The organism is Nakamurella flavida (genome assembly GCF_030811475.1).
Lineage (GTDB): Bacteria > Actinomycetota > Actinomycetes > Mycobacteriales > Nakamurellaceae > Nakamurella > Nakamurella flavida.
This window is the reverse complement of sequence record NZ_JAUSQV010000001.1, coordinates 1,617,074-1,731,625: the sequence shown is the minus strand read 5'-3', so window position 1 is coordinate 1,731,625 and position 114,552 is coordinate 1,617,074. Positions and strand designations below refer to the sequence as shown.

At 71.0% G+C, this 114,552-nt stretch carries 110 protein-coding genes, 4 tRNA genes, 2 pseudogenes and 1 riboswitch (2 of these 117 only partly in view); of the genes and pseudogenes, 93 read left to right on the top strand and 23 right to left on the bottom strand.

Translation table 11 applies throughout. The annotated features are described in order from the left end of the window. A protein-coding gene (locus J2S58_RS07780) for an alpha/beta hydrolase (RefSeq protein ID WP_205255881.1) crosses the window boundary here: on the bottom strand, positions 1-54 show its beginning. 897 nt of this gene lie to the left of the window's left edge; 54 of the gene's 951 nt are visible here — the first part of the coding sequence; its start codon is at positions 52-54; its stop codon lies beyond the left edge, outside the window. 408 nt (positions 55-462) lie between these two features. Between J2S58_RS07780 and J2S58_RS07775 the strand changes: the two genes are divergently transcribed. From J2S58_RS07775 to J2S58_RS07765, 3 genes and pseudogenes are all read left to right on the top strand, one after another. Continuing rightward, complete coding sequence (locus tag J2S58_RS07775; protein ID WP_205255882.1) at positions 463-1,347, top strand: helix-turn-helix domain-containing protein; 885 nt, start codon at positions 463-465, stop codon at positions 1,345-1,347. 91 nt (positions 1,348-1,438) lie between these two features. Next, a pseudogene (locus J2S58_RS07770) lies at positions 1,439-2,421 on the top strand (aldo/keto reductase). A gap of 268 nt (positions 2,422-2,689) precedes the next feature. After that, positions 2,690-3,391 carry an ANTAR domain-containing protein gene (locus J2S58_RS07765; RefSeq protein ID WP_205255883.1) on the top strand — a complete coding sequence of 234 codons (702 nt, stop codon included), beginning with the start codon at positions 2,690-2,692 and terminating at the stop codon, positions 3,389-3,391. A gap of 133 nt (positions 3,392-3,524) precedes the next feature. Here the strand turns inward: J2S58_RS07765 and J2S58_RS07760 are convergent, their stop codons facing one another. Next, a complete protein-coding gene (locus tag J2S58_RS07760) occupies positions 3,525-3,857 on the bottom strand; it encodes a DNA polymerase ligase N-terminal domain-containing protein (RefSeq protein WP_344470037.1) in 333 nt (110 codons plus the stop codon). Positions 3,858-3,979: 122 nt separating this feature from the next. Next, positions 3,980-5,194, bottom strand: coding sequence for an FAD-dependent oxidoreductase (locus J2S58_RS07755; RefSeq protein WP_205255885.1), 1,215 nt, complete (start codon positions 5,192-5,194; stop codon positions 3,980-3,982). Between the two features lie 360 nt (positions 5,195-5,554). Here J2S58_RS07755 and J2S58_RS07750 point away from each other — a divergent pair, with 360 nt between their 5' ends. After that, a complete protein-coding gene (locus tag J2S58_RS07750; RefSeq protein WP_205255886.1) occupies positions 5,555-5,701 on the top strand; it encodes a hypothetical protein in 147 nt (48 codons plus the stop codon). A 69-nt stretch (positions 5,702-5,770) separates the two neighbouring features. On the opposite strand, the gene J2S58_RS07745 is transcribed toward J2S58_RS07750, so the two are convergent. Then, positions 5,771-7,018, bottom strand: coding sequence for an isochorismate synthase (locus J2S58_RS07745; RefSeq protein ID WP_205255887.1), 1,248 nt, complete (start codon positions 7,016-7,018; stop codon positions 5,771-5,773). A 250-nt stretch (positions 7,019-7,268) separates the two neighbouring features. Here J2S58_RS07745 and J2S58_RS07740 point away from each other — a divergent pair, with 250 nt between their 5' ends. The 3 genes from J2S58_RS07740 to J2S58_RS07730 all read left to right on the top strand — a co-directional run bounded on the left by J2S58_RS07740 (position 7,269) and on the right by J2S58_RS07730 (position 12,211). Continuing rightward, complete coding sequence (locus tag J2S58_RS07740; protein WP_205255888.1) at positions 7,269-10,106, top strand: FAD-binding and (Fe-S)-binding domain-containing protein; 2,838 nt, start codon at positions 7,269-7,271, stop codon at positions 10,104-10,106. A gap of 49 nt (positions 10,107-10,155) precedes the next feature. After that, entirely contained in the window at positions 10,156-10,617 is a 462-nt protein-coding gene (locus J2S58_RS07735) for a DinB family protein (RefSeq protein WP_205255889.1), read from the top strand. A 244-nt stretch (positions 10,618-10,861) separates the two neighbouring features. Further along, the gene (locus tag J2S58_RS07730; protein WP_306827561.1) at positions 10,862-12,211 is read left to right on the top strand and encodes a ScyD/ScyE family protein; all 1,350 of its coding nucleotides are present in this window, start codon (positions 10,862-10,864) and stop codon (positions 12,209-12,211) included. Positions 12,212-12,221: 10 nt separating this feature from the next. Here J2S58_RS07730 and J2S58_RS07725 read toward each other — a convergent pair whose 3' ends face one another. Beyond that, positions 12,222-12,719, bottom strand: a complete 498-nt coding sequence (locus J2S58_RS07725) for a MarR family winged helix-turn-helix transcriptional regulator (protein WP_205255891.1) — start codon at positions 12,717-12,719, stop codon at positions 12,222-12,224. Positions 12,720-12,864: 145 nt separating this feature from the next. Between J2S58_RS07725 and J2S58_RS07720 the strand changes: the two genes are divergently transcribed. Then, positions 12,865-14,097, top strand: coding sequence for an FAD-dependent monooxygenase (locus tag J2S58_RS07720; RefSeq protein WP_205255892.1), 1,233 nt, complete (start codon positions 12,865-12,867; stop codon positions 14,095-14,097). A 38-nt stretch (positions 14,098-14,135) separates the two neighbouring features. Here the strand turns inward: J2S58_RS07720 and J2S58_RS07715 are convergent, their stop codons facing one another. The 5 genes from J2S58_RS07715 to J2S58_RS07695 form a co-directional block, all read right to left on the bottom strand. Continuing rightward, a complete protein-coding gene (locus tag J2S58_RS07715) occupies positions 14,136-14,996 on the bottom strand; it encodes a carbohydrate ABC transporter permease (protein WP_306827558.1) in 861 nt (286 codons plus the stop codon). A 44-nt stretch (positions 14,997-15,040) separates the two neighbouring features. Further along, positions 15,041-16,015, bottom strand: a complete 975-nt coding sequence (locus tag J2S58_RS07710; protein ID WP_370881863.1) for a carbohydrate ABC transporter permease — start codon at positions 16,013-16,015, stop codon at positions 15,041-15,043. Positions 16,016-16,053: 38 nt separating this feature from the next. Beyond that, positions 16,054-17,394: an ABC transporter substrate-binding protein gene (locus J2S58_RS07705; protein ID WP_205255893.1), complete on the bottom strand. Its 1,341-nt coding sequence runs from the start codon at positions 17,392-17,394 to the stop codon at positions 16,054-16,056. A gap of 23 nt (positions 17,395-17,417) precedes the next feature. Next, positions 17,418-17,528, bottom strand: a riboswitch (SAM riboswitch). Between the two features lie 107 nt (positions 17,529-17,635). Then, positions 17,636-18,427, bottom strand: coding sequence for a putative protein N(5)-glutamine methyltransferase (locus tag J2S58_RS07700; RefSeq protein WP_205255894.1), 792 nt, complete (start codon positions 18,425-18,427; stop codon positions 17,636-17,638). Between the two features lie 70 nt (positions 18,428-18,497). Continuing rightward, positions 18,498-19,571, bottom strand: coding sequence for an alkene reductase (locus J2S58_RS07695; RefSeq protein ID WP_205255895.1), 1,074 nt, complete (start codon positions 19,569-19,571; stop codon positions 18,498-18,500). 168 nt (positions 19,572-19,739) lie between these two features. Here J2S58_RS07695 and J2S58_RS07690 point away from each other — a divergent pair, with 168 nt between their 5' ends. From J2S58_RS07690 to J2S58_RS07600, 19 genes are all read left to right on the top strand, one after another. Beyond that, entirely contained in the window at positions 19,740-20,255 is a 516-nt protein-coding gene (locus J2S58_RS07690; protein WP_205255896.1) for a DUF3592 domain-containing protein, read from the top strand. Positions 20,256-20,411: 156 nt separating this feature from the next. Beyond that, entirely contained in the window at positions 20,412-21,098 is a 687-nt protein-coding gene (locus J2S58_RS07685) for a demethylmenaquinone methyltransferase (RefSeq protein ID WP_205255897.1), read from the top strand. Positions 21,099-21,296: 198 nt separating this feature from the next. Next, positions 21,297-22,631, top strand: coding sequence for a geranylgeranyl reductase family protein (locus J2S58_RS07680; RefSeq protein WP_205255898.1), 1,335 nt, complete (start codon positions 21,297-21,299; stop codon positions 22,629-22,631). A gap of 32 nt (positions 22,632-22,663) precedes the next feature. Further along, positions 22,664-23,032 carry an NADH-quinone oxidoreductase subunit A gene (locus J2S58_RS07675; RefSeq protein ID WP_205255899.1) on the top strand — a complete coding sequence of 123 codons (369 nt, stop codon included), beginning with the start codon at positions 22,664-22,666 and terminating at the stop codon, positions 23,030-23,032. A gap of 81 nt (positions 23,033-23,113) precedes the next feature. Next, on the top strand, positions 23,114-23,692 hold the full coding sequence (locus J2S58_RS07670; protein WP_205255900.1) for a NuoB/complex I 20 kDa subunit family protein: 579 nt from the start codon (positions 23,114-23,116) through the stop codon (positions 23,690-23,692). A 95-nt stretch (positions 23,693-23,787) separates the two neighbouring features. Next, entirely contained in the window at positions 23,788-24,570 is a 783-nt protein-coding gene (locus J2S58_RS07665; RefSeq protein ID WP_370881862.1) for an NADH-quinone oxidoreductase subunit C, read from the top strand. Continuing rightward, on the top strand, positions 24,567-26,027 hold the full coding sequence (locus J2S58_RS07660) for an NADH-quinone oxidoreductase subunit D (protein WP_205255902.1): 1,461 nt from the start codon (positions 24,567-24,569) through the stop codon (positions 26,025-26,027). The genes J2S58_RS07665 and J2S58_RS07660 overlap by 4 nt, the downstream gene beginning before the upstream one ends. Before the next feature lie 73 nt (positions 26,028-26,100). Beyond that, on the top strand, positions 26,101-26,841 hold the full coding sequence (gene nuoE, locus J2S58_RS07655) for an NADH-quinone oxidoreductase subunit NuoE (RefSeq protein WP_205255903.1): 741 nt from the start codon (positions 26,101-26,103) through the stop codon (positions 26,839-26,841). A gap of 262 nt (positions 26,842-27,103) precedes the next feature. Then, positions 27,104-28,387, top strand: a complete 1,284-nt coding sequence (gene nuoF / locus J2S58_RS07650) for an NADH-quinone oxidoreductase subunit NuoF (protein ID WP_205256075.1) — start codon at positions 27,104-27,106, stop codon at positions 28,385-28,387. Beyond that, positions 28,387-31,062 carry an NADH-quinone oxidoreductase subunit G gene (locus J2S58_RS07645; protein WP_205255904.1) on the top strand — a complete coding sequence of 892 codons (2,676 nt, stop codon included), beginning with the start codon at positions 28,387-28,389 and terminating at the stop codon, positions 31,060-31,062. The genes nuoF and J2S58_RS07645 overlap by 1 nt, the downstream gene beginning before the upstream one ends. Further along, positions 31,059-32,459 (top strand): NADH-quinone oxidoreductase subunit NuoH, encoded by a 1,401-nt coding sequence (gene nuoH / locus J2S58_RS07640; RefSeq protein WP_306827543.1) that lies wholly within the window; start codon positions 31,059-31,061, stop codon positions 32,457-32,459. The genes J2S58_RS07645 and nuoH overlap by 4 nt, the downstream gene beginning before the upstream one ends. Then, positions 32,446-33,081, top strand: a complete 636-nt coding sequence (gene nuoI / locus J2S58_RS07635) for an NADH-quinone oxidoreductase subunit NuoI (RefSeq protein WP_240188474.1) — start codon at positions 32,446-32,448, stop codon at positions 33,079-33,081. Before nuoH ends, nuoI begins: the two co-directional genes overlap by 14 nt. Next, complete coding sequence (locus J2S58_RS07630) at positions 33,078-34,109, top strand: NADH-quinone oxidoreductase subunit J (RefSeq protein ID WP_205255905.1); 1,032 nt, start codon at positions 33,078-33,080, stop codon at positions 34,107-34,109. The genes nuoI and J2S58_RS07630 overlap by 4 nt, the downstream gene beginning before the upstream one ends. Then, positions 34,106-34,402 carry an NADH-quinone oxidoreductase subunit NuoK gene (nuoK, locus tag J2S58_RS07625; protein WP_205255906.1) on the top strand — a complete coding sequence of 99 codons (297 nt, stop codon included), beginning with the start codon at positions 34,106-34,108 and terminating at the stop codon, positions 34,400-34,402. Before J2S58_RS07630 ends, nuoK begins: the two co-directional genes overlap by 4 nt. Positions 34,403-34,427: 25 nt before the next feature. Then, positions 34,428-36,341: an NADH-quinone oxidoreductase subunit L gene (gene nuoL, locus J2S58_RS07620; RefSeq protein ID WP_205256077.1), complete on the top strand. Its 1,914-nt coding sequence runs from the start codon at positions 34,428-34,430 to the stop codon at positions 36,339-36,341. After that, complete coding sequence (locus J2S58_RS07615) at positions 36,338-38,188, top strand: complex I subunit 4 family protein (protein ID WP_205255907.1); 1,851 nt, start codon at positions 36,338-36,340, stop codon at positions 38,186-38,188. The genes nuoL and J2S58_RS07615 overlap by 4 nt, the downstream gene beginning before the upstream one ends. Next, positions 38,185-39,903: an NADH-quinone oxidoreductase subunit NuoN gene (gene nuoN / locus J2S58_RS07610; RefSeq protein WP_205255908.1), complete on the top strand. Its 1,719-nt coding sequence runs from the start codon at positions 38,185-38,187 to the stop codon at positions 39,901-39,903. Before J2S58_RS07615 ends, nuoN begins: the two co-directional genes overlap by 4 nt. Positions 39,904-39,922: 19 nt before the next feature. Then, positions 39,923-40,921 (top strand): polyprenyl synthetase family protein, encoded by a 999-nt coding sequence (locus J2S58_RS07605; RefSeq protein ID WP_205256078.1) that lies wholly within the window; start codon positions 39,923-39,925, stop codon positions 40,919-40,921. 99 nt (positions 40,922-41,020) lie between these two features. Further along, positions 41,021-42,001, top strand: coding sequence for an LLM class F420-dependent oxidoreductase (locus J2S58_RS07600; protein ID WP_205255909.1), 981 nt, complete (start codon positions 41,021-41,023; stop codon positions 41,999-42,001). Between the two features lie 72 nt (positions 42,002-42,073). Here the strand turns inward: J2S58_RS07600 and rarD are convergent, their stop codons facing one another. Continuing rightward, positions 42,074-42,952 (bottom strand): EamA family transporter RarD, encoded by an 879-nt coding sequence (rarD, locus tag J2S58_RS07595; protein WP_205255910.1) that lies wholly within the window; start codon positions 42,950-42,952, stop codon positions 42,074-42,076. 26 nt (positions 42,953-42,978) lie between these two features. After that, positions 42,979-43,473 (bottom strand): YajQ family cyclic di-GMP-binding protein, encoded by a 495-nt coding sequence (locus tag J2S58_RS07590; protein WP_205255911.1) that lies wholly within the window; start codon positions 43,471-43,473, stop codon positions 42,979-42,981. A 216-nt stretch (positions 43,474-43,689) separates the two neighbouring features. Between J2S58_RS07590 and J2S58_RS07585 the strand changes: the two genes are divergently transcribed. The 7 genes from J2S58_RS07585 (at position 43,690) to J2S58_RS07555 (ending at position 48,172) form a co-directional block, all read left to right on the top strand. Beyond that, positions 43,690-43,771: transfer RNA gene (locus tag J2S58_RS07585), tRNA-Tyr, on the top strand. 266 nt (positions 43,772-44,037) lie between these two features. After that, on the top strand, positions 44,038-46,572 hold the full coding sequence (locus J2S58_RS07580; RefSeq protein WP_205255912.1) for a putative bifunctional diguanylate cyclase/phosphodiesterase: 2,535 nt from the start codon (positions 44,038-44,040) through the stop codon (positions 46,570-46,572). A gap of 204 nt (positions 46,573-46,776) precedes the next feature. Further along, positions 46,777-46,849, top strand: a tRNA-Thr gene (locus J2S58_RS07575). Positions 46,850-46,928: 79 nt separating this feature from the next. After that, positions 46,929-47,001 (top strand) — tRNA-Met (locus J2S58_RS07570). 87 nt (positions 47,002-47,088) lie between these two features. Beyond that, a complete protein-coding gene (rpmG, locus tag J2S58_RS07565) occupies positions 47,089-47,253 on the top strand; it encodes a 50S ribosomal protein L33 (RefSeq protein ID WP_205255913.1) in 165 nt (54 codons plus the stop codon). 44 nt (positions 47,254-47,297) lie between these two features. Continuing rightward, positions 47,298-47,738, top strand: coding sequence for an FAS1-like dehydratase domain-containing protein (locus tag J2S58_RS07560; RefSeq protein ID WP_205255914.1), 441 nt, complete (start codon positions 47,298-47,300; stop codon positions 47,736-47,738). Beyond that, on the top strand, positions 47,735-48,172 hold the full coding sequence (locus J2S58_RS07555; RefSeq protein WP_370881836.1) for a MaoC/PaaZ C-terminal domain-containing protein: 438 nt from the start codon (positions 47,735-47,737) through the stop codon (positions 48,170-48,172). Before J2S58_RS07560 ends, J2S58_RS07555 begins: the two co-directional genes overlap by 4 nt. 146 nt (positions 48,173-48,318) lie before the next feature. Here the strand turns inward: J2S58_RS07555 and J2S58_RS07550 are convergent, their stop codons facing one another. Then, positions 48,319-49,575 carry a pyridoxal phosphate-dependent aminotransferase gene (locus J2S58_RS07550; protein ID WP_205255916.1) on the bottom strand — a complete coding sequence of 419 codons (1,257 nt, stop codon included), beginning with the start codon at positions 49,573-49,575 and terminating at the stop codon, positions 48,319-48,321. Positions 49,576-49,917: 342 nt separating this feature from the next. Here J2S58_RS07550 and J2S58_RS07545 point away from each other — a divergent pair. The 10 genes from J2S58_RS07545 to J2S58_RS07500 all read left to right on the top strand — a co-directional run bounded on the left by J2S58_RS07545 (position 49,918) and on the right by J2S58_RS07500 (position 63,818). Then, positions 49,918-49,990: transfer RNA gene (locus tag J2S58_RS07545), tRNA-Trp, on the top strand. Between the two features lie 135 nt (positions 49,991-50,125). Further along, positions 50,126-50,584, top strand: coding sequence for a preprotein translocase subunit SecE (gene secE, locus J2S58_RS07540; RefSeq protein ID WP_306827532.1), 459 nt, complete (start codon positions 50,126-50,128; stop codon positions 50,582-50,584). Between the two features lie 161 nt (positions 50,585-50,745). Further along, on the top strand, positions 50,746-51,561 hold the full coding sequence (gene nusG / locus J2S58_RS07535) for a transcription termination/antitermination protein NusG (protein ID WP_370881861.1): 816 nt from the start codon (positions 50,746-50,748) through the stop codon (positions 51,559-51,561). A gap of 90 nt (positions 51,562-51,651) precedes the next feature. Continuing rightward, positions 51,652-52,086 (top strand): 50S ribosomal protein L11, encoded by a 435-nt coding sequence (gene rplK, locus J2S58_RS07530; protein WP_205255917.1) that lies wholly within the window; start codon positions 51,652-51,654, stop codon positions 52,084-52,086. A gap of 113 nt (positions 52,087-52,199) precedes the next feature. After that, positions 52,200-52,919, top strand: coding sequence for a 50S ribosomal protein L1 (gene rplA, locus J2S58_RS07525; RefSeq protein ID WP_205255918.1), 720 nt, complete (start codon positions 52,200-52,202; stop codon positions 52,917-52,919). Positions 52,920-53,197: 278 nt separating this feature from the next. Beyond that, a complete protein-coding gene (locus J2S58_RS07520) occupies positions 53,198-54,088 on the top strand; it encodes a hypothetical protein (protein WP_205255919.1) in 891 nt (296 codons plus the stop codon). A gap of 348 nt (positions 54,089-54,436) precedes the next feature. Further along, on the top strand, positions 54,437-55,036 hold the full coding sequence (gene rplJ / locus J2S58_RS07515; RefSeq protein ID WP_205255920.1) for a 50S ribosomal protein L10: 600 nt from the start codon (positions 54,437-54,439) through the stop codon (positions 55,034-55,036). Between the two features lie 108 nt (positions 55,037-55,144). Further along, complete coding sequence (rplL, locus tag J2S58_RS07510) at positions 55,145-55,537, top strand: 50S ribosomal protein L7/L12 (protein WP_205255921.1); 393 nt, start codon at positions 55,145-55,147, stop codon at positions 55,535-55,537. A 728-nt stretch (positions 55,538-56,265) separates the two neighbouring features. Then, a complete protein-coding gene (gene rpoB / locus J2S58_RS07505) occupies positions 56,266-59,718 on the top strand; it encodes a DNA-directed RNA polymerase subunit beta (RefSeq protein ID WP_240188475.1) in 3,453 nt (1,150 codons plus the stop codon). Between the two features lie 173 nt (positions 59,719-59,891). Then, on the top strand, positions 59,892-63,818 hold the full coding sequence (locus tag J2S58_RS07500; RefSeq protein ID WP_205256082.1) for a DNA-directed RNA polymerase subunit beta': 3,927 nt from the start codon (positions 59,892-59,894) through the stop codon (positions 63,816-63,818). 133 nt (positions 63,819-63,951) lie between these two features. Here J2S58_RS07500 and J2S58_RS07495 read toward each other — a convergent pair whose 3' ends face one another. Then, positions 63,952-64,617, bottom strand: coding sequence for a Rieske (2Fe-2S) protein (locus tag J2S58_RS07495; protein ID WP_205255922.1), 666 nt, complete (start codon positions 64,615-64,617; stop codon positions 63,952-63,954). A 215-nt stretch (positions 64,618-64,832) separates the two neighbouring features. Here J2S58_RS07495 and J2S58_RS07490 point away from each other — a divergent pair, with 215 nt between their 5' ends. The 3 genes from J2S58_RS07490 to J2S58_RS07480 are packed head-to-tail and all read left to right on the top strand — an operon-like array spanning position 64,833 to position 66,636. Continuing rightward, positions 64,833-65,258, top strand: a complete 426-nt coding sequence (locus J2S58_RS07490) for a hypothetical protein (RefSeq protein ID WP_240188476.1) — start codon at positions 64,833-64,835, stop codon at positions 65,256-65,258. Next, a complete protein-coding gene (locus J2S58_RS07485) occupies positions 65,255-65,809 on the top strand; it encodes a sigma-70 family RNA polymerase sigma factor (RefSeq protein WP_306827526.1) in 555 nt (184 codons plus the stop codon). The genes J2S58_RS07490 and J2S58_RS07485 overlap by 4 nt, the downstream gene beginning before the upstream one ends. Further along, positions 65,806-66,636, top strand: coding sequence for a zf-HC2 domain-containing protein (locus tag J2S58_RS07480; RefSeq protein ID WP_205255924.1), 831 nt, complete (start codon positions 65,806-65,808; stop codon positions 66,634-66,636). The genes J2S58_RS07485 and J2S58_RS07480 overlap by 4 nt, the downstream gene beginning before the upstream one ends. Positions 66,637-66,775: 139 nt before the next feature. On the opposite strand, the gene J2S58_RS07475 is transcribed toward J2S58_RS07480, so the two are convergent. The 5 genes and pseudogenes from J2S58_RS07475 to J2S58_RS07455 form a co-directional block, all read right to left on the bottom strand. Continuing rightward, complete coding sequence (locus J2S58_RS07475; protein ID WP_306827524.1) at positions 66,776-68,296, bottom strand: mannitol dehydrogenase family protein; 1,521 nt, start codon at positions 68,294-68,296, stop codon at positions 66,776-66,778. After that, positions 68,293-69,186, bottom strand: a complete 894-nt coding sequence (locus J2S58_RS07470; protein ID WP_205255925.1) for a carbohydrate ABC transporter permease — start codon at positions 69,184-69,186, stop codon at positions 68,293-68,295. The genes J2S58_RS07475 and J2S58_RS07470 overlap by 4 nt, the downstream gene beginning before the upstream one ends. Further along, positions 69,183-70,127: a carbohydrate ABC transporter permease gene (locus tag J2S58_RS07465; RefSeq protein WP_205255926.1), complete on the bottom strand. Its 945-nt coding sequence runs from the start codon at positions 70,125-70,127 to the stop codon at positions 69,183-69,185. The genes J2S58_RS07470 and J2S58_RS07465 overlap by 4 nt, the downstream gene beginning before the upstream one ends. A 199-nt stretch (positions 70,128-70,326) precedes the next feature. Continuing rightward, positions 70,327-71,717: pseudogene (locus J2S58_RS07460) on the bottom strand (ABC transporter substrate-binding protein). A 173-nt stretch (positions 71,718-71,890) separates the two neighbouring features. Beyond that, positions 71,891-72,664: a DeoR/GlpR family DNA-binding transcription regulator gene (locus J2S58_RS07455; protein ID WP_205255927.1), complete on the bottom strand. Its 774-nt coding sequence runs from the start codon at positions 72,662-72,664 to the stop codon at positions 71,891-71,893. 1,004 nt (positions 72,665-73,668) lie between these two features. On the opposite strand from J2S58_RS07455, the gene rpsL reads away from it, so the two are divergent. The 29 genes from rpsL (at position 73,669) to map (ending at position 93,122) form a co-directional block, all read left to right on the top strand. Further along, the gene (gene rpsL, locus J2S58_RS07450; RefSeq protein WP_205255928.1) at positions 73,669-74,043 is read left to right on the top strand and encodes a 30S ribosomal protein S12; all 375 of its coding nucleotides are present in this window, start codon (positions 73,669-73,671) and stop codon (positions 74,041-74,043) included. Further along, the gene (gene rpsG, locus J2S58_RS07445; RefSeq protein ID WP_205255929.1) at positions 74,043-74,513 is read left to right on the top strand and encodes a 30S ribosomal protein S7; all 471 of its coding nucleotides are present in this window, start codon (positions 74,043-74,045) and stop codon (positions 74,511-74,513) included. Before rpsL ends, rpsG begins: the two co-directional genes overlap by 1 nt. Before the next feature lie 161 nt (positions 74,514-74,674). Continuing rightward, positions 74,675-76,771, top strand: a complete 2,097-nt coding sequence (fusA, locus tag J2S58_RS07440; protein WP_205255930.1) for an elongation factor G — start codon at positions 74,675-74,677, stop codon at positions 76,769-76,771. 259 nt (positions 76,772-77,030) lie between these two features. Then, complete coding sequence (gene tuf, locus J2S58_RS07435; protein ID WP_205255931.1) at positions 77,031-78,224, top strand: elongation factor Tu; 1,194 nt, start codon at positions 77,031-77,033, stop codon at positions 78,222-78,224. A 134-nt stretch (positions 78,225-78,358) separates the two neighbouring features. Further along, positions 78,359-79,336 carry a DUF808 domain-containing protein gene (locus J2S58_RS07430; protein ID WP_205255932.1) on the top strand — a complete coding sequence of 326 codons (978 nt, stop codon included), beginning with the start codon at positions 78,359-78,361 and terminating at the stop codon, positions 79,334-79,336. 494 nt (positions 79,337-79,830) lie between these two features. Further along, the gene (rpsJ, locus tag J2S58_RS07425; RefSeq protein ID WP_003938093.1) at positions 79,831-80,136 is read left to right on the top strand and encodes a 30S ribosomal protein S10; all 306 of its coding nucleotides are present in this window, start codon (positions 79,831-79,833) and stop codon (positions 80,134-80,136) included. A gap of 107 nt (positions 80,137-80,243) precedes the next feature. Next, positions 80,244-80,903: a 50S ribosomal protein L3 gene (rplC, locus tag J2S58_RS07420; protein WP_205255933.1), complete on the top strand. Its 660-nt coding sequence runs from the start codon at positions 80,244-80,246 to the stop codon at positions 80,901-80,903. Then, a complete protein-coding gene (gene rplD, locus J2S58_RS07415) occupies positions 80,903-81,601 on the top strand; it encodes a 50S ribosomal protein L4 (RefSeq protein WP_205255934.1) in 699 nt (232 codons plus the stop codon). The genes rplC and rplD overlap by 1 nt, the downstream gene beginning before the upstream one ends. Continuing rightward, complete coding sequence (rplW, locus tag J2S58_RS07410; protein ID WP_205255935.1) at positions 81,598-81,894, top strand: 50S ribosomal protein L23; 297 nt, start codon at positions 81,598-81,600, stop codon at positions 81,892-81,894. Before rplD ends, rplW begins: the two co-directional genes overlap by 4 nt. 33 nt (positions 81,895-81,927) lie before the next feature. Further along, positions 81,928-82,767, top strand: a complete 840-nt coding sequence (gene rplB, locus J2S58_RS07405) for a 50S ribosomal protein L2 (RefSeq protein ID WP_205255936.1) — start codon at positions 81,928-81,930, stop codon at positions 82,765-82,767. Positions 82,768-82,850: 83 nt separating this feature from the next. Next, the gene (gene rpsS, locus J2S58_RS07400; RefSeq protein WP_205255937.1) at positions 82,851-83,132 is read left to right on the top strand and encodes a 30S ribosomal protein S19; all 282 of its coding nucleotides are present in this window, start codon (positions 82,851-82,853) and stop codon (positions 83,130-83,132) included. A gap of 61 nt (positions 83,133-83,193) precedes the next feature. Next, the gene (rplV, locus tag J2S58_RS07395) at positions 83,194-83,619 is read left to right on the top strand and encodes a 50S ribosomal protein L22 (RefSeq protein WP_205255938.1); all 426 of its coding nucleotides are present in this window, start codon (positions 83,194-83,196) and stop codon (positions 83,617-83,619) included. Next, positions 83,619-84,455, top strand: coding sequence for a 30S ribosomal protein S3 (rpsC, locus tag J2S58_RS07390; RefSeq protein WP_205255939.1), 837 nt, complete (start codon positions 83,619-83,621; stop codon positions 84,453-84,455). Before rplV ends, rpsC begins: the two co-directional genes overlap by 1 nt. Positions 84,456-84,457: 2 nt before the next feature. Beyond that, the gene (rplP, locus tag J2S58_RS07385) at positions 84,458-84,877 is read left to right on the top strand and encodes a 50S ribosomal protein L16 (protein WP_205255940.1); all 420 of its coding nucleotides are present in this window, start codon (positions 84,458-84,460) and stop codon (positions 84,875-84,877) included. Continuing rightward, positions 84,877-85,134, top strand: coding sequence for a 50S ribosomal protein L29 (gene rpmC, locus J2S58_RS07380; RefSeq protein WP_205256084.1), 258 nt, complete (start codon positions 84,877-84,879; stop codon positions 85,132-85,134). Before rplP ends, rpmC begins: the two co-directional genes overlap by 1 nt. Continuing rightward, positions 85,131-85,460: a 30S ribosomal protein S17 gene (rpsQ, locus tag J2S58_RS07375; RefSeq protein ID WP_205255941.1), complete on the top strand. Its 330-nt coding sequence runs from the start codon at positions 85,131-85,133 to the stop codon at positions 85,458-85,460. The genes rpmC and rpsQ overlap by 4 nt, the downstream gene beginning before the upstream one ends. 127 nt (positions 85,461-85,587) lie before the next feature. After that, entirely contained in the window at positions 85,588-85,956 is a 369-nt protein-coding gene (gene rplN, locus J2S58_RS07370) for a 50S ribosomal protein L14 (RefSeq protein WP_205255942.1), read from the top strand. Next, on the top strand, positions 85,956-86,276 hold the full coding sequence (rplX, locus tag J2S58_RS07365) for a 50S ribosomal protein L24 (RefSeq protein WP_275889278.1): 321 nt from the start codon (positions 85,956-85,958) through the stop codon (positions 86,274-86,276). The genes rplN and rplX overlap by 1 nt, the downstream gene beginning before the upstream one ends. After that, complete coding sequence (rplE, locus tag J2S58_RS07360) at positions 86,276-86,869, top strand: 50S ribosomal protein L5 (protein ID WP_205255943.1); 594 nt, start codon at positions 86,276-86,278, stop codon at positions 86,867-86,869. The genes rplX and rplE overlap by 1 nt, the downstream gene beginning before the upstream one ends. Before the next feature lie 6 nt (positions 86,870-86,875). After that, on the top strand, positions 86,876-87,061 hold the full coding sequence (locus J2S58_RS07355; RefSeq protein WP_205255944.1) for a type Z 30S ribosomal protein S14: 186 nt from the start codon (positions 86,876-86,878) through the stop codon (positions 87,059-87,061). A gap of 156 nt (positions 87,062-87,217) precedes the next feature. Then, the gene (rpsH, locus tag J2S58_RS07350) at positions 87,218-87,616 is read left to right on the top strand and encodes a 30S ribosomal protein S8 (RefSeq protein WP_205255945.1); all 399 of its coding nucleotides are present in this window, start codon (positions 87,218-87,220) and stop codon (positions 87,614-87,616) included. A 10-nt stretch (positions 87,617-87,626) separates the two neighbouring features. Beyond that, a complete protein-coding gene (gene rplF / locus J2S58_RS07345; RefSeq protein ID WP_205255946.1) occupies positions 87,627-88,163 on the top strand; it encodes a 50S ribosomal protein L6 in 537 nt (178 codons plus the stop codon). Next, positions 88,163-88,531: a 50S ribosomal protein L18 gene (gene rplR, locus J2S58_RS07340; protein ID WP_205256086.1), complete on the top strand. Its 369-nt coding sequence runs from the start codon at positions 88,163-88,165 to the stop codon at positions 88,529-88,531. The genes rplF and rplR overlap by 1 nt, the downstream gene beginning before the upstream one ends. 49 nt (positions 88,532-88,580) lie before the next feature. Then, complete coding sequence (gene rpsE / locus J2S58_RS07335) at positions 88,581-89,243, top strand: 30S ribosomal protein S5 (protein WP_240188478.1); 663 nt, start codon at positions 88,581-88,583, stop codon at positions 89,241-89,243. A 1-nt stretch (position 89,244) separates the two neighbouring features. Next, positions 89,245-89,448 carry a 50S ribosomal protein L30 gene (gene rpmD / locus J2S58_RS07330; protein WP_205255947.1) on the top strand — a complete coding sequence of 68 codons (204 nt, stop codon included), beginning with the start codon at positions 89,245-89,247 and terminating at the stop codon, positions 89,446-89,448. Further along, positions 89,445-89,888 (top strand): 50S ribosomal protein L15, encoded by a 444-nt coding sequence (rplO, locus tag J2S58_RS07325; RefSeq protein WP_205255948.1) that lies wholly within the window; start codon positions 89,445-89,447, stop codon positions 89,886-89,888. Before rpmD ends, rplO begins: the two co-directional genes overlap by 4 nt. A 470-nt stretch (positions 89,889-90,358) precedes the next feature. Further along, positions 90,359-91,696: a preprotein translocase subunit SecY gene (secY, locus tag J2S58_RS07320; RefSeq protein WP_205255949.1), complete on the top strand. Its 1,338-nt coding sequence runs from the start codon at positions 90,359-90,361 to the stop codon at positions 91,694-91,696. Beyond that, a complete protein-coding gene (locus tag J2S58_RS07315; RefSeq protein ID WP_205255950.1) occupies positions 91,693-92,256 on the top strand; it encodes an adenylate kinase in 564 nt (187 codons plus the stop codon). Before secY ends, J2S58_RS07315 begins: the two co-directional genes overlap by 4 nt. A gap of 8 nt (positions 92,257-92,264) precedes the next feature. Next, a complete protein-coding gene (gene map / locus J2S58_RS07310) occupies positions 92,265-93,122 on the top strand; it encodes a type I methionyl aminopeptidase (RefSeq protein ID WP_205255951.1) in 858 nt (285 codons plus the stop codon). A 163-nt stretch (positions 93,123-93,285) separates the two neighbouring features. Here map and J2S58_RS07305 read toward each other — a convergent pair whose 3' ends face one another. Continuing rightward, positions 93,286-94,572, bottom strand: a complete 1,287-nt coding sequence (locus J2S58_RS07305; protein ID WP_205256088.1) for a cation:dicarboxylate symporter family transporter — start codon at positions 94,570-94,572, stop codon at positions 93,286-93,288. 268 nt (positions 94,573-94,840) lie between these two features. Between J2S58_RS07305 and J2S58_RS07300 the strand changes: the two genes are divergently transcribed. Further along, on the top strand, positions 94,841-96,517 hold the full coding sequence (locus J2S58_RS07300; protein ID WP_205255952.1) for a sensor histidine kinase: 1,677 nt from the start codon (positions 94,841-94,843) through the stop codon (positions 96,515-96,517). Further along, complete coding sequence (locus J2S58_RS07295) at positions 96,514-97,185, top strand: response regulator (RefSeq protein ID WP_205255953.1); 672 nt, start codon at positions 96,514-96,516, stop codon at positions 97,183-97,185. The genes J2S58_RS07300 and J2S58_RS07295 overlap by 4 nt, the downstream gene beginning before the upstream one ends. 16 nt (positions 97,186-97,201) lie before the next feature. Here the strand turns inward: J2S58_RS07295 and J2S58_RS07290 are convergent, their stop codons facing one another. Then, positions 97,202-98,092, bottom strand: coding sequence for a phosphatase PAP2 family protein (locus J2S58_RS07290; RefSeq protein ID WP_205255954.1), 891 nt, complete (start codon positions 98,090-98,092; stop codon positions 97,202-97,204). Positions 98,093-98,470: 378 nt separating this feature from the next. Here J2S58_RS07290 and infA point away from each other — a divergent pair, with 378 nt between their 5' ends. From infA to J2S58_RS07230, 12 genes are all read left to right on the top strand, one after another. Further along, positions 98,471-98,692: a translation initiation factor IF-1 gene (gene infA / locus J2S58_RS07285; protein ID WP_029136093.1), complete on the top strand. Its 222-nt coding sequence runs from the start codon at positions 98,471-98,473 to the stop codon at positions 98,690-98,692. Between the two features lie 188 nt (positions 98,693-98,880). Continuing rightward, the gene (gene rpmJ, locus J2S58_RS07280; RefSeq protein WP_205255955.1) at positions 98,881-98,994 is read left to right on the top strand and encodes a 50S ribosomal protein L36; all 114 of its coding nucleotides are present in this window, start codon (positions 98,881-98,883) and stop codon (positions 98,992-98,994) included. Positions 98,995-99,164: 170 nt separating this feature from the next. Beyond that, positions 99,165-99,542, top strand: coding sequence for a 30S ribosomal protein S13 (rpsM, locus tag J2S58_RS07275; RefSeq protein WP_205255956.1), 378 nt, complete (start codon positions 99,165-99,167; stop codon positions 99,540-99,542). 4 nt (positions 99,543-99,546) lie between these two features. Then, a complete protein-coding gene (gene rpsK / locus J2S58_RS07270) occupies positions 99,547-99,957 on the top strand; it encodes a 30S ribosomal protein S11 (RefSeq protein ID WP_015746491.1) in 411 nt (136 codons plus the stop codon). 25 nt (positions 99,958-99,982) lie between these two features. After that, complete coding sequence (gene rpsD, locus J2S58_RS07265) at positions 99,983-100,588, top strand: 30S ribosomal protein S4 (RefSeq protein ID WP_205255957.1); 606 nt, start codon at positions 99,983-99,985, stop codon at positions 100,586-100,588. A gap of 169 nt (positions 100,589-100,757) precedes the next feature. Further along, entirely contained in the window at positions 100,758-101,918 is a 1,161-nt protein-coding gene (locus J2S58_RS07260) for a DNA-directed RNA polymerase subunit alpha (RefSeq protein ID WP_205255958.1), read from the top strand. 202 nt (positions 101,919-102,120) lie between these two features. Beyond that, complete coding sequence (rplQ, locus tag J2S58_RS07255) at positions 102,121-102,837, top strand: 50S ribosomal protein L17 (RefSeq protein WP_205255959.1); 717 nt, start codon at positions 102,121-102,123, stop codon at positions 102,835-102,837. A 62-nt stretch (positions 102,838-102,899) separates the two neighbouring features. After that, positions 102,900-103,835 (top strand): tRNA pseudouridine(38-40) synthase TruA, encoded by a 936-nt coding sequence (gene truA / locus J2S58_RS07250; RefSeq protein ID WP_205255960.1) that lies wholly within the window; start codon positions 102,900-102,902, stop codon positions 103,833-103,835. A gap of 333 nt (positions 103,836-104,168) precedes the next feature. Then, positions 104,169-104,612, top strand: coding sequence for a 50S ribosomal protein L13 (gene rplM, locus J2S58_RS07245; protein WP_205255961.1), 444 nt, complete (start codon positions 104,169-104,171; stop codon positions 104,610-104,612). A 53-nt stretch (positions 104,613-104,665) separates the two neighbouring features. Then, a complete protein-coding gene (gene rpsI / locus J2S58_RS07240) occupies positions 104,666-105,175 on the top strand; it encodes a 30S ribosomal protein S9 (protein ID WP_370881860.1) in 510 nt (169 codons plus the stop codon). A gap of 8 nt (positions 105,176-105,183) precedes the next feature. Then, a complete protein-coding gene (gene glmM / locus J2S58_RS07235; RefSeq protein WP_205255962.1) occupies positions 105,184-106,566 on the top strand; it encodes a phosphoglucosamine mutase in 1,383 nt (460 codons plus the stop codon). Positions 106,567-106,691: 125 nt separating this feature from the next. After that, complete coding sequence (locus tag J2S58_RS07230) at positions 106,692-108,044, top strand: APC family permease (RefSeq protein WP_205255963.1); 1,353 nt, start codon at positions 106,692-106,694, stop codon at positions 108,042-108,044. A gap of 19 nt (positions 108,045-108,063) precedes the next feature. On the opposite strand, the gene J2S58_RS07225 is transcribed toward J2S58_RS07230, so the two are convergent. Beyond that, positions 108,064-108,882 carry a dienelactone hydrolase family protein gene (locus J2S58_RS07225; protein WP_205255964.1) on the bottom strand — a complete coding sequence of 273 codons (819 nt, stop codon included), beginning with the start codon at positions 108,880-108,882 and terminating at the stop codon, positions 108,064-108,066. A gap of 375 nt (positions 108,883-109,257) precedes the next feature. Here J2S58_RS07225 and J2S58_RS07220 point away from each other — a divergent pair, with 375 nt between their 5' ends. Further along, positions 109,258-110,847 (top strand): AAA family ATPase, encoded by a 1,590-nt coding sequence (locus J2S58_RS07220; RefSeq protein ID WP_205256090.1) that lies wholly within the window; start codon positions 109,258-109,260, stop codon positions 110,845-110,847. Between the two features lie 75 nt (positions 110,848-110,922). On the opposite strand, the gene J2S58_RS07215 is transcribed toward J2S58_RS07220, so the two are convergent. Then, positions 110,923-112,137, bottom strand: a complete 1,215-nt coding sequence (locus J2S58_RS07215) for a benzoate/H(+) symporter BenE family transporter (RefSeq protein WP_205255965.1) — start codon at positions 112,135-112,137, stop codon at positions 110,923-110,925. A gap of 177 nt (positions 112,138-112,314) precedes the next feature. Between J2S58_RS07215 and J2S58_RS07210 the strand changes: the two genes are divergently transcribed. Then, the gene (locus J2S58_RS07210) at positions 112,315-112,815 is read left to right on the top strand and encodes an XRE family transcriptional regulator (RefSeq protein ID WP_205255966.1); all 501 of its coding nucleotides are present in this window, start codon (positions 112,315-112,317) and stop codon (positions 112,813-112,815) included. An 85-nt stretch (positions 112,816-112,900) separates the two neighbouring features. Continuing rightward, positions 112,901-114,552: the 5' portion of a glutamine--fructose-6-phosphate transaminase (isomerizing) gene (gene glmS / locus J2S58_RS07205; RefSeq protein WP_205255967.1), read on the top strand. Its footprint extends 208 nt past the window's final position; only the first 1,652 of its 1,860 coding nucleotides appear in the window; its start codon is at positions 112,901-112,903; the stop codon falls past the right edge of the window.

The window sequence follows — 114,552 nt, the reverse complement described above, 5'->3', positions numbered from 1 at the left end:
TCCGGCCAGGGCGGCGAGGCCGGCGGCGACCTGGGGGTCGAGGGAATAGGGCACGGGGACTCCAGACGTCGATGTCGAGGGACCGCGTGGTGCCGGTGGGCCGCACGCGGTCACCATCATGCGTCCCCTCGGCGGAGTCGGCGCGGGCCGGTGTTGCCGAGGGGGACGCCCACGGCGCCGGGTCACCGCGATCGTGCGGTTCGCCCGGAGGGAGTCAGCGCGGCGATGGCCGGGACGACCCCGCCGATGAGCAGTGTCCGTCGGTCCGGCCGGCGGCGTGCGCGTCCGCCACCGATGGCCCAGCACCGGCCACCGGGGGGATGCTGCCGGTGCCTTCCTTCCGCCGGCCCTGCGGACCTGGGGTGGTCGGTCGACGGAGGTCCCCGCGACCGTGGGAGTCCCCCGGATGCAGGTACTCACCGTGACCCCCTCACGGCCCCGGATCGTCCTACCGTCGGGGTCATGAGCGATCAGGAAGCGGCCCGCACGGCGTTGCGGGAGTACCTCACCACCCGCCGCGGACGGATCACCCCGGCCGACGCCGGACTGCCCGTCTCCGGTCGCCGTCGGGTCCCCGGGCTACGCCGTGAGGAGGTCGCCATGCTGGCCGGCATCAGCCCGGAGTACTACGTGCGCCTGGAACGCGGTGCGGCGGCGGGTATCTCACCCGAGATCGTGGACACCGTCGCCATGGCGCTCCGCCTGGACGGCGACGAACGCATGCACCTGGACCGGTTGATCGCGGCCCTGACGCCCGCCGCGCGCCGCAGGCGCCGACCCTCCGAGCCGGACGCGGTGAGCCCGGGCATCCAGGTGATGCTCGATGCGCTGCAGGATCTCCCGGCCGTCGTGTTCAACGGCCGACTGGACATCGTGGCGGTCAACGACCTGGGGCGTGCGCTCTACGACTCGCACTTCACCGGGCCGGACCGGCCCAACGCGGCCCGCTTCCTGTTCCTCGACGAGGACCGGGCCCGTCGGTTCTGGCCCGAGTGGGAGAAGCTGGCCGCCGACGTGGTGGCCATCCTGCGCGTGCAGGCCGGGGTGAACCCCGACGATCCGGCCCTGGTCGAGCTGATCGGCCAGCTGTCCACCCGCAGCGCGGAGTTCCGCACCCGTTGGGCCGCCCACGACGTCCGCGCCCACCGCTCCGGGGTCAAGCGGTTCGACCACCCGCTCCTCGGCCAGGTCGCCCTGCCCACGGAATCGATGAGCGTCGTCGCGGCCACCGATCACATCCTCACGGTGTTCACCCCCCGACCCGGGACGCCCGAACACGACGCCCTCCGTCTGCTCGCCAGCTGGAACGCCGATCGACCCGCAGGAGCGCCCGTCCCGCGGTCCTGACCCTCCACGGCCACCCGTCGGCGGTGGCCCCACTCCGTCCCATCCGACACCCGGCGCGCCTCCGCGCGCCCAGAACCGAAGGACCATCCCCATGCACAACGCGCACCTCGGAGCTCTCACCGTCTCCCGCATCGGCCTCGGCGCCATGACCATGGCCGGCACGTACACCTCGGAGGGCGCCGTCGACGACGCCGAATCGATCCGCACGATCCACCGCGCCCTGGACCTCGGCGTCACCCACCTCGACACCGCGGAGATCTACGGCCCCTTCCACAGCGAGGAGGTCGTCGGCCGGGCCCTGTCCGGCCGCCGCGACGGCGTCGTCATCGCCACCAAGTTCGGTCTGGTCTCCCACTCCGGCGGCGGGCCCGGCGCCGTCGACAGCAGTGTGCGGTCAACATCCGCGCCGCCGTCGAAGGATCCCTGCAGCGCCTGGGTACCGACCGGATCGACCTGTACTACCAGCATCGGGTCGACCCGAACACGCCCATCGAGGAAACGGCCGCTGCGGTCGGCGCACTGGTGGCCGAGGGGAAGGTCCTGCACTTCGGCCTGTCCGAGGCCGCGCCGGCCACGATCCGCCGGGCCCACGCCGTGCATCCGGTGGCCGCCCTGCAGACCGAGTACTCGCTCTGGACGCGGCACGTGGAGGACGAGATCCTCCCCCTGCTGCGCGAACTGGGTATCGGACTGGTGCCCTACTCCCCGCTGGGCCATGGACTGCTGACCGGTCGGATCCGCACCGTCGACGACTTCGCCGACGACGACTGGCGCAAGACCAATCCCCGGTTCACCGGCGAGAACTTCACCCGGAACCTGGCCATCGTCGAGGAGGTCCGCGCGATCGGCGCGGAGAACGGCGCCACCCCCGCGCAGACCGCGCTGGCCTGGCTGCTGACCCGTGGCGCCGACATCGCCCCCATCCCCGGAACCCGCCGAGTCGCCCGCGTCGAGGAGAACACCGCCGCCGACCTGATCACGCTGACCGACGACCAGGTCCACCGGCTGGACACGCTGACCCCGGCCGCCGGTGCCCGCCACGACGACGCCAACATGGCCCGCATCGATCGCTGAGGGGGACGGAGTCGTGCGCCGCCACGCCCGACCTTCCGACTCTCTGGCCGCCGCCGCCGCTGCTGCCGCGACGCGGTCCGATCCGTCCGGGAGAGCAGAGCGGCGGGCGGCACCGGCACCGATTTCGGGTCGAGGGGTGGTCAGGGAGTCGGCCGGGGCTACGGTGGGCCGAGCGCCGCGGTGCGCGTCCAGGCTCGTGGGCGGGTCGATGACCCGGATCGCCCGCGACGCCTGCGTACCGGCCAGTGCGCGGACTGGGGCTCCACTCATGCCGATCATCGAACGATTCCGGTCCGCGCTCGTGCTCGCCGGACGCGATCCCGTCCTGCAGGGCGAGGTCCACCAGGCGTCCCGCTTGTCCTGGGCGGCAGCCCAGGTGCTCGGCGCCCAGGGGGCCGGTATCACGGCGATGGCGCAGTCGCGGCTCGTCCTGGCGTTGGGGTCGAGCAGCGAGTCGGCGGCCGTCGCCGAGCGCTGGCAGTTCTCGGCCGGCGAGGGGCCGGACGGGGACTCCCTCGCCGGTTCGACGGTACTGACGGCCACCCATGCCGTGATGACCCGGAGTTGGCCGGTTTTCACCGGTCATCTGCTGCAGCACACCGATTTCCGGTCGCTGGCGGTCGTGCACGTCCCGCAGGTCGGTGCCCTGGTCGTCTATTTCGACGACCCCGTCGGTTGCCTGCAGCTGGACGTGGGGCACGCCCGGCTGGTGGCCAGGTCCGTGGGGGGCGTGCTGGCCGCCTCGGAACCCCTGGGGGCGGATTGCTGGCCGGGGTGGGACCGACCGGCGGTCCAGCTCCGTTCGCAGGTCTGGACCGCGGTGGGCATGCTGGTCGAACACCTGCAGATGACCCCGCCCGACGCGTTGGCGGTGTTGCGCGCCGGCGCCTTCGCCCGGGATCGGTGCGTCGACCACCTCGCCCACGACCTGGTGTGCGGCGTCCTGGCCGTGCATCAGTTCGACGTCTGAGGGCCGTCCTGTTCGCTTCCCGCCCGGGAGTCCACCGTGCTGCACGGCATCGCATCGCGGGTCGCCGGCCGGGCCCGATCGATCCGGGCGGGATCCGTGACGGGTGGTGGGCTCGGGAAGGCGACCGGGCGCCTCACCGCGTGCTCTGATCGGCCATCAGGTGCAGCAACCATCCGGCCGGTGTTCGGATCAGGGCGTAGCGACGGTCCGTGTCGCGTCCGTGGAGGGTGAAGACGAAGCGGCGGTCGGTGCGGTCCTCCCCGGTCCAGGTACCGATGTCGTGGATCGACTTGTCGGCGTCCTGGTAGGTCAGGTGATCGAGGTCGTGGTCGGGAACCGCTATGGCGAGCCGGTTCTCGCCGGGCCGGACGGGCATCCCGCGCGGGACGGCCCAGGAGCGCAGCACGCCCGCCTGTTCCAGGCGCAGATCGAAGTGGTGGCGCGGCTTGCGGTGTTCGTGCAGCACGAAGGCCGGACCGGGCCGGGGCGCTGTCGACTCCCGGGGCGTCGTGGTGCCGAGCGCCACCCCGATCTCCTCCCGGCCCCCTCCACCGCGCGTCATGGATCCAGTGTGCGTGCGGGTTCCGTTCAGCGCACCGGTCGGTCGACGTGCTCCGGGAGGAAACCGAGGCCGATGAACCGGGTCAGGAACCGCCGGGTCACCGGCAGGCTCGCCCGGAGCAGGCCGATCGCCCACCGCGGCGCGAGGTGCTGACCGGCCGTCGCGCGGGCGAGGCGGCCGTGGGCGAAACGCTGGACCCGCTGCATCTTGCGGACCGGTCCCATCCGGCGCGCCTGGACGGCGGCCAGGGTCGCCTCGGGAGCGGTGCCGGCCGCGAGGTCGCCGGCGATCGCGTTGGACAGGGCGACGGCGTCCTGGACCGCGTAGTTCACCCCGACGCCGAACACCGGTGACATCGCATGGGCGGCGTCGCCGATGGCGATGAACCCGGGTCGGTGCCATTTCTCGAGGCGGTTGATCTGGACGGACAGCAGCTTGATCTGGTCCCAGTCCGTCAGCGCCTCGACCACCGTCGCGAGAACCGTTGCGCTGTCCGAGATGTGCTTCCGCAAGGCGGGCAGCCCCTCCTGCTTCAGCGCGTCCAGGCCACCCTTCTTCACCACCATGCCGCTCTGGTAGCGATCACCGCGGTCGATCGTGATGACCATGCCCCGCGGGGACGCGTAGGCGATGGTGGGCGGCGGGGGGTCCGTAGGTTTGGGCAGCCCGAACCACAGCACGTCGATCGGTACGCCCAGCTCCTCGGGGACCAGGCCGGCGGCGTCGCGCAGTGTCGACGCGCGCCCGTCTGCGGCCACGGTCAGCGTCGCCCGGATCTCCAGGTCCCCGTCCGGGCCCGTCGCCCGCAGACCGCGGACCACGTCCCCCTCGATGATCAGGCCGGTGGCGTCGGTGTTCATCCGCAGGTCGAAGCCCTCGAACGCGGCGCCCTCGGCGCCCAGGAAGTTCAGGAAGTCCCACTGCGGGGCCAGCACGAGGAAGGTCTCCGGAGCAGGGAGGGTGCTGAAGTCGACCAGCCGCAGGCGGTGATCGTCGACGACCAGGTCCAGCGTCCTCAGGCGGTTCACCGGCAACTGCAGGAAGCGGTCCCGCAGGCCGAGCTCCCGGAGCACCGTCACCGTCGACGGGTGCACGGTGTCGCCGCGGAAATCGCGGAAGAAGTCCGCGTGCTTCTCCAGCACCGACACGCGCAGTCCGCTGCGGGCCAGCAGGTAGCCGAGCACCATCCCCGCCGGGCCGCCGCCGGCGATCACGCAGTCGCGTTCCAGGATCACGGTCATCGCGTCAGCTTCCTCGGATCGTCCGGCGGACACCGGGCCCCCGGGCCGTGGGGTTCCGGCAGGTCGCAGGCGCTCTCCGGCCCAGGGTGCAGCGTGCGGGGTGAACGTCGCGTCAGCTCCACGCCGGTGGGGACGAGGAGTCGGCATCCGCCGGCGCCGTAGGTGCGCTTCACCGCGGCGGGTGTTCGATGCAGCTCACGAACGGGGGTGGGGGCGCCCCTGGCGGACCGGGCCCTGCCATGACCCGGGCGATCGACAGGGGGGATCGAGATGTCGGCGCGACGACGACCGGACCCCGCCGACGAACTCGCGCGTGTCTTCGGGTCGCGGGGAGTCGGGTCGGGGCCGCCGGACTCGGCCGTGGCCTGGGCCCGGACCACCCTGCTCGGCGTGGACCTGGACCCCGAGCAGGACCGGGCCGCGGCGCTCCGGACGTTGCGTACGGAGAAGGGCCTGACCGCACGGGCGGCCGAGATGCTGGTGAACGAGCTCGTCCACGGTTGGTGACGTCGGGCACCGCGTGCCCGTCCTCGTCCACGACCGCAGCACCGACGCAGGCACCTGCGCGGACAGTGCTCAGGCCCGGGACTCCAGGGCGTCGCGGATCGGCAGCATCTTGATCTGCGCCTCCCGGGCCTCGATCTCCGGGTCGGACCCGGCGACGATGCCGCAGCCCGCCATCAGGCGCACCTCGCGGCCGTCCACCTGGGCACAGCGCAGCGCGATCGCGAACTCCCCGTCACCGGTGGAATCCATCCAGCCGACCGGGGCGGCGTACCGCTCCCGGGCGTGCGGTTCGAGCTCCCGGATCAGGGCCAGGGCCTCGGCGCGCGGGCTGCCGCCCACCGCCGCCGTCGGATGCAGCAGGGCGGCGACCTCCAGGGCGGTCGGGGCCCGGTCGTCCAGAGTGCCCCGGATGTCGGTGGCCAGGTGGGTGAGGTTGGCCAGCTTGAGCGGGTGCGGCCGGTCCGGGACGGCGAGCTCGACGCACCACGGTGCGAGGGTGTCGGCGACGGACCGCGCCGCGAACCGGTGCTCGGCGAGGTCCTTCTCGCTGGCGAGAAGCCCGGCCTCGATCGCCGCTTCACCCTGGCCGTGCTCGTCCCGCCAGGCGGTACCGGCCAGCACGCGGGACTCCACGACCCGACCGGTGCGGCGGACGAGCATCTCGGGGCTGGCGCCGACCAGACCGTCCACGGCGAAGGTCCAGCACGTCGGGTAGGAGCGGGCCAGCTGCCGCAGCAGGAAGCGCTCGTCGACCGGGAACTGGGCCGTGGCCAGCAGGTCGTGGGCCAGCACCACCTTGTCCAGCTCGCCGGCGTGGATCCGGTCGGTCGCCCGGGCCACCGCGCCGGTGAAGCCACCGACCGACAGGAACGCGTCGCTGTAGGTCACCCGGCCCGGGGTGGTCACCGGACGGACCGGCGTCGCACCCGGGCTGCCGAGGGTGGTGGTGAAGGCGGTCCCGTCGCGGCGGCCGTGCACCACCGACGGGACCACGGCCACGCTGGCGTCGTCGTCACCGAACCCCAGCGACACGAAGACCACGGGCCCGGTGCCCGGCAGGCCGATCTCGTCACGGACCTCCAGGCCGGCGCTCACCTCGGCCCACCACCGGGCGATCTGCCCGGCGGCGTCGGGGCCGTGCACGGTGGTGCGGGCGAAGACACCCGTGCCCACCAGGCCGTCCCCGTCGCGGACGAAGCTCGCGGAGCCGGTGGGGGAGGGGAGGGCGGCGATCAGTTCCGCCCCCGCGGACGCCGCCCGGGTGGTCGTCCGGACGCGCGTCGCCGCGGCGACTGGGGACGTCCGGGACAGGGTCACGACGCTCCACAGTAGTCGCGGGCCGACCGCCTCCCCGGGCCCGGCGGGGTGACGTCCGACGCCCCCTCGGGTGCATCCGCGCGCCGCCGGGGTGGGTGTCGTCCGCCGGTAGGCTCGCCGGACCGGTCGCTCCGCCGCAGGCCCGGTGCGTCCCCTGCCCGGGGCCGACGACGCGGTCGACACGCTGGAGTGGACCCATGACACGGCGAAGTGGCTCTCCCGTCCCCCCTCGCCCGGAGGGCGGTGTCGGATGAGCGTCCAGGACCTCGCCCTCGCCCCCCGCGTCCGCCCGACCGATCCGGGCCTGCTGGCCGATCTCGAGCGGGCCGCCCCGGGCCGGGTGGCCGCCCGGTCGCTGGACCGCCTGGCCATGGCCCACGACGCCTCCCACTACCTGCTCACCCCTTCGGCCCTGGTCAGTCCCGGGTCGGTGGACGAGGTCGCGGCATTGCTGGCCGCCGCCACCCGGCAGGCCACCCCGCTGACCTTCCGGTCCGGCGGGACCTCGCTGAGCGGGCAGGGCGTGACCGATTCCGTGCTGGTCGACACCCGCCGCCATTTCAAGCAGATCACCGTGCTGGAGGACGGCGCCCGGGTGCGGGTGCAGCCCGGCGCCACCATCCGGCAGGTCAACGCGCGCCTCGCCCGCCACGGACGCAAGCTCGGCCCCGACCCGGCCAGTGAGATCGCCTGCACCGTCGGCGGTGTCGTGGCCAACAACTCCAGTGGCATGGCCTGTGGCACCGAGTTCAACACCTATCGGACGCTCGAGTCGATGATCCTGGTGCTGCCCGGCGGCACGGTGATCGACACCGGCTCCGCCGATGCCGGCCGTCTGCTCCACGACCGGGAACGCGGGCTGCACGACGGGTTGATCGCGCTGCGCGACCGGGTGCGGGGGAACCCCGACTCGGTCCGGCGGATCACCGCGCAGTTCGCCATGAAGAACACCATGGGCTACGGGCTGAACGCGTTCCTCGACCACACCGAACCGGTCGACATCCTGACCCACCTGGTGATCGGGAGCGAGGGCACGCTGGGCTTCGTCGCCGAGGCCACCTTCCGCACCCTGCCGGTGCCCACCCACGCCGCCACCGGGCTGTTGGTCTTCCCGGACCTGCGCCGGGCCACCGATGCCCTGCCCGACCTGGTCGCCTCCGGTCTGGCCACCGTCGAGTTGTTGGACGCGGTGTCCCTCAAGGTCGCCCAGCACGACCCGAAGGCGGACGAGGTGCTGCGGACGTTCGCCGTGGCCGACCACGCCGCACTGCTCGTCGAGTTCCAGGAGCAGAGTGCGGACGCGCTCGCCGACCGGGAGCGGGCCGCGCGGCCGATGCTCACCGCTCTGCCGCTGACCCTGCCGCTCACCCTGACCCGGGACGCCGCCGCCCGCGCCGGTCTGTGGCACATCCGCAAGGGCCTGTACACGGCGGTGGCCGGGGCCCGCCCGTCCGGGACGACGGCTCTGCTCGAGGACATCGCCGTACCGGTGCCCGCGTTGGGCGACACCTGCGCGTCGCTCACCGAACTGTTCGCCCGCCACCGGTACGAGGAGAGCGTCATCTTCGGCCACGCCCGCGACGGCAACGTGCATTTCCTGCTGAACGAGCGTTTCGACCGTCCCGACGCCCTGGACCGGTACACCGCGTTCACCGACGACATGGTCGATCTCGTCCTCGGCGCAGGCGGCACCCTCAAGGCCGAGCACGGCACCGGCCGGATCATGGCGCCGTTCGTCCGCCGGCAGTACGGCGACGAGCTGTACGGGGTGATGCGGGAGATCAAGCGCCTCGTCGACCCGGCCGGTGTGCTCAATCCGGGTGTGGTCATCAGCGACGATCCGCTCATCCACGTCAAGCACCTGAAGACCACTCCGACGGTGGAGGCCGAGGTCGACCGGTGCGTGGAATGCGGCTACTGCGAACCGATCTGCCCCAGCCGCGATCTCACCCTGACCCCGCGGCAGCGCATCGTGCTGCGTCGGGAGATGCGGGACGCGGAGACGGCCGGGGACACCGCGCTGGTCCGCGAGCTGGAGCGCGACTACGACTACGCCGGCCTGCAGACCTGCGCGGTGGACGGTCTGTGCGAGACCAGCTGTCCGGTGGGCATCAACACCGGCCAGCTCGTCCGCACCCTGCGCGCGGAGGACAACGGCCGCGTCGTGCAGAAGGCGTGGGAGACCGCGGCCAAGCACTGGTCGACCGTCGCCCGGGCCGGCGGGGCCGCCCTGACCGCGGCCGACCGCGCCCCGTCGACCCTGGTCGTGGGCGCGTCGAAGCTGGGTCGCGCGGTGCTGGGCACGGACACCGTCCCGCTGTGGGCGCCCGACCTGCCGCGCGGCGGTGCGCCCCGCGTCCCGGCCCATCGTGACGGGGCCGAACTGGTCCACTTCCCGGCCTGCATCGGCACGATGTTCGGCCCGGTGGAGGGCTCGGCCGGGGCGAGCGCGGCGTTCACCGCGCTGTGCGAACGGGCCGGGGTCGCCCTGACCACCCCGGTGTCGATCGCCGGGATGTGTTGCGGCACACCGTGGAAGTCCAAGGGCCTGACCCAGGGGTACGCCGAGATGGCCGCACTGGTGCTGCCTGCACTGTGGGAGAGCACCCGGCACGGCGAGCTGCCGGTGGTGTGCGACGCCGCCTCCTGCACGGAGGGCCTGCGCGAGATGGTCGCCCACGGCCCCGAGCGATACCGCACGCTGTCGATCGTGGACGCGGTGACCGTGGTGCACGAGCAGGTGCTGCCCCGCCTGACCGTGACGCGCCCGGTGGACAGCGTCGTCGTCCACCCGACCTGCTCGTCCACCCGGCTGGGAACCAACACCGCCCTGCTCGCCCTGGCCGCCGCGGTCGGCGAGGACGTCGTCGTGCCTGACGGGTGGGGGTGCTGCGCCTTCGCCGGCGACCGGGGTCTGCTGCACCCGGAGCTGACCGCGTCGGCCACCGCCGCCGAGGCCGCGTCGGTGGCGAGAGCTCCCGCCCAGGCCTATGTCTCGACCAACCGCACCTGCGAGATCGGGATGACCCGGGCCACCGGGCACGAGTACCGGCACGTGCTGGAACTGCTGGAGGAACGGACCAGCTGAGCTCCCTGCCGGAACGGGGCGGGCGGATCGCGTCGAGTGGAGGGCACCGATGGCGGAATGGACGGCGGACCTGCGGGTCCGCATGGACGAACTCCTCGACGAGTACCGCGACGGTCTCCGGGGTGCCCTGGACGGGTTGACCGAGGAGGAGGCCAGGAGGTCCCTGGTCGTCTCCCGGACGACCCTGCTCGGACTGGTCAAGCACGTCACCTACGTGGAGGCCTTCTGGTTCGACCGTGCGGTCACCGGGCGCAGCCTGCGGGAGATCGGGGTGGCCGCCACCCCGGACCGGTCCTTCGTGCTCGCCGACGACGACACCGTCGCCTCGATCCAGCAGGCGCACCGTGACCAGTGCCGGCGTTCACGGGAGAACGTGGCCGGACTCGATCTGGGCGACGAGGTCACCGGGCACGGTGAGCGCACCGTGTGGGCCCTCTACGTCCAGGTGCTGCGCGAACTGGCCCACCACAGCGGGCACGCCGACATCCTGCGGGAGCAGATCCGCCCGTGAATGCCGCTGGGCCGGGCGGTCCGGCCGGCATGTGCTGTTCTGTCCGGATCGTCCCCGGAACGCCGAGGAATCGCAGCCGACAGTGATTCGATCAACACCGAAAGTATTGTCCGGACGGGGAAAAAGAATCATGGAATACGGAGTTCCGCGCCCCCCGGTCATGCTGCTAGCGTTCTGCCCGCGGAGCGTCCCGCGATGGTGAACGGGATTTCTGCATTTCCTTTGCTGGGGTGAAAGGAATGCCATGTCCCGTTCGATCAGGTCCCTTTCCCGCCCGACCCCGTCCGATCCGGTCCGTCGGGCCGGTCGTCGTGCGTCGGCCGCGCTGCTGATGGCGGGGGTCGTGGTGACGACGCTGTTCGTCCCGCCCCTGAGCGCGTCGGCCGCCCCCACCGACGCCGACAGCACCGGCATCGACAGCGCAGGCGTCGACAGCGCAGGCGTCGACGGTGCAGGCGTCGACGGTGCAGGGGTCGACAGCACCGGTGTCGACGGTGCGGACCTCGCCGGTGCGGATCCCGACGGGGCGACCGTCGACGGGGCGGACACCGATCGATACCGGGGCCGGTCGTTCGCCGTCCTGGCGGACGGTCTCACGGGGAACAAGGCCCTGGGCCTGTCCTCGGACGGCTCCCTGCTGCTCGGCGGGGCGAAGGCCGATGGCACCGGGGTGCTGCAGAAGGTCGTCCGGTCCGGCCGGTCCGCGGGGACGGTGACCACCCTGGCCGATCTGCCGGCCCAGCCCACCGATGTCGGTTCGGCCGGGCGGAAGGCCGTGTGGGTGCTGTTCGGCGCGTCGTCGTCACCGGAGGAGGGGCAGCCGCCGTCGGCTGTGGCTCCGGCCAACCGGCTCTACCGGTGGACCGAGCGCGGTGGGTTGGCCGAGGTCGCCGATCTGGGGGCCTTCGCTGCCGCGAACCCCGACCCGGCCGATCTGGAGGGCAATCCCGGGGAGTCCAACGCCTATGGGCTGCAGGCGTTGTCGGACGGCTCGGTGCTGGTGGCCGACGCCGCGGCCAATGCGCTGCGGCGGGTGTGGGCCGACGGACGGATCGTCACGGTGGCGCGATTCCCGGTGCAGGTCATCTCGACATCCCACATTCCCGATCCGACCCTGCCGCCCGAGCTGCCGGCCGAGGCGGTGCCGACGACGGTCACGGTGGGGCGGGACGGGGCCTGGTACGTGGGGGAGCTCAAGGGTTTCCCGTTCACGCCGGGCACGTCGAAGGTCTGGCGCATCGCTCGCGGGTCCCAGGACGTGACCTGCGATGCCGCCGCCCCGTCCCGGGCCTGTTCGGTCAGCCAGGACGGCCTGACGTCGATCATCGACATGACGGTCGACCGCCGCGGCCGGCTCGATGTGCTGGAACTGGTGAAGGGCGGGCTCGCGGCCGCGGAGGGCGCCGACCCGGCCGCCCCGCCGCCACCCGGCACGCTGGTGCAGATCGACCGCCGGGGCAACCGCATCGAGCTGGCCGCGGGGAAGATCGTGCTGCCCGGGGGCATCGTCGCCGACCCGTCCGGCCGCGGGGTGTACGTCACGGACGGTCAGCTGGTGCCCGGGGGCGGCCGGTTGCTCCGGATCGGCTGCTGAGCGCCGCCGGTCAGACCGACGGGGGCGGGCTCCGGTCCGCCCCCGTCGCGTCGTCCGGGTGGGCCACGTCCGGGTGCGGGACGACATCGGGTGCATCGCGCGGTTGTCGCTGCATGACGGAGCTCAGGGCCTGCAGGTATCCCCGCACGACGGACTGCTCGTCCGCCGGCAGCGACCGCGCGGCGGCATCCATCGCGGTGATGACCGGGACCCAGAAGTGGAACGACTCCGCGCGCCCGGCCGCCTCCAGATGCACGAGGACGCGGCGTCGGTCGGTCGGGTGCACCTCCCGCCGGACGACGCCACTGCTCTCCAGCCGGTCGACCAGCAGGGTCGCCGACGCGGTGCGGATACCCAGGTGATCGGCCAGTTCCCCGGGGCTCATCGGGCCCAGCATGTCCAGCAGCTCCAGGGCCGTCACGTCGGTGGTGTTGCGGCCCTGGGTGCGGGCGATGCGGTTGGTCATCTCCCGCGACGCGTGCATGACGTCGCGGACGGCGAGCGTCACCCCGGACAGGGGCGGCAGCTCCGCGGCCGGTCGGCTGTCCTCGATGGTCGCACTCCGATCACTAGTTTTCCTAGCTGCTAGGTTAACTGGAGACCCACCCCGGAACCACCCGGGGTGAGTGCGTCCGCCTGCCGAGGAGCCCGCCGTGCCCCGTCCGTCCGTCCTCATCTCCGGTGCCAGCGTCACCGGGACGACCCTGGCCCACTGGCTCGGTCGGTACGGCTTCGCCACCACGGTGGTCGAACGCTTCGACCAGCTGCGGGAGGAGGGGCATAACGTCGATGTCCGCGGCGCCGGCCGCGAGGTGCTCCGCCGGATGGGCCTCGAGGACGCCGCCCTGGCCGAGAACACCGGCGAGACCGGCACCGTGTTCGTCGACGACGACGGCGCGCCCATCGCCTCCTTCGCCGCGTCCACCGACGACACCACGGGCGCGACGGCCGAACTCGAGATCCTGCGGGGCCGCCTCGCCGGGTTGATCCACGACACCACCACGGCTGACACCGAGTACCTGTTCGGCGACCGGATCGCCGATCTGCAGGACACGGCCGACGGGGTCGAGGTCACCTTCGCCTCCGGCGCCACCCGGCGCTTCGACCTGGTGCTGGTGGCCGAGGGGGTCAACTCCCGCACCCGCCGGTTCGTGTCGGGCGCTCCGGCGCGGCGGTACCTGGGCATGTACTGCGCGTACCTGACGATCCCGCGGACCGCCGAGGACGACGACACCTGGCGCTGGTACAACGCTCTCGGCGGTCGCAGTGTCAACCTCCGGCCGGACAACGTGGGCACCACCCGGGCGTTGCTCAACTTCCTGTCCGACACCCGCGGCATCGACCAGCTCGATCGCGACGGCCAGGTCACCATCCTGCGGCGGGTGTTCGCCGATGCCGGGTGGGCCGCGCCGCGGGTGCTGGCCGCCCTGGACGACGCACCGTTCTACTTCGAGGACCTGGCCCAGGTCCACCTCGACCGATGGAGCCGCGGCCGGGTCGCCCTCGCCGGCGACGCCGCGCACTGCGCCTCCCCGGTCAGCGGCATGGGCACCACCCTCGGAGTGACCGGCGCCTACGTGCTCGCCACCGAGATCGCCCGCGCCACCCGGGGTGACACCGTCGACCACCGCGCGGCCTTCGACCGCTACGAGGAGATCCTGCGGCCGTACGTGGCCAAGGCGCAGAAGCTGCCGCCGGGGGTGCCCGGCGTCGCCAACCCGCGCACCCGCCGGGGGCGCGCGCTGTTCCGGACGGCTCTGCGCGTCGCGGCCAGTGCACCGGCCCGCAAGATCGGCAGCCTGGGCGGGCGGTACTTCACCCCGCCCGCCGACGACTTCGTCCTGCCGGACGTCGTCACCGGCCGGCTCGCGTCGGCGGCCGGCTGACCGCTCCGCCGCCGGCTGACCGCTGAGCCGCCGGAGGATCAGCCGGTCGACCCCGTGCTCTGCACGCCCTGCACGATGAACCGCTGCAGGCCCAGGAACACCAGCAGCATGGGCAGGATGGAGAACAGCGCGGCGACGAACAGCTGGGACAGGTTGACCGTCTGCGCGGTGAGGAAGGTCGACACCGCGACCTGCACCGTCCAGGAGTCGGAGTCCTGCGCGATGACCAGCGGCCAGAGGAACGCGTTCCAGCTGCCGATGAAGGTGATGGTGCCGATCGCGGCGATGAACGCCGCGGAGTTGGGGACCACGATGCGGCGGAACACCCCGAAGTAGCCCAGGCCGTCGACCCGACCGGCGTCCTCCAGGTCCTGCGGGAAGTTCAGGAACCACTGGCGGAACAGGAATGTCGCCAGCGCCTGGAACAGGCCGGGGATGATCAGCCCCTGCAGGTCGGACACCCAGCCCAGGGTGGAGACCAGCACGAAGGTCGGCACGAAGGTGACCGCGGCCGGGATGAGCAGGGTGGCCAGGATGAGCCCGAAGACGACATTGGCGTACCGGTAGGGGATCCGGGCCAGCCCGTACCCGGCCAACGCCGACACCACCAGCGTGCCCAGGGTCTGCACGGTGGAGATGACCAGCGAGTTGACCATGCTGCGCAGCATGGGCACCGCCGGGTCGGCGAAGAGGGTGGAGATGTTCTCGAAGTGCAGCGTGGTCGGGAAGAAGGTCCACCCCGGCGCGGTGATGTCGCGGTTGGTCGACAGGCCGTTGCGCACCAGCAGGTAGAACGGCACGAGGAACAGCACGGCACCCGCGGACAGGGTGATCAGGCGCAGGGCCGCGCCGACCCGCTCGGCCCGGCCGCGCGGGCCCGCCCCGGGGTGTCGCGGCACCCGGGTCGCGGTCGGAGCCGGTGCGCTCGCGGGCAGGGGCGTGCTCACTGGTCCCCCCGCCGACCGAAGCCGAGGAACTTGGCCTGCAGCACGGTGACCACGGCGATGAGGGCGGCCAGGATGACCGCCCCCGCGCTGCCGTGCCCGAAGTCCTGCTGGTTGCCCAGCGCGATGTAGTACAGGTAGACCAGCGGCGGCCGGGCGTAGGGCGGATACCCGCCGCCGCCCGAGGCGCCGGCGTTCGCCAGCAGGTTGTAGAACTCGTCGAACGCCTGGAACGCGTTGATGAGCAGCAGCACCAGGATGGCCACCGAGGTGGCCCGCAACTGCGGGAAGGTGATGTACCGGAACGTCTGCCAGCCCGGTTTCGCACCGTCGACCGCGGCCGCCTCGTACAGCACGGGCGGGATCCGCTGCAGCCCGGCCAGGAAGAGGATCATGAAGAACCCGACCTGCAGCCACAGCCGCAGGGAGACGATGACCAGCCAGTACCAGGGAGGTTGGGTCACCGAGAGCCAGGCCACCGGCTCGATGCCCACGGCGCGCATCAGCGTGTTGGCCAGGCCGAAGCGCACTCCGTTGAAGATGGAGAGCTTCCAGATCAGCGCCCCCACGACGTAGGAGCACGCGGTGGGCAGGAAGTACACCGAGCGGAAGAAGGTGCGCAGCACTCCGACCCGGTTCAGCATCAGCGCGAGGCCCAGCGACACCGCCAAGGTCAGCGGCACGATGAACGCGGCGAAGACCACGAACGTCCCGAGGCTGGACAGGAACGCCGGGTCGGTCAGCATGTCCCGGTAGTTGTCCAGCCCCACGAACACGGTGGGGGTCACCGTGTTCCGCGCCTCGTAGAAGCTGAGCCAGATGCTCCAGCCCATCGGGACGTAGACGAACACCAGCAGGCCGAGGAAGAACGGGCCCACGAAGGCCCAGAACCACAGCGTGCGGTTCTGATCGCCGGCCAGGCGACGCCGCAGGCCCGGTCGCGCCGCCGCCCGGGGCTCCGGCGCCGCGGTCACCGCGGAGGCCGTGGTCGGTGCCGGCCCGCCGGGCAGGGTCACCCGGCGACCCGGTCGAGTTCGGCCTGGACCGTCTGGGCGACGGTCGCCATCTCCGCGGCCGGATCGGAGCCGTCCTTGATGATCCGGGTGACGGCATCGCTCAGGGCGGTGCCGCTGGCCGGGGTCCACAGCAGCGGGGTCTGGGCATGACCGTTCTGCTCGACCAGGGTGACCGCGTCGGCGGCCGGGCCGCTCTTGAGGCCCTCGGCCTGGTCGGCCAGGCTGGTGCGGGCCGGGATGTGGAAGCCGTAGCTCTGCGCCCAGTCGATCTGGTCCTCGGTCCGGTCCACCCAGAGGTACTTCACGAAGGCCTTGGCCGCGTCCGGGTTCGTCGACTTCGCGCTGACCGCCGACCCGTAGGCGCCGATCGGCACCGAACCGGCGCCCACGGTCGCGCTGTAGGCGGGCCAGGGCAGCACCCCGAAATCGTCACCCAGGCCCTCCTGCAGTGCCGGAAGGGTCCACAGCCCGGTCCACTGCATGGCGGTGAGCCCGTCGACGAGGGCGGACGGATCGGACCAGTCGGCGGGGGCGCCGAGCAGCAGCGAGCCGCTGGTGAACAGGCCGTGCAACCGGCCCAGGGCCTCGGCGACCAGTGGGTCGGTGAACCCGATCTGGTTGTCCGCGGTCAGGTAGTCCGCGCCGACCGACCACATCACCGGCCCGGGCAGTACCCCGGCGCCACCGTCGTTCCCGACGAACAGGCCCTTGACGTCGGCGGTGGTCAGTGCGGCCGCGGCCGCCTCGAGCTCGTCGAAGGTCGTGGGCGGCTGCAGCCCGGCCGCCTCCAGCAGGCTCTTGCGGTAGACCAGCAACTGCATGTCGATCACCTGCGGGACCCCGTACAGCTTGCCCTGCCAGGTCATCCGCTCGATGAGCGACGGGGTGAAGTCGCCCGCCGCGTCGCCGAGGATGCCGGTCAGCTCGACGACCTGACCGCTCTGGATCTGGTCGATGGACGGCCCGTTCCCCGCCTCGAAGACGTCCGGGCCGGAGTCGGTGAGCAGCGCCGCGGCGACCTTCTTGTCGTAGTCGCCGGGGGACCACTGCACCGACACGGTGGCATCGGGGTAGGCGGCGGCGTACCGCTCGACCGCCTGCTGCGTCCCGGCCTCGCCGTACTGGTGGTACCACTGCGACAGCGTGGGCTTCGTGGCCGCCCCCGTGCCCGATCCCGCGGCGGCGACGGTCGTGGCGCCCTCGCGCCCGGTGTTCGAGCCGCAGGCCGCGAGGAGGCCGGCGGCGGCGAGGCCGGACCCGGTCTGCAGGAACCGACGTCGGCTCCAGGACGAGTCCGTGGACGGGGGGGTTCGGATGGGGGCGTGGGGGAGGACCACGGGACACCTCCGGGGTGCGCGGAGCGATGTGCTTGTCCGGCGGTTGTCGGACCGGGTCGTCACCTGGAGCACCCCCACACGTCGAACGGGGTTGCCGCCCGGCAAACCAGGGTTTGACGCCGGGACTCATGACCGTTTCGGACGCTAGACCCGGTGTCGACGGGTCGCAACCCCGAGGCGGGCCGGCCGTCGACCGTCACACCCGCCTGATCCGTACCGGTCCGCCCCGGTGGGGCGGACCTCAGGACTGCAGCCGGGCTCGGGCGATCACCACGGTGGCGCCGATGTCATCGGATCGCCCCACGACTGCGGTCAGGCCCGCCGCCACGCAGGCCTGCACGGTGAGATCGGCCTGCCGGTCGCTGGTCTCGACGAGCAGATACCCCCCCGGGATCAGCCACCGGGGGGCCAGGGCGGCGACCCGGCGGTGCACGTCCACGCCGTCGGACCCGCCGTCCAGGGCGATCCGGGCCTCGTGATCCCGGGCCTCCGGCGGCATCGACGCGATCGCCCCGGTCGGCACGTAGGGGGCGTTCGCCACGATCACGTCGACCCGGCCGAGCAGGTCACGGGGCAGCGGGTCGTCGAGGTCACCGAGCAGTGCGGTACCGATCCCGGCGAGATTGCGTTCCGCGCAGGCGATCGCAGTCGGGTCCAGGTCGACGGCGAACAGGACGAGACTCTCGACCTGCCGGGCGATCCCGGCCGCGACGGCACCCGACCCGCAGCACAGATCGACCACCGCCGCACCCGGGCCCACGAGGGCGACGGCCCGCTCGACGAGGAACTCGGTGCGCCGGCGGGGGACGAAAACCCCGGCGGTGACGGCGATCCGCATCCCGCAGAAGGCGGTCCACCCCAGGATGCACTCCAGCGGTTCGCCGTCGACCCGGCGCGCCACCCACTCCGTCAGCTGCCCGTCCGAGGTCGCCTCCGCGACCAGCAGGGCGGCCTCGTCCTCGGCGAACACGCAGCCGGCCCGACGCAGGGTCGCGACGACAGCCGCGTCCACCTGCATCCCGTGATCGTCCATCACGTCCTCCTGTCGACCCCGCGGACGGGGTCGACAGGACGGTAGCCGCCGGAGGTCCGGGCGGGTGGGATCAGGCGGACAGGCGCGGGTAGTCGGTGTAGCCCTCGGCGCCGCCGCCGTAGAAGGTGTCCGGGTTCGGGTCGTTCTCCGGGTGGCCGCCGGCCCAGCGCTCGACGAGATCGGCGTTGGCGATGACCGGACGGCCGACGGCGACCACGTCGGCCAGGTCGGAGTCGATGAGGTGGTGGGCCTCCTCGCGCGTGGTCATCTCGGCGAAGCCGGTGTTCATCATCACCGGGCCCCCGAAGCGGGTGGCCAGCTCGCGGACCAGCTCGGATGCCGGGTCCTTGTGCAGGATGCTCAGGTAGGCCAGGCCCAGCGGGGCCAGGCCGTCGACGAGCGCCCCGTAGGTCGCCGTGACATCGGCGGTGTCGGTCTCCGCGACGTCCTGGATGTTGTGCGCGGGGGACAGGCGGATCCCCACGCGTCCCGCGCCGATCTCGGCGGCCACCGCCGTGGTGACCTCCAGCACGAACCGGGCGCGCTCGGCGGGGCTGCCGCCGTACCCGTCGGTGCGCTGGTTGGACGCCGGGGACAGGAACTCGTGCAGCAGGTACCCGTTGGCACCGTGCACCTCCACCCCGTCGAGGCCGGCGTCCACCGCACGCCGGGCGGCGTCCACGAACTCCTGCTTGACGGTGTCGAGCTCGGCGGTGGTCAGGGCGTGCGGCACCGGGTACGGAGCCTTGCCGGCCGGGGTGTGCACCTCGCCGTCGATGGCGATCGCGCTCGGGGCCACGATGCGATCGGTCCCGGTGACGTCGGTGTGCGACACCCGTCCGGCACTCATCACCTGCATGACGACGACGCCGCCACGCTCGTGCACGGCGTCCGCCACGCGGGCCCACCCGGCGGCCTGCTCCGGCGTGACGATGCCGGGCTGGCCCGGATACCCCCGCGATTCCGCGCTGGGGTAGGTGCCCTCGGTGACGATCAGGCCGAGGCCGGCGCGCTGGGCGTAGTAGTCGGCGACGAGCTCGCCCGGGACGCCGTCCACGCTGGAGCGCATCCGGGTCAGGGGGGCCATCGCGACCTTGTTGCGCAGCTCCAGGGAGCCGAGGGTGACGGGGGAGAACAGATCCACGGGGACGTCCAAACGGAGAGGCGACAGGGGCTGGGGGATGGGCGCCCGCAGGGAGCGCCGGTCGTCGGTCACAGCGGTACGGCTCGTGGCGGTATTCCGGATCCGGACCGTGGTGGCGGCCACAGCTCGTGATCGCGGGGTCGGACGGGACCTTCCTAGACTGGACGGGTGTCGGCTCCGAGGACGTCCCCGCCCGCAGGTGCGGCGACCCCGGACGGTCCGCCCGGAGCGGATGCCGCGGCTCGGCCCCGGCGGGACCGACCCGTCCGCCCGGCCTGGTCGTGGGCCGCCCGGGTGGTCGCACTGCTCGGTGTCGCGGTCGTCGTGATGGTGGTGGCCCTGGGGGTCGGCATGCGCCTGGACGACGCGGCGATCGACCGGAACCCCGGGACGGCGACCGCCACGGTGCTGTCGGTCTCGCCGTTGCGCACCGGGATCGAGTTCGTCGAGGGTGGCGGGCTGACCGTGCGGCCCACCACGGGTGTCCTGTACCCGGGGCTCCTCTCCGTCGGGCAGCAGTTCCTCGTCGAGTACTCCACCCAGGATCCGACCGTGGTCCGGGTGGCCGGGCGGACCGCTGCCGTCGGCACGCTGCCCCTGGTGTTCACGCTCCTGGGCACGGTGGCCGTCGCCGGCCCGACCGTCTGGCTGTTCCGCCGGCGGTCCGGGCGCCCGCTCTGGTGACCCTCTGCTCCGTCACGGCCTGCTCCGTCACGGCGGCCGGCTGGGTGCCCGTCCTGCCGCCGCCGCCGCCGGCGCTCAGCCGCACGTTCCGCTCGGGCCGGCCCGTGTTCCGGCCTGGGTAGGCTGACCGGGCACGATCGGCGCAGGGGAGTGGTCATGGGTAGGGCGGGTCTGGAGAAGCAGCCGCAGCAGGTTGCCGCGATGTTCGACGCGGTGGCGGAGCGGTACGACCGCACCAACACCCTGCTGTCGTTCGGGCAGGACCGGCGCTGGCGGCGGTTGAGCGTGCGGGCGCTGGGCCTGACCCCCGGCCAGCGGGTGCTCGACGTGGCGGCGGGTACGGCGGTGTCCACGCAGGCCCTCACCCAGACCGGCGCCTGGTGCGTGGCCAGCGACTTCTCGCTCGGCATGTTGCGCGCCTCCCGGCACCTGCAGATCCCCCGGGTGGCCGGTGACGCCCTGCGACTCCCGTTCGCCGACGGGGCGTTCGACGCGGTGACGATCTCCTTCGGCCTGCGCAACGTGGTGGACGTGCCGGCGGCGTTGGCCGAGTTCGCCCGGGTCACCCGGCCCGGTGGGCAACTCCTGGTCTGCGAGTTCTCCCACGCCCGCCCGGCCCCGGTGGCCGCGGTCTACCGCTGGTACCTGCACCACGTCCTGCCGCGGCTGGCCCGTCGGGTCTCCTCCAACGCCGAGGCCTACCTGTACCTGCAGGAGACCATCGACGCCTGGCCGGACCAGGCCGGCCTGGCCCGGTTGATGACCACGGCCGGCTGGGGCGAGGTCGCCTGGCGGAACCTCACGTTCGGGGTCGTCGCCCTGCACCACGCCGTCCGCAGCTGATCCGGCCACGGTCCGCGGGGGCCGTTCACCCGATCGTCACCACGCCCGGGACCCCTACCGGGTGGCACCGTCGGTCCCGCGTCCTACACTGGGCGAGCACCACTTCGTGAACGGTTTCACAAGCTCGTTCACGGAGCCCGACACGGGGGATGGCCGCCGCCACATCCCTCTCGCCAGCGGGCGGTGCGAGAGGACGAGATGACCGTGCACCAGCTCCACCCCTCGGACACCACCGCCGACGTGATCGTCGTCGGTGCCGGTCCCGCGGGCTCCACGGTGGCCACGTACCTGGCCCGCAGCGGCGTCGACGTCCTGCTGCTGGAGAAGTCGGTGTTCCCGCGCGAGAAGGTCTGCGGCGACGGCATCACCCCGCGCGGCGTGAAGCAGGTGCTGGCCCTGGGCATCGACGTCTCCGGCCCGGACTGGATGAAGAACAAGGGCCTGCGGGTCGTCGGTGCCGGTCGCTCGGTCGAGCTCGACTGGCCCACCCTGCAGGACTATCCCGATTTCGGGCTGGTCCGCACCCGTCGCGACTTCGACGGCATGCTCGCCGAACTGGCCGTCAAGGCCGGCGCCCGGTTGCACACCGGCACCACCGTCTCCGGCCCGATCCGGGACGAGGCCACCGGCCGCATCACCGGGGTCACCGCCACCGTCCGGGACGCCGACGAGGTGGCCGACAACGCCGGCCGGTCCGGCAAGGGCGCCAAGCGGGAGATGACCTTCCACGCCCCGCTGGTCATCGCGGCCGACGGGGTGTCCGCCCGGGTCGCCCTGGGCATGGGCATCGCCAAGCGCGACGACCGTCCGCTCGGGGTGGCCGTCCGGCGCTACTACACCAGCCCTCGCACGCACGACGACTACCTGGAATCGCACCTGGAGCTCTGGGACCGCAGCAACGCGCGGTCGCCGAAGCTCCTGCCGGGTTACGGCTGGATCTTCGGCCTGGGCGACGGCACGGTCAACGTCGGGCTGGGCATGCTGAACTCCTCGTCGGCGTTCGGCAAGACCGACTACCGCGCCCTGCTGAAGACCTGGCTCGACGGCACCCCGGAGGAGTGGGGGCTGCGCGAGGAGAACGCCATCGGCGGCATCGGGGGAGCCGCACTGCCGATGGGCTTCAACCGCACCCCGCACTACGCCGACGGACTGCTGCTCATCGGTGATTCCGGTGGGGCGGTCAATCCGTTCAACGGCGAGGGCATCGCCTACGCGATGGAGTCCGCCGCCCTGGCCGCTGATTCGGTGCTCCAGGCGCTCGGCCGGCCGGAGGGGATCAGCCGCGAGGCGGCCCTGCACGGTTACGCCACCGCGATGACCGATCACCTGGGTTCCTACTACCGGTTGGGCGGGGTGTTCTCCACCCTGATCGGCCACCCGAAGATCATGCAGGCCGCCACCCGGCTCGGCCTGCCCCGCAAACACCTCATGTACCTGGTCCTCAAGCTGCTCGCGGGTCTGTACGACAACCGCGACGGTGACTGGGCCGACCGTGTCGTCCGTGGATTGACCAAGATCGCACCCACCGTGTAGTTCCCGCGCTCTTCCCAGCGAAGGGGAGTTCGATGACGAGCTCTTATTTGCCGATCCTGATCCTGCTCGTCGTGGCGGGCGGATTCGCCGTGACCTCGGCGACGTTCGTGACGGACGCGCTGGGACCGCGCCGGTTCAACCGCGCCAAGCTGGACGCCTACGAGTGCGGGATCCAGCCGACCCCGCTGCCGGTGGGCAGCGCGGGGCGTTTCCCCGTCAAGTTCTATCTGACGGCCATGCTCTTCATCGTCTTCGACGTGGAGATCATCTTCCTGTACCCGTGGGCGCAGTCCGCGATCCCGCTGGGTGTCTTCGGTCTTGTCGAGATCGGCCTGTTCATGATCACCGTCGGCGCCGTCTACGTGTACGTGTGGCGCCGCGGCGGACTGGACTGGGACTGATGACCCCGCCGCCCGTCCGTCCCGGTCCTGCCGGCGGCCCGCCCCCGAACCTCCCCGCGCGTCCGAGAAAGGCGGCCCGGCATGGGTCTTGAGGAGAAGCTGCCCAGTGGTGTGTTGCTGACGAGCGTGGAGAAGTTGGTGAACTGGACGCGCAAGGCGTCGCTGTTCCCCGCCACGTTCGGCCTCGCGTGCTGCGCCATCGAGATGATGACGACCGGAGCCCCCCGGTACGACCTGGGTCGGTTCGGCATGGAGGTGTTCCGCGCCTCGCCGCGGCAGGCCGACCTGATGATCGTGGCCGGCCGGGTCAGCCAGAAGATGGCGCCGGTGCTCCGGCAGATCTACGACCAGATGGCCGAACCGAAATGGGTGCTGGCCATGGGGGTCTGTGCGTCCTCCGGCGGCATGTTCAACAACTACGCGATCGTCCAGGGTGTCGATCACATCGTCCCGGTGGACATGTACCTCCCGGGCTGCCCGCCGCGGCCGGAGATGCTCATCGACGCCATCCTCAAGCTGCACGCCAAGATCTTGGACGAGCCGCTCGGGCCGGTTCGGGCCGGCGAGCTCGCCGGAGAGCGCACCGATCTCGTGGCCTCCTCCGTGCGGTACGGCAAGGGGCGCGAGCTGCCCGTCGGCGCCCCGGGATGGCACGCGTGACGCCCGCGGACGGGCCCGCCGACGGGGTACCGGCCGTCCCGGCCCCGGGCGGTGCCCCCGGGCAGACGACGAGCGCCGCGGGCGGGTACAGCTCGGTGGACAGCCCGGGTGAGTCGCCCGCCGGGACCACCGACGACGCCAGCGCCGGACCGGAAGGCAGTCGCGGCGCGGACGGGACCGCCCTGTCGCAGCAGGGTTTCGCGCAGGCCTCGCCGCCCGTCACCGGCTCGGGGGTGGAACGGCACGGAATGTTCGGGACGCACGGTGGAGGTGACACCTCCGGCTACGGCGGCCTGGTGCAGGAGCCCTACTCCCCGGTGCCCGCCGAACGACCGTTCGGCGGCTGGTTCGACGAGGTGTCCGACGCACTGGCCGCGGCGATGGCCGACCGCGGCATCCCGGCCCGGGCGCTCCGGCAGACCACCGTCGCCCACGGCGAGATCACCTACTACGTGGAGCGCGACCACCTCAACGGACTGCTGTGGACGTTCCGGGACGACCCCGCCCTGCGGTTCGAGATGTGTTCCTCCCTCTCCGGTGTCGACTACGGACCGGGCGCCCGCGAGCGGCTGCACGTGGTCTACGAGCTGACCTCGATGACCTATCGGCGGCGGGTCCGTCTCGAGGTGGCGGTCTCGTCGGACGATCCGCACGTGCCCAGCGCGGTCGAGATCTACCCGACCGCCGACTGGCACGAACGCGAGGCCTGGGACATGTTCGGGATCGTGTTCTCCGGGCATCCGGCACTGACCCGCATCCTCATGCCCGACGACTGGGACGGTCACCCGCAACGCAAGGACTACCCGCTCGGCGGCATCCCGGTCGAGTACAAGGGTGCCGAGATCCCGCCCCCCGACCAGCGGAGGAGATACGGATGAGCCCGACCCGTTCCACCGGGCGGCACGCCGCCCCGACCGTCGACCCCGCTGCCGGCTCCCGGCCCGACGGGGATCCGGACCCCGCCGACGCGGCTGACACCGTGGGGGACCCGGCCGCGCGCCGCGCGCGGGAACGCCGCACCACCGAGGGTCGGATGTTCACCGTCACCGGCGGCGACTGGGACGACATGGTGGCGGGCCTGGGTTCCCGCGAGGACCAGGACGACATCGGCAGCGACGCCCACGAGCGGTTGATCATCAACATGGGCCCGCAGCACCCGTCCACCCACGGCGTGCTGCGGCTCATCCTGGAACTCGAGGGCGAGACGGTGGTGCAGGCCCGGTCGGTGATCGGCTACCTGCACACCGGCATCGAGAAGTCCTGCGAGTACCGCACCTGGACCCAGGGCGTCACCTTCGTGACCCGCGCCGACTACCTCTCGCCCGCCTTCAACGAGACGGCCTACTGCATGGCCGTGGAGAAGCTGCTGGACATCGAGGTACCGCGCCGGGCCCAGGTCATCCGGGTGCTGCTCATGGAGCTGACCCGGATCTCGTCGCACCTGGTCGCGCTGGCCACCGGCGGCATGGAGCTGGGCGCGCTCACCGGTATGACGGCCGGCTTCCGGGAACGGGAGGAGGCCCTGCACCTGATGGAGTTCCTCACCGGGCTGCGGATGAACATGGCGTTCGTCCGGCCCGGCGGGGTGGCCCAGGAGATCCCGGAGGGGTCGGCCGAGCGGATCACCGCCTTCATCCAGGTCATGGAGTCCCGACTGCCGGAGTACGACAAACTGCTGACCGGCCAACCGATCTGGAAGGCCCGGATGCAGGGCGTCGGGATCCTCCCGCTCGAGGGGTGCATGCAGCTGGGCATCACCGGGCCCATCCTGCGGTCGGCCGGCCTGCCCTGGGATCTGCGCAGGGTGACGCCGTACTGCGGGTACGAGGAGTACGACTTCGAGGTGCCCACGGCGACCGAGGCGGACTGCTACGCCCGCTTCCGGTTGCGGATCGCCGAGATGCACGAATCGCTCAAGATCATGAAGCAGGTCGTGGGACGGCTCGCCGAACCGGGCCCGGTCATGGTGCAGGACGCCAAGGTGGCCTGGCCGGCGCAGTTGTCGGTCGGCGCCGACGGCATGGGCAACTCGTTGGACTACATCCGTCGCATCATGGGCCAGTCGATGGAGTCTTTGATCCACCACTTCAAGCTGGTCACCGAGGGGTTCGCCGTGCCCGCCGGGCAGGCGTACGTGGCGATCGAGAACCCCCGCGGGGAGCTGGGCTGCCACGTGGTCTCCGACGGCGGCACCCGTCCCTTCCGTGTGCACCTGCGGGACCCCGGGTTCGTCAACCTGCAGGCCATGCCGGCCATGGCCGAGGGATCGCTGATCGCCGACGTCGTCGCCGCGGTCGCATCGATCGACCCGGTCATGGGAGGGGTGGACAGGTGACGGCCATGGTGAGGGTCCCGGTCCCGCTCGCGGTGACGGTCCGGTCGGCAGGCGCTCCGAGCGAGGGGATGGCATGAGCACACGCATCGGGGTCCCGGAGTTCGTCGACACCGGGTGGGTGTTCTCCCCGGCCACCCATGCCGAGGCGACGGAGATCATCGGCCGGTACCCACAGTCGCGATCGGCCCTGCTGCCCCTGCTGCACCTGGTGCAGTCGGTGGAGGGGTTCGTGTCGCGGCCCGGGATCGCCTTCTGCGCGCGGGTCCTCGACCTGACCGAGGCCGAAGTGGCTGCGGTGGCGACGTTCTACACGATGTACAAGCGTTCACCCTGCGGTCAGCACCTGGTCAGCGTGTGCACCAACGCGCTGTGCGCGGCACTGGGCGGTGACGCCATCTACGCGACGGTGTCCGCGCACCTGGGGGTCGGGCACGAGGAGACGGCGGGGGAGCCCGGCACGCCGGGGTCCATCACCCTGGAGCACGCCGAGTGCCTGGCCGCCTGCGACATGGCCCCGGTCCTGCAGGTCAACTACGAGTACTACGACAACCAGACCCCCGACGCCGCCCTGGATCTCGTCCTCGCCCTGCAGGCCGGGGTGAAGCCGCCGCCCACCCGGGGGGCCCCGCTGACGGACTTCCGGTCCGTCGAGCGGGAGATCGCCGGTGTGTACGACGATCTCGCTGCCCGGGTGGAGGGGCCGTCCGCCGCGCCGAGCACCCTGCGCGGCGTCACCCTCGCCGAGCACACCGATCAGCGGGCTCCGGCGATGCCGGATACCGTCACCTTCCCCGACCTCCCGCCGAAGAAGTGAGGTGGCTCCGATGACCGAAGCCGAACCGGGGCCCCGGGCCGTTCCCCCGCCGACCGCCACCACGGCCGCTGCCGGCCGTCCGCTGTCCGACGCGCTCGACGCCGCGACCACCGACCGCCCGCTGGGCCCGGGGTCGGCGTCGTCCCCGGGGACGGGTGAGCCGCCGTCGCCCCCGCCCGCCGGGATCGTGCCGGCCGTCGCCCCCACCGGGGCCCCGGCCGTCGCCCACTGGCCCACCCCGGAGGCGGACGACGCGGCTTCGATGACGCCGGTGCTCACCCGGCGCTGGGCCGCCCCGAGGTCCTGGTCGATCGAGAGCTACGAATCCCTCGGCGGTTACGCGGCCCTGCGCTCGGCGCTGACCGTGGCGCCGGGGCGGATCACCGAGCTGGTCAAGCAGTCCGGCCTGCGCGGCCGCGGCGGCGCCGGCTTCCCCACCGGACTCAAGTGGTCGTTCCTGCCGCCGGCCGACGGTGGGCCCCGCTACCTCGTCATCAACGCCGACGAAGGAGAACCGGGGACCTGCAAGGACATCCCGACGATGATGGCCGACCCGCACTCGCTGATCGAGGGCGCGATCATCACCTGCTACGCGATCGGGTCGTCCTTCTGCGCGATCTACATCCGCGGGGAGGCGGTGCACTGCCTGCGCCGGGTGACCCACGCGGTGGCCCAGGCCCGGGCAGCCGGGTACCTCGGTTCCGACATCCTCGGCAGTGGTTTCGACCTGGAGATCGTGGTGCACGCCGGCGCCGGGGCGTACATCTGCGGGGAGGAGACGGCGCTGCTGGACTCCCTGGAGGGCCGCCGCGGCCAGCCGAGGCTGAAGCCGCCGTTCCCGGCCGTGGCCGGTCTCTACGCGCGGCCGACCGTGGTGAACAACGTGGAGACGATCGCGTCGGTCCCGGCAATCGTCAGCGGCGGGTCGGACTGGTACCGCTCGATGGGGACCGAGAAGTCGCCCGGCTCGAAGATCTACTCGCTGTCCGGTCACGTCACCCGGCCCGGGCAGTACGAGGCTCCCATGGGCACCACCCTGCGGCAGCTGCTGGTCGCCGCGGGCGGCATGCTCGGCGGGATCCCGCTGAAGTTCTTCACCCCCGGCGGCTCGTCCACGCCCATCTTCACCCCGGCCCAGCTCGACGTCCCGCTGTCCTTCGACGACGTCGCTGCGGCCGGGTCGATGCTCGGCACTACGGCCCTGATGTGCTTCAACGAGACGGTGTCCGTGCCGTGGGCCGTCTGGAAATGGCTGGAGTTCTACAAGCACGAGTCGTGCGGCAAGTGCACCCCCTGCCGGGAGGGCACCGGCTGGCTGGTGCAGATCCTGCGCCGGGTCGTCTCCGGTCACGGGACCCTGGAGGACCTGGACACGATGGCCGACGCGGCGTCCAACATCGCCGGTCGCTCGTTCTGCGCCCTCGGTGATGCGGCGGCCACCCCGATCCTCTCGTCCTTCAAGCACTTCCGGCACGAGTTCGAGGATCTGGTCACCGGGCGCACCGCGCCCGTCGTCCAGGTCGCCCAGCTGGCGGGGGCCCACTGATGACCCAGGTCGCGACACCGCCGGCCGGGACCGGCGAGCCCGAACCCGCCCCGCCGGGGCACGTCCGGCTGACCATCGACGGGCACAGCGTGATCGCCCCCAAGGGCGAGCTGGTCATCCGGGCCGCCGAGCGCCTCGGCATCGCCATCCCGCGCTTCTGCGACCACCCGCTCCTCGAACCGGTGGGCGCCTGCCGCCAGTGCCTGGTCGAGGTCGAGATGGGCGGCCGGCCCATGCCCAAGCCGCAGGCGTCGTGCACCCAGACCGTCGCCGACGGGATGGTCGTCAGGACCCAGCTGAGCAGCCCGGTGGCGGAGAAGGCGCAGCGCTCCAACCTGGAGTTCCTGCTGCTGAACCATCCGCTGGACTGCCCGATCTGCGACAAGGGCGGGGAGTGCCCGCTGCAGAACCAGACCCTGGCGGGCGGCGACGCCCATTCCCGCATGCACGAGCCCAAGCGGGTCTTCACCAAACCCATCGCGGTGTCCAGCGAGATCCTGCTCGACCGGGAACGCTGTGTGCTCTGCCAGCGCTGCACCAGGTTCTCCGACCAGATCGCCGGTGACCGGTTCATCGACCTGCTGGAACGCGGCTCCGCCCAACAGATCGGCGTGGCCTCGACCACGCAGGCGCCGTTCCACTCCTACTTCTCCGGCAACACCATCCAGATCTGCCCGGTGGGCGCACTGACCTCGGCGGCCTACCGGTTCCGGTCCCGCCCGTTCGACCTGGTGTCCACCCCGACCGTGTGCGAGCACTGCGCCGACGGCTGTGCCCTGCGCACCGACCACCGTTCCGGGGCCGTCACCCGCCGGCTGGCCTCGCCCGACGTCGACGTGAACGAGGAGTGGAACTGCGACAAGGGTCGGTTCGCCTTCCCGTACGTGCGGCAGGACGACCGGTTGACCCAGCCGCTGGTCCGCGGCGCCGACGGCGTGCTGGCCCCGGCGTCGTGGACGGACGCGATGGCCGCGGCGGCCCGCGGACTGCTCACCGCCCGGGACGCCGGCGGGGTCGGGGTGATCACCGGTGGGCGGGTCACCGTCACCGACGCGTACGCCTACGCCAAGTTCGCCCGGGTCGCCCTGCGTACCAACGACATCGACTTCCGGGTGCGTCCCTCCTCCGCCGAGGAGGAGGGCTTCCTGGCCCGTCGCGTGGTCGGCACCTCACCCGCCTCCGGCGGGGTGACCCACACCGACCTCGAGCGGGCGGGCACCGTCCTGCTCGTCGCCCTCGAGCCCGAGGACGAGTCGCCGATCGTGTTCCTCCGGCTGCGCAAGGGGTCCCGGCACGGGCTGTCCGTGTGGTCGGTCGGCCCCCGGGCGAGCCGTGGGCTCCGCAAGACGAACGGCACCTGGATCCCGGCCGCACCGGGGGACGAACCCGCCGTCCTGGGTGACCTGGCTCGGGAACCCGAGCCCGACTCCCTCGGCGACCGGGCGGTCCTGGCCACGGCGCTGCGCGCCGACGGCGCCGTGGTGCTGGTGGGGGAGCGCGCCGCGCAGACCCCGGGACTGCTGTCCGCGGTGGAGGACCTGGTCGATGCCACCGGCGCCCGACTCGCCTGGATCCCCCGGCGGGCCGGTGACCGGGGCGCCCTGGAGACCGGCGCGTTCCCCACCCTGCTGCCCGGGGGGCGGCCGGTGGCCGACCCCGACGCGCGGGCCGAACTGGCCCGGGCCTGGGGAGTGGACATCCCCACCGGACCGGGCCGGGACGTCGTCGCCATGCTCGCGGCGATCGGCACCGCCGAGCGGGCCGAGGACGGTCTGCTGCTGGACGACACCGCGGACGAGACGCCGGACGACGGCACCGGTCTGTCCGGCCTGCTCGTCGGCGGGGTCGACCTGGGTGACCTGCCCGATCCGGCCGCCGCCCTCGCCGCGGTGGCAGCAGCGTCCTTCGTGGTGAGTCTGGAGATCCGCACCTCGGCCGTCACGGCACTGGCCGACGTGGTGTTCCCGGTGGCCGCACCGGCGGAGAAGGCCGGCGCGTTCCTGAACTGGGAGGGCCGCATGCGACCGTTCGCCGCGGCCCTGCCCGAGGCCGGGATGCTGGACGAGGGCCGCATCCTGGACACCCTCGGCGTCGAGATGGATGTCGACCTCTACACTCAGACCCCGGCGGCCGCCGCCGGTGAGCTCGGTCGACTCGGCCTGTGGTCCGGGCTGTCCCGGCCCGAGCACCACGCGCTGCCGCCCGGCGAGCATGCCCAGGAATCCGGCGCGGACGACGAGGGTGGCGTCCTGCACTGGCTGCGCCGGCACCTCGGCCTCCCCCACCACCCGGCCGCGGAGCCGGCCACCCCGGGCACCGTCCGGCTGGCGTCCTGGCGCGAACTGATCGACGGGGGGCGCGGTCTGGACGGCGAACCGTTCCTGGCCGGCACCGCCCGCCCGGCGCTGGCCCGGATCGCGCCGGAGACCGCGCGGGCCCTGGGCGTCCCGGTGGGGGCGGTCGGTGCGCCGCCCGGCGAGATCACCGTCCGGGGCCCGGACGGGCGGGTCACCCTGCCCGTCGAGATCACCACCGACATCGCCGAGGACACCGTCTGGGTCCCCGGGCGCCCGGGCGGGCGCAGTCTGTCCGCACTGACCGGCGCCCACGTCGGTGACCGGGTGCGGGTCGCGGCGGTGCGCGCCGACGCGCCCGGCCGAGAGGAGATGCGGTGAACCCCGGACTCGCCCCGGACGGCTCCGTCGCCCCGCTGCTGGCCGACGACCCGATCTGGCTGATGGCCCTGAAGGCGGTGGCCATCTTCGTCATGCTGCTGCTGCTCACGCTCTTCGCGATCTGGTTCGAGCGGAAGGTCGTCGGGCGCATGCAGCACCGGCCCGGCCCGAACTGGAACGGCCCCTGGGGCATGCTCCAGTCGCTCGCCGACGCCCTCAAGCTGATCTTCAAGGAGGGCATGATCCCGACCCGGGCCGACAAGGTCGTGTTCGTCGCCGCCCCGATCATGGCGGCCATCCCGGCCTTCCTGGTCTTCTCGATCATCCCGATCGGCGGGCCGGTGTCGATCTTCGGGGAGCAGACGGCGCTGCAGCTCACCGACCTGTCGGTCGGCGTGCTGGCGGCGTTCGCGCTGGCCTCCATCGGCGTCTACGGCATCGTGCTCGGCGGCTGGGCGTCCGGGTCGACCTACCCGCTGCTCGGCGGGCTCCGCTCGGCCGCGCAGATGATCTCCTACGAGATCGCCATGGGCCTGTCCTTCGTGGCCGTGTTCCTCTACTCCGGGACCCTGTCGACCTCGGCGATCGTCAACCAGCAGGAGGGCGGCTGGTACGTCTGGCTGCTGCCGGTGTCGTTCGTGGTCTACGTGATCTCGATGGTCGGCGAGACCAACCGGGCGCCGTTCGACCTGGCCGAGGCCGAGGGGGAGCTGGTCGGCGGGTTCAACACCGAGTACTCCTCGATGCGCTTCGGTCTCTTCTTCCTGGCCGAGTACATCAACCTGATCAACGTCTCGGCCATCGCCACCACCCTGTTCCTCGGCGGATGGCGCGCGCCGTGGCCGATCTCGGCCATCCCCGGGGTCAACGAGGGCTGGTTCACCCTGCTCTGGTTCTTCGCCAAGGTGCTGCTGTTCATGTTCTTCTTCGTCTGGATCCGCGGCAGCCTGCCGCGCATCCGGTACGACCAGTTCATGCACCTGGGCTGGAAGGTCATGGTGCCGGTCTCGCTGCTGTGGATCGCCCTGGTCGGCACCCTGCGGGTGCTCAACCGGACCACCGACCTCACCACCGTGGAGACGATGGCCTGGGTCGGCGGTCCCGTGGTGGTCGTGCTGCTGATCGCCCTGCTCTGGCCGCAGCGCCACCGCGACACCGACGAGATCGACGAGGTCGATCTCGACGACCCGGACGATCCCGACGGGCCGGACGAGGACCGGGACGGTCGGGGCGGATCCGACCGGCCGCCGGCGGTCGTCGGTCCCACCGGCGGCCGCTATCCGGTCCCGCCGCTGGATCTCGTCGTGCCCGTCCCACCCCGCCGTACCCCGACGCGCCCGCCGGTGCCGGCCGGGACCGCCCTCCACGAGAAGGCAGGCAGCGATGTCGTTTCTTGATCCGGTCAAGGGTTTCGGGGTCACCTTCTCCACCATGTTCAAGCCGGTGGTGACCGAGGACTACCCGAAGAACCCGGAGACCCCCGCCGCCCGCTACCACGGGCGCCATCAGCTCAACCGGCACCCGGACGGGCTGGAGAAGTGCGTGGGGTGCGAACTGTGCGCCTGGGCCTGCCCGGCCGACGCGATCTTCGTCGAGGGCGGCGACAACACCGAGACCGAGCGCTTCTCCCCGGGGGAGCGGTACGGGAAGAACTACCAGATCAACTACCTGCGCTGCATCGGCTGTGGGCTGTGCATCGAGGCGTGCCCGACCCGTTCGCTCACCATGACGAACGAGTACGAGCTGGCCGACGACGACCGGCAGCGACTCATCTACACCAAGGACATGCTGCTGGCGCCGCTGCTGCCCGGCATGGAGCAGCCGCCCCACCCGATGCGCCTCGGCGACGAGCACGACTACTACGTCAACGGGCCACAACTGCTGCGGGACCCGGAGTTCCGCCGCAGCCAGGAGCGGCTCACTGCCGACCGGGCGGCCACCGACCACGCCGCAGCGGGGCACGCTGACACAGCGGGCACCGCCGCCCGCGACGCCGACACCGCCGGGACCCCGCGGTGATCGGCGCCCTGCTCGCGGCTCCGGGCACCGATGCCGTGGTCGACGCGGTGGGATCGGGCGGTGAGCAGATCGCGTTCTGGGTCCTCGCTCCGCTGGCCCTGCTCGGCGCGGTCGGCATGGTCTTCGCCCGCGGCGCGGTGCACTCCGCGCTGTGGCTGGTGCTGACCATGCTGTGCCTGGGCTGCATGTACATCGCCCAGCAGGCCGAGTTCCTGGGCTTCGTGCAGATCATCGTCTACACCGGCGCGATCATGATGCTGTTCCTCTTCGTGCTCATGCTGACCGGGCGGGAGGCGGGCGACTCGGTCTTCGAGGTGTTGCGTCGGCAGCGGGTCATCGGCACGTGCGTCGGGATCGGCCTGGTCGGGCTGCTGGTCACCGGGTTCCTGCAGGCGATGGGTACCGGAACGGGGGCCGGGACGGCGACCGTCGGGCTGGACGCCGCGTTGGCCGACCGCGGACCGGTCGGTTCGATCGCCGCGCTGATCTTCACCGACTTCCTCTTCCCGTTCGAGCTGACCAGTGCGCTGCTCATCACCGCGGCCGTCGGCGCCATGGTGCTGACCCACGTCGAGAAGTCCGCGGTGGGCCGGAAGTCCCAGCGTCAGCGGGTGGCCGAGCGGATGCGCTCGGGTCGGATGTCGCCGCTCCCCGGGCCCGGCGTCTTCGCCACCTCGTCGTCGAACGCCACCCCCGCCCTGCTGCCCGACGGCTCCATCGCGCCCGAGTCGGTCTCGGGACTGGTCGACCAGACGGAGAGCCGTCGGGTGGCGCAGGCCTTCCGGGAAGGACGCTCGCTGACCGGGATCGAGTCGGTCGGCACCGCCCACCAGCGCCCGCCGGGCGGACCGCCGCCGGTCGCCCCGCGGCGGGCCCAGCTCGACGCCGGTCCGGCGCCCGACTCGCCCTTCGCCGACGCGGCCGGTCTCCCGCTCACCGCCTCCGTCCCCGGCAATCCGTCGGGCGCCACGCCTGATCGGCCGTCGGCGGCCGCGCCGGCCGGCCAGGACCGGGCGGAGCGCTCATGACGACCCAGTACCTGGTGCTCTCCGCCCTGCTCTTCGGCATCGGTGCCGTCGGGGTCCTGGTGCGGCGCAACGCCATCGTGGTGTTCATGTGCATCGAGCTGATGCTCAACGCCACCAACCTGAGCCTGGTCACCTTCTCCCGGATGCACGGCAATCTCGACGGGGTGGTGATGGCCTTCTTCGTCATGGTCGTGGCCGCCGCCGAGGTGGTGGTCGGGCTGGCCATCATCATGTCCATCTTCCGGAGCCGGCGGAGTGCCTCCGTCGACGACGCGAACCTCCTGAAGTTCTGAGTTCGGGAAGGCTCCAGTGACTGCCATCTCCACATCGGCGTGGTTGTTGATCGGACTGCCGCTGGCCGGCGCCGTGCTGCTGCTCGTCGGCGGACGGGCCCTGGACCGGGTCGGGCACCTGATCGGGTGCGCCGCGGTCATCCTGGCCTTCGGGTACGGCGCGGCGCTGTTCCTCACCGGTCTGGGTCAGGCCGCCGACGACCGGACCTCGTCCAGCACGCTGTTCACCCTGCTCGACACCGGAGGCCTGCACATCGATGTGGGGCTGCTGATCGATCCGCTGTCCATGGTGTTCGTCCTGCTGATCACCGGCGTCGGATCGCTGATCCACATCTACTCCATCGCCTACATGGCGCACGATCCCGACCGTCGCAAGTTCTTCGCCTACCTCAACCTGTTCATCGCCGCGATGTTGCTGCTGGTCCTGGGCAACTCGTTCGTCACCCTCTACGCCGGGTGGGAGGGCGTCGGCCTGGCCTCGTACCTGCTCATCGGCTTCTGGTCCGATCGCCCCGCCGCGGCCACCGCGGCCAAGAAGGCGTTCCTGATGAACCGGGTCGGTGACGTGGGCCTGGCCCTGGCCATCTTCCTGATGTTCAAGGAGCTGGGCACCGTCTCCTACGACGGCGTCTTCAGCCGCATCGACGAGCTCGCCGCCACCTCCCCCGGCACGGTCACGGTCATCGCCCTGCTCCTCCTGCTGGGCGCGTGCGGCAAGTCCGGCCAGGTCCCGCTGCAGGCGTGGCTACCGGATGCGATGGAGGGCCCGACACCGGTCTCCGCCCTCATCCACGCGGCCACCATGGTCACCGCGGGGGTGTACCTGATCGCCCGGTGTGCACCGATCTACGACCTGACGGCCGACGGTCGGCTCGTGGTCACCATCGTCGGTGCGGTCACCCTGCTCGTCGGGTGCATCGCGGGGTGCGCGAAGGACGACATCAAGAAGGTGCTGGCCTACTCGACGGTCTCGCAGATCGGGTACATGGTGCTCGCCGTCGGACTCGGTGCCGGGGTCTACGCGCTGGGCATCCTGCACCTGCTCACCCACGGCTTCTTCAAGGCCGGTCTGTTCCTCGGCGCCGGCTCCGTCATGCACGCCATGGACGACGACGTGAACATGCGCAACTACGGCGGCCTGGCCCGCCGGCTGCCCATCACGTTCTGGACCATGGTCGCCGGATACCTGGCCCTGATCGGGTTCCCGTTGTTCTCCGGGTTCTTCTCCAAGGACCCGATCATCGAGGCCGCCTACGCCGCACCGGGTCTGCAGGGGGTGCTGCTCGGCACCGCAGCGCTCGTCGGTGCCGGACTGACCGCGTTCTACATGACCCGGCTGATGATCCTCACCTTCCTCGGCGAGCCGCGGTGGGAGCGGGACGGCAACGGCGAGCACGCCGTCCACCCGCACGAAGCACCGGCCCTGATGACCGTGCCGATGATCGTGCTGGCCGTCGGCAGCGTCGGCGCCGGTGCGTTCCTGGCCCTCGGAGACCGGCTCGCCGGCTGGTTGACCCCGTCGCTCGGCGAGTACGAGCACCCCGAGCCGCCGATCGCGCCCGTCGTGATCACCATCGCCACCCTGCTGCTGGTCGCGGCCGGTATCGCCCTGGCCTGGGTGCTGGTCGGTCGTCGGCCCGTCCCGCGGACCGCACCCACCCGGGTCAACCCGGTCATCGCATTCGCCCGGGCCGACGCCGGTGGCAACGCCCTGAACGAGGCACTGGTCGCCCGGCCCGGTATCTGGCTGACCGGCACGCTCACCGCCGCCGACACCCGTGGGGTCGACGGCGCGGTGATGGGCAGCGCCACCCTGCTCGGCGGACTCGCCGAGCGATGGCGGCGCTGGCAGAACGGCTTCGTGCGGTCCTACGCGCTGTCCATGCTGAGCGGGACCTTCGTGCTCGTCGGCGCCCTGCTGGTGGTGAGGTTCGCATGAGCGGTTTCCCGTACCTGCTGGTGCTGATGTTCTGGCCCGTCCTCGGCGCGATCGTCGTCGCAGTGATCGCCCGCGGTGGTGACCAGCGCGGTGGGAATCAGCGGACGGCCAAGCTCACCGCCGTCGCGTTCTCCCTGGTGGAGTTCGTGGTGGCGGTGGGGTCGTGGATCCACTTCGTGCAGTGGCAGAACCAGGGTTATTGGACCGCCTACGCCCCGATCACCGATGGACCCACCCCGCCCGTTCCCTCGTCCGCCCTGTTCGACCAGACCGTCTCCGTCGACTGGATCCCCTCGTTCGGGATCCGGTTCTCCCTCGGGGTGGACGGCATCTCGCTGGTGATGATCGCGCTCATCGCGCTGCTGGTGCCGATCGTGCTGGGCGCCTCGTGGGAGGAACGGCTGCCCGCCGGGCGCTCGCAGGGCGGCTACTTCGCGCTGGTCCTCGGGCTGCAGGGCGCCATGGTCGGCGTGTTCGCCGCGACGGACGTCTTTCTGTTCTACGTGATGTTCGAGGTCATGCTCATCCCGATGTACTTCCTCATCGGTCGGTTCGGCGGGCCGCGGCGCACCTTCGCGGCGATGAAGTTCTTCCTCTACTCCCTGCTGGGCGGGCTGCTCATGCTCGCCTCGCTCATCGGTCTGTACGTCGCGTCCGGCCGGGTGCTGGGGGAGGGCACGCTCGACTTCGCCACCCTGCGGTCCATCGCGAACGACATCCCCGAGTCCACCCAGCTGTGGATCTTCGCCGGGTTCGCCGTCGCGTTCGCCATCAAGGCTCCGCTGGTGCCGCTGCACACCTGGCTGCCCGACGCCGGTGCCGAGGCCCCGACGGGGGCCGGCACGCTGCTCGTCGGCGTGCTCGACAAGGTCGGCACCTTCGGTTTCCTGCGCATCTGCCTGCCCCTGCTGCCGGCGGCCAGCAGCCGGCTGGCCTGGCTGATCATCCTGCTGGCCGTGCTGGGCATCGTCTACGGCGCGATCGTCGCCGCCGGGCAGACGGACCTCAAGCGGTTCGTCACCTACACCTCGATCGCCCACTTCGGGTTCATCGCGATGGGCGTCTTCGCGTTCACCACCTCGTCGATCTCCGGTGCCGTGCTCTACATGGTCAACCACGGCATCGCCACCGGGCTGCTGTTCCTGCTCGTCGGGATGCTCACCGCCCGGGGCGGATCGCGGTCCATCGCGGACTACGGCGGGGTGTGGAAGGTGGCACCGGTGCTCGGCGGGTTGTTCCTCGTGGCCTCGCTGGCCACCATCGCCGTGCCCGGGACGAACTCGTTCATCTCGGAGTTCCTCGTGCTGCTGGGCACCTTCACCCGACACCCGGCCTGGGCCGTGGTCGCCACCGTCGGCATCGTTCTGGCGGCGGCCTACATGCTGTGGGTGTTCCAGAAGGTGATGACCGGACCGATCCGCGGGGCCGCCGTCCTGGGCGGCGAGCGCCTGGTGCACGGGCCGGCGCCGCACGGCCCCGCGCTCGACGCGACGCACCCGACCGGGTCCCCCCGGCACCCGGAACCGGCGGACGGCTCCGGACCGGGCGGGGGAGCCTCCGCGGCCCTCGGCGTCGTCACCGCGCCCGGCCGCGTCAGCACGCCGCACTCCGGGGCGGTCGGTCTCGCGGACCAGGCCATCCCGGAGCGGCACGGAGTGCGCGTGCGGTTCGGTGACCTCAAGGCCCGCGAGATCGCGGTGCTCTCCCCGCTGGTCGGGCTGATCATCCTGCTCGGCGTCTACCCGCAACCCGTCCTCGACGTCATCAACCCGACCGCGGAGCGCACCGTCAGCGACTCCGGGCACAGCGACCCGGCGCCGCCGCTGGGTGAGGAGGGATCGCGATGAGCCCCGCCGCACTCGCTCATCTGCAGGCCGCGCCGACCGACCCGATCACCGCGCCCGCCCTGGATCTCGTCCCGGTCATGCCGGTGATGATCGTGCTGGGCGCGGCCTGCCTGGGGGTTCTGGTCGAGGCGTTCGCGCCGCGGGCGGCGCGGTACCCGGTGCAACTGCTCCTCACCGTGGCCGCCCTGCTCGGGGCCGGGGCGTGGACCGTCTGGGCCGGGGCCGCCGAGAAGTACACGGTGACCTTCAGCGGTTCCGTCGCGGTGGACCGCGGCACCCTGGTGACGTGGGGCGTGCTCCTGGCCCTGGCGCTGCCCTCGGTGCTGCTCATCGCCGACCGGGTCAGCGAACCCGGGGGAGCATTCGCCGCGCAGGCCTCCGCCCCGGCCGGGTCGTCCCGCGACCGGCGGGCCATGCAGGTCGCCCGACCCATGCAGACCGAGGTGTTCCCCCTCGCGCTGTTCGCCGTCGGCGGCATGCTCGTGTTCCCGGCCGCGTCCGACGTGCTCACCCTGTTCGTCGGCCTCGAGGTGCTCTCCCTGCCGCTCTACCTGCTCTGCGGTCTGGCCCGCCGGCGCCGACTGATCTCGCAGGAGGCCGCGGTCAAGTACTTCCTGCTGGGCGCGTTCACCTCGGCGATCCTGCTGTACGGCCTGGGCCTGCTCTACGGCTACGCGGGCTCTCTGCGGTTCTCCGCCATCGCCGAGGCGCAGCGCGCCGGCGGCGGGAACGACGTCCTGCTGCTCGCGGGTCTGGGCCTGCTGACCGTCGGGCTGCTGTTCAAGGCCTCGGTCGGTCCGTTCCACCTGTGGACGCCGGACGTCTACCAGGGCGCGCCCACCCCGGTGACCGCGTTCATGGCCGCCTGCACGAAGGTCGCCGCCTTCGCGGCGATGGTCCGGGTGTTCCAGGTGGTGATGGCCCCGATGAGCTGGTCGTGGCAGCCGGTGCTGTGGGTGGTCGCGATCGCCTCGATGCTCATCGGGTCGATCATCGGCATCGCCCAGAGCGACATGAAGCGGGTGCTGGCGTACTCCTCGGTCGCCCACGCGGGCTTCATCCTCCTCGGGGTGATGTCGCTGTCCGAGCGGGGTGTCTCCGGGACGATGTACTACCTGCTGACCTACGGCTTCGCCACGATCGGCGCGTTCGCGATCATCACGCTGATCCGGCGGGGCGACGGCGAGGCCTCGCAGCTGTCCGACTGGGCGGGCCTGGCCCGCCGGGCCCCCGTGCTCGCCGGCGCGATGGCCCTCTTCCTGCTGTCCTTCGCCGGGATCCCGCTCACCAGCGGCTTCATCGGCAAGCTCAGCGTGTTCACCGCCGCGGTCGACGCGGGCATGACGCCGCTGGTGGTGGTGGCGATGGTGGCCACCGCGATCACCGCGTTCTTCTATCTCAAGGTGATCGTGGTCATGTACTTCACCGACCCGGCGGGCGACCCGGCCCCCGACCCGGTCGGTGACGACGGTCGGCAGGCGGTGGGCGAGGTCGGCCCGGACGGGTGGAGTGCCCCGTCCGCCGGCGGCCCCGGCCCGCTCCGGACGTCATCGCCGCAGGTCAGCACCCCCGTCCTGGCCGCGCCGTACATCGTGGTGCCCGGCCTGCTCACCGGCGTCGTCATCGGGGTGTCCGTCGCTGTGACCATCCTGCTGGGCGTGCTCCCGTCGGCCGTGCTCGACGTCCTGTCGGTGCCTTTACCTCTGCTGTCGTAATGTCGTGGGCGTGTCCGCGATGGGGAAGGCGCCGGTGATAATGTCCGGCATCGACCTGGCCGACCCCGCGCTCGGTCAGCGGGTCGCCCGGGGTCTTGCGGCTGTCGAGGAGCTCCTCGCGCGCGAGCTCGCCAGCGACTTCCCCTTCCTCACCGAGGCTGCCTCGCACCTGATGAACGCGGGCGGGAAGCGGTTCCGGCCGCTGTTCACCCTGGTCGCGGCCGGGATCGGACCCGACCCCGAGTCGCCCGACATCATCACCGCGTCGGCCGTGGTGGAGCTCATCCACCTGGCCACGCTCTACCACGACGACGTCATGGACGAGGCGGACGTTCGACGCGGGGCCGCCTCGGCCAACGCGCGCTGGACCAACTCCATCGCCATTCTCACCGGCGACTTCCTCTTCGCCCAGGCCTCCCGGCTGGTCGCCCCCCTGGGTCCGGACGCGGTGCGGATCATCGCGGAGACCTTCGCCGAACTGGTGACCGGGCAGACCCGGGAGACGGTCGGCCCGCCGCTGAACGCGGACCCGATCAGCCATCACCTGACCGTGCTGGACGAGAAGACCGCAGCCCTCATCGACACCTGCGCCCGGTACGCCGGCATGTTCTCCGGTGCCCGCCCGGAGGAGATCGAGGCGCTGCGCCGCTACGGTCGCGCCGTGGGCATCGCGTTCCAGATCTCCGACGACATCATCGACATCGCCTCCACCGATTCGGGCAAGACCCCGGGGACCGATCTCCGCGAGGGTGTCCCGACGCTGGCCGCGCTCTACACGTTGGCCGACCCGGACGCCGATCCCCGGCTCAAGGTCCTGGTCGCCGGCCCCATCGCGGACGACGCCGAGGTGCACGAGGCCGTCGAGCTGCTCCGCGGCTCGGCCGGGCTGGCCCGGGCCCGGCAGACCCTGGACAGCTTCGCCGACGACGCCCGCCGCGAGCTCGACCGGCTGCAGCCCTCGGCCTCCCGGGACGCGCTGGCCTCGCTGGCCGACTTCGTCGTCAGTCGGACCCGCTGACCCGTCGGATCGAGGCTCTCCGGTGCCGATCCGCGCCGCCCGCCCCGTCTGCTGACCCCGGGTCGTTTGACGGCCGCACAGCGCGGTACACCTGTGGGCATGACCAACTTCGGCTACACCCTGATGACCGAACAGAGCGGACCCAAGGAACTGGTCCGCTACGCCGTCGGCGCCGAGGCCGCGGGCTTCGACTTCGCCGTCTCCAGCGACCACTACTTCCCCTGGCTGGAATCCATGGGCCACGCCCCCTACGCGTGGACCGTGCTGGGTGCCGTCGCCCAGGCCACCTCCGCCATCGAGCTGATGACCTACGTGACCTGCCCGACCATGCGATACCACCCCGCGGTGGTGGCCCAGAAGGCCGCGACCCTCGGCGTGCTGTCCGACGGCCGCTTCACCCTGGGCCTGGGGTCCGGGGAGAACCTCAACGAGCACGTGGTGGGCGCCGGCTGGCCGGCCGTGGCCGTGCGGCAGGACATGCTGGAGGAGGCCGTGGAGATCATCCAGGAGCTGTTCAGCGGCGACCGGGTCACCTACGACGGCGAGTACTTCCGCGTCGACCAGGCCAAGCTGTGGGATCTCCCGGAGATGCCGGTGCCGATCGGGCTGGCGGTGTCCGGGCCGCAGTCGATCCACCGCTTCGCGCCCATCGGCGACCACCTCATCGCCGTCCAGCCCGACGGCGACGCCGTCGCCCTGTGGGACGAACTGCACCCGGGGACCTCGTCCCGCAAGATCGGTCAGATCCCGATCAGCTGGGGCCCCGACAAGGGGGCCGCGATCGACCGCGCCCACGAGACGTTCCGCTGGTTCGGTGGCGGCTGGGGCGTGAACGCCGATCTGCCCACCCCGGCGGGTTTCGAGGCGGCCAGTCAGTTCGTCCGCAAGGACGACGTCGAGCAGGCGATCCCGTGCGGGCCGGACCTGGACGCCGTCGTGAAGGCCGTCTCGGAGTACTGGGAGGCCGGATTCACCGACATCGCGGTGGTGCAGATCGGCGACGAGACCCAGGACGAGTTCCTGGCCACCGCCGCCGGGCCGCTCCTGGACGCCCTGCGCGAGGCCGCGCCGCAGGTCTGACCACCGTCCCGGGTGGGGACCGGCACCGTCGCGGCACGCCGCACCGACGGGCCGGTCACCACCCGGCGGGGATCAGCTCGTGGGCGCGGGGGTGGGGGCGGCTGCTTGCCGTCGTATCCGACGCAGCCCGTCCACGCTGAGCACGGTCAGCGCCAGCCAGATCATCCCGAACCCCACCCACCGGGACGGCGACATGGCCTCGTGCGCCCAGAACACCCCGAGCAGGAACTGCGCCACCGGGGTCAGGTACTGCAGCAGGCCGAGGGTGGACAGCGGGAGCGCCCGGGCCGCGGTGGCGAAGGCGAGCAGCGGCACGCAGGTCAGCAGGCCCGCCCCCGCGAGGAGCACGACGTGCCCGGTGCCGTTCCCGGTGAGCGTGGACGCCCCGGTGACCTGCAGGACGACCAGGAAGCCCAGGGCCGGCACCAACAGCACCAGCCCCTCCGCGGTCAGCGACGCGGCCGGGGGCAGCGGGACCACCTTCTTCACCAGCCCGTACAGGCCGAAGCTGGCCGCGAGGACCAGGGCCACCCAGGGCACCGACCCGCCGGCCACGCCGATCACCAGGACGGCGGCGGCTCCCAGGCCGACCGCGACCCACTGCGCAGGGCGCAGGCGCTCCCGGAAGACCGCCACCCCCAGCAGCACGCTGACCAGGGGGTTCACGAAGTAGCCCAGCGCGGCGTCCACCACCCGGCCGTTGTTGACCGCCCAGATGTACACGCCCCAGTTGACGGCGATCAGCACTGCGGCGGCCGCGACGAGCACCCAGACCCGGGCGGGTACCCGCAGCGCGGGCCAGCCGCGGGTCACCGTCATGACCACGGCCATGACCGCGAGCGACCAGATCATCCGGTGGGCCAGGATCTCCAGGGCCCCGGCCGGGTGCAGCAGCGGCCAGTAGAGCGGGAACAGCCCCCAGATCAGGTAGGCCGCGACGCCGAAGGCCATCCCACGGCGCAGGCCCGGGCCGGTGATCAGCGGTAGTTCGTGAACTGCAGCGCGATGTCCAGGTCCTCGGCGTTCTTCAGCAGCGCCATCACGGCCTGCAGATCGTCCCGCTTCTTGCCCGACACCCGCAGCTGGTCGCCCTGGATCTGGGCCTGGACACCCTTCGGGCCCTCGTCCCGGATCTTCTTCGCGATGGCCTTCGCCTTGTCCGAGGCGATGCCCTGGACGAGCGTGCCGGTGACCTTGAAGGTCTTCCCGGACGGCTCCGGGTCACCGATGTCCAGGGCGCGCAGGGAGATGCCGCGCTTGATCAGCTTGTCCTTGAACACGTCGATCGCCGCCTTGCAGCGTTCCTCGGTGCCGGCGGTGATCGTCACGGACTCCTCACCGGCCCAGACGATGGAGGCGTCGGTCCCGCGGAAGTCGAAACGCTGGGTCAACTCCTTGGCCGCCTGGTTGAGGGCGTTGTCCGCCTCCTGCCGTTCGACCTTGCTCACGATGTCGAACGATGAGTCAGCCATGTCCGGTCCTTCCTGTTCGATGGCCGGGCGCCCGCAGGTGAGGGTGCCCGGGGGCGCGTGCCCGGTGCCGGGTCCGACCTCCCATCCTCGCGCACGGCGCGGGTGGCGTGGGCCCGCCGGGCGCGATTGGGAAACGGGCCGGGTGGCCTTGTACGCTTGCCCAGCGCATCCACGGGATGGTCGCCGGGATCCGTCCCGGGCCGCCCGGCGCGCGTTGGCAGGTTGCCCGAGCGGCCAAAGGGAGCTGACTGTAAATCAGCCGGCACAGCCTACGGGGGTTCGAATCCCTCACCTGCCACCGCCGTTCCACCCGCACCGCCCTCCGATCGAGTTCCACCCGGGGGGCGGTGCGGCGTATCTCCCCCCGCACGTCCGGTCCTCGAGTCCGACCAGGGCACGGGCGGTCGCCGGGTCGGTCGTCACGCCGGCGGAAGCTGTGGTCTGCAGGGTCACCGAGGGCTACGCTCCGTGCATGCCACGGAACGCTCGGGTGTACCGCTCCCCTCATGCCCAGGGGCAGGCGCGCGTTGCGGTCGCGCATCGGCGCCGCCGGCAGGACGGCTCGTGACCGTCGACGTCGCGGAGAAGCGGCGCCCGGCCCACTCGTCCCGGGCGGTCTTCCCGATCGTGGCCGCGGCGATGCTGGTCGTCTCCGTCGGTCTGTGGTGGGCGGTCTCCCAGGACGGCGCCGGTCTGGACACCCGATCCGCGCTCGTCGCCGGCAGCATCCTGTGCCTGGCCTTCCTGGCGGGGGAGATCTTCCCGCTCCGGGTGGAGATCCGCCGCGAGACCCTGCTGATCAGCGTGTCCGAACTGCCCCTGGTCATCGGCCTGCTGCTCATGCCCGTGTGGCTGGTCGGCGTGGCCCACCTGGTGGCCGGCGCCATCGTCTACCTGTGTCGGCGGGACAGCTGGCAGAACATCTCCCTCAACCTGTCGCTGATCCTGCTGGAGACCGCGGTGGCCGGGCTGATCGCCCAGCTGATCACCGGCGGACCGCTGCCCGAACAGGGGCCGAGCCCGCTGGCCTACCTCGGGGTGGCGGTCGGGGTGCTGGTCGCCGCGCTGGCCTCCGCCGTGTCGGTGGGTCTGACCTACCGGCTGCTCGGCCCGGCCGAGCCCCTCGTCCGGGTGGTCGTCCGCTCGATGATCCCGGCGACGGCGATCGTCGTGTTCGCCCTCGTCGCCTACAACGTCTGGCGCTCGCCCGGCGGGCCGATCCTGTGCGCCGCCCTGGCCGTCGTCCTGGTCATCGTCTACAAGACCTACTTCGACTTCCTCCGCCAGCACGCCGACCTGGCCAAGATGTACAGCTTCGGGCGCCGGGTCATCGGGGTGTCCAGCTCGGACGACGACTGGCGGGATCTGCTCGAGCACGTCCGTGACCAGCTCAACGCCAGCGTCGCCGCCCTGCACCTGGACCACGGTTCGGACCTGTCGGCCACCCTGGTCGTCGGTCCGGACGGGGCGATGAGCGAACCGCCGGTGGCCGCGGGTGACCCGCTGCTGAGCCGTGCGGTGCAGCACGGCAGTGCGAAGGTCTCCACCGATCGCACCAGCGACCCGGCCGAGGTCGCCGCCCTCACCGCGCGGCAGGCCTGGGACGTCATGGTCGTCCCGCTGCGTTCCGGCGACCGGGACCGGGGCTTCCTCGAGGTCCGCGACCGGCGCAGCCGGTGGGGTCGGTTCAGCGACAACGACCTCACCCTGCTGGAGACCCTCGCCGGTCACGTGGCCACCAGCCTGGACAACCTGCGGCTGCTGGACTCCCTGCGCAACGCGGCCTACCACGACGTCATCACCGGGTTGCGCAACCGGCTGGGCTTCATGGTCGCGGTGAACGAGGGCCGTGAGCACGGGGCGGGATCGGTGATGCTCGTCGAGCTGGACGTCCTGTCCCAGGTCAACAACGCCCTGGGGCACGACCGGGGGGAGCACCTGCTGCGGATGGCCGGCAGCCGTCTGGTCGAGGCGGCCGGCGCGAACCGCCCGGTGGCCAGGATCGAGGCCGATCGCTTCGCCGTCCTGCTGGACGACGCGTCCGAGGAGCAGGTGGTCGCCCAGGCCCAGCGCCTGCGCGCCGTCGTGGGCGGCGCCTACTCGCTCAACGGCATCGAGGTCGACCCGAACGCCAGTGCCGGGGTGGCCCATCTCAGCTGTGACGAGGCCGCCACCGACGCCAGCGTGCTGCTGCAGCGGGCCGAGATGGCCATGCTGGCCGCGCAGTCCAACGACGAGACCCTGCAGGTCTACCGACCGAGCATGGGCGAGGTGTACCGACGCCGGTTCCAACTGGTCACCCAGTTCCGGCAGGCCGTCGAGCAGGGGCTGATCGTCGTGCACTACCAGCCCAAGCTGCGGCTCGGTGACCGAGAGGTGGTCGGGGCGGAGGCGCTGGTCCGCTGGATGCACCCGGAGTTCGGCCTGGTGTCCCCGGCGGAGTTCGTGGAGGCCATCGAGGCCACCGGATCGATCGACATCCTGCTGGAGCACGTCCTGGACATCGTGCTGCGACAGATGTCCGAGTGGCGCAGCACCGGGATGCAGATCGGCGTGGCGGTGAACCTCTCGGTCCGCAACCTGCTGGCCGAGGACTTCCTGGGCATGGTGCGCCGATCGCTGGACCGGTACGACGTCGACCCCACGCTGCTGACCTTCGAGATCACCGAGTCCAGTGTCATGACCCACCCGGAGCACTCCCTGCCGATCCTGCGGGAACTGGCCACCCTGGGCGTCCGGTTGTCGGTCGACGACTTCGGGACGGGCTATTCGTCGCTGGCCTACCTGCGCCGTCTGCCCATCGACGAGATCAAGATCGACCGCTCCTTCGTCCAGGGCATGAACACCGATCTCGGGGATCTGGCCATCGTCCGGGCCATCGTGGACCTGGGTCATTCCCTCGGGCTGCTGGTGGTCGCGGAGGGCGTCGAGGAGGAGGCCGCCCGCGATGTGCTGCGGACCATGGAGTGCGACCAGATCCAGGGGTTCCTGCTCTCGCGGCCGCTGTCCCTGGACCGATTCGAGGCATGGCTGGAGTCCCGCACGGTGCGTGTCCCCGGCCCGGAGCCCCGGACCCACGTGCTGCGCCTGATGCGCTGAGAGCGGCCCGGCACGATGTCGGCCGGGCCCTGCGGGTGGGGTAGAGTCGTCGAGGCCGCGCAGCACGGGGGGTCGGGGAGGATGGCTCCCATCTCCCCGCCGGATGTGGCCGAGAAGATCGATCCGCCTCTCCCGGGCGGTTTGGATCGGTGCCGCAGGGCCCGTAGGATCGGTCCCGCAGCAGGCAGTGCCGAGTTGTGACAGGCCCCTTTAGCTCAGTCGGCAGAGCGTCTCCATGGTAAGGAGAAGGTCTACGGTTCGATTCCGTAAAGGGGCTCGGAAAGTGGCCACGAGCCGTCGCCGGGAGATCGGTGCAGGCTCGGGGCCTCTTGCCATGGGGTCCTCCGGGAGCCCGCGGCGGTGTAGCTCAGCTGGTAGAGCAAGCGGCTCATAATCGCTGTGTCGCCGGTTCAAGTCCGGCCACCGCTACCGCACGTCCTTCCGTACGACGGGTTCGACACGTTCCTCCTCGAACCTTCCCGCGCTCCATCACGCAACGAGAAAGAGGCAGCTGCCGTGGCCGCCACCGATGTTCGCCCGAAGATCACCCTCGCCTGCGAGGAGTGCAAGCACCGCAACTACATCACCCGCAAGAACCGGCGCAACGACCCGGATCGGCTGGAGATCAAGAAGTTCTGCCCGAACTGCAAGATCCACCGCAAGCACCGCGAGACCCGCTAGTCGCCGGTCGGGCCCCGTCCGCCACCGCAGCGCAGCCGCCGACGATGCCGCTCAACACCGCCTACCTGGGCCGCGCCTTCCCTCCGGGGGAGACGTACCAGGTCGGGCGTGAGGCGATCCGCCGTTTCGCCGACGCCATCGGCGACCCGCATCCGCTGTTCCGGGATCCTCACGCCGCGCGCGAGGCCGGGCACGCCGATGTCGTCGCGCCGCCGACCTTCGCGATCGCCGTCCTCGCCCGGGCACAGGACGCCGTGCTGTCCGACCCGGAGCTGGGCCTGGATTTCTCCCGCGTGGTCCACCGTGATCAGCGCTTCGTCCACCACCGCCCGATCGTGGCCGGCGACGAGCTGTCGTGCACGGTGCACGTCGAGGCCATGGCCGTGCTCGCCGGGAACGACGTCCTGACCCTGCGCGTGGAGATCTCCGATCCGCAGGGTGGCGTGTGCACCGCAACCACCACTCTCGTCGCCCGGGGGGCATGATGACCGCCCCTGCCCCGTCCTCCGCGACGCCTGCGGTCGGCGATGCCCTGCCCGGTCTCACGGTGTCGATCACCCGTGCCCAGCTGGTCCGGTACGCCGGCGCATCCGGTGACTTCAACCCCATCCACTGGAACTCCCGGACGGCCGTCGCCGTCGGGCTGCCCGACGTCATCGCGCACGGGATGCTGACCATGGCCCAGGCCGGGCGGATCGTCACCGACTGGGTGGGCGACCCGACCCGGGTGGTGTCCTTCGAGGTCCGCTTCACCCGCCCGGTGGTGGTCCCCGACGACGACACCGGGGCTCGGCTGGATCTCACCGCCGTCGTCGGCGCCGTCGACACGGGCGCCGGCACCGCCCGGATCGACATCACCGCGAAGTTCGACGGTCAGACCGTCCTGGGCAAGGCCCGCGCCGTCGTCCGCCTGAGCTGACCCGTCGCCCGCCCCCGTCCCGCACCGGCGGGGCGGCCGGTCGACCGTCTCTCCTGCCTCCATGCCTCGACGCCCGCAAGCGGTACGAACGACCGCGGGCCCGGTGGATGTCGCCATCCACCGGGCCCGTGCACCTCGCGTGCCGGTCAGTCCTGTGCGGTTCCCAGGAACTGCGCCATGCGGCCCACCCCGGTGGCCAGGTCGTCGTCGCCCAGGGCGTAGGACAGCCGGAAGTACCCCGGGGTACCGAACGCCTCACCGGGCACCACCGCGACCTCAGCGTGCTCGAGCACCAGGGCGGCCAGCTCGGCCGACGAGGTCGGACGGACCCCACCGAAGTCCTTGCCGATGAGGCCGGCCATGCTCGGGTAGACGTAGAACGCCCCCTGCGGCTCGGGGCAGGTGACCCCGGGGATGTCCCGGAGCATCGCGACCATGGTCCGCCGCCGACGGTCGAACGCCTCCCGCATGCCGGCCACCGCGTCGAGCGATCCGCTGACCGCCTCCAGGGCGGCGCGCTGGGCGACGTTGCAGACGTTGGACGTCAGGTGCGACTGCAGGTTGGCGGCAGCGGTGATGACGTCCTTCGGGCCGATCATCCAGCCCACCCGCCAGCCGGTCATGGCGTAGGTCTTCGCCACCCCGTTCAGCACGACGCAGGTGTCCGCCAGCTCCGGGACGACCACGGGCATGGAGACGTGCCGGGCCTCGCCGTACGTGAGGTGTTCGTAGATCTCGTCGGTGACGACCCACACGCCGTGCTCGACGGCCCAGCGGCCGATGGCCTCGACCTGCTCGGGGGGGTACACGGCGCCGGTCGGGTTGGACGGCGAGCAGAACAGCAGCACCTTGGTGCGCGGGGTGCGGGCGGCCTCGAGCTGGGCCACGTCCACCAGGTACCCGCTGGTCTCGTCGGTCGGCACGACCACGCTGACCCCACCGGCCAGGGCGATCGCCTCGGGGTAGGTCGTCCAGTACGGGGCGGGCAGCAGGACCTCGTCGCCCGGGTCGAGCAGGGTGGCGAAGGCCTGGTAGACGGCCTGCTTGCCGCCGTTGGTGATGAGCACCTGGGACGGCTCGACGTCGTAGCCGGAGTCGCGGGCGGTCTTGGCCGCGACCGCGGCCCGCAGATCGGGCAACCCGGCCGCCGGGGTGTACCGGTGGTTGGCCGGGTCACCGGCCGCGGCCACCGCGGCGGCCACGATGGGGGCGGGCGTGGGGAAGTCGGGCTCCCCGGCCCCGAAGCCGATGACCGGGCGACCGGCTGCCTTGAGGGCCTTGGCCTTCGCGTCCACGGCCAGCGTCGCCGACTCGGCGATCCCGCCGATGCGGGCCGAGACCCGGCGCGGCGCGGACGGGGACGGGGACGGGGTGGTGCTCTCCGGGCTGCTCGAGCTGCTCATGCCCGACATCGTGGCATGCCTCCCCGTCCTGCGGGGCGGCGACCGCGCACCCTCCGGATCGGATCGGGTCGGGGCGTGGGCGACCCGATCGGGAGAACCGGAGGGGGCCGGGGTCGACGGGCGGACGGCAGGCCGGCGGTCCGCTGCCGGTCCGCGACGGTGGTCCGGGGGTCGGGGAGTGCCCTACACTGATGCGCTGGGGTGTGCCGCAGCTTGCCCGGATCCGAGGTCCGGACGGTCGCGGCGTCACCCCGCCCTGTTGTTCCTGGTCACGGGTTCCTCCCAGGGGGAGGAGAGTCGCGGTCGGGTGCCACGGGTCGGACGATCCTCCGGGATCGACCAAGGGGCGTAGCTCAACTGGCAGAGCAGCGGTCTCCAAAACCGCAGGTTGCAGGTTCAAGTCCTGTCGCCCCTGCACGACGGTCGCTCGGCGGCCGGCACACCAGAGCGGTACCCGGTGGCCCCCGCGGGCTGCCGGACAGCACGGAGCGAGCCGGTACGCGGACCAGCACCGGTGGCCGAGGATCGACGAGCAAGGGACGACGAAGGCGTGAGCAAGGATCACGACGACGTGGACGGCACGGGCTCCTCGCCCCTGACCCCCTCGCCCGAGGACGCCGAACGCACGGTCGAGGCCGCCGAACCCGACGGTGACACCGGCACCACCGGCGACCGGGAGACCGCTGCCGTGGGCGCCGGGGTGGCTGCGGGTTCGGCCCGGGCCGCTGCCCGGCGTTCGGCGGGCTCCGCTCCGGCGGAGGCCGACGAGGGCAAGGGTGCCCCCACCCAGCGGCGGGGGAGCGAGGCTCCGGCGCGGGGGAACATCTTCGCCCGGTTGGCGCGTTTCCTCCGGGAGGTGGTGGCCGAGCTCCGCAAGGTCATCTGGCCCAATCGGAACCAGATGGTCACCTACACCATCGTGGTCATCGTCTTCGTGGTGTTCATGGTGACGTTGGTGGCGCTGCTCGACCTGCTGTTCGCCAAGGGAGTCCTCGGCGTCTTCGGCTGACCGGAGCGGGCCGACCGCGCCCGTCGCGGACGGCTCCGGAGGCTGCCCCGGTAGGCAGTGAGAGTCACGACCACCGTCCGGTGGCCGTGCGGAAGAAGGAAGTGAGCACAACTGTGTCGACCCATGTCGATTCCCCGGGCGGACAGCCCGATGAGGACCAGGTGACGCTGGACGGCTCCGCCGACCCCGCCACCGCCGACGCGGCCGCGCTGGTGAGCACCGATTCCGACGATTCCAGCGACCACCCGGACACCTCCGTGCAGGCCGACGACCTCGCCATCCACGCGGCGGCCGAGGCCGGCATCGACGTCAGCACCGACGGTGCCGACGAGGACGCGGTCAGCGGCGATGCCGCGGCGACCGACGAGGGCGAGATCGACCCGGCCGCCGAGCTGCGGGCCGCGCTGAAGCGAGCCGACGGCGACTGGTACGTCGTGCACAGCTATGCCGGGTACGAGAACAAGGTCAAGACCAACCTCGAGACCCGCATCCGGTCCCTCCAGATGGAGGAGCACATCTTCCAGATCGAGGTCCCGACCGAAGAGGTCACCGAGATCAAGAACGGGCAGCGCAAGCAGGTCCAGCGCAAGGTGTACCCGGGCTACATCCTCGTCCGGATGGAGCTCACCGACGGATCGTGGAGCGCGGTGCGCAACACCCCCGGGGTCACCGGGTTCGTCGGCGCCACCGCCCAGCGACCGTCGGCGCTGTCCGTCGACGAGGTCGTGAAGATCCTGACCCCGGCCGCGCCGAAGAAGGCCGCGACCGCCACCAGCTCCGGAGCGGCCGCTCCGGTCCGGACCGAGGTGGACTACTCGGTCGGCGAATCGGTCACCGTCATGGACGGCCCGTTCGCCACGTTGCCGGCGACGATCAACGAGGTCAACGCCGACGCCCAGAAGCTCAAGGTCCTGGTGTCCATCTTCGGACGCGAGACGCCTGTCGAGCTGTCGTTCAGCCAGGTCTCCAAGATCTAACAAGATCTGGACGAGTCCCGGCGGGGAACACACGGTCCGACCGTCCGGTCGGTACCACCGGCACACCCAGTACTGCCACGAGGAAGAGACATGCCCCCGAAGAAGAAGAAGCTGTCAGCTGTCATCAAGCTGCAGATCAAGGCCGGCCTGGCCAACCCGGCACCGCCGGTCGGCCCGGCACTCGGCCAGCACGGCGTCAACATCATGGAGTTCTGCAAGGCCTACAACGCGGCCACCGAGTCCCAGCGCGGTGACGTGGTCCCGGTCGAGATCTCCGTGTACGAGGACCGTTCGTTCGAGTTCAAGCTGAAGACCCCGCCCGCCGCGCGCCTGCTGCTCAAGGCCGCCGGTGTGGAGAAGGGCTCCGGCACGCCGCACACCACCAAGGTCGCCTCGGTCACCGCGGCGCAGATCCGCGAGATCGCCGCCACCAAGCAGGCCGACCTCAACGCCAACGACGTCGAGGCCGCCGAGAAGATCATCGCCGGCACCGCCCGCTCCATGGGCATCACCGTCAGCGGCTGATCCGATCCACCCTGCTCCACCTGCACGAGCGACCCGGCCGGGTCGTCACCGCGTGGGAGGGCCGAGCGCGGCCCGTCGACCACGAACTCCACACCCCACATCCAGGAGATGACATGAAGCGCAGCAAGGCCTACCGCCAGGCCGCGGAACTGATCGACCGCGACAACCTCTACAGCCCCCTCGAGGCTGCCGAGCTGGCCCGCAAGACGTCGGCGACCAAGATGGACGCCACCGTCGAGGTCGCCATGGTCCTCGGGGTCGACCCCCGCAAGGCCGACCAGATGGTCCGTGGCACCGTCAACCTGCCGCACGGCACCGGCAAGACCGCCCGCGTCATCGTGTTCGCCGTCGGTGACAAGGCCGCCGAGGCCGAGGCCGCCGGCGCCGACGTCGTCGGTGCGGACGACCTGATCGCCCGCATCCAGGGCGGCTGGCTCGACTTCGACGCCGCGATCGCCACCCCCGACCAGATGGCCAAGGTCGGCCGGATCGCCCGGGTACTGGGCCCGCGTGGTCTGATGCCGAACCCGAAGACCGGCACGGTCACCGCCGACGTCGCCAAGGCCGTCGCGGACATCAAGGGCGGCAAGGTGAACTTCCGGGTCGACAAGGCCTCGAACCTGCACCTGGTCATCGGCAAGGTGTCGTTCCCGACCGAGAAGCTGGTGGAGAACTACGCCGCCGCCCTCGACGAGGTGCTCCGCATCAAGCCGTCCGCGGCCAAGGGCAAGTACATCAAGAAGATCGCGTTCGCGACGACGATGGGCCCGGGCATCCTGGTCGACCCGTCCCGCACCCGCAACCTGCTCGAGAACGAGGACGCCACCGCCTGACGGTGAGCTCCTGCTCCACGAAGCCCCGACCGTTCCGGTCGGGGCTTCGTGCTGTCCGGGGGCGGTCACACGGCGCGGCGGCGTGGGTCCAGATCGCGTCCGGGGAGTCAGGGCGTCCGCCGACGATCCCGTGGGAGGTGCGGTCGGGCCGGCCGATCCGGCCCGGCCGCCCCGAACGGGTCCGAGGAATCGTCCGTCCGGGGAGCCCGCGCGGCCATCGGTCCCCGGATACTGGACGTCCCTCGCATCCGTCCGGGTGCGGCCAGGATCGGAGCCCGGTGATCCCAGCAGGTACCGCCCCCCACCCGGTCGACGACCGTCGTGGTCGGCCGCTGCATCTCCGGCGGCTCTGGCCGGCCCTGGTGCCGCTGGTGCTGGTGCTCACCTCCTGCACCTCGGTGGTCGCCGGTAGCCCGCAGGCGGCACCGGGAGTCGTGATCGAGCGGCCGCTGTCCACCCGGGACCTGACCGAGCTCGCCGACGGGGTGGTCTCTGCCCAGGCCGCGCTGTCGTCGATGACCCGGACCGTGGTGCACCGGGATCCGGTGTCGACCGACGAGTACCGGGTGGAAGAGACCCGGGTGGGGGACCGGGTGGACCGGGTCGTCACCTTCACCCCGCCGTCGGTCGAACTCTGGTCCATCGAGGAGATCCGCTGCGTCGACCGGCGGGCCTACGCGAGCCCGCCGCCCGAGGGTCTGGAGGTCACCACCCCCTGGGTGGAGGTGCCGATCGACCCGGAGGTGGACGAGGCCGATCAGGACGACGGAGCCCTCGCCGGGGCGTTCATCGCTTACTACTGCGATTACGGCTACCCGGAGGACCTCGCCTACGACCTGTCGTTCATCGGCGGGGCGCAGGAGGTGCTCGATCTGGGCGCGGACACCGTGGACGGGGCCGCGGTCCAGCGGTACCGGGTCGAGATCGCCGAGCGGGACGCCTCCACCATGCTCGTCGGGATGGCATGGCTCGACGACACCACCCTGTTCGATGACGTCGAGGGCTCCATCTCGGTGGACATCGCGGTGGACGAGCAGGACCGCGTGCGCACGCTGGACTCCACCGTGATCGCCGACGGGGTCGAGTACGGCGATACCCTCGTCTTCAGCGCCTTCGACGAGGCCGTGAGCGTCACGGCTCCCGATCCGGCCGAGGTGGCCACTCCCTGAGCCGCTTCACCCGATGGCGGTCACGGCCCCGGTTGGTGGTCCCGCCCCGGGTGGCGTACTGTCAGTCCTGATCCACCCAAGACCGTCGGCTTCCGCATGCCCCGAGAACATCCGGGTCACCGTGGATGAAGGTCCCGGAGCAGTCACCCGGGCGGCCCACGCAGGAGGACGAGGTTCGAGCAGGCGCCGTCACCGGTGCTTCCTTCCGCCCCGTGCGCCCTGCGCCGGGGCGTTCGTCGTCTCTGCTCCTCGATCCGGCGTCCTGGCGTGGGTGGGGCGGCATCGCCGCCCCCGCGACACGACGCAGACAGCCGGTCCCTCGGGGCCGGCCCGGAAAGGAGGCGACACATGGCCAAAGCCGACAAGGTCGCCACGGTGGCTGAGATCACCGAGAAGTTCCGCTCTTCCAGCGCCGCGGTCATCACCGAGTACCGCGGGCTGACCATGTCCCAGCTGACCGAGCTGCGCCGCGCCATGGGTGCCGACACCACCTACGCGGTGGCGAAGAACACCCTGGTCAAGCGGGCGGCCGCCGATGCCGGCGTCGCCGGCCTCGACGACCTGTTCACCGGTCCGACCGCGGTCGCGTTCATCTCCGGCGAGCCCGTCGACGCTGCGAAGGCGCTGCGCGACTTCGCCCGGACGCACCCGCTGCTGGTCATCAAGGGTGGGTACCTCGAGGGCAAGGCCCTCGACCCGTCCGAGGTCACCAAGCTGGCCGATCTGGAGTCCCGCGAGGTCCTCCTGGCCAAGATGGCCGGCGCCATGCTGGGCACCCTCACCAAGGCCGCCGTCATGTTCAACCAGCTGCCCTCCCAGGTGGCCCGGTTGGCTGCGGCCCTGCAGGAGCAGCGCGCGAGCGACGCTCCGGCCGCCGAGGCTCCGGCCGACGCTGCCGACAGTCCCGCCGAGGCCGCCGAGGCCCCGGTCGAGACCGCCGCGGTCTGAGCGCACCGCGCTCCTGCCGTACCCGCACCACCCCGAACCACACGTCACATCCCCACCCACGACCACCTGCGCGCGAGCCAGGCGGTCGGCATCTGAAAGGACGCCACCATGGCGAAGCTGTCCACCGATGAGCTGCTCGAGGCCTTCAAGGAGCTCACCCTCATCGAGCTGTCCGAGTTCGTGAAGTCCTTCGAGGAGACCTTCGGCGTCACCGCCGCGGCCCCCGTCGCCGTGGCCGGCCCCGCCGGCCCGGGTGGCGGCGCCCCCGCCGAGGCCGTCGAGGAGCAGGACGAGTTCGACGTCATCCTCGAGTCCGCCGGTGAGAAGAAGGTCCAGGTCATCAAGGCCGTCCGCGAGATCGTCTCCGGCCTGGGTCTGAAGGAAGCCAAGGATCTCGTCGACGCCGCCCCCAAGGCCATCCTGGAGAAGGCCCCCAAGGAGGCCGCCGAGGCTGCCAAGGCCAAGCTCGAAGAGGCCGGCGCCAAGGCCACCGTCAAGTGACGGTGCGCTGACCGCGTTCCAGTACCACCGCACCACCACGCCGCCCGGTTCACCCCGGGCGCCGCTCGAACGGGGCGGGTCCGCATCAGCGGGCCCGCCCCGTTCGGCGTTCCGGCGGCGGGTCGTCCGCAGTCGTGCGGTGTGCGCCCCGGGGTACGAGGGTTCGGGGCGTTGTCGCAAGAGGGCCGGGGCGGCACGGGAGGGGTTCGGACCGGCGGGGGAGCGGCCCGGCCGTTGGCTCGACGGGCCGGGTCGTCCCGGGGCCACCCACCCGGGCGTCCCCCTGCCCGTTCGTGCGAACCCGGCCGGCAAATGCGGCGTCGTGCTTGACGCAGGGCACCCGCGCGGGCCACGCTATGCACTCGACGTCGGTCATATTGCGGGCCGCGTCCTTCTGTACGACATCGGCCGAGCCGACCCGGGTGTCCACCGTCCCCGAGGTCTCCGTCGAATCGTCGGCCGGAGGGTACGTCTGGAAAAGGCTGCCCTTCTCTGCTAGGCTTCGTCATTGCGCTGCCCTCTTTGTGCTGCCCGTCTGTCCTGAGCCGCTCCTCACCGGAGTTCCGGCCCCCGGACCTGCGGGTATGCCCTCCGGGGCGGTTCCGTCACCCGAGTCAGCACCGCCCCGCTCGTCCGCCCAGGCCGGACGGGTGCGGTGGTGGCCCGGGGGGGCGGGCGCAACCAGATGCACGCCCAGTAGTCAGTGCCAGTCCTCGAAAGGACGAATCTTGGCAGTCACGGCCACGCCCAAGAACACCTCCTCAGGCGCCTCGCGGGTGTCGTTCGCCAAACTCCGCGAACCGCTCGAGGTGCCCAACCTCCTCGCCCTGCAGACGGACTCCTTCGACTGGTTGGTCGGCGGCCCCGTCTGGCGCAGCCGGCAGACCGAGCCCACGCCCAGTGGTCTGGACGAGATCCTCGACGAGATCTCCCCGATCGAGGACTTCTCCGGCGATCTCTCCCTGTCGTTCTCCGACCCGCGTTTCGACGAGGTCAAGGCGACCGAGGAGGAGTGCCGCGACAAGGACATGACCTACTCGGCACCGCTCTTCGTCACCGCCGAGTTCGAGAACCGCGAGACCGGTGAGATCAAGTCCCAGACCGTCTTCATGGGCGACTTCCCCATGATGACGAGCAAGGGCACCTTCATCATCAACGGCACCGAACGTGTCGTGGTCTCCCAGCTCGTCCGGTCGCCCGGTGTGTACTTCGACCGCAACCTGGACAAGACCGCGGGCAAGGACGTCTTCTCCGTCAAGGTCATCCCTTCGCGGGGTGCCTGGCTCGAGTTCGACATCGACAAGCGCGACACCATCGGTGTGCGCATCGACCGCAAGCGGCGCCAGCCGGTCACCGTCCTGCTGAAGGCCCTGGGCTGGGACACCGAGCGCATCCGTGAGCACTTCTCCTGGTCGCCGGTCCTGCTGGCCACCCTGGAGAAGGACCACATCGCCGGCACGGACGAGGCGCTGCTGGACATCTACCGCAAGCTGCGTCCCGGCGAGCCGCCGACCCGCGAGAGCGCGCAGGCCCTGCTGGAGAACCTGTTCTTCAAGGACAAGCGCTACGACCTGGCCAAGGTCGGCCGGTACAAGGTCAACAAGAAGCTCGGCCAGGACACCGCCACCAGTGTCGGCACCCTGACCGAGAACGATCTGCTGGCCACCGTGGAGTACCTGCTGCGTCTGCACGAGGGGCAGACGGAGTGGAACCCCAGCGGTACCCGCGAGATGCCCGTCGAGACCGACGACATCGACCACTTCGGCAACCGTCGCCTGCGCACGGTCGGCGAGCTCATCCAGAACCAGATCCGCGTGGGTCTGTCCCGGATGGAGCGCGTCGTCCGCGAGCGGATGACCACGCAGGACGTCGAGGCCATCACGCCGCAGACCCTGATCAACATCCGGCCCGTCGTCGCCTCCATCAAGGAGTTCTTCGGCACCAGCCAGCTGTCGCAGTTCATGGATCAGACCAACCCGCTCGCGGGTCTGACCCACAAGCGTCGCCTGTCGGCGCTCGGGCCCGGCGGTCTGTCCCGTGATCGCGCCTCGCTCGAGGTCCGCGACGTGCACCCGTCCCACTACGGCCGGATGTGCCCGATCGAGACCCCCGAGGGCCCGAACATCGGCCTCATCGGCTCGCTGTCGACCTTCGCGCGGGTGAACCCGTTCGGCTTCATCGAGACCCCGTACCGCAAGGTCACCGACGGTCGGGTCACCGACCAGATCGACTACCTGACCGCGGACGAGGAGGACCGCTTCATCATCGCCCAGGCCAACGCCAAGCTGGACGGTGAGGGATCGTTCTCCGAGGCCCGGGTGCTGGTGCGCCGCAAGGGCTCCGGCGAGGTCGACCAGGTCGATCCGTCCGAGGTCGAGTACATGGACGTGTCCCCGCGGCAGACGGTCTCCGTCGCCACCGCGATGATCCCGTTCCTGGAGCACGACGAGGCCAACCGTGCGCTGATGGGCGCCAACATGCAGCGTCAGTCCGTCCCGCTGCTGCGCAGCGAGGCGCCGCTGGTCGGCACCGGCATGGAGGCCCGCGCGGCCAAGGACGCCGGCGACGTCGTCATCGCGGAGAAGTCGGGTGTCGTCGAGGAGGCGACCGCGGACTTCATCTCGGTGATGGCCGACGACGGCAGCCACCGCACGTACCGGCTGAACAAGTTCCGTCGCTCCAACCAGGGCACGAGCTTCAACCAGAAGCCGATCGTGGACGAGGGCGCCCGCGTGGAGGCCGGCGACGTCATCGCCGACGGCCCGTGCACCGACGGCGGTGAGATGGCCCTGGGCAAGAACCTGCTCGTGGCCTTCATGCCGTGGGAGGGGCACAACTACGAGGACGCGATCATCCTGTCGCAGCGCATCGTCCAGGACGACGTGCTGACCTCGATCCACATCGAGGAGCACGAGATCGACGCCCGGGACACCAAGCTCGGGCCCGAGGAGATCACCCGGGACATCCCGAACGTCTCCGAGGACGTGCTGGCCGATCTCGACGAGCGCGGCATCATCCGCATCGGCGCCGAGGTCCAGGACGGCGACATCCTGGTCGGCAAGGTGACGCCCAAGGGCGAGACCGAGCTGACCCCGGAGGAGCGCCTGCTCCGCGCGATCTTCGGCGAGAAGGCCCGCGAGGTCCGCGACACCTCCCTCAAGGTGCCCCACGGCGAGACCGGCAAGGTCATCGGCATCCGCGTCTTCAACCGCGAGGACGAGGGCGCCGAGCTGCCCCCGGGCGTCAACGAGCTGGTCCGCGTCTACGTGGCCCAGAAGCGGAAGATCCAGGACGGCGACAAGCTCGCCGGCCGGCACGGCAACAAGGGCGTCATCGGCAAGATCCTGCCGGTCGAGGACATGCCCTTCCTGCCCGACGGCACCCCGGTCGACATCGTGCTCAACCCGCACGGTGTGCCGCGACGGATGAACATCGGACAGATCCTGGAGACACACCTCGGGTGGGTCGCCGCACAGGGCTGGAACGTGGAGGGGCTGCCCGAGTGGGCCGCCAACCTGGATGAGGCGTCGCGGTCCGCCGCGCCGTTCACCAAGACCGCCTCGCCGGTGTTCTCCGGTGCCTCGGAGGACGAGATCATCGGCCTGCTGGGCTCCACCACCCCCACCCGGGACGGCGATCGCCTCGTCTCCCAGGAGGGCAAGGCCACCCTGTTCGACGGCCGTACCGGGGAGCCGTTCCCGTACCCGGTCGCCGTGGGCTACATGTACATCATCAAGCTGCTCCACCTGGTCGACGACAAGATCCACGCTCGTTCGACCGGGCCGTACTCGATGATCACGCAGCAGCCCCTGGGTGGTAAGGCGCAGTTCGGTGGACAGCGATTCGGCGAGATGGAGTGCTGGGCCATGCAGGCCTACGGCGCCGCCTACACGCTGCAGGAGCTGTTGACGATCAAGTCCGACGACATCGTGGGCCGCGTCAAGGTCTACGAGGCCATCGTCAAGGGCGAGAACATCCCGGAGCCGGGCATCCCCGAATCGTTCAAGGTGCTCCTCAAGGAGCTCCAGGCGCTGTGCCTGAACGTCGAGGTGCTCTCCAGCGACGGCATGACCATCGAGATGCGCGACACCGACGACGACGACCTCGAGCGGGCTGCGGCCAACCTCGGGATCAACCTGTCGCGCAACGAGTCGGCCTCGGTCGACGACCTGGTCAACTGACCGCCCCGTGATCCCCGCGATCTGAACGGAGACCCGGTCGGGTCGGTCCACCCCTGAGACGGGTGGGCCGGCCCGCCGGGACGCCACCTCCACCCCGGTCGGCCGCCGGCACCGCACCACGGTGTCGCCCCGGACGGCCACCTGATATTTCGACAGACAGGGACGTGCCACCAGTGCTCGACGTCAACTTCTTCGACGAGTTGCGTATCGGCCTCGCCACCGCGGACGACATCCGCGCGTGGTCCCACGGCGAGGTCAAGAAGCCCGAGACCATCAACTACCGCACCCTCAAGCCGGAGAAGGACGGGCTCTTCTGCGAGAAGATCTTCGGCCCCACCCGCGACTGGGAGTGCGCCTGCGGCAAGTACAAGCGCGTCCGCTTCAAGGGCATCATCTGCGAGCGCTGCGGCGTCGAGGTCACCCGCGCCAAGGTGCGTCGTGAGCGGATGGGCCACATCGAGCTGGCCGCGCCGGTCACCCACATCTGGTACTTCAAGGGCGTCCCGTCCCGGTTGGGCTACCTGCTCGACCTGGCCCCCAAGGACCTCGAGAAGATCATCTACTTCGCCGCGTACCTGATCACCGGCGTCGACCTCGACCAGCGGCACAACGACCTGCCGACGATCGAGGCCGAGATGTCGGTCGAGCGCAAGAACCTCGAGAACCGGCGCGACGCCGACATCGACACCCGCGCCAAGAAGCTCGAGACCGATCTGGCCGAGCTCGAGGCCGAGGGGGCCAAGTCCGACGTGCGCCGCAAGGTGCGCGAGGGCGGCGAGCGCGAACAACGGCAGATCCGTGACCGCGCCCAGCGCGAGCTGGATCGCCTGGACGAGGTGCTGGACGTCTTCAAGAAGCTGTCCGTGCGGCAGCTGATCATCGACGAGGTCCTGTACCGCGAGCTGGAGGACCGCTTCGGCGACTACTTCACCGGCGGCATGGGTGCCGAGGCGTTGCAGAAGATCATCGCCGACTTCGACATCGACGCCGAGACCGAGTCGCTCCGCGACACGATCAAGAACGGCAAGGGTCAGCGCAAGATCCGCGCCATCAAGCGGCTGAAGGTCGTCGCGGCCTTCCAGATGACGCAGAACTCCCCGCTGGGCATGGTCCTGGACTGCGTCCCGGTCATCCCGCCGGAGCTGCGGCCCATGGTGCAGCTGGACGGTGGCCGCTTCGCGACCTCCGACCTCAACGACCTGTACCGCCGCGTCATCAACCGCAACAACCGCCTCAAGCGACTGATCGACCTCGGCGCCCCCGAGATCATCGTCAACAACGAGAAGCGGATGCTGCAGGAGGCCGTCGACGCCCTGTTCGACAACGGTCGTCGCGGCCGGCCGGTCACCGGCCCGGGCAACCGCCCGCTCAAGTCGCTGTCCGATCTGCTCAAGGGCAAGCAGGGCCGGTTCCGTCAGAACCTGCTCGGCAAGCGCGTCGACTACTCCGGCCGGTCGGTCATCGTCGTCGGCCCGCAGCTCAAGCTCCACCAGTGCGGCCTGCCCAAGCTGATGGCCCTCGAGCTGTTCAAGCCGTTCGTCATGAAGCGGCTGGTCGACCTGAACCACGCGCAGAACATCAAGTCCGCCAAGCGGATGGTCGAGCGCCAGCGCCCCCAGGTGTGGGACGTCCTCGAAGAGGTCATCGCCGCGCACCCGGTCATGCTGAACCGCGCGCCCACCCTGCACCGTCTGGGCATCCAGGCCTTCGAGCCGCAGCTCGTGGAGGGCAAGGCCATCCAGCTGCACCCGCTGGTCTGCGCGGCGTTCAACGCCGACTTCGACGGCGACCAGATGGCCGTGCACGTCCCGCTGTCCGCCGAGGCCCAGGCCGAGGCGCGGGTGCTGATGCTCTCGAGCAACAACATCCTGTCCCCGGGATCCGGCCGGCCGCTGGCCATGCCGTCCCTGGACCTCGTCACCGGGCTGTACTACCTGTGCGGGCTCGACCCGGACGGTAAGGGTGCCGGGCACGTGTTCTCGTCCAGCGCGGAGGCGATCATGGCGCTCGACGCCGGCCTGATCAGCCTGCGTGCCCCGATCAAGGTCCGGCTGCCCGGCTCGGTCGTCCCCTCGAAGGACGAGCTGGCCAAGCTGCCGGAGGACCACGAGGCCGGTGATCCGTGGATCGCCGAGACGACCCTGGGTCGCGTGCTGTTCAACGAGCTGCTGCCCACCGGGTACCCGTTCGTGAACGACGAGCTGCCCAAGAAGCGCCAGGCGCTGATCGTCAACGACATGGCCGAGCACTACCCCATGTCCGTGGTCGCGCAGACGCTGGACCGCCTGAAGGAGGCCGGTTTCCACTGGGCCACCCGCTCGGGCATGACCGTGGCCATCGGCGACGTCATCATTCCGGCGGCCAAGGGCGAGATCCTGGCCAAGTTCGACGTGCAGGCCGATCGGGTGGAGAAGGCGTACCAGCGCGGCAACCTCTCCCACGAGGAGCGCAACGACGACCTGGTGAAGATCTGGGAGGCGGCCACCAAGGAGATCGAGGAGGCCATCCCGCCGGCGTACCCGAAGGACAACCCGGTCTACACGCTGGTCGCCGCGGGTGCCGCCGGTAACTGGATCCAGGTCCGGTCGCTGGCCGGCATGAAGGGCGTGGTGGCCAACTCCAAGGGTCAGCAGATCCCGCGCCCCATCCGGTCCTCGTTCCGCGAGGGTCTGTCGGTGCTGGAGTACTTCATCAACACCCACTCCGCCCGCAAGGGTCTGGCCGACACCGCGCTGCGGACGGCGGAATCGGGCTACCTGACCCGTCGTCTGGTCGACGTCTCGCAGGACGTCATCGTCCGCGAGTCGGACTGTGGCACCGAGCGGGGCGTGGCCCTGCCGCTGACCGAGACCTCGGTCGACGGTGTGCTGCGGCCCAGCGAGTTCCTGGAGACCTCGATCTTCGGCCGCACGCTGGCCGTCGACCTGGTCACCGACTCGGGCGCCGTGGTCGTCCCGGCCGGGACGGACATGCGTGAGGAGCACGTCCGCGAGGCCATCGAGGCCGGTCTGCACAGCGCCAAGGTGCGTTCCGTGCTGACCTGCGAGGCGGCCATCGGCACCTGTGCGGTCTGCTACGGCCGCAGCCTGGCCACCGGCAACCTCGTCGACGTGGGTGAGGCGGTCGGCATCGTCGCCGCCCAGTCCATCGGCGAGCCCGGTACCCAGCTGACCATGCGGACCTTCCACACCGGGGCGGCGTCGGGTTCCTCCGACATCACCCAGGGTCTGCCGCGTGTGCAGGAGCTGTTCGAGGCCCGGATCCCCAAGGGCAAGGCGCCGATCGCCGACGCCGCCGGCCGGATCCGGATCGAGGACGCCGACAAGTTCGTGCGGATCGTCATCGTGCCGGACGACGGCAGCGAAGAGGTCGTGTACGACAAGCTGCCGAAGACGCAGCGGCTGGCCACCCTCACGGTGGACGGCAGCGAGCGTCTGCTGGTGGACGGCGACCACGTCGAGGTCGGTCAGCAGCTCCTCGAGGGCAACGTCGACCCGCACGAGGTGCTCCGCGTCATGGGCCCGCGCCAGGTGCAGCTGCACCTGGTCCGTGAGGTCCAGGAGGTCTACCGCAGCCAGGGTGTGTCGATCCACGACAAGCACATCGAGGTCATCGTGCGGCAGATGCTGCGTCGCGTGACGATCATCGACTCGGGCTCCACGGAGTTCCTGCCCGGTGCCGTCATCGAGCGCAAGGAGTTCGAGGCGTCCAACCGTCGGGTGCTGGCCGAGGGTGGCGAGGCGGCCGCCGGTCGTCCCGCGCTCATGGGCATCACCAAGGCGTCGCTGGCCACCGATTCGTGGCTGTCGGCGGCCTCCTTCCAGGAGACGACCCGGGTGCTGACGGACGCGGCGATCAACGCCAAGTCCGACAAGCTCGTGGGCCTGAAGGAGAACGTGATCATCGGCAAGCTGATCCCGGCCGGGACCGGCATCGCGCGGTACCGCGACATCGCGGTGCAGCCGACCGAGGAGGCTCGGGCCGCGGCCTACAGCCTGCCCACGTTCGACGACACCTACTACGGTGCGGACACCTTCGGGGTCGCCGCCGGCACGGCCGTGCCGCTGGACGACTTCGACATGGGTCGCGACTACCGCTGATCCGAGCGGTCGGCGGCGTCCACCGGACACCGCCGACCGGGATGTCCTGCAGTGCAGAACGGCCCGGTTCCCTCAGGGGAGCCGGGCCGTTCTGCGTTCTCGGGGTGCCTGCCGTGGTCACGGCCGGACGGGGTTAGCTCGCGACGACCTGCCCGCCCTCGACCGTCACGGCGAACGCCGGTAGGGCGGTCTTGGCCGGTCCCTTGGTGGCCGCCCCGGTGGCGGCGTCGAACACCGACCCGTGGCACGGGCAGTCCAGCTCGGTGCCCGAGGCCGGCACGACGGTGCAGCCCTGGTGCGTGCAGATGGCGCTCCAGGCGACCGCGGAGCCCTCGGTGGGCTGCGCGATGATGATCGGCGAACCATCGGGCGCGGTCGCGGAGACCGAGCCGCCCACCGGAACGTCCGCCAGGGCCACGATCCCACTCACCGGTGCCGCGCTGCTGGCGGAGCTCGACGCGGCACTGGTGGCCGCACTGCTGGCCGCCGAGGTGGCCGCGCTGCTGGACGGGGCCGCGCTGCTCGCCGAGCTCGCGGCGGAACTCGCCGCGGACGTCGCCGCGGCGGAGGTGGCCGCCGGGGAGCTGGCGGCGGTGGTCGCGGACGACCCGCAGGCGGCCAGGAAGGCCGCGCCGGCACCGGCGCCGGCCACCTGGAGGGCGCGACGACGGGTGGTGCCGTTCCGGGCGGCGCCGGCGGAGTGGGCGTCGCAACCCTGGCATGCGCATGCGGCCGGGGCAGTGCCGTTCGGGACGGGGTCGGTGGCGGACGGGGGGAGGACCTGCGGCGTGGTGGTCATGCCCTGTCCTACGTCGAACAGACCCGTTTGGGTTCACCCGGAGGGAATTCCCCGCCGGATTCACAGGGATCCGTGGTCTGCTCGGCCCGGGGGCGGTCCGGTGGCACAGGGCTGACTGAACCCTTTCGCCGCGCTCGGCGTGACTCCTGTGGGGTCCGGTCGTCCGCTGCGACCGAGCGAACGACCGACCAGAACACCGATCGCAGGAGCGTCCGATGAGTGTGCGTAGCCGAACCACAGATGCCCCGGTGAGCTTCGAGGCCATGCCGCTGGCCGGGGTGCTCCGGGGGCTGACCTCCGCGGGTGTCCTGCTGTCCGCGGTGGTCCACCTGTACCTGTACGCCGCCGACGGATACGACAGCATCGACGTCGTCGGCCCGATGTTCCTCGTCAACGCCGTCGCCGGTCTGGTGATCGGCGTCCTGCTGCTGATCTGGCGGTCGTGGATCCCGCTATTCCTGGCCGCCGGCTTCGGCGCCGCCACCCTGGGTGCCTACATCCTGTCGGCCACCATCGGCTTCTTCGGGGTGAACTCCCAGATCATGGGGGTCAACGAATGGCTGGGGGCGGTGTCCGAGGCGGTCGCGCTGATCGGTGGCATCGCCGGGATCCTGCTGGAACGGCGGACCCGGGCGTCGTGACCGGTCGGCCGCGGCGTGCGCCCGCCGCCCCGGCGCCGGCTCGTCCGGACGCCGAGGGCGAGCTGCTGCGCGCGCTGCACGCCGACCACGCCGGGGCCCTGTGGGCGTATGCGCTGCAGCTCACCGGCGGTGACCGCGCCCGGTCCGAGGACGTGGTGCAGGAAACGCTGCTGCGGGCCTGGCGCCGGCCGGAGGTGCTGGAGCAGCAGGACAGGTCCGCCCGCTCCTGGCTCTTCACCGTGGCCCGCAACATCGTGGTCGACGAGTGGCGGGCGGCGCAGCGTCGGCCACTGAGCCTGCCCGGGGACATCCCCGAACGGGGGGAGCCGGACGGCGCGGACGCGGCCCTGGAATCCCTGCTCGTCGCCCAGGCGTTGCGCCGGCTCAGCGCGGAGCACCGGGCCGTGCTGCTCGAGTGCTACTACCGCGGGTGCACCGCGGCGCAGGCCGCGCACCGGCTGGGCATCCCGGTCGGCACGGTGAAGTCCCGTCTGCACTACGGCCTGCACGCGCTGCGGCTGGCTCTTCAGGAACTGGGGGTGGTCACATGAGCGGCGACTGGCTCCCTCCCGGGAGCGGGGGAGCGGACGGGACCGGCCCGGACGGCGCCCTCGGGCGGGACGGCGGACACGGAACCGGGAGTGCACACGGGTTCGACGGTGCGCACGGGTTCGACGGTGCGCACGGCCACGACGGCGCACACGGCGCGCACAGCTACGACGATGCGGCCTACGTGCTGGGGGCCCTCGACCCGGCCGAGCGACAGCGCTTCGAGCGGCACCTGCTCGACTGTGCCGCCTGCAGCGACGCCGTGCAGCGGCTGGCCGGAGTGGCCGGGCTGCTCGCCCACACCGGTCACGACGGGCTCGCCGCCGTCCAGGGCCGGGGACCGGACGAGCCGCCGCCCGGGCTGCTCCCCGGCCTGCTGGCGCGGGTCGATCTGCTCCGGCACCGGCGGCGGCGCCGGGTGGTCCTGCTGGCCGCGGCGGCGGTGCTCGCCGTCGGCGCGGGCATCGGCACCGCGGTGGCGCTCGACGGACCGGACCCCGTCCCACCGGTGGCCGGGTCGGTCCGGACGGTGGAGCTGTCCGCGGTGTCCGGCGCTCCGCTGGTGGCGGAGGTGGCGTTGACCTCCCGACCCTGGGGGACGGGCGTGCAGGTCACCTGCCGCTACACCGATTCCGGTGGTGACCCGTCCGTGCCCTACGACCTCGTGGTCATCGGCACCGACGGCCGCACCGAGCAGGCCGGCTCCTGGCTGGGTCTGGCCGGGGCGGAGGCGACGGTGGACGGGGCGACCACGTTGACCACCGAGGACATCGCGGCGGTCGAGGTGCGCCTGGCCGACGGGCGGACCGTGCTGCGTGGGAGTCCCTGAGGCCCCGGCGACGGACCGACCCCCACCCCGGCGGCCGGACCCGGTCCGACCCCGGAACGAGGTCGCCCCCCGGTGCGGTGGGGGGTCCGCGCCGAGGGGCGAGTCGTGAGCGGCCGAAGGGCACGCCGGATGGACGGGGTCAGCGGCCGGCGAGCGCCTCCAGGGTGGCCCGGGAGCCCCGCGTGTGCAGGGAGTCCAGCGCCCAGAGGTAGGCCTCGACGAAGCGCTCGTCGTCGATGAGGTCGCCGAACAGCTCCCGGTTGCGCAGGAAGGCCAACGGATCGTCCTGCTGGGTGCGGGCCACGGCGACCAGGCTGTCCCGCAACCGGTCCACGACGGTGATGGGCTCACCCTGCTCGTCCACCGCCTCGGCGTACCGGGCCCAGCTGGCCACGATGGCCGCCGACCGCCGGATCTCGCCGCCGTCCCGCAGGTTCTCCACGATGACCGGGACGAGCCACTTGGGGATGCGGTCCGAGCTCTCCGCGCACAGCCGGGCGACGGTGTCCCGGACCTGGGCGTTGGAGAACCGGCGCACCGCCTCGTGCTGGTAGACGTCCATGTCCACGCCGGGCACCGGGGCCAGGGTGGGCGCGGCCTCGCGGCTCATGTACGCGAGCAGGAAGTCGGCGAACAGCGGGTCCTGGCAGACGTCGTGCACGAGCCGGTAGCCGGCCAGGTAGCCGAAGTAGCAGAGCCCCTGGTGACTGGCATTGAGGTTGCGCAACTTCATGAGCTCGTAGGGCTCGACGTCCTGCACGACCTGGACGCCGGCATCCTCGTACGGCGGCCGGGCGGGGGCGTCGCCCTGCGGGGTGAAGGACTCCTCCAGGACCCACTGGGTGAACGGCTCGCACACCACGGGCCAGGCGTCACGGATGCCGAAGCGGTTCTCGATCTCGGCCCGGTCGTCGTCGGTGGTGACCGGGGTGATCCGATCGACCATCGAGTTCGGGAAGCGCACGTTGGCCTCCATCCAGTCCGCGAACTCCGCGTCGCGGAGCCGGGCGAAGGAGGTGAACATCTTGTGCGCCACGTGCCCGTTGCCCTGGATGTTGTCGCAGGACATCACCGTGAAGGGCGGGACGCCCCGTTCCCGGCGTCGGATCAGCGCCTCGACGACCAGCCCGAAAGTGGTCCGGGGGAGCGCGCCGGGAACGAGATCGGCGACCACGTCGGGGTTCTCGGCGTCGAACTCACCGGTGATCTGGTTGAAGTTGTAGCCGCCCTCGGTCACGGTGAGGGAGACGATGCGCGTGGCCGGGTCGGCCATCTTCTCCACCACGGCGTCCGGGTCGTCCGGGGCGAACAGGTACTCCACGATCGACCCGATGACCCGCGGTTCCCAGGTGCCGTCGGCGTCCTTGAGCACCAGGGTGTACAGGCAGTCCTGGGCGTCCATGACGTCCTTCATCCGCTTGTCGTGCGGCAGCACGCCGACCCCGCAGATGCCCCAGTCCAGGGCTTCGCCGGAGTTCATCAACCGGTCCAGGTACATGGCCTGGTGGGCCCGGTGGAAGCCGCCCACGCCGAAGTGGACGATCCCGGTGGTGACCTGGCTGCGGTCGTAGGTCGGGACGGGGACGGTGGCACCGATGGCGGCCAGACCGGCCGTGTCCAGGTCGGTGACTGCTGTGTTCGCAGTGGTGCTACCGGTCACTTCACGGCTCCCAGGGACAGGCCCTGGACCAGCTTGTCCTGGGCGGCGAAACCGGCGATCAGCACCGGCAGGGAGACGATTGTGGCAGCCGCGCTCACCTGGGCCAGGAACAGGCCCTGGGAGGTCACGAAGCCGGTGAGGAACACCGGAGCGGTGCCGGCCACCGTGCCGGTCAGGGACTTGGCGAACAGCAGCTCGTTCCAGCTGAAGATGAAGCAGATCAGCGCGGTGGCGGCGATGCCCGGGGCGGCGATCGGGGCGACGACCCGGCGCAGGGTCAGCAGCAGCCCGGCGCCGTCCAGCGAGGCGGCCTCGAACAGGGCCGGCGGGATGTCGGCCAGGAAGGAGCGCATCATCCAGATCGCGATGGGCAGGTTCATCGCCGTGTACAGCAGGATCAGGAACCAGATGTTGTCCAGCAGGCCGATGTTCTGGGCGATGATGTAGATCGGCAGCAGGCCGGCCACCGCGGGCAGCATCTTGGTGGACAGGAAGAAGAACATCACGTCCGTCCACTTGCGCACCGGCTTCACCGAGAGCGCGTAGGCGGCCGGGATGGCCAGGCACAGCACGATGAGCGTCGAGATGATCGACGCGGTGGCCGAGTTGATCAGCGGCGGCCACGGGTTGATGCCGGTGGAACCGAAGAACTTGTCGTAGTTCTCCAGGGTCAGCGGGGCGAACACCTGCGGGCGCTGCGCGCCGGCCTGGGCCTCGCTGTGGAAGCTGGTCAGGATCATCCAGGCGACCGGCAGGACGAAGATCAGGCCGATGATCCAGGCGGCGATGCCCGCGAAGGCCGAACCCGCCTTGGAGCCCGAGGAGCGTCCGGGCTTGCTCCTGGTCGTCGCGGTGGGCGGGGTGACCGGGGTGGCTGCGGTGGTGGTCATCGGGTGCTCTCCTCGCGGAACAGGCTGGACACGGTGCGCAGCGCGAAGGTGGCGATGATGATCGAGCCGATCACCACGATGACCCCCTGCGCGGAGGCCAGGCCGTAGTCCTGGGCGTTGAACACGGTGGTGTAGATCGTGTACGGCAGGTTCGCGGTGCCCAGCGAGCCGGACGTGATGGTGAAGACCGAGTCGAAGTTCTGGACGATGTAGATGGTCCCCAGCAGACCGGCGAGCTCCAGGTACTGGCGCATGTGCGGCATCGTGATGTTGGCGAACGTCTGCCACGGGCTGGCGCCGTCGACCGCGGCGGCCTCGAGCACGTCACCGGGGCGGGACTGCAGGCCGGCCAGCAGGATCAGCGTCATGAACGGCGTCCACTGCCAGATCAGCTGGATCTCCACCGAGATGAGCGGGAACTCCGTCAGCCACACCGGCACCGGCGGGGTGGTGTCGCCGAACAGGCCCCAGATCCACGAGATGACACCGTTGATCAGGCCGGAGGTGGGGTTGAAGATGCCGTGCTTGAAGAACAGGGCGGCGGCCACCGGGACGACCAGGAACGGCGTGATCATCAGCGTCCGGACGATGCCGCGGCCGATGAACTTCCGGTTGAGCAGCAGGGCGATGCCCAGGCCCAGCACCAGGGACACCAGGACCACGGTGACCGTCAACAGGATGGTGGTGAACACCGACTGGCGCAGCCCCGAGTCCTTGAAGACGTTCACGAAGTTGTCGAACCCGGCGAAGCTGCGGGTGTCGGGGGAGTAGGCCTGCCAGTCCAGGAACGAGATGACCAGGGTGGCCACGAAGGGCAGCTGGGTCATCACGATGGTGAAGATCAGGGCAGGCAGCAGCGGACCCCGCCGTACCCACCCCTCCTTCTTGGCTGCCTTCTGCGCGTGGCGCGCAGCCGGATCGTCGACGGTGGTGGCGGTCATGCCGGGTCCTTCCGGGAGGGGGCGGGCACGTGGTGTCCGGGGTGGAGCGGGGGTGACCCGGCCCGCGCCGGGCCGGCGTCGCGCGCCGGCGGGCGGCAGGGACACCTGCGGCCCGGTGCCCCGGCCCGGGGGTGCTGGACCCCCGGGCCGGGCGGGTGGGGCCGGCTGTCGGCCGACTCCCGGTGGTGCGGTGGCTGGGTCAGCCGGCGGCCTTGTACTTGTCGCCCACGGCCTGGGCGAGCTCCTGCCCGGTGTTCAGGGCTTCCTCGACGGTCGTCTGGCCGGCGATGGCTGCCGAGACATCCTGCGAGACACGCGTTCCCAGATCGGTGAACTCCGGGATGTCGACGAACTGGATGCCGACGGTCGGCCGGGGCTGGACGCCCGGGTTGGTCGGATCGGCGTTCTGGATGGCCTCCAGGGTGGCGTCGGCGAACGCACCGGCAGCCGCCTTGTAGTCCGCGTTCTCGTACAGCGACGCGCGCTTGCCGGCCGGGACCTTCGACCAGCCGAGCTTGGCGCCCACGAGCTCCTCGTACTTCTTGGAGGAGGCCCAGGAGATGAACTTCCAGGCGTTGTCGGCGTTGGTGGACTCTTCTCGATCGCCCACGACCAGGCGTACAGCCAGCCGGAGGACTTGGTCTCCTTGACCGGGGCCTGCGCGTAGCCGACCTTGCCCTTGACGGGCGAGTCGTCGGCCTCGAGGCTGCCGGCAGCCGAGGTGGCGTCGTACCACATGGCGACCTGGCTCTGCGTCATGGCGTTGAGGCACTCGGTGAATCCGGCCTGCGGGGCGCCGACCTCACCGTGCTCCTTGACCAGGTTGACGTAGAAGTTGGTGGCGTCGATGAACTCCTGCGAGTTGACCTTGGCCGTCCAGTCCTTCTCGAACCAGGTGCCGCCGAAGGTGTTGACCACGGTGGTCAGCGGGGCGAAGAGCTGGCCCCAGCCGGGAAGACCGCGCAGGCAGATGCCCTTCATGCCGGACTGGGCGCCGTCGGCCTTCGCGGCCAGATCGGCCACCTCGTCCCACGTCGGGTTGTTCGGCACGGTCAGGCCCTTGGCCTCCATGACGTCCTTGCGGTACATCAGGAAGGACGACTCGCCGTAGAACGGCTCGCCGTAGAGGAGGCCGTCCGGGCCCTTCAGGGAGGCCGTCATCGACGGGAAGATGTCGGCCTGGTTGAACTCGGTGTCCTTGTCCGAGTAGTCCTGCAGCGAGGTCAGCCAGCCGTTCTTCGAGTAGAACGGGATCTCGAAGTTGGACAGGGTGGCCACGTCGTACTGGCCGGACTGGTTGGTGAACTCCTGGGAGACCTTGTCGCGCAGGTCGTTCTCGGGGAGAACGGTGAACTGCACCTGGATGCCGGTCTCCTTGGTGAACTCCGGGGCCAGGTTCTGCAGGTCGACCATCTGCGGGTTGTTGACCATGAGGATGCGGACCGGGGCACCGGCGGCGGCGGTGCCGCTACCGCCCCCGGAGCTGGAGCCGCCGCCGGCTCCTCCACATGCGGCTGTGCCCAGGACCAACAGCGCGGCGGTGGCGCCGGCCATCAGTCGGGTGGGCGATCGGAACGGTGACACACGCATCGTGGGTCGTCCTTTCAACTCTGAGAGGGGCGGGGCCGTACGGGGTGGTGCGTGGTGCGGTGGTGCGGTGGTGCGTGGTGCCGGGTGGAACGGTCGAGCCGGTGGTGCGGGCAGCACGGAGCCACCGGCCCGGGGGCCGGGTGCCGACGTGCATGGGGTCGAGGGGTGGACGCCTACACCCGGATCACCTGGGGTCCGAGTGCGGAGTAGCGGTGCGCCTCGTGACTGGACAGACCCGTGTCGGTGACCAGGGTCTGGAAGTCCGAGACTTCGGCGAAGCGGCAGAAGCTGGACACGCCGAACTTGAGGTGGACCCCGACGAACACGCGCCGCCGGGACACCGACACGACCTTCGCCTTGACGGCGGAGACGGCCGGGTCGGGGGTGGTGAGCCCGCGGTCGCGGGTGATGCCGTTGGCCCCGAGGAACGCCAGGTCCACGACCAGGCCGGAGAGCATGTCGGTCGCCCAGTGGTCCACCGTGGCCAGCGTGCGTCCGCGGACCCGGCCGCCCAGCAGGATGACCGAGATGTGCGCGACCGGCGCCAGCAGGCCCGCGGCCGCCAGCGAGGACGTCACCACGGTGATCGGCCGGGAGACCTGGGCGAGCTGCTCGGCCACCAACTGCGGAGTGAAACCCTCGTCCACGTAGACGGTCTCGGCATCCCCGAGGAGATCCGCGGCGGCCACGGCGACCCGCCGCTTCTCGGCCACCCGGTGTTCGGAGCGATGGGCCAGGTTGGTCTCGAACCCTGCGCTCTCCACCGGGTACGCGCCGCCGTGGGTGCGGCGGAGCAGACCGTGTTCCTCCAGCACGCGCAGATCGCGACGGACCGTCTCCGCGGCGACGTCGAGCTGGACGGCGAGATCGGTGACGTCGATGTGGCCGGCGCCCCGGGCGTGGTCCAGGATCTGCCGCCGTCGTTCCTCGGCGTGTTTGGCCTGCATCCCACCCACCTCTCACCGCCGCGTCCGCTCTGGCGTGGCCGCGCCACCGGTTTCGTACCCGTTCCGGTGATGCCTGTAAGGAGTAACACCGGTCACACGAGGCGGTCGAGTCACATGTCCTTCACAGAGTGACCGATGTGTGACCGTTTTACCTCGCAAAGTGTCTGCTCCAGGCTCGGTCGGGCAACCGACCTCCCGGCGGGGCGCCCGATATGGGGTCGAGCCCGCCCGGATCGTGCCCGGACGGTGCCCGTCCCCACGCAGCCGGTGCCCGCTCGGGCGCCCGGTGTCCCCACCGCGCGATCGGCCGCGGTACTCCGGAACCGTCGAGCGGTCCGGCGCCCGGAGCGGTTCCGGGCCCGGGCGCAGGCCCGCCCCGGGGCGATGGGCCGGGGTGAGGAGCAGGGGTGAGGGGCCGGCTCGGGATGTCGGTCGAGGAGCTGGGACGGGGCGCATCCGGCACCCGGTCGGGTGGTCGGGGCAGGCGTGGGTGGAACGGGGGTATCCTGCGTAGTGGAAGTACCCAGTGCGCAGGTTCGGCGTGCTGCCCTCCTGACCGAGCTCGATCCGGTCGGCACCTGTCCGTCGGGTGTGGAGGGTCCGACACCGGACCGATCGCGACGCCGGCCGACGACCGCACAGCCCCCAGGGGTGGGTGCGGAGCCGGTTTCGGGCTCTCGCCGCGGTCACGCCGTCAATCGTTCCAGCGAACCGTGTTGCCCGCTCCGGCGGGACGGCGGTAGTCTTCAGAGCTGGCCCGGTTTACTGGGTGGTCGACGCATGCCTGGGAGCAGGTGCCCGCCCTCCGGGGGAGGTGCCCGGCTCGCCGGGTGTGCCGGTCCTCCGCACGGGGGTGTCGCCGGTGTCGAGCGGGAACGGATGTCCGCTCCCGTCGCCGGTCGCCCCGGACGGACGGCACCGGCCGACCCGCCGGCCCCACGCGCGACCCGCACCACCCTCATGACCTGAGCACGACCGTCACCAGGAAAGAAGCCGCCAGCACCATGCCCACGATCCAGCAGCTGGTCCGCAAGGGCCGCACCGACAAGGTGAGCAAGACCAAGACGCCGGCCCTCAAGGGGAGCCCGCAGCGTCGTGGTGTCTGCACCCGCGTCTACACGACCACCCCGAAGAAGCCCAACTCCGCGCTGCGCAAGGTCGCCCGTGTCCGGCTGACCAGCCAGGTCGAGGTCACCGCCTACATCCCCGGCGAGGGCCACAACCTGCAGGAGCACTCCATCGTGCTGGTGCGCGGCGGTCGCGTGAAGGACCTCCCCGGCGTCCGCTACAAGATCATCCGCGGCTCGCTGGACACCCAGGGCGTCAAGAACCGCAAGCAGGCTCGCAGCCGTTACGGCGCGAAGAAGGAGAAGAGCTAATGCCTCGCAAGGGTCCCGCACCGAAGCGACCGTTGGTCGCCGACCCGGTGTACAACTCCCCGCTGGTCACCCAGCTGGTGAACAAGGTCCTGCTGGACGGCAAGCGCTCCATCGCGCAGTCCATCGTCTACGGCGCCCTCGAGGGCTGCCGCGAGAAGTCGGGCACCGATCCGGTCGTCACCCTCAAGCGCGCGCTGGACAACGTCCGCCCCACCCTGGAGGTGCGCAGCCGTCGAGTCGGTGGCGCCACCTACCAGGTGCCGGTCGAGGTCCGCACCACCCGGCAGACCACCCTCGCGCTGCGCTGGTTGGTCGGCTACTCCAAGGCCCGTCGTGAGAAGACCATGACCGAGCGCCTGATGAACGAGCTGCTCGACGCTTCGAACGGCCTCGGCGCCGCGGTGAAGCGTCGCGAGGACACGCACAAGATGGCCGAGTCCAACAAGGCCTTCGCGCACTATCGCTGGTAACACCGCCGGGGACCCCGGCCCGGAGCGGCGAGTTCACTCGCCGTCCGGCCGGGGGTCACCCCCACCGGGGAACATCCACTCGGCGCTGAGCGCTGAACTGGTCGGCCGCCGTCATCTGGACGGGTCGGCCACCCACACACCTGAGACGAGGAAGACCGCACGTGGCATCCAACGCCCTCGACAAGGTCCGCAACATCGGGATCATGGCGCACATCGACGCGGGCAAGACCACCACGACCGAGCGCATCCTGTTCTACACCGGTATCACCTACAAGATCGGTGAGGTCCACGACGGCGCAGCCACCATGGACTGGATGGAGCAGGAGCAGGAGCGGGGGATCACCATCACCTCCGCCGCCACGACGACGTCGTGGAAGGGTCACAAGATCAACATCATCGACACCCCCGGGCACGTCGACTTCACGGTCGAGGTGGAGCGCTCGCTCCGCGTGCTCGACGGTGCCGTCGCGGTCTACGACGGTGTCGCCGGCGTCGAGCCGCAGACCGAGCAGGTCTGGCGGCAGGCGGAGAAGTACCACGTGCCGCGGATGTGCTTCGTCAACAAGCTCGACCGCACCGGCGCCGACTTCTTCCGCTGCGTGCAGATGATGATCGACCGGCTGAACGCCACTCCCGCGGTGCTGCAGATCCCGATCGGCTCCGAGGGCGACTTCATCGGCGTCGTCGACCTGCTGCAGATGCGCGCCCTCACCTGGCGTGGCGAGACCCAGAAGGGCGACGACTACGCCGTCGAGGAGATCCCGGCCGATCTGGCCGAGTCGGCCGCCGAGTGGCGCGAGAAGCTCATCGAGACGATCTCCGAGAACGACGACGAGGCCATGGAGGCCTACCTCGTCGGCGAGGAGCTCACCCTCGACCAGCTGAACGCGGCGATCCGCCGGGCGACCATCGCCGGCAAGGTCAACCCGGTCGTCACCGGCTCCGCCTTCAAGAACAAGGGTGTCCAGCCGATGCTGGACGCGGTGGTGGCGTACCTGCCCTCGCCGCTGGACATCGGCGCCGTGCACGGCACCCTGCAGGACGGCGAGACCCCCGTCGAGCGCGAGCCCGACGCCTCCGCGCCGTTCGCCGGTCTGGCGTTCAAGGTCGCGACCGACCCCCACCTGGGCAAGCTGACGTTCGTCCGGGTCTACTCGGGCACGTTGCAGTCCGGCACGCAGGTGATCAACTCGATCAAGGACCGCAAGGAGCGGATCGGGAAGATCTACCAGATGCACGCCAACAAGCGGGAGGAGCTCTCGAGCGTCTCCGCAGGCGACATCTGCGCCGTGATGGGTCTCAAGCAGACCACCACCGGTGAGACCCTCTGCGATCCGGCGAACCCGGTGGTCCTGGAGTCGATGAGCTTCCCCGAGCCCGTCATCTCCGTGGCCATCGAGCCGAAGACCAAGAGCGACCAGGAGAAGCTGGGTACCGCCATCCAGAAGCTGGCCGAGGAGGATCCGACCTTCAAGGTGCAGAACGACGAGGAGACCGGTCAGACGGTCATCTCGGGCATGGGTGAGCTGCACCTGGACATCCTGGTCGACCGCATGCGGCGTGAGTTCAACGTCGAGGCGAACATCGGCAAGCCGCAGGTCGCGTACCGCGAGACCATCCGCGGCACCGTCGAGAAGTACGGCTACACCCACAAGAAGCAGACCGGTGGATCCGGGCAGTTCGCCAAGATCCAGATCACGGTCGAGCCGCTGGACATGGCCACCTCCGAGGGTGCGACGTACGAGTTCGTCAACGCGGTGTCCGGTGGTCGCATCCCGCGGGAGTACATCCCGTCGGTCGACGCCGGTGCCCAGGACTCGCTGCAGTACGGCGTGCTCGCCGGGTACCCGATGCTCGGGGTCAAGCTGACCCTGGTCGACGGTGCCTACCACGAGGTCGACTCCTCGGAGATGGCGTTCAAGATCGCCGGTTCCATCGCCATGAAGGAAGCGGCCCGGCTCGCCCGGCCGGTCCTGCTCGAGCCGATGATGGCCGTCGAGGTCGTCACGCCCGAGGACAACATGGGCGACGTGATCGGTGACCTGAACTCCCGCCGTGGGCAGATCCAGGGTATGGACGAGCGCGCGGGTGCCCGCGTGGTCACCGCCCTGGTCCCGCTCTCGGAGATGTTCGGCTACGTGGGCGACCTGCGGTCCAAGACCGCCGGCCGTGCGTCGTACTCGATGGTGTTCGACTCCTACGCCGAGGTTCCCGCGAACGTGGCGAAGGAAGTGATCGCGAAGGCGACGGGCGAGTGAGCTGACGGAGACGTCTGCTCCTTGTTCCACCCTCGCGTCATCCAGCAGTGCGCTGCCCCGGCAGCAGGGGTGACGGGACGGCCCACCGTGGTCGTCCCGTTACCCTCCACAGTCGTGACGGGGTTTCCCGTCCCGGGTCCGGCATCGAAATGGTGGTGCCGGTCCAGATCCACCCACCAACGCCCTGACGACCTGAATCAGCACGATCAGAGAACGACAGTCGCAAGGCGCAACAGCATGAGTCCTGAGGAGGACAGCAGTGGCGAAGGCGAAGTTCGACCGGAGTAAGCCGCACGTCAACATCGGCACCATCGGTCACGTCGACCATGGCAAGACGACGCTGACGGCGGCCATCACGAAGGTCCTGGCCGACAAGTACCCGAACCTGAACCAGGCTTCGGCGTTCGACCAGATCGACAAGGCTCCCGAAGAGCGTCAGCGCGGCATCACCATCAACATCGCGCACGTGGAGTACCAGACCGAGAAGCGTCACTACGCCCACGTGGACGCCCCCGGCCACGCGGACTACATCAAGAACATGATCACCGGTGCCGCTCAGATGGACGGCGCGATCCTCGTGGTCGCGGCGACCGACGGCCCGATGCCGCAGACCAAGGAGCACGTGCTCCTGGCCCGCCAGGTCGGCGTGCCCTACATCCTGGTCGCGCTGAACAAGTCGGACATGGTGGACGACGAGGAGATCCTGGAGCTCGTCGAGCTCGAGGTCCGCGAGCTGCTGTCGTCGCAGGACTTCGACGGCGACAACGCTCCGGTCGTGCGCACCTCCGGGCTCAAGGCTCTCGAGGGTGACCCGAAGTGGGTCGAGACCGTCGTCGAGCTGATGAACGCGGTGGACGAGTCCGTTCCGGATCCGGAGCGCGACACCGACAAGCCGTTCCTGATGCCCATCGAGGACGTCTTCACCATCACCGGCCGCGGCACCGTGGTGACCGGCAAGGTCGAGCGTGGCTCGATCAACGTCAACGCCACCGTCGAGATCGTCGGGATCAAGCCGAAGTCCTTCCAGACCACGGTCACCGGCATCGAGATGTTCCGCAAGCTGCTGGACTCGGCGACCGCCGGCGACAACGCCGGTCTGCTGCTGCGTGGCACCAAGCGCGAGGACGTCGAGCGCGGGCAGGTCGTCGTGAAGCCGGGTTCGATCACCCCGCACACCGAGTTCGAGGCTCAGGTCTACATCCTGGGCAAGGACGAGGGCGGGCGTCACACCCCCTTCTTCAACAACTACCGCCCGCAGTTCTTCTTCCGCACCACGGACGTCACCGGCGTCGTCACGCTGCCCGAGGGCACCGAGATGGTCATGCCCGGCGACACCACCGAGATGACGGTCTCGCTGATCCAGCCGATCGCCATCGAGGACGGCCTGCGTTTCGCCATCCGCGAGGGTGGGCGCACCGTCGGTGCCGGTTCGGTCACCAAGATCATCAAGTAGTCCCGTTCGCAGGCCCTGTGCCTGCTGCTCGGTCGAAGGGCCCCGTCACGGATCCGTGGCGGGGCCCTTTCGGCGTCTCCGGGGCGGGGACCGGGGTGTAGGGGACGACGCGTCCCGGATGTCACGACGGACCCATGACCGGACTCTTCGCTCTGCTGGACGATGTCGCGGCGATGGTCAAGCTGGCCGCGTCGTCCCTGGACGACATCGCCGCCGGCGCCGGTCGGGCCAGCGTCAAGGCGGCCGGGGTGGTCGTCGACGACGCCGCGGTGACCCCCCGGTACGTCCAGGGCCTCAAGCCGCAGCGGGAGTTGTCGATCATCGCGCGCATCGCGAAGGGGTCACTGCGCAACAAACTCCTGGTGATCCTGCCGATCGCCCTCCTGCTGAGTCAGTTCGCGCCGTTCCTGCTCACCCCGATCCTCATGGTCGGCGGGACGTACCTGTGCTTCGAGGGTGCGGAGAAGCTGTGGGAGAAGTTCTCCGGTCACGAGGAGAAGGCCCAGGAGTCGGGGGAGCGGTCGCCCGAGGACGCGGCCGCCCACGAGAAGCAGGTGGTCGCCGCGGCCACCCGCACCGACTTCATCCTCTCGGCCGAGATCATGGTGATCGCGCTCAACGAGGTCGCCGACCAGGGCCTGGTGTCCCGGGCGGTGATCCTGGTCGTGGTGGCCGTGCTGATCACCGCGCTGGTCTACGGCGCGGTCGCGCTCATCGTCAAGATGGACGACGCCGGGCTGGCCTTGGCGAAGCGTCCGGGTCGCGCGATCGCCGGCCTGGGGCGCGGCCTGGTGGCCGCCATGCCGATCGTGCTGGCCGTGCTGTCCTGGGTCGGGATGATCGCCATGCTCTGGGTCGGCGGGCACATCCTGCTGGTCGGCGCGGACGAACTGGGTCTGCACGCCCCGTACGGATGGGTGCACCACCTCGAGGTCGTCGTGCACGACGCCACCGGGGGGTTCGGCGTCATCCTCGGGTGGATCACCAACACCTTCTTCTCCGCGGTGCTGGGTGTCCTGGTCGGCGCCGTGGTGGTGACCGTGGTGCACCTGGTGGGTGCGCTGCGGGCTCGCCGGGCCGGGGTCGGGACTTGCGATGCCCGGGTGCACTGAGTACGCCCGGGCGCCGGAGGGTGACCTACGCGGCCCGAGTTGAAAGTCGGGCCCGATGTTTGGCATACTTCTCGGGTTGCCCTTTGACGGGCCGTGCTGTTCTGCGGTCCGGATCGGGTTCGAGATGGTGCATCGTCCTCGTGACACATGCGGGCCCCGAGGCCCAACCGCTCGGACGTCCCGGTCGGGGTGGCCACCAGTAGGACCCAGAGATGTAGCACCACGGCGCTCCCTGCGAGCGCGACCGGTCCACCGGGGCCCGCCAGGAGTTGGAGGCGGATCCATGGGAGACAGCACGACACGCCCGACCGCGTGGACCGGTGATCCTGGACAGATGAACAGCGGCTGCGTTCCACGGCTCCAGCCGGGGACACCCTGATCCTCTGTCCCGGTGCGCCCAGCACCGGTCCGGCCCCACGGCCGACACCCGGGGCGGGAGCACCACCAGAGAAGACTCGTTAGTGACCAGCACCGGCAAGTAGAGGACGGCAAGCGTGGCGGGACAGAAGATCCGCATCAGGCTCAAGGCCTATGACCATGAGGCGATCGACGCGTCCGCGCGCAAGATCGTCGAGACGGTGACCCGGACGGGCGCCCGCGTCGTCGGCCCGGTGCCGCTGCCCACCGAGAAGAACGTGTACTGCGTCATCCGCTCGCCGCACAAGTACAAGGACTCGCGCGAGCACTTCGAGATGCGGACGCACAAGCGGCTGATCGACATCCTCGACCCGACGCCCAAGACGGTGGACGCGCTCATGCGCATCGACCTCCCGGCCTCGGTCGACGTCAACATCCAGTAGGGATCCGGTCGATCCCCCCGGGCCCACGCGGTCCGTGCGTGGAGGTCGACACCGCAGCTTGAGCCCGTCAGGGCGGCACCAGCATCGAGGAGATAGGTACTTCAATCATGGCTAATGCGATCAAGGGAATCCTGGGCCACAAGCTCGGGATGACCCAGGTCTTCGACGCCTCGAACCGGATCGTCCCGGTCACGGTCGTCGCGGCCGGGCCGGTCGTGGTCACCGCGGTCCGCACCCCGGAGAAGGACGGCTACACCGGCGTCCAGCTCGCCTTCGGGAAGATCGACCCGCGCAAGGTCACCAAGCCCGTGGCCGGCCACTTCGCCGCCGCCGGCACGACCCCCCGCCGCCACATCGTCGAGCTCCGCACCTCGGACATCGCCGGATACACCGTGGGCCAGGAGCTCACCGCGTCCGACGTCCTGGATGCCGGCCTGCTCGTCGACGTCACCGGCGTGTCCAAGGGCAAGGGCTACGCGGGCGTCATGAAGCGTCACGGCTTCAAGGGCCTCGGCGCCGGCCACGGCGTGCAGCGCAAGCACCGCTCGCCGGGCTCCATCGGTGGCTGCTCGACCCCGGGCCGTGTCTTCAAGGGCATGCGCATGGCCGGTCGAATGGGCAACGACAAGATCACCACCCAGAACCTGACCATCCACGCGGTGGACGCCGACAAGGGCCTCGTGCTCATCAAGGGCGCGCTGCCGGGCTCCAAGGGTGGCGTCGTGTTCATCAAGTCCGCCGTCAAGAACTCCGGGAAGGCTTCCTGATGACCACCGTCCAGATCACCTCCCCCACGGGTGAGGCCGCCGGTTCCGTGGACCTGCCCGACGCCGTCTTCGACGTCCAGGCCAACGTGCCGCTCATGCACCAGGTCGTCGTGGCCCAGCTGGCCGCCGCCCGTCAGGGCACCCACAAGGCCAAGAACCGCGGCGAGGTGTCCGGCGGTGGCAAGAAGCCGTACCGCCAGAAGGGCACCGGCCGCGCCCGCCAGGGTTCGACCCGTGCACCGCAGTTCGTCGGCGGTGGCACCGTGCACGGCCCGGTCCCGCACCTGTACCTGCAGCGCACCCCCAAGAAGATGAAGGCCGCCGCCCTGCGCGGTGCCCTGTCCGACCGGGCCCGCAGCGGCAACGTGCACGTCCTGTCCGGCGTGGTCGAGGGCACCTCGCCCAGCACGAAGACCGCCGTCTCCGCGCTCGCCTCGGTGAGCACCGCCAAGCACGTGCTCGTGGTCATCAGCCGTGAGGACGAGGTCAGCTGGAAGAGCCTGCGCAACGTGCCGACCGTGCACCTGCTCGCGGCCGACCAGCTCAACACCTACGACGTGCTGGTCAGCGACGACGTGGTCTTCACCCGGTCCGCGCTCGAGGAGTTCGTGATCCAGGCCTCGCGTTCCGTCTCGCAGCGGTCCGTCGCGGCCGAGTCCGACTCGACCATCGCCCTCGACAAGGAGGCCACGAAGTGATCGCCGATCCGCGCGACATCATCCTGCGGCCGATCGTCTCCGAGAAGAGCTACGCGCTGCTCGAGACGGGTCGCTACACGTTCGAGATCCACCCCTCCGCCAACAAGACCCAGGTCAAGATCGCCATCGAGCAGATCTTCGACGGGGTCAAGGTGGTCTCGGTCAACACCATCAACCGGCAGGGGAAGCGCAAGCGGACCCGGTTCGGATACGGCACGCGCAAGTCGACCAAGCGCGCCATCGTCACTTTGTCGGCCGGCAGCAAGCCGATCGAGATCTTCTCGGGCGCCTGAGCTCGCTGAGCACGGTAAGGGACTGAGGTAATCATGGGTATCCGCAAGTACAAGCCGACGACGCCGGGTCGTCGCGGCTCCTCGGTGAGCGATTTCGCCGAGGTCACTCGCGACTTCCCCGAGAAGTCGCTGGTCCGCCCCCTGCACTCCAAGGGCGGGCGCAACGTCCACGGCCGGGTCACCACCCGCCACCAGGGTGGCGGGCACAAGCGTGCCTACCGCCTGGTGGACTTCCGTCGGGCCGACAAGGACGGCGTGCCGGCCACGGTCGCGCACATCGAGTACGACCCGAACCGCACCGCGCGCATCGCGCTGCTGCACTTCGCGGACGGCGAGAAGCGCTACATCATCGCCCCGCAGAAGCTGCGCCAGGGTGACGCCATCGAGTGTGGCGCCGGCGCCGACATCAAGCCCGGCAACAACCTGCCGCTGCGCAACATCCCGGTCGGCACGGTCATCCACGCCATCGAGCTGCGGCCCGGCGGCGGCGCGAAGATCGCCCGCTCGGCCGGCACCAAGGTCCAGCTGGTGGCGAAGGACGGCCCCTACGCGCAGCTGCGCATGCCGTCCGGCGAGATCCGCAACGTCGACGTCCGTTGCCGCGCCAGCATCGGCGAGGTCGGCAACGCCGAGCAGGCGAACATCAACTGGGGCAAGGCCGGCCGCATGCGCTGGAAGGGCAAGCGCCCCTCCGTCCGTGGTGTCGCCATGAACCCGGTCGACCACCCGCACGGTGGTGGCGAGGGCAAGACCTCCGGTGGCCGTCACCCGGTCAACCCGGCCGGTCGCCCCGAGGGCCGTACCCGCCAGCCGGGCAAGGCCAGCGACAAGCTGATCGTCCGTCGTCGCCGTAAGGGTGGCAAGAAGCGATGAGCCTGTTCTCCACCTGCACCAAGGTGCCGTCCACCGGCACTTCCCCCCGTACCACCGAGAACTGAGAGCAGGAAGGTAAGCAGATGCCCCGCAGTCTCAAAAAGGGTCCGTTCATCGACGACCACCTGCTCAAGAAGGTGGACGCGGCGAACGACAAGAACTCCAAGTCGGTCATCAAGACCTGGTCGCGGCGTTCGACGATCATCCCCGACATGCTCGGGCACACGATCGCCGTGCACGACGGCCGCAAGCACGTCCCGGTGTTCGTCACCGAGTCGATGGTCGGCCACAAGCTCGGCGAGTTCGCTCCGACCCGCACCTTCAAGGGTCACATCAAGGACGACCGTCGCGCCCGACGGGGCTGATCACCGTGCACATCGTCGCTGTGATCATGTTCCAGGGTGAGACCGAATGGGAGATAACCCGATGAATGCCAAGGCAGGAGCCGCCGAGCTCCCGACCGCACGTGCGCAGGCGCGGCACGTGCGGATGACGCCGATGAAGGCGCGCCGGGTGGTCGACCTCATCCGTGGTCGTTCCGCCGCCGACGCCGCCGCCATCCTCCGCTTCGCCCCGCAGGCGGCCAGCGGGCCGGTGGCCAAGTTGCTCGCCTCCGCGGTCGCCAACGCGGAGAACAACCACGGGATGAACCCCGACGCGCTGGTCGTCCAGACGGCCTACGTCGACGAGGGCCCGACGCTCAAGCGCTTCCAGCCGCGAGCCCAGGGTCGCGCGTTCCGGATCCGCAAGCGCACCAGCCACATCACCATCGAAGTTGCCCAGCTTCCGACCACGGGCAACGACCAGCGCCGCGCACGCGGCGACCAGAGCGCGAAGGGAGGGGCCCGCTAGTGGGACAGAAGATCAACCCGCACGGGTTCCGGCTCGGTATCACCACCGACTGGAGTTCCCGCTGGTACGCGGACAAGGCCTACGCCGAGTACGTGGCCGAGGACGTCGCCATCCGCAAGCTGATGGCCAAGGGCATGGAGCGGGCCGGCATCTCCAAGGTGGAGATCGAGCGCACCCGTGACCGCGTCCGCGTCGACATCCACACCGCTCGCCCGGGCATCGTCATCGGTCGCCGCGGCGCCGAGGCCGATCGCATCCGCGGCCAGCTCGAGAAGCTGACCGGCAAGCAGGTGCAGCTGAACATCCTCGAGGTGCGCAATCCCGAGTCCGACGCGCAGCTCGTCGCCCAGGGCGTCGCCGAGCAGCTGTCCAACCGCGTGTCGTTCCGTCGTGCGATGCGCAAGTCCATGCAGTCCGCGCAGCGTTCCGGTGCCGTCAAGGGCATCCGGATCCAGTGCGCCGGCCGTCTGGGCGGCGCCGAGATGAGCCGCAGCGAGTTCTACCGCGAGGGTCGCGTTCCGCTGCACACCCTGCGTGCGGACATCGACTACGGCTTCTTCGAGGCCAAGACCACCTTCGGCCGCATCGGTGTGAAGGTCTGGATCTACAAGGGCGACAAGGTCGGCACGCTCGCCGAGCAGCGCGTGGCCGAGGCTGCCGCCGCTCAGCGCAACGCCGGCGGCGGTGCAGGTCGCGACCGCGGTCCCGCCGACCGTCGTCCCCCGCGTCGTTCCGGATCGTCGGGGACCACCCCGACCTCGACCGAAGCCGGCCGCGCGGCCGTCGACACCCCTGCGGCCGTCGGCGCCCCCGAGACCACCAGTTCGGAGAGCTGATCATGCTCATCCCCCGCAAGGTCAAGCACCGCAAGCAGCACCGGCCCACCCGGACCGGTATGGCCAGTGGTGGCACCCAGGTGACCTTCGGCGAGTACGGCATCCAGGCTCTGGAGCCGGCCTACGTCACCAACCGGCAGATCGAGTCCGCTCGCATCGCCATCAACCGGCACATCAAGCGTGGCGGGAAGGTGTGGATCAACATCTACCCGGACCGCCCGCTGACCAAGAAGCCCGCCGAGACCCGCATGGGTTCCGGTAAGGGTTCGCCCGAGTGGTGGGTCGCCAACATCAAGCCCGGCCGCGTGCTCTTCGAGATGAGCTACCCGACCGAGGCCATCGCCCGCGAGGCCCTGCGCCGCGCGATCCACAAGTTGCCCATGAAGTGCCGCATCGTGACCCGTGAAGGTGGTGATTCGTGATGGCCACCGGAACGACTGCGAACGACATGCGTGAGCTCGGAGCCGACGAGTTGACTCTCCGCCTGCGCGAAGCCAAGGAAGAGCTGTTCAACCTGCGATTCCAGATGGCGACCGGGCAGATGGACAACAACCGTCGTCTGCGCACCGTGCGGCACGACATCGCCCGCATCTACACGGTCATGCGCGAGCGCGAGCTCGGGTTGTCCGTCGGACCCGACGGGCCGATCACCGCGACCGATTCGGAGGGCGCCGCATGAGCGAGCACCAGGACACCACCGCGACCCAGGCGGACGTCGCCACCGAGGCGACCACCACGGCCGCAGCGGTCAAGACCCGCGGCGACCGCAAGACCCGCGAGGGTCTCGTCGTCTCGGACAAGATGGACAAGACCATCGTCGTGGCCCTCGAGGACCGGGTGAAGCACCCGCGGTACTCGAAGGTCATCCGTCGCACCACCAAGGTGAAGGCGCACGACGAGAACGGCACTGCCGGCGTGGGCGACCGCGTTCTCCTGTCGGAGACCCGGCCGCTGTCGGCGACCAAGCGCTGGCGCCTGGTCGAGATCCTCGAGAAGGCCCAGTAACCCTGGTCTTCAGGTCCACCGGCCGGCAGTCCGGCCGGTGGGCGCACGACGTGAGGCCAGAACAATCCGTGACGGCCGGGGGCGGTAACCGCCTCCGGCAGCACACATCGCAAAGGTTGGAACAGACGTGATTCAGCAGGAGTCCAGGCTCCGCGTCGCCGATAACACGGGCGCAAAGGAGATTCTGTGCATCCGCGTGCTCGGCGGCTCTGCGCGTCGGTACGCCGGCATCGGCGACATCATCGTGGCCACGGTCAAGGACGCCATCCCCGGCGCCGGCGTGAAGAAGGGTGACGTCGTCAAGGCGGTCATCGTGCGCACGGTCAAGGAGAAGCGGCGTCCCGACGGCAGTTACATCCGCTTCGACGAGAACGCGGCTGTGCTGCTCAAGGCAGACGGCGACCCCCGGGGCACTCGCATCTTCGGGCCGGTCGGCCGCGAGCTGCGCGACAAGCGGTACATGAAGATCATTTCGTTGGCGCCGGAGGTGCTGTGATGAGCTTGAAGGTGAAGAAGGGCGACACCGTCCTGGTCATCGCGGGTAAGGACAAGGGCGCGAAGGGCAAGGTCATCCATGCCTACCCGGAGAACGATCGCGTCCTGGTCGAGGGTGTCAACCGGATCAAGAAGCACACCAAGGTCTCGACGACCCAGCGTGGTGCCCAGTCCGGCGGCATCGTCACCCAGGAAGCGCCGATCCACATCTCGAACGTGATGGTGGTGGATGGCGACAACAAGCCGACGCGCGTGGGCAAGCGGCTCGATTCCGAAGGCCGCCGCGTCCGCGTGTCGCGTCGGTCCGGAAAGGATCTCTGATGAGCACCCCCACCCTGTCGGCCGAGACCGCCGAGACGACCGAGAAGGTCGTCCCGCGGATGAAGGCCCAGTACCGCGAGCAGGTGCGGACCGCGCTGCAGGAGCAGTTCTCCTACGGCAACGTCATGCAGATCCCCGGCGTGGTCAAGGTCGTCGTCAACATGGGCGTCGGCGAGGCGGCCCGTGACGCGAAGCTGATCGAGGGCGCCGTGCGCGACCTGGCCACCATCACCGGCCAGAAGCCCACCGTCCGCAAGGCCACCAAGTCGATCGCCCAGTTCAAGCTGCGCGAGGGCATGCCCATCGGCGCCAAGGTGACCCTGCGCAACGACCGCATGTGGGAGTTCCTGGATCGGCTGGTCACCATCGCCCTGCCGCGTATCCGTGACTTCCGCGGTCTGTCGCCGAAGCAGTTCGACGGCAACGGCAACTACACCTTCGGGCTCAACGAGCAGTCGATGTTCCACGAGATCGACATCGACCGGATCGACCGGCCCCGTGGCATGGACATCACCGTGGTCACCACGGCCACCACCGACGACGAAGGACGCGCGCTGCTCCGCCAGCTCGGCTTCCCGTTCAAGGAGAACTGATCCGTCATGGCGAAGACCGCTCTGATCAACAAGTCCAAGCGCAAGCCGAAGTTCGCCGTCCGCGGCTACACCCGGTGCAACCGCTGCGGGCGCCCGCACTCCGTGTACCGCAAGTTCGGCCTGTGCCGGATCTGCCTCCGCGAGATGGCGCACGCCGGCGAGCTGCCGGGCATCACCAAGTCCAGCTGGTGACCAGGGTCCGGCGTCGTCCCCTTGACGACGCCGGCCCCGGCATCGGTGCACCACCCCGGCGGGAGACATCCGCCGGGTCATCCCGCCCGGCCCGGCCGGGCACGTTCGTCACAGGCACCCGCACCGGGTGAACCAGGCGAGAGGAGTGACCACCGCATGACCATGACCGACCCCATCGCGGATTTCCTCACCAGGATCCGCAACGCGAACTCCGCGTACCACGACGAGGTCGTGATGCCCTTCTCGAAGCTCAAGGGCACCATCGCCGACATCCTGGTGAAGGAGGGCTACATCGGCTCCTGGACCACGTCCGAGGCCGTTGTCGGCAAGAACCTGGTGATCTCCCTGAAGTACGGGCCCAACCGCGAGCGTTCGATCGCCGGTGTGCGTCGCGTGTCCAAGCCCGGCCTGCGCGTCTACGCGCGCTCCACCGAGCTGCCCAAGGTGCTCGGCGGACTGGGCATCGCCATCATCTCGACCTCCACCGGTCTGCTGACCGACCGGCAGGCCGCCAAGAAGAAGGTGGGCGGGGAAGTCCTCGCCTACGTCTGGTAAGGCAGAACTCATGTCGCGAATCGGAAGACTGCCGATCCCCGTTCCCGCGGGGGTCGACGTGACGATCAACGGATCGCAGGTGACCGTGAAGGGCCCCAAGGGATCCCTGACGCACACGGTCGTCGAACCCATCTCGGTCGCCCAGGAGGCCACCGAACTCGTGGTCACCCGGCCGGACGACGAGCGCGATTCCCGCGCCCGTCACGGCCTGACCCGCACGCTGGTCAGCAACATGGTCATCGGCGTCACCCAGGGGTACGTCAAGACGCTGGAGATCGTCGGCGTCGGCTACCGCGTGGCGGCCAAGGGATCGGACCTCGAGTTCGCCCTCGGCTACTCGCACCCGGTGCCGGTCACGGCGCCCGAAGGCATTTCGTTCGTGGTCGAGTCGCCGGTCAAGTTCCGGGTGGAAGGCATCGACAAGCAGCTGGTCGGAGAGGTCTCGGCCAACATCCGCAAGCTGCGCAAGCCCGACCCGTACAAGGGCAAGGGTGTGCGGTACGCCGGCGAGGTCGTCCGGCGCAAGGTCGGAAAGACGGGTAAATGATGGCTGCCAACGTTTCTCAGGCGCGCGCTCGATCGCGTGCCCGCCGGCACTTCCGGCTGCGCAAGAAGGTCGTCGGTACCGCTGTGCGGCCGCGTCTGGTCGTCACCCGTTCCGCCCGGCACATCAACGCCCAGCTGGTGGACGACTCCGTCGGCCGCACCGTCGCCTCGGCGTCGACCCTCGAGGTCGACCTGCGCAACGACGAGGGCGACAAGAGCGCCAAGGCCAAGCTCGTCGGCCAGCTGCTCGCGCAGCGGGCCCAGGCCGCCGGCTACTCCTCCGCGGTCTTCGACCGTGGTGGCGACAAGTACCACGGTCGCATCGCGGCTCTGGCCGACGGCGCCCGTGGCGCCGGGCTGGAGTTCTGATGTCGACCACCACTGCAGCACCCGCACTGACGACTGAGAGGGACATCTGATGCCCGGACCCCAACGCGGCGGCTTCGGCGGCGGCGGCGGCTTCGGCGGCGCAGACCGCGGTGCCGGCGCTGCCGGCGGCGATCGTCGTGACGGCCGCGGCGGCCGCGACCGTCGGGACGGCAACCGTCGCGACGCCCCCGTCGACAAGAACCCGTTGCTCGAGCGCATCGTGGTCACCAACCGCGTGGCCAAGGTGGTCAAGGGTGGACGTCGGTTCTCCTTCACCGCCCTGGTCGTCGTGGGTGACGGCGACGGCAGCGTCGGCGTCGGCTACGGCAAGGCCAAGGAGATTCCCGCGGCGATCGCCAAGGGTGTCGAAGAGGCCAAGAAGCACCAGTTCAAGGTGCCGCGCATCGCTGCGACCATCCCGCACCCGGTCCAGGGTGAGGCGGCCGCCGGTGTCGTGCTCCTCCGCCCGGCCTCGCCCGGTACCGGCGTCATCGCCGGTGGCCCGGTGCGTGCCGTGCTGGAGTGCGCCGGTATCCACGATGTGCTGAGCAAGTCGCTCGGCTCGGACAACCCGATCAACATCGTGCACGCCACCATCCAGGCGCTGAAGAACCTGCAGCGGCCGGAAGAGGTCGCGGCCCGCCGCGGCCTGCCCATCGAGGACGTCGCTCCCGCCGCCATGCTGCGGGCTCGCGCCGGCCAGGGGGTGTGACATGGCTGAACTGAAGGTCACCCAGGTCAAGTCGACCATCGGGAACAAGCGACCGGCCCGCGAGTCGGTCCGCTCGCTCGGACTCAAGCGGATCCACCACAGCGTCGTCGTCACCGACAACGCGGTGAACCGCGGCTACATCCGGACGGCCACCCACCTGTTGAGCGTGGAAGAGCTGTCCGCGGAAGGAAGTGATCAGTCATGACGATCAAGGTCCACCATCTGCGTCCCGCCCCGGGCGCCAAGACGGCCAAGACCCGACTCGGTCGTGGTGAGGGCTCCAAGGGCAAGACCGCGGGCCGTGGCACCAAGGGCACCGGCGCACGCAAGAACGTGCCGGCGTCCTTCGAGGGTGGCAACCTGCCGCTGCACATGCGTCTGCCCAAGCTCAAGGGCTTCCGCAACGCGTTCCGTGTCAGCTACCAGGTCGTCAACGTCGGCCAGCTCGTCACCCTGTTCCCGCAGGGCGGCACCATCGGTGTCGACGAGATCGTCGAGGCCGGCGCGGTCCGCAAGGGCCAGCTGGTCAAGGTGCTCGGCGACGGCGACATCGCCGGGGTGTCCCTGACGGTGAGCGCGCACGCGTTCTCCGGCTCGGCCAAGGAGAAGCTGGCCTCGGCCGGCGGGTCCGCCATCACCCTGTAGTCCCGTTCCACGCACCGGCCCGTCCCTTCCCGGGACGGGCCGGTGTCGCATCAGGCACACCCCTGACCGGGCGTGCGGCCACACCGCACCACGTCCGTCCGGCACCCACCCGTGGTGACCACCGCCCCGCGCGGCGGTCCACCCGGCAGAGCGGCCCAGAGTCGGCCCGCCGAGGTTGCTTCGTCACCCCCCGGTGGCCGGTACTCTCCTGGGAGATACCTGGGCCCCGGGGGGTCGGCGTATCCGCGATCGGTCCCTGCGGGGGTCGGATCGGGCAGACCGCCATCGTCGGCGCGGGGGAGATCCCGTTCCGACCGGTGCCGGGCGAGCGGCAAGACGCGGCTGGGTACCACCCAGCGGCACACCAGGTGCGGGGGAGACCCCGCGCGACGAGGACGGGTTCGACGGCGATCAGGCCGGCGGCCCGCCATCGGTTCCCGAACGGGGGGCCGGTGAGGCCAGGAGGATCCGTGCTCTCCGCATTTGTCTCGGCGCTCAAGACGCCCGATCTTCGGAAGAAGATCCTGTTCACGCTCGGCCTGGTGGCCATCTACCGCTTCGGCGCGACGATGCCCTCGCCCGGCGTGGCCTACACCGCCGTCCAGCAGTGCATCGCCGAGGCGGGAACCGGCAACGACCTGCTGACCGTGCTCAACCTGTTCTCCGGTGGCGCGCTCCTGCAGCTCTCCGTCTTCGCGCTGGGCATCATGCCGTACATCACCGCGTCGATCATCGTGCAGCTGCTCACCGTGGTGATCCCGCGGTTCGAGCAGCTCAAGAAGCTCGGTCAGGCCGGTCAGACCAAGCTGACCCAGTACACGCGCTACCTGACCATCGGCCTGGGCATCCTGCAGTCCACCGCGTTCCTGGCGCTGGCGATCAACGGCCAGCTGTTCCAGGGCTGCTCGGTCACCGATCAGATCGTCCCCGACCGCAGTGCCCTCGCGCTGATCACCCTCGTCCTGACGATGACCGCCGGCACCGCCGTCGTCATGTGGATGGGTGAGCTGATCACCGAGCGCGGCATCGGCAACGGCATGTCGATCCTCATCTTCACCTCGATCGCCTCGCGCATCCCGGCCGAGGGCAAGAACATCCTGGACACCCAGGGCCCGGTCATCTTCGCCATCGTCTGCGCCATCGGGCTCGGCATCATCTGTGCCGTGGTGTTCGTCGAGCAGGGCCAGCGGCGACTGCCCGTCCAGTACGCCAAGCGCATGATCGGCCGCAAGATGTACGGCGGCACCTCGACCTACCTGCCGCTCAAGGTCAACCAGGCCGGCGTCATCCCCGTCATCTTCGCGACGTCGCTGCTCTACCTGCCCACCCTCATCGTCCAGCTCATCAGCCCGACCACGGTGAACGCCGACGGCACCACGGTGGTCAGCGGCTGGGTGCAGTTCCTCAACGTCTGGGTGATCGACCAGGGCAGTTGGTCGCACATCGTCCTGTACTTCGCGCTGATCATCTTCTTCACCTACTTCTACGTCGGCATCACGTTCAACCCCACGGAGCGGGCCGACGAGCTGAAGAAGTACGGCGGGTTCATCCCGGGCATCCGCCCGGGCCGCCCGACCGCGGAGTACCTGCAGTACGTGCTGTCCCGGGTCACCCTGCCGGGCTCGCTCTACCTGGGCATCGTGGCGATCCTCCCGAACCTGTTCCTGGAGATCACCGGCAACGGCAACAACCAGAACTTCCCGTTCGGCGGCACCGCTGTGCTGATCATGGTCGGCGTCGGCCTGGACACGGTGAAGCAGATCGAGACCCAGCTGATGCAGCGCAACTACGAAGGGTTCCTGCGGTGAGCCGGCTGCTCATCGTCGGACCGCAGGGCGTCGGCAAGGGTACGCAGGCCACCCGACTGGCCAAGGCGCTGGACATCGCGCACATCTCCACCGGCGACATCTTCCGCGCGAACGTGGGGGAGAAGACCGAGCTCGGCCTGCTGGCCCAGAAGTACATGAGCCAGGGCGACCTGGTGCCGGACGAGGTCACCAACTCGATGGTGGCCGACCGGCTCGACCAGCAGGACGCGGCCGAGGGCTTCCTGCTGGACGGGTTCCCGCGGAACCTGGACCAGGCCCGGTGGTTGGGCGAGCTGCTCGGCGCCCGCGGGCAGTCCATCGACGCGGTCCTGCTGCTGGAGGCCCCCACCGAGGTGCTGATGGACCGCCTGGTCTCCCGGGCCCGGGAGGACGACACCCCCGAGGCCATCCGCAAGAGGCTGGACATCTACCACACCTCCACCACCCCGTTGCTGGAGTACTACCACGACCGCGTTCTCGCGGTGAACGGTGTCGGCGGCGTCGACGAGGTCACCCAACGGGCCCTCGCCGCCCTGCACCGGCGCTCCCCGTCGAACTGAGGCTCCCGATGTCCGCTCGTCCCGACCGCTCCGTGGAGATCAAGACCCGCGGGGAGTTGCAGTCCATGCGTGCCGCCGGGGTCGTGCTGGCCCGTGCCATCGAGGCGGGCCGCGCCGCGGCCGTTCCCGGCTCCAGCACCGCGGACGTCGACGCCGCGGTCGCCGCGGTGATCGCCGACGCGGGGGCGCGGCCCAACTTCCTGGGCTACCACGGTTTCCCCGCCACCATCTGCGCCTCGGTCAACGACGAGGTGGTCCACGGCATCCCGCGGCCCGACCGCGTGCTCCGCGACGGTGACCTGCTGTCCATCGACGCCGGCTGCATCGTGGACGGGTGGCATGCGGACTCCGCGGTGTCGCTGCACGTCGGGTCCCCGCCCGAGGACGAGGCCGGTGCCGCCGAGACCGATCTGATCCTCGCCGCCCAGGTCGCCCTGTGGGCCGGGATCGCCGCCACCCGCGCGGGTGGCCGTATCGGTGACATCTCGCAGGCGGTGGAGACCGCCGTGCTCCGGGCCGCCCACGAGGACGGCCGCCGCTACGGCTCGGTCAGCGGCTACGGCGGGCACGGCATCGGCAGCGCCATGCACATGGACCCGTTCGTCCCGAACCAGGGCAAGCGTGGGAAGGGTGTCCGCATCGTCGACGGGATGGCGCTGGCCATCGAACCCATGGTGACCCTGGGCAAGTCCTCCACCCGCGAGCTGGACGACGGCTGGACCGTGGTGACCAAGGACGGGGCGCGCGCCGCCCACGTCGAGCACACCGTCGCCGTCACCGACGAGGGAATCTGCGTCACCACCGCGCTGGACGGCGGCGCCGCCCGCCTCGCCCGGTACGACATCACCCCCATCTCGCTGGACTGAGGTCCCCGGCCCGGCCCGGCCCGGCCCGGCCCGGCTCGACCCGACCCGGCCGTGCCGCCGATCGGACCGGTCCCGAACGACCCCGACCCGGACCGTCGTGGACGGTCCGGGCCGAGGAGTGCGGGTGGGGCGCGGGCCCCGGTCGATCGGTGGTCGGAGGGGATCAGTGCTCGTCGAGCATGTTGCTGTCGTCGAACGGTGATGTCCCGGCGAAGACCGCGTCGACCTGGGTGCGATCGACCTCCTTGACCCAGGTGCCCAGCACGAGGGTGGCCACGGCGTTGCCCGCGAAGTTGGTGACCGCGCGGGCCTCGGACATGAAGCGGTCGATGGCCACGATGAGCCCGACGCCGTCGACCAGGTCCGGGCGGTGTGAGGCCAGCCCACCGCTCAGGGTGGCCAGCCCGGCTCCGGTGACACCCGCCGCGCCCTTGGAGGCCACGATCATGAAGACCAGCAGGGAGATCTGCTCGCCGACCGACAGCGGGTTGCCCAGCGCGTTGCCGATGAACAGCGAGGCCATGGTCAGGTAGATGGCGGTGCCGTCCAGGTTGAACGAGTAGCCGGTGGGCACCACGATGCCGACGACCGGACGGGAGACGCCCAGGTGCTCCATCTTGGCGATGAGCCGGGGGAGTGCGGTCTCCGACGAGGAGGTCGCCACGATGAGCAGGAATTCCTGGCGCAGGTAGTAGAAGAGCTTGAAGACGCTGTACCCGGTGGCGAGCTTGAGCAGGGACCCCAGGACGAGGAAGACGAAGGCCGCGCAGGTCAGGTAGAAGGCACCCATCAGGAGGGCCAGGGCGGCGATGGCCGACCAGCCCGCGTTCCCGACGACACCGGCGATCGCACCGAACGCACCGATCGGGGCCAGCCACATGATGCCGGCCAGGATCTTGAAGACCAGCTTCTGCAGGCTGCCGATGGCCGAGAGGATCGGCTCGCCCTTGCGGCCCATGCCCTGCAGGGCGAAGCCCACGATGAGGGCGATGAACAGGGCCTGCAGCACCGAGCCCGCGGTCAGCGCGGAGAAGATGGTGGTCGGGATGATGTCCAGCAGGAAGTTGCCCGAGCCGGTCGCGGCGGGCGGGGTGTAGGTCGGGATCGCGCCGGAGGTGAGGCTGTCGCCGGGGTGGATCACGTTGCCGACGACGAGCCCGATGACGAGGGCGAACGTCGACATGACCAGGAAGTAGGCCAGGGCCATGCCGCCGACCTTGCCGACCTGGGAGGCCTTGCGGACCGATCCGATGCCCAGCACGATCGTGCAGAAGATGATCGGCCCGATCATCATCTTGATGAGGTTGACGAACGCCGTGCCGATCGTGGCCAGGCCGGCCGCGTTCTTGCCGAAGATGAGGCCGACGGCGGTGCCGAGGACGACGGCGACGATGACCGCGATGTAGAGCCAGTGGCTGCCGATCTTCTTCTTCGGCGGCGGGGCGATCATCAGCTCGTGGGGATCGGGGACGTTCGACGTTGTCGTCACGGGTTCTCCTGGCCTTCGGCGGGTATCGGCGGTGATGCCGCTGGGCCCACGATCACCCCCCAGGCCCCTCCGACGGCCGATGTGTTCATAGAGAACGCACACCCGATCCGCAGACCGCTCCGCGCGTAGGCTCGTCCCGCAGTCGGCCGGTCGCCGCGCCGGCCGCAGACACACCTGACGAGGCATCGAGGCCGGAGGCGCCGTGTTCCTGTCCGGGTCCGGTTGGTCCATGGCGCGGCGCATCCTCGTCCTGCAGGCCGTCGTCCTGATCGTCATGCTCGCGGCGATCCTGGTCGCCCTCCGCGTCGACGCCGATCAGCAGGCCGACGAGGCCACCGGTGCACGGGTGACCGCGATCGCGGAGACCATGGCCAGTGCTCCGCAGGTGCTCGCCGCCGTCACCGATCCCTACCCCGCGGCCGCGGCCGTCACCGGTCCGTCCGCGGTGCTCCAGCCGTTCGCGCTCGACGTGGGGACGCGCACGGGGGCCGACTTCGTCGTCGTCATGGCCCCGGACGGCACCCGGTGGACCCACCCGGACCCGTCCCAGATCGGCCGGACCTATCTCGGCAACCGGGACGTGGCCCTGGCCGGTGGAACCGGCACGGAGACCTACGTCGGGACGCTCGGCCCGTCGATCCGGGCCATCACCCCCGTCACCGCCCCCGACGGGACCGTCGTCGCCCTCGTCTCGGTCGGGGTGACCGTCGATCACATCGGCATCGGCGGGCGGTGGATCACCCTGGGTCTGATCGCCCTCGGCGCGCTGGTCATCGGGGTGGTCGGATCGTTGCTCATCGCCCGCTGGGTCCGTCGGCAGACCCTGGGCATGGGACCGCAGGAGCTGGGCCGGATGTTCAGCTACTACGACGCGGTGCTCGCGTCCGCGCACAACGGGATGGTGCTGCTGGACACCGGCGGCCGCATCGTGCTGGCCAACCCGGAGGCGCGCCGGTTGCTCGACCTGCCCGAGTCGGTGGCCGGGTCGACCCCGCAGCAGGCCGGCTTCCCCGCCGAGCTGGTCGCGATGATCTCCGGCGGCGGCACGGTCCGCGACGAACTGGTGCTCACCGCCGACCGGGTGCTGCTGTTCAACCGGCGGCCCGCGCAGCTCGACGGCCGCACCCTGGGCGCCGTGGTCAGCGTCCGCGACCACACCGAGCTGGAGAACCTCACCGGGGAGCTGGACCGGGCGCACAGTTTCGCCACCGCGCTCCGGGCGCAGGCCCACGAATCGGCCAACCGGCTGCACACGGTCATCTCGCTGATCGAACTGGGCGAGCCCGAGCACGCCCTGGACTTCGCCGTCCAGGAGCTGCAGGTGTCCCAGGCCCTGGCCGACCGGGTCGTCGACGGGGTCGGCAACCGGGCGGTCGCGGCCCTGCTGCTGGGCAAGACGGCGCAGGCGGCCGAACGCGGCATCGAGCTGGTGATCCGGCCCGGATCCGAGCTGCCGGAGGGTGCCGGCGGTGACCAGGAGCTGGTCACCGTGATCGGCAACCTCATCGACAACGCCATGGACGCCCTGTCCCGTCCCGACGCCGGGGCCCACCCGGACGCTCCGCGGCGCATCGTGCTGTCGGCCGCGAGCCTGCCCGACTTCCTCGAGTTCGTGGTCCAGGACAGCGGTCCCGGCCTCGACGCCCGGCAGGCCGAGCAGGTCTTCGCGCCCGGGTGGAGCACCAACACCGGCGCCGGCCCGGCCGGGGACCGCGGCCTCGGGCTGGCCCTGGTCGCGCAGGCGGTGGCCCGGCTGGGCGGCAGGGTGTGGGCGGAGGCCGGCCCGGGCGCCCGGTTCGTGGTGCGCCTGCCGCCGGTGGCAGCGGGCGCGGACGACGTCTACGGCCAGGGTCCGGACCGCCTCGGCGCTGCACGTCCGACCGCGCACGCCGGACCCACGCCGTGATCTCGGTGCTGGTCGTCGAGGACGAACCGATCGCCGCCCGCGCACACCGCGCCTACGTCGAACGGGTGGAGGGATTCACCGTCGTCGGCGTGGCCCACTCCGGTCGGGAGGCCGACCGGGTGCTGGCCGCCACGCCGGTCGACCTGGTCCTGCTCGACCTGCATCTGCCGGACGTCGCCGGCCTGGAGCTGTTCCGCCGGATCCGGGCCGCCGGGTCCACGGTCGACGTCATCGTGGTGTCCTCGGCCCGCGATGCGGACATCGTGCGGGCCGCGGTCGCCCAGGGTGCCGTGCAGTACGTCATCAAGCCGTTCGTGTTCACCACTCTGCGGGACCGACTGGAGGCCTACCGCCGGTTCCGCGACCAGGTGGGCGAACGCACCGACGTCGACCAGGACTCGGTGGATCGTGCGTTCAACGTGCTGCGTTCACCGGCCGGCGCCGTCCTGCCCAAGGGGATGACCCGGGAGACGCTGACCCGGGTGGTCGCCGCGCTGGCCGGGGCGGAGGAGGCCTCCGCCAGCGAGATCGGTGACCTGCTCGGGTCGTCCCGGATCACCGCGCGCCGCTATCTGGAACATCTGGTGGAGACCGGCGCCGCGCGCCGGACCCTGCGGTACGGGCAGGTGGGTCGACCGGAGACGCGGTACACCGTGACCCCCGGCTGAGTCGGCCCGGCGCCCGTCAGGCCTGGTCGGTGCGGCGGGGCGAGCGGGTCGGGTCGGCGGGGGAGTCGTCCGGCAGGGCGGCCCGCTGCACCGTCCGGCGGATGCGCCAGAGGCGACGGACGGTCAGGCAGAGCACCAACCAGCCCGCGCCGGTCAGCCATCCGCCGAGGACGTCGGTGCTCCAGTGCACGCCGAGGTACAGACGGCTCAGCCCGATGAGCGCGATGAAGAGCACGGCCACGACGCGGACGGCGATACGCCCGGCGGGCGAGGGGATGAGCCGCACCAGCACGATGACCAGCACACCGAGGATCGCCATCGAGGCGAGGGAGTGACCGGACGGGAAGGACTGGTTCGTCTCGTCGACCAGGCGTTCGGCGACCGGCGGCCGGACCCGCCCGACGATCGTCTTCCCGACCCGGACCAGCAGCCCGGCCCCCAGGGCGACGACCGCGATCACCACGGCGTCCGGGCGCCGGCCGCGGACCCACAGGACGATGACCGTCACGCCGGCCAGCACCCCCATCGAGAGGGTGCTCCCGACGGTGGTGACCGTCCTGGCCACGCCGGTGAGGAATCCGGTCCGGTGGTCGACGAACCATTGCCAGACGGGACGGTCGAACGAGGTGAGGCCGTCGCCCTCGGCCACCTGGTCGGCCAGCGCGCCCACCGACACCGCGATGACGGCCAGGACGGCGCCCCGGGTGAGCAGCAGTTCCAGCAGGGCGGGGCGCGCCCGGCGGTTGCGGATCGCGATCACCAGGCCCAGCCCGAGGAGGACCAGGGCGGCCGCGGCGTACGGGAGCCAGGTGAACCCGTAGGTGGCCAGGAAACCCTGGTCCGGCCCGGTCCCGGGGTCCGGGGCGGTGGGGGCGGTCAGCGCGACGGGGAGGGCTGCTGCGGGCATCGGACCAGCATGGATCATCGGCGGTACCCCGGGCGTTCACCGGTCCTCCGGCTCGCCGTCCGGCCACGTGCGGTCGGGGCCGGTGGCCGGGTTGGTCGCGGGGGTCGGGGAGCGTACAGTGAAGGGTCGGCGCGCATGCGTGCCGGTCTCAGCGTGCCCGCCACGCCGCGATCGGTGCAGGATCCCCCTCGTGGAGGTCGCCCAGCGCGCTCGCATCCCGTGCCTCCCGCGCGACCCGGACGCCTGCGTCCGGTCGGGCCGGAGGCCTGTGGTGCGGCCGAGGTCGCCGCGGTGATCGAACGGTACGCCCCGCCCTTCACCGGGTGGGTCGGCCCGGTGGTCACCGCTGCGCCGTGAACAGCACAGATTGCGGAGGACATGGGCAAGAAAGACGGGGCCATCGAGGTCGAGGGTCGCGTGGTCGAGCCTCTGCCCAACGCGATGTTCCGGGTGGAGCTGGAGAACGGCCACCGGGTCCTGGCCCACATCAGCGGGAAGATGCGGCAGCACTACATCCGCATCCTCCCCGAGGACCGGGTCGTCGTGGAGCTCTCGCCCTACGACCTGTCCCGCGGCCGGATCGTCTACCGCTACAAGTAGGCCGTCGGGTCCGTGTGGCGGCGGTTCGGTCCGCCGGCACCACCTGCACCAGCCGCCCCTGCTCTGGGGCGGGCCCGGGGGAGACCCCGGGACGATCGGCCTCCGCCGGAGGACCGATAGGGAGCGCGGCCGATCGGCCGTGCGTGGTCCGGGCCCGACGTGGGTCCGGTACTCGAGTGAGGAAAGCCGTGAAGGTTCAGCCCAGCGTCAAGAAGATCTGCGAGAAGTGCAAGGTGATCCGCCGGCACGGACGCGTCCAGGTCATCTGCGAGAACGTGCGTCACAAGCAGCGTCAGGGCTGATGTGACGTCAGGCCGGTCGCACCCGCGGCCGGTCGTTTCATCGTGTCACCACATCGCCACCCTCGTTAGGTGTGGCGGTACACCCCCGGACCACAGGCCGGGGCCCGGGAGAGATCTCCGGGACGGGACACGACCGACACCTGTGGCACCGAAGAAGGAGCGTGTGCCAGATGGCACGACTCGCCGGTGTCGACCTCCCCCGCGACAAGCGGATGGAGGTCGCACTGACCTACATCTACGGGATCGGGCGCACCCGCGCGCTCGAACTGTTGACGTCCGCCGGGATCAGCCCGGACCTGCGCACCAAGGATCTGTCCGACGAGGACCTCCTGGCCCTGCGCGATCAGATCGAGGCCCACGAGTTCAAGGTCGAGGGTGACCTGCGACGCGAGGTGCAGTCCGACATCCGTCGCAAGATGGAGATCGGCTCCTACCAGGGTCTGCGGCACCGCCGCCACCTGCCGGTCCGCGGTCAGCGGACCAAGACCAACGCGCGCACGCGCAAGGGTCCGAAGAAGACGATCGCCGGCAAGAAGAAGGCCAGGTAATCCCATGCCCCCCAAGTCCCGTCAGGGCTCCGCGGCCGTCAAGAAGATCCGCCGCAAGGAGAAGAAGAACGTCTCGCATGGGCACGCCCATATCAAGAGCACGTTCAACAACACCATCGTCTCGATCACCGATCCCACCGGAGCGGTGATCTCCTGGGCCTCCGCCGGCCACGTCGGCTTCAAGGGCTCGCGCAAGTCCACGCCGTTCGCGGCGCAGATGGCGGCCGAGAACGCCGCCCGCCAGGCCATCGAGCACGGCATGCGCAAGGTCGATGTGTTCGTCAAGGGCCCGGGTTCGGGTCGCGAGACGGCCATCCGGTCCCTGCAGGCAGCCGGCCTCGAGGTCGGCGCGATCTCCGACGTCACCCCGCAGGCTCACAACGGCACCCGACCGCCCAAGCGGCGCCGGGTCTGACGAGTCGAGAAAGGAACCCCCGATCATGGCTCGTTACACCGGACCCATCACGAAGAAGTCCCGCCGCCTGAAGGTCGACCTCGTCGGCGGCGACGTCGCCTTCGAGCGCCGTCCCTTCCCGCCCGGCCAGCACGGCCGCGCGCGGACCAAGGAGAAGGAATACCTGACGCAGCTGCAGGAGAAGCAGAAGGCCCGCTTCACCTACGGCGTCATGGAGAAGCAGTTCCGTCGTTACTACGCCGAGGCCGCCGGTCGTCCCGGCAAGACCGGCGAGACCCTGCTGCAGATCCTCGAGTCGCGTCTGGACAACGTCGTCTACCGCGCGGGCCTGGCCCGCACGCGGCGCGCGTCCCGTCAGCTCGTCACCCACGGCCACTTCCTGGTCAACGGTGTGCGCGTGGACGTCCCGTCGTACCGCGTCGAGCAGTACGACATCATCACCGTGCGCAAGCAGTCGGTGGAGACCTTCCCGTTCGAGCTGGCTCGCCAGACGTTCGGTGAGCGCCCCACCCCCGCCTGGCTCAAGGTGGTCCCGAACTCGCTGCAGATCCTCATCCACTCGGTGCCCGTGCGGGCGCAGATCGATTCGCAGATCACCGAGCAGCTGATCGTCGAGTTCTACTCCAAGTGATCCCGTCGCGCCGCCGGACCCCGCAGGGGGTCCGGTGGCGCGCACGTGTGCCGTCCCGGTCCTCACCGGGACGGCCGCCTCCGTCGGGCCCCGGCCCGGCGCAGGACGCTCCCTCGCATGACGTCATATGGCGGACGTCATCATGCAGACCCCAGGAAGGGGACCTTCTGTGCTGATCTCCCAGCGCCCCTCGCTCGCCGAGGAAGGCGTGGCCGACAACCGCTCCCGGTTCGTCATCGAGCCGCTCGAGCCCGGTTTCGGGTACACCCTCGGCAACTCGCTCCGTCGCACGCTCCTGTCGTCCATCCCCGGTGCCTCGGTCACCAGCATCCGCATCGACGGTGTGCTGCACGAGTTCACGACCGTCCCGGGTGTGAAGGAGGACGTCACCGAGCTGATCCTCAACCTCAAGTCGCTGGTCGTCTCCTCCGAGGACGACGAGCCCGTCACCATGTACCTGCGCAAGCAGGGTCCCGGCGACGTGACCGCCGCCGACATCGCGCCCCCGGCCGGTGTCACGGTGCACAACCAGGACCTGAAGCTGGCCACCCTGACCAAGAAGGGCAAGCTCGAGATCGAGCTGGTCGTGGAGCGTGGCCGTGGCTACGTCCCCGCCTCGCCCAACAAGGTCGTCGGGGCCGAGATCGGCCGCATCCCGGTCGACTCGATCTACTCCCCGGTCCTCAAGGTCACGTACCGCGTCGAGGCCACCCGCGTCGAGCAGCGCACCGACTTCGACCGCCTCGTGCTGGACGTCGAGACCAAGCCGTCGATCACCCCCCGGGACGCGCTGGCCTCGGCCGGCACCACCCTGGTCGAGCTGTTCGGCCTGGCCCGCGAGCTCAACGTCGACGCCGAGGGCATCGAGATCGGGCCGAGCCCGGCCGAGGCCGACCACATCGCCGCGTTCGCGCTGCCGATCGAGGAGATGGACCTGACCGTCCGCTCCTACAACTGCCTCAAGCGCGAGGGCATCCACACGGTCGGCGAGCTCGTCTCCCGCACCGAGGCGGACCTGCTCGACATCCGCAACTTCGGGCAGAAGTCCATCGACGAGGTCAAGATCAAGCTCGCCGGCATGGGCCTGTCCCTGAAGGACTCGCCGGCAGGGTTCGACCCGGCCGCCGCTGCCCTGGCCTACAGCGACACCGAGTGGTCCGACGACGACGTCGAGCTGGACGGGACGCCCGCGGCCAACGGCATCAGCGATGTCACGTACGACCCCGGCTTCACCCCGGACGGCCCCGGCTTCGGTGCCACCGCGAACCCGGGCAACACCGAGGCCCCGCAGTCCGACGACACGGACTACGCGGAGACCGAGCAGATCTGACGCACCACCGGCGTGACCCGTCCTCACCGGGACGGGTCACGCCACCGGTCCATCCGCACCGCGGATGGGCGGCGCTCCGGCCCCGTCGGAACGCCGAACACGGACAGGACACCGTCGACGCCCGGGAGTTCGCTCCCGGACCGTCGCCTCACCCGCCAGGGCGCCACGCCCACGCGGACCACGACCAGAAAGAAGTGCACCCATGCCCACTCCTCCCAAGGGTCCCCGTCTCGGCGGTTCGCCGGCCCACGAGCGTCACATCCTGGCGAACCTCGCCCAGTCGCTCTTCGAGCACGGCCGCATCCAGACCACCGAGACCAAGGCCAAGCGGCTGCGCCCGTACGCGGAGAAGCTGATCACCACGACCAAGCAGGGCACGCTGCACGCCCGCCGCGAGGTCATGAAGGTCATCCGCGACAAGGACGTGGTGCACAAGATGTTCGCCGAGATCGGGCCGTCCTTCGCGACCCGCGACGGCGGGTACACCCGGATCATCAAGACCGGCCCGCGCAAGGGCGACAACGCCCCCATGGCGATCATCGAGCTGGTCGACGAGGAGACCGTGTCCTCGGCCGCCGGCAAGGTCGCCCGTCGGGCCGCGAGCGCCGGTGGCAACCGCTCCGCGCGGGTCGCCGCGTCCAGCGGTTCCGCCGCTGCGGTCGAGACCGATGCCGACGCTCCCGCCGAGGGCGCCTCGGCGCCCGCGCAGAGCACGCTGGCCGCCGATCAGGATCCCGCCGAGGGTTCCGTCGCCGCCGGTGAGCAGGCCGAGTCCGGCACCGTCGACGAGCCCGCGGGCCCGTCGCAGGAGCCGGCCGAAGGTGCCGTCGCCCCCGGCGACGCCGACGCCGACGACCAGGGCAAGGCCGTCCCGGCCCCGTCCCAGGCCCCGGCCGAGGGTTCCGACACCACCAAGTGAGTCGATCCGTCGTCGCCCTCGGGCGTCGGCGGGACACTGACCACGCGACGGTGCGCAGGACCATGACAGACCACGACGGGCGTCCCCAGCAGGGGGCGCCCGTCGTCGTCGTTCCCGGGGTGCAAGCAGGCCCGGGGCCGGCGTCCGTCCGGTTGCGCCTGGACCTGTCCTACGACGGCACCGACTTCTCCGGGTGGGCGGTGCAGCCCGGTCGACGCACCGTCGCCGGGGTACTGGGGGAGTCGCTCCGTACCGTGCTGCGAGCCCCGGTGCCGCTCGTCGTCGCCGGGCGGACGGATGCCGGTGTGCACGCTCTCGGTCAGGTCGCGCACATCGACGTCGACCCGACCGCCCTGGCCGCCCTCACCCCGCGGCAGGGCAATCTGCCCGCCCCCACGGCTGCCCTCGTCGGGTTGAACCGACGGCTCGCCGGGCTGCTGCCGCCCGATGTGCGGGTCAGGGGGATCGCAGCTGCCGCGCCGGGTTTCGACGCCCGGTTCGCAGCCCTGCGGCGGCACTACCGCTATCGGGTGGCGACCTCGGACTGGGGCGCCAGCCCGATGGACCGCTCCTTCGTCCTGGCCCTGCGCCGGGAGCTCGACCACGCCCTGATGCGACGGTCCGCGACGGCTCTGCTCGGGCTGCACGACTTCGCCGCGTTCTGCCGCCCACGGGAGGGGGCGACGACCATCCGGGAACTGCAACGGCTGGACGTCGAGCGGGTGTCCGGTGACGAGGTGCACATCCTCGTCAGTGCCGATGCCTTCTGCCACTCCATGGTCCGCGCGCTGGTCGGTGCCCTGGTGGCGGTGGGCCAGGGCAGGGCGCCCGTGGAGATGCCCGCGGCCGTGCTGGCCGCCGGCGTGCGCACCGCCGCCGTGCACGTCGCCCCGGCACACGGGCTGACCCTGATGGCCGTGGACTACCCGCCGGACCGTGAACTGGCGGACCGGGTGGGTGCGACGCGGGCGACCCGGTCGGCCGACGAGGTCGGCTGAGCAGGGCCCGGTAGCGCTGCCCCGGCTCCGTTCGGGTTCCGTCCGTGCTCCGTCCGTGCTCCGTCCGGACGCTGGGCCGGGGGGCCGGCGGGGCGGCCGGCCCCGGCATTTTGACCGGTGCCGGGCGGGCGCGGTAGTCTGGTCCTTCGGTGCGCCGGTTGTCGCTGCGCGCCGTTCTGCTGTGGAGCGCCTCGCGGTGCCGGTGGAACGGAATCGGCGGCGAGGGCTCGGCCCGGATGTTCCCATCCGGGCGGGGTCTGCGGGAGTGCGCCGACACGACAGGGCGCATGTTTCGGCAGCGCCAGACACAGGCAGAAGACAAGAGGCATATCCGTGCGCACGTACAGCCCCAAGCCGGGCGATGTCACCCACGCCTGGCACGTGATCGACGCGACCGATGTCGTGCTCGGCCGGCTGGCCAGCCATGCTGCGCAGCTGCTGCGCGGCAAGCACAAGGCGATCTACGCGCCGCACGCGGACACCGGTGACTTCGTCGTCATCATCAACGCCGAGAAGGTCGCGGTGACCGGTAACAAGCGGGACACCAAGTTCCTCTACCGGCACTCCGGCTACCCGGGCGGCCTGCGTCGTCGCTCGGTCGGCGAGATGCTCGACACCAAGCCCGAGACCCTGGTCGAGAAGGCCGTGCTCGGCATGCTGCCGCACAACTCGCTGGGCCGCACCGTCGGTCGCAAGCTCAAGGTGTACGCGGGCCCGAACCACCCGCACATCGCGCAGCAGCCGCAGCCGTTCGAGATCACCCAGGTCGCCCAGTGACCGAGCCGACCCCCACCTCCGAGTACGAAGGCAGTGACGTGAGCGAGTCCGAGATCCTCCCGCAGGACGACAGCGTCCCCGCCGGTGACGACATCGAGTACACCGAGAACACCAGCGACGTCGAGCCGCACGAGCTGCCCGAGATCGTCCCCTCGGTCTCGCTGCCCGTCGTGCTGGACCGCCCGGTGCAGACCGTGGGTCGCCGCAAGGAGGCCGTGTGCCGCATCCGGCTCATCCCCGGCAACGGCACCATCACCCTCAACGGGCGCACGCTGGACAACTACTTCCCGAACAAGGTCCACCAGCAGCTGATCAAGGAGCCGCTGGTCAACCTCGAGAAGGCCGAGACCTACGACGTCATCGCGCGTCTGCACGGCGGCGGCGTCACCGGCCAGGCCGGTGCCCTGCGGCTGGCCATCGCCCGCGCCCTCATCGAGGTGGACGAGAACGACCGTCCGGCCCTGAAGAAGGCCGGCTTCCTGACCCGGGACGCCCGCGCCACCGAGCGCAAGAAGTACGGCCTGAAGAAGGCCCGTAAGGCCCCCCAGTACTCCAAGCGCTGATCCAGCGCATGGGACGCCTCTTCGGGACGGACGGTGTGCGTGGCCTGGCCAACGCCGACCTCACCCCCGAACTCGCGCTCCAACTCGCCACCGCGGCGGCCCAGGTCCTCGCCCTCCAGGGTGTGGACGGGGCCGCCGTTGCGGCGTCCGGGGCCGATTCCGACGCGCTGCGAGCGGCACGTCCGCTCGCCGTCGTCGGCCGTGACCCGCGGGCCAGCGGCGAGATGCTCGAGGCCGCCGTGGCTGCCGGGCTCGCCTCGGCCGGGGTCGACGTGGTGCTGCTCGGCGTGCTGCCGACGCCTGCGGTCGCCTTCCTGACCGCCGATCTGGGGGCCGCTCTCGGAGTGGTCATCTCCGCCTCGCACAACGCGATGCCGGACAACGGGATCAAGATCTTCGCCGCCGGCGGCCGCAAGCTGTCCGACGCCGCCGAGGACGCCATCGAGGCGGCCGTGGGCGAACCCGCGGTGCGACCCACCGGCGAGGGGGTCGGCCGGATCCGCCGGGCCGACGACGCATCGCGCCGGTACCTGGACCACCTGCTCATCGCCACCCCCAACCCGATCGCCGGGCTCAAGGTCGTGGTCGACTGCGCCCACGGTGCGGCGTCCACCCTGGCTCCCGAGGTCTACCGGCGGGCCGGCGCGGAGGTCGTCGTCATCGCCGGCGACCCCGACGGCCTCAACATCAACGACGGGGTGGGTTCCACCCATCTCGACGGGCTCCGCGCCGCCGTGGTCGCCCACGGCGCCGATCTCGGGATCGCGCACGACGGCGACGCCGACCGGGCCCTGGCCGTGGCCGCCGACGGCACCGAGATCGACGGGGACGCCATCCTGGCCCTGCTCGCGGTGTCCCTCCGCGATCGGGGCCGGCTGACCGACGACACGGTCGTCACCACCGTCATGGCGAACATCGGCTTCCACCAGGCGATGGAGAAGGCGGGGATCGCGGTCCTCACCACCGGCGTCGGTGACCGGTACGTGCTCTCCGAGATGAACCGCGGCGGGTACTCCCTCGGCGGCGAGCAGTCCGGCCACTTCATCCTGGCCGACCACGCCACCACCGGGGACGGCCTGCTCTCCGCGCTGCACCTCATGTCGATGGTGTCGGCGACGGGCCGCACGCTCGCCGATCTGGCCACGCTGGTGACCCGGTTCCCGCAGGTCCTGATCAACGTGCGCGTCACCGGCGACAAGGCCGGGGTCGCCGCCGCGCCCGCCGTCGTCGAGTCGGTCACCCGGGCGGAGGCCGAACTGGGGTCCGCGGGGCGTGTGCTGCTCCGGCCGTCCGGCACCGAGCCGCTGGTCCGTGTGATGGTCGAGGCGGCCACGGCCGACCAGGCCCGGTCGATCGCCGAGCGGGTGGCCGCGGTCGTCGCCACCGTCTGAGTCCGCGCCGCCGCTGACGCACTTCACAGAGGCTTTACACGAACGAACTCGCGGACGGCGGTCAGCGCGAGCACACTCCCGTCATCCCGCGCGTTCCGCGCGGCCGGTGGGAGGGGTCCTCCGTCATGACGCAGACCGACACGAAGGCGCAGCCGGAACTCAAGCGGACCCTCGGACCCAAGCTCCTGTTCTTCTTCGTCCTCGGCGACATCCTGGGCACCGGGATCTACGCCCTCACCGGTCAGGTGTCCGCCAAGGTCGGCGGGGCCCTGTGGCTGCCGTTCCTCCTGGCCTTCGCGGTCGCGTTCATCACCGCCTTCAGCTATCTCGAGCTGGTCGGGAAGTATCCGCAGGCGGCGGGGGCCGCGCTCTACGCGCACAAGGCGTTCGGCATCCAGTTCCTCACCTTCATGATCACCTTCACGGTGATGTCCTCGGGCATCACCTCGGCGTCCTCGGCCGCCCGGGCCTTCGGCGGCACCTACCTGAAGGAGTTCGTCACCCTGCCCACCTGGGCCGTCGCCGTGCTGTTCATCCTGCTGGTCGCCTACATCAACTTCCGCGGGGTGGGCGAGGCGGTCTGGGCCAACGTGGTCCTCACCTGCATCGAGCTCGGCGGGTTGCTGCTGATCATCGGCATCGGCGTGGTCGCCGTCCTGCAGGGCAAGGGCGACTTCTCCCGGCTCGCCGAGATCAACACCGCCGATTCCTCGGCCCTGCTCGCCGTCACCTCGGCGACCTCGCTGGCCTTCTTCGCGATGGTCGGCTTCGAGGACTCGGTCAACATGGCCGAGGAGACGAAGAACCCGGCGAAGACCTTCCCGCGGGCGATGCTGCTCGGCATGGGGGCCGCGGCGATCATCTACGTTCTCGTGGCCATCGCCTCGTCCACCCTCGTGCCCACCGATGTGCTGGCGCAGGCGGGGAGCGGCGCGCTGCTCGAGGTGGTCGCCGTCGGCGCCCCCAGTCTGCCGCCCGGGGTGTTCGCCTTCATCGCCCTGTTCGCGGTGGCCAACTCCGCCCTGATCAACATGATGATGGCCAGTCGGCTGCTCTACGGGATGAGCCGGGAACGGGTGATCCCGCGGATCCTGTCGCAGGTGCACCCGTCCAAGCGGACCCCGTGGACGGCGATCCTGTTCACCAGCGCCATCGCCGTCGTGCTCGTCGCCACCATGGACGTGGCCCGGCTCGGCAGCACCACGTCGCTGCTGCTGCTCGGCGTCTTCTGCATCGTCAACATCGCTGTCCTGGTGCTGCGCCGGAACCCGGTCGAGCACGAGCACTTCCGGGCGCCGACGTGGCTGCCGGTGCTCGGCATCCTCACGTGCCTGTACCTGGTGACGCCGCTGTCCGGGCGACCCGCGGCGGACTACCAGCTCGCGCTCATCCTGCTCGGCGTCGGCGTGGTGCTGTGGGGGATCAACCGGCTCGTCGTCGGCAAGGTCGACTTCGATCCGGCCGCGCTGAAGGACTGAGCGGAGAGCCCGCGCCCGTTCACTCCACCTCTTCGTGCGGGTCCTTCAGCGTGGTGCGGGCGATCTTGCCGTCGAGCTCGTCGGCCAAGTGCTCGTGCCCGTCCAGGTGGCGCAGGAAGAAGGCCGCCGCCAGCATCCGGGACACCGACTGCGTCTTGTGCTCGCTGCTGGACCCGGACACGGTGCTCGTCCAGTGCTTGCCCTCGGCGAATCCGAGGTGCCCGCCGCCCTTGATCAGCCGCAGCTGCGTCGGGCCGGTCCAGTTCGCGGCCAGCGCGGCGCCACCGGTCTCGACCATCTCGCCGCCGTCGTTGCCGGTGATGTGCAGGCTCGGCATCTCGCACAGGCCCGCGGCCTCGATGGAGGAGGGCTTGACGTCCACCGCGGTGACGGTGACGACCGCGTCGATCGATTCGTCCTGCGAGGCGGCCAGCACCGCCGCACCGCCGCCGGTCGAGTGGCCCAGCACGCCCATCTTCGACGGATCCGCCCGGACTCGTCCGCCGCCCAACCGGGCGTGCGCGGCGATCCGCAGGGCCTTGGACAGGTCGACGGCCAACCCACCGAAGGAGGGGAAGGGACCGTTCTCGGTCGCCGGCGCGACGGCGACGATGCCCCAGCTGGCCAGGAACCGCAGGGTGTCGACGTACCGGGAGACCGGCTGCAGCCAGCCGTGGGCCAGCGCCACGACGGGCAGGTCGTGTCCGGCGGACGGCGTGTAGATCAGGCCCGGCATGCCGGCGATGCCCAGATCGCCCACCGCCACCCGGTTCGGCCCCCAGTGGGCCAGGTAGTCCAGGGTCGGCCGCTCGATCGTCGGGGCGGTGCGTCGTGCCATGTCCGGGCTCCTGTTCGTGCGCGTCTCGACCGGCCGCTGCGCGCGGCCCGGTCCGGAGAGACCCCGGGCGGGGACATCAGGTCTCGTACAGTATCGCCGGGTGGCGGGGGTCGGACTCCCGCACGGCCCGACACGGCCGGACAGGTGCGGCCCGGCAGCCCCGGGCGGCCCTCCGGCCGGGCCGGGCATCCGGGAGGCGGGGGCACCGTGGCGCGACGCACCGATCAGGACGACGCCGGGACCAGCGACGGGCTCGCGCGGGCGGTGGGATCGACGCTGACCTCGGAGCCGGGAACGGCGGCCGGTGGTCCGCGGCCCGCCGGCGAGTTCGCCGACACGCTGCGGCGGCTCATCCGGGCCCGGTTCCCCGTGCTCATGGTGCAGACGGCCGAGGAGTCCCGGGTGCTCCGGGACATCGCCGGGGTGCTCGGCGACCGCAGCCAGGTGCTGCCGCCGCGGCTGGTGCACACCTGGTCGACGTCGCAGGGGTTGGCCGTGCTCGGGCAGCCCGGTTCGCCGGACACCCGCACGCCGCACGCCGCCCTGCAGGTCGCAGCCACCCTGTCCGTGCCCAGCGCCGTCGTCCTGCTCGACCTGCACCCGTGGCTCGGCTCGCCGAGCTCCCCGCCGGACACCCAGCTGATCCGACTGCTGAAGGACACCGTCCGCTACTACCGGGACGGGTCGGTGCCACGCACGCTGATCCTGGTCTCCGCGGTGTCCTACCTCCCGCCGGAACTGCAGTCGCTGGTCACCCTGGTCGACTACCCGCTGCCCACCGGCGGGCAGATCCGCGAACTGCTCGACGGGATGATCGCCCGCAATGTCGCCACCGGTGCGCTCACCGTCGACCTCGGCCCGGACGGCGCCGAGCGGCTGGCCCAGGCCGCCCGCGGCCTCACCGCCGCCGAGGCCGAGAACGCGTTCGCCCGGGCCATGGTCGACGACGGTCACCTGGCCGATGACGACGTCGACCTGGTCTGGCAGGAGAAGAAGCAGATCGTGGCCAAGTCGGGGGTGCTGGAGGTCGTCACCTCCACCGTGCGGCTCGAGGACGTCGGCGGCCTGGGCAACCTCAAGACCTGGCTGACCAAGCGGAACGGTTCCTGGCTGGCCCAGGCCCGGGAGTACGGGCTGCCCGCAGCCAAGGGTGTGCTGATCACCGGTGTGCCGGGGTGCGGGAAGTCGTTGACGGCCAAGGCCACCGCCAGTGCCTGGTCGCTGCCGCTCGTGCGGCTGGACATCGGGCGGGTGTTCGGTGGTCTGGTCGGGGCCAGCGAGCAGAACATGCGCACCGCGCTGCGCACCGCGGAGGCCATCGCGCCGTGCGTGCTGTGGATCGACGAGATCGAGAAGGGTTTCGCGGCCGGGGCTTCGGGGTCCGGCGACTCCGGGACCTCGGCACGGGTGTTCGGCACCTTCCTGACGTGGATGCAGGAGAAGACGGCGTCGGTGTTCGTGCTGGCCACCGCGAACGCGATCGGTCTGCTGCCCCCGGAGATGCTGCGCAAGGGCCGGTTCGACGAGATCTTCTTCATCGACCTGCCCACGGCCGTCGAGCGCACCGTCATCTTCCGGCTGCACCTGGCCGCCCGGCTGGCGGCCGGCCCCGCGCTCGGTGACCTGCCCGTCGACGACGCCCTGCTCGGTCGGCTGGTGGCGGCGACCGAGGGGTTCTCCGGCGCCGAGATCGAGCAGGTCGTCATCGCGGCCTGCTTCGACGCCTTCGCCGGTCGGCGACCCCTCGTCGAGGACGATCTGCACCGGGAGATCGGAGCCACCGTGCCGCTGTCGGTCACCCAGGCCGAGCAGATCGCCGCCCTGCGGGCCTGGGCGGACGTCCGCGCGGTGGCCGCGACCGCGCCGGAGGACCGCTCGGGCTACGCCGGTCCCGCGGAGGGTGACCCGCCGGCGCCCGCGGGGGACATCATCGCGGCCCGCGGGGGGCGGCCGGTGCCGAGCTGACCCGGCCGCCCCACCAGTCCCGGCCCTCGTCCGCGGCTCCGACCGCCGCGTCGGTCGCATTACAAGGCCGGGCACTCACTCCCGCCGGTGCCGGCCCGGTGCCGTCGTCGGGGTCGCCGCGACCGGCGGGGCGGTCGGTGCGGTCGGGGCGGTCGGCCGGGGGCGCAGCAGCAGCATCGCCGCTCCGGCGACCAGCCCCCAGAACGCCGACCCGATCCCGAGGAACGCCACCCCGGCCGCGGTGACCGCGAAGGTCACGACGGCGGCCTCCCGCCGGCCGACGTCGCCGACCGCGGCGGTCAGCGACGAGGCCAGCGCGCCGATCAGGGCGAGCCCGGCCACCGCCTGGACCAGCACCGGCGGGGCGACGAGAATGAGGGCGGTGGCCAGCCCGGCGCCCAGACCCAGGACGGCCAGGCCGAGCCCGGCGGTGACGGAGGCGATCCACCGCCGCTCGCGCGGGCCCGCGTCGTCGCCGGCGGCCAGCGCCGCACTGATCGCGGCGAGGTTGACCGCGTGCCCGCCGAACGGGGCGGCCAGCATCGTCAGTGCGCCGGTGACCAGCAGGATCGGTCGCAGCGGCGGGCGGAAGCCGTACTGGGCCAGCACGGCCATCCCGGGGATGTTCTGCGAAGCCATGGTGACCAGGAACAGCGGCAGCCCCAGACTGAGCAGGGTCAGCGGCTCGAACATGGGCGCCACCCACACCGGGGTGGGCAGCAGGTCCGCGCCGGTCAGATCCGGGCCGGTGAATGCCAGGGCGATCACCGCGACGACCAGGGCCGCAGGCACGGCCCAGAGTCGGGCGAACCGGGTGGCCAGCGCCCAGACCACGATGACCGGCGCGGCCAGCCCGGGCACCTCGCCCAGGGCGCGCACCGGGGCCAGGCAGAGCGGCAGCAGCACCCCGGCGAGCATCGCCGAGGCCAGCGGCGTGGGGATGGCGGCGATGAGCCGGCCCAGCGGACGGACCAGGCCGGCCACCACGATGAGCAGGCCGCACAGCAGGAACGCCCCGACCGCCGCGGGGAAGCCGCCGGCCGGTACCCCGCTCGAGATCAGCAGGGCCGCACCGGGTGTCGACCAGGCGATGCTGATGGGGAGGCGGGAGCGCAGGCCGAGGACGAGGGCGGCGACGCCGGCGGCGACGCTGACCGCCAGCAGGCCGCTGGTCGCCTGGGCGGGGTCGGCGCCGACCGCCCGCAGTCCGGCCAGCACCACGGTGAACGAGCTGCCGAAGCCGACGAGGGCGGTGATCACCCCGGCGACCAGGGGGCGGGTGAGGGTCATGCGGGTGCTCCCCGGTCGGGTCGGCGGCTGTCGTATCGTCGTTCCATGCCGTTCCGTAAACGGAACGAGTCGGACAGTAGAGCGGGGGCGGACGTGGGGGCAACCGGCCCGGGTGTTCGGGGGGCGGCGGGACGGGACCCGGCCGGACCGGGTGCGCTCGCGGGCGACCAGGCCGCGGTGGGGGACCGGGTCCGGCAGCTGCGCACCGCCCGGGCACTGTCGCTGTCCGCCCTGGCCCGGGCCGCGGGCGTCGGCAAGGCCACCCTGTCCGGCCTGGAGGCCGGGATGCGGAATCCGACCCTGGACACCCTGCACGCCGTCGCCGCCGCCCTGCACGTCCCGGTCACCGCCCTGCTCGGCGCGACCGGATCGGATCTGCGCGGGAGCGCGGTCCGCGTGGAGGTGCTGCGGGTCTTCCACGAGGGGCCGGTGACCGTGGAGCTGTGCACCCTGACCCTGCCGGCCGGTACCGCGCAGGTCTCACCGGCGCACCACGTGGGCGTCACCGAGCACGTGACGGTGTTCGCCGGCACCCTGCGGGCCGGCCCGGTGGACACGCCCGGCGAGGCCGGGCCGGGCGGCTACCTGGAGTGGGCGTCCGACGTGCCCCACGGGTACGCCGCGCTCGGCCCGGAGGACGTCCGCGCCTCGCTGCTCATCCGCACCCCCGGCGACTGACCGAACCGACCGGCCGCCGGACGTGCCCGGGCCGGCCGTGTCGCGCGGGCCGGAACGGGTCCACCCCCCGGTTACCCTCAGGCCCATGTGCGGCATCGTCGGATACATCGGACCCCGTCAGGCCCTCCCGCTCGTCCTGGAGGGCCTGCGCCGGCTCGAGTACCGCGGGTACGACTCCGCCGGGGTCGCCGTGCTGGACGACGACGGCGCCCTGCACGTGAGCAAGAAGGCCGGGGTGCTGGCCAACCTCGAGCACGAGATCGACGGCGGCACGGTCGCGTTGGCCGGGCGCACCGGCATCGGGCACACCCGGTGGGCCACCCACGGCGGCCCGACCGATCGCAACGCCCACCCGCACACCGACACCGCCGGCCGCACCGCGGTCATCCACAACGGGATCATCGAGAACTTCCCGGTGCTGCGCCGCGAGCTCGAGGACGCCGGCATCGAGATGTCCAGCGACACCGACACCGAGGTCGTCGCCCACCTGCTCGGCCGGGCCTACGCGTCCGGTACGACGGCCGGCGACCTGCCGGCGAGCATGGCCGCCGTGGCCCGCCGGTTGCAGGGCGCGTTCACCCTGGTGGCCACGCACGCCGACGAGCCCGGCCTGCTCGTCGCCGCCCGCCGCAACTCCCCGCTCGTCATCGGCATCGGGGACGGCGAGATGTTCCTGGCCAGCGATGTCGCCGCGTTCATCTCGCACACCAAGCAGGCCGTCGAGCTCGGCCAGGACCAGCTCGTGGTGGTGCACGCCGACGGGTACGAGGTGACCTCGTTCTCCGGGGGCGAGCCGGACTTCCGGCCGTTCACCGTCGACTGGGACCTCGCCGCCGCGGAGAAGGGCGGCTACCCGACCTTCATGGACAAGGAGATCGCCGAACAGCCCACGGCGCTGGCCGACACCCTGCGCGGGCACTTCGACGGGACGGCGGTCATCCTGGACGAGCAGCGGCTCGGCGACGACGAGCTGCGCACCATCGACAAGGTCTTCGTGGTCGCCTGCGGCAGCGCGTACCACTCGGGTCTGGTCGCCAAGTACGCGATCGAGCACTGGACCCGACTGCCCGTCGAGGTCGAGCTGGCCAGCGAGTTCCGGTACCGGGACCCGGTTCTCGACCGGGACACCCTCGTCGTCGCGGTCTCCCAGTCCGGCGAGACCGCCGACACCCTGGAGGCCGTGCGGCACGCCCGCCGCCAGGGCGCCAAGGTGCTGGCCGTGTGCAACACCAACGGCTCCCAGATCCCGCGGGAGTCCGACGCGGTGCTCTACACGCACGCCGGCCCGGAGATCGGGGTCGCCTCGACCAAGGCCTTCCTCGCGCAGGTGGCCGCCAACTACCTCGTCGGGTTGGCCCTGGCCCAGGCCCGCGGCACCAAGTACTCCGACGAGGTCGCCCGCGAGTTCGAGGCGCTGTGCGCGATGTCGGCCGCCGTCGAGGAGACGCTCACCCTGATGGAGCCGGTCCGCGAGCTCGGTCGTGAGCTGGCCAACTCGCGTGCGGTGCTCTTCCTCGGCCGGCACGTCGGCTACCCGGTGGCCCTGGAGGGCGCGCTGAAGCTCAAGGAGCTGGCCTACATGCACGCCGAGGGCTTCGCCGCCGGCGAGCTCAAGCACGGACCGATCGCGCTGATCGAGCAGGGGCTGCCGGTGGTGGTGGTGACGCCGTCGCCGAAGTCGCAGCCGGTGCTGCACTCCAAGCTGCTGTCCAACATCCGTGAGGTGCAGGCCCGCGG

Bases quoted from the DNA above. Each gene is read 5' to 3' on its own strand.
- J2S58_RS07775 (WP_205255882.1), top strand. From the start codon at position 463: ATGAGCGATCAGGAAGCGGCCCGCACGGCGTTGCGGGAGTACCTCACC.
- J2S58_RS07765 (WP_205255883.1), top strand. From the start codon at position 2,690: ATGCCGATCATCGAACGATTCCGGTCCGCGCTCGTGCTCGCCGGACGC.
- J2S58_RS07755 (WP_205255885.1), bottom strand. From the start codon at position 5,194: ATGACCGTGATCCTGGAACGCGACTGCGTGATCGCCGGCGGCGGCCCG.
- J2S58_RS07740 (WP_205255888.1), top strand. From the start codon at position 7,269: ATGAGCGTCCAGGACCTCGCCCTCGCCCCCCGCGTCCGCCCGACCGAT.
- J2S58_RS07735 (WP_205255889.1), top strand. From the start codon at position 10,156: ATGGCGGAATGGACGGCGGACCTGCGGGTCCGCATGGACGAACTCCTC.
- J2S58_RS07730 (WP_306827561.1), top strand. From the start codon at position 10,862: ATGTCCCGTTCGATCAGGTCCCTTTCCCGCCCGACCCCGTCCGATCCG.
- J2S58_RS07700 (WP_205255894.1), bottom strand. From the start codon at position 18,427: ATGGACGATCACGGGATGCAGGTGGACGCGGCTGTCGTCGCGACCCTG.
- J2S58_RS07685 (WP_205255897.1), top strand. From the start codon at position 20,412: ATGGGTAGGGCGGGTCTGGAGAAGCAGCCGCAGCAGGTTGCCGCGATG.
- J2S58_RS07680 (WP_205255898.1), top strand. From the start codon at position 21,297: ATGACCGTGCACCAGCTCCACCCCTCGGACACCACCGCCGACGTGATC.
- J2S58_RS07675 (WP_205255899.1), top strand. From the start codon at position 22,664: ATGACGAGCTCTTATTTGCCGATCCTGATCCTGCTCGTCGTGGCGGGC.
- J2S58_RS07670 (WP_205255900.1), top strand. From the start codon at position 23,114: ATGGGTCTTGAGGAGAAGCTGCCCAGTGGTGTGTTGCTGACGAGCGTG.
- J2S58_RS07660 (WP_205255902.1), top strand. From the start codon at position 24,567: ATGAGCCCGACCCGTTCCACCGGGCGGCACGCCGCCCCGACCGTCGAC.
- nuoE (WP_205255903.1), top strand. From the start codon at position 26,101: ATGAGCACACGCATCGGGGTCCCGGAGTTCGTCGACACCGGGTGGGTG.
- nuoF (WP_205256075.1), top strand. From the start codon at position 27,104: ATGACGCCGGTGCTCACCCGGCGCTGGGCCGCCCCGAGGTCCTGGTCG.
- J2S58_RS07645 (WP_205255904.1), top strand. From the start codon at position 28,387: ATGACCCAGGTCGCGACACCGCCGGCCGGGACCGGCGAGCCCGAACCC.
- nuoI (WP_240188474.1), top strand. From the start codon at position 32,446: ATGTCGTTTCTTGATCCGGTCAAGGGTTTCGGGGTCACCTTCTCCACC.
- nuoK (WP_205255906.1), top strand. From the start codon at position 34,106: ATGACGACCCAGTACCTGGTGCTCTCCGCCCTGCTCTTCGGCATCGGT.
- J2S58_RS07615 (WP_205255907.1), top strand. From the start codon at position 36,338: ATGAGCGGTTTCCCGTACCTGCTGGTGCTGATGTTCTGGCCCGTCCTC.
- nuoN (WP_205255908.1), top strand. From the start codon at position 38,185: ATGAGCCCCGCCGCACTCGCTCATCTGCAGGCCGCGCCGACCGACCCG.
- J2S58_RS07605 (WP_205256078.1), top strand. From the start codon at position 39,923: ATGGGGAAGGCGCCGGTGATAATGTCCGGCATCGACCTGGCCGACCCC.
- J2S58_RS07600 (WP_205255909.1), top strand. From the start codon at position 41,021: ATGACCAACTTCGGCTACACCCTGATGACCGAACAGAGCGGACCCAAG.
- rarD (WP_205255910.1), bottom strand. From the start codon at position 42,952: ATGGCCTTCGGCGTCGCGGCCTACCTGATCTGGGGGCTGTTCCCGCTC.
- J2S58_RS07590 (WP_205255911.1), bottom strand. From the start codon at position 43,473: ATGGCTGACTCATCGTTCGACATCGTGAGCAAGGTCGAACGGCAGGAG.
- J2S58_RS07560 (WP_205255914.1), top strand. From the start codon at position 47,298: ATGCCGCTCAACACCGCCTACCTGGGCCGCGCCTTCCCTCCGGGGGAG.
- J2S58_RS07555 (WP_370881836.1), top strand. From the start codon at position 47,735: ATGATGACCGCCCCTGCCCCGTCCTCCGCGACGCCTGCGGTCGGCGAT.
- J2S58_RS07550 (WP_205255916.1), bottom strand. From the start codon at position 49,575: ATGAGCAGCTCGAGCAGCCCGGAGAGCACCACCCCGTCCCCGTCCCCG.
- rplK (WP_205255917.1), top strand. From the start codon at position 51,652: ATGCCCCCGAAGAAGAAGAAGCTGTCAGCTGTCATCAAGCTGCAGATC.
- rplA (WP_205255918.1), top strand. From the start codon at position 52,200: ATGAAGCGCAGCAAGGCCTACCGCCAGGCCGCGGAACTGATCGACCGC.
- rplJ (WP_205255920.1), top strand. From the start codon at position 54,437: ATGGCCAAAGCCGACAAGGTCGCCACGGTGGCTGAGATCACCGAGAAG.
- rplL (WP_205255921.1), top strand. From the start codon at position 55,145: ATGGCGAAGCTGTCCACCGATGAGCTGCTCGAGGCCTTCAAGGAGCTC.
- J2S58_RS07495 (WP_205255922.1), bottom strand. From the start codon at position 64,617: ATGACCACCACGCCGCAGGTCCTCCCCCCGTCCGCCACCGACCCCGTC.
- J2S58_RS07490 (WP_240188476.1), top strand. From the start codon at position 64,833: ATGAGTGTGCGTAGCCGAACCACAGATGCCCCGGTGAGCTTCGAGGCC.
- J2S58_RS07480 (WP_205255924.1), top strand. From the start codon at position 65,806: ATGAGCGGCGACTGGCTCCCTCCCGGGAGCGGGGGAGCGGACGGGACC.
- J2S58_RS07470 (WP_205255925.1), bottom strand. From the start codon at position 69,186: ATGACCACCACCGCAGCCACCCCGGTCACCCCGCCCACCGCGACGACC.
- J2S58_RS07465 (WP_205255926.1), bottom strand. From the start codon at position 70,127: ATGACCGCCACCACCGTCGACGATCCGGCTGCGCGCCACGCGCAGAAG.
- J2S58_RS07455 (WP_205255927.1), bottom strand. From the start codon at position 72,664: ATGCAGGCCAAACACGCCGAGGAACGACGGCGGCAGATCCTGGACCAC.
- rpsL (WP_205255928.1), top strand. From the start codon at position 73,669: ATGCCCACGATCCAGCAGCTGGTCCGCAAGGGCCGCACCGACAAGGTG.
- rpsG (WP_205255929.1), top strand. From the start codon at position 74,043: ATGCCTCGCAAGGGTCCCGCACCGAAGCGACCGTTGGTCGCCGACCCG.
- J2S58_RS07430 (WP_205255932.1), top strand. From the start codon at position 78,359: ATGACCGGACTCTTCGCTCTGCTGGACGATGTCGCGGCGATGGTCAAG.
- rplC (WP_205255933.1), top strand. From the start codon at position 80,244: ATGGCTAATGCGATCAAGGGAATCCTGGGCCACAAGCTCGGGATGACC.
- rplD (WP_205255934.1), top strand. From the start codon at position 80,903: ATGACCACCGTCCAGATCACCTCCCCCACGGGTGAGGCCGCCGGTTCC.
- rplB (WP_205255936.1), top strand. From the start codon at position 81,928: ATGGGTATCCGCAAGTACAAGCCGACGACGCCGGGTCGTCGCGGCTCC.
- rpsS (WP_205255937.1), top strand. From the start codon at position 82,851: ATGCCCCGCAGTCTCAAAAAGGGTCCGTTCATCGACGACCACCTGCTC.
- rplV (WP_205255938.1), top strand. From the start codon at position 83,194: ATGAATGCCAAGGCAGGAGCCGCCGAGCTCCCGACCGCACGTGCGCAG.
- rplP (WP_205255940.1), top strand. From the start codon at position 84,458: ATGCTCATCCCCCGCAAGGTCAAGCACCGCAAGCAGCACCGGCCCACC.
- rpmC (WP_205256084.1), top strand. From the start codon at position 84,877: ATGGCCACCGGAACGACTGCGAACGACATGCGTGAGCTCGGAGCCGAC.
- rpsQ (WP_205255941.1), top strand. From the start codon at position 85,131: ATGAGCGAGCACCAGGACACCACCGCGACCCAGGCGGACGTCGCCACC.
- rplX (WP_275889278.1), top strand. From the start codon at position 85,956: ATGAGCTTGAAGGTGAAGAAGGGCGACACCGTCCTGGTCATCGCGGGT.
- rplE (WP_205255943.1), top strand. From the start codon at position 86,276: ATGAGCACCCCCACCCTGTCGGCCGAGACCGCCGAGACGACCGAGAAG.
- J2S58_RS07355 (WP_205255944.1), top strand. From the start codon at position 86,876: ATGGCGAAGACCGCTCTGATCAACAAGTCCAAGCGCAAGCCGAAGTTC.
- rpsH (WP_205255945.1), top strand. From the start codon at position 87,218: ATGACCATGACCGACCCCATCGCGGATTTCCTCACCAGGATCCGCAAC.
- rplF (WP_205255946.1), top strand. From the start codon at position 87,627: ATGTCGCGAATCGGAAGACTGCCGATCCCCGTTCCCGCGGGGGTCGAC.
- rplR (WP_205256086.1), top strand. From the start codon at position 88,163: ATGGCTGCCAACGTTTCTCAGGCGCGCGCTCGATCGCGTGCCCGCCGG.
- rpsE (WP_240188478.1), top strand. From the start codon at position 88,581: ATGCCCGGACCCCAACGCGGCGGCTTCGGCGGCGGCGGCGGCTTCGGC.
- rpmD (WP_205255947.1), top strand. From the start codon at position 89,245: ATGGCTGAACTGAAGGTCACCCAGGTCAAGTCGACCATCGGGAACAAG.
- rplO (WP_205255948.1), top strand. From the start codon at position 89,445: ATGACGATCAAGGTCCACCATCTGCGTCCCGCCCCGGGCGCCAAGACG.
- map (WP_205255951.1), top strand. From the start codon at position 92,265: ATGTCCGCTCGTCCCGACCGCTCCGTGGAGATCAAGACCCGCGGGGAG.
- J2S58_RS07305 (WP_205256088.1), bottom strand. From the start codon at position 94,572: ATGATCGCCCCGCCGCCGAAGAAGAAGATCGGCAGCCACTGGCTCTAC.
- J2S58_RS07300 (WP_205255952.1), top strand. From the start codon at position 94,841: ATGGCGCGGCGCATCCTCGTCCTGCAGGCCGTCGTCCTGATCGTCATG.
- J2S58_RS07290 (WP_205255954.1), bottom strand. From the start codon at position 98,092: ATGCCCGCAGCAGCCCTCCCCGTCGCGCTGACCGCCCCCACCGCCCCG.
- infA (WP_029136093.1), top strand. From the start codon at position 98,471: ATGGGCAAGAAAGACGGGGCCATCGAGGTCGAGGGTCGCGTGGTCGAG.
- rpsM (WP_205255956.1), top strand. From the start codon at position 99,165: ATGGCACGACTCGCCGGTGTCGACCTCCCCCGCGACAAGCGGATGGAG.
- rpsK (WP_015746491.1), top strand. From the start codon at position 99,547: ATGCCCCCCAAGTCCCGTCAGGGCTCCGCGGCCGTCAAGAAGATCCGC.
- rpsD (WP_205255957.1), top strand. From the start codon at position 99,983: ATGGCTCGTTACACCGGACCCATCACGAAGAAGTCCCGCCGCCTGAAG.
- rplQ (WP_205255959.1), top strand. From the start codon at position 102,121: ATGCCCACTCCTCCCAAGGGTCCCCGTCTCGGCGGTTCGCCGGCCCAC.
- truA (WP_205255960.1), top strand. From the start codon at position 102,900: ATGACAGACCACGACGGGCGTCCCCAGCAGGGGGCGCCCGTCGTCGTC.
- glmM (WP_205255962.1), top strand. From the start codon at position 105,184: ATGGGACGCCTCTTCGGGACGGACGGTGTGCGTGGCCTGGCCAACGCC.
- J2S58_RS07230 (WP_205255963.1), top strand. From the start codon at position 106,692: ATGACGCAGACCGACACGAAGGCGCAGCCGGAACTCAAGCGGACCCTC.
- J2S58_RS07225 (WP_205255964.1), bottom strand. From the start codon at position 108,882: ATGGCACGACGCACCGCCCCGACGATCGAGCGGCCGACCCTGGACTAC.
- J2S58_RS07220 (WP_205256090.1), top strand. From the start codon at position 109,258: ATGGTGCAGACGGCCGAGGAGTCCCGGGTGCTCCGGGACATCGCCGGG.
- J2S58_RS07215 (WP_205255965.1), bottom strand. From the start codon at position 112,137: ATGACCCTCACCCGCCCCCTGGTCGCCGGGGTGATCACCGCCCTCGTC.